Here is a 105,171-nt window from a genome sequence, read left to right on the forward strand (position 1 = left end):
TGATCGACTAAGGTATCCTCTAGATAAGTATCCTTATGGGTATCTAGAGGTATTTGCTGAAAACGCCCTGGATCGGTCCAGGGAAACAACTCATCTTGAGGAAAGAAAATGGAGTATGTATTTTTCTGATCCAAGGTGTACAGATGATGCAATAACTGATCCGTATAGGTTCCAATACCAGTACCCCTATACCATACAGCACCCCTGCCATCAATACCAATCTTCATAGCTTATCCTCCATCCAAAACACGTGATATATCATTATATGCGGAGAAATAAAATAGTTGCCTGCGCGGTATGGGTGTGAAGCGTAAAGTTTTATCTTTATTTGAAATTTGTACTATTTTTCGGTGCACGGTTCGCGGTACATGGTGCCACGGGCGTTGAGCATCTCCTTGATATCTAGGAAATTATGGTCTTCAATTTCCTAGATATGGGGTGTGCAGAGGGGATTTTCCCCTTTGCCGCATTAAGGAAGGTGCTCAGGCTGCTTTGCAGCCGTCGAAGGAAACCTAGGGTTTCCTAGCGAAAACAAATTGCCGATAGGCAACTTTGTTCAATTATTGGTTTAATATTGGATGATACAGGTACATAAGAACAATTATAAAAACTTTAACAAGAAGAAGGAATTTAATATAATGAAATTGTATTAATACTTAGAGTATAAATTATAGAGCTAATGAAAGAATCATAGTTAGGCAGTACAAAAATCCGGTAACTGCGAACCGTGTACCGCGTACCGAGAAGAGCGTTAATAATTTGAAAGAAAATGAAATCACAAAGAGAGTATTTCTCTCGATTAGAATAAACCAAGGAGGAATAGAAATGAGATTTATTGATTTAAGAAGTGATACGGTGACGATGCCTACGGATGCCATGCGGGAAGCCATGTATAAGGCTGAAGTGGGGGATGATGTATATGGGGATGATCCTACTGTAAGCAAGTTAGAGGCCTATGCTGCTGCACTGTTAGGAAAAGAATCAGCCTTGTTTGTACCTAGCGGGACCTTCGGGAATCAGCTTGCCCTTTTCACCCATTGTAAGAGAGGGAACGAAGTCATTTTGTCTGATGACTCTCATATTGTTATGCATGAGGTTGGAGGGGCTTCTGTCATTGCCGGAGTTCAATTAAGAACATTACCTACTAAAAAAGGAGAAATGAATCCTAGAGAAGTAGCTTCAAAAATAAGGGGAGAGGATATTCATTATCCAAGCACAGGGCTCATCTGCCTTGAAAATGCCCATTCCAATGGACGAGTAATATCCTTGGAAAATATGGCTGAGATTTATGGAATAGCTAAAAATCATGGGATCCCAGTACACCTGGATGGCGCCAGGGTATTCAATGCAGCCACCTATTTAAATATAGACGTGAAGGAAATTACGAAGTATTGTGATTCTATAATGTGCTGTCTTTCTAAAGGGTTGTGTGCTCCTGTGGGTTCTATTTTGGCTGGGTCAAAGGATTTTATTGACAAGGCAAGAAAAGGCAGAAAACTCATGGGCGGTGGGTTGCGCCAGTCAGGTTTTCTGGCAGCGGCAGGACTGGTGGCTTTACAAGACATGATACATCGATTAAAAGAGGACCACGAAAATGCGCTGCTTTTGGGAAGAGAACTTTCGAAAATACCTGGTATTAAGGTAGAGATGGATGACATCCACTTGAATATGGTGTTTTTTGATATGCAGGATACAGGCTATGATTCCGACCAGCTGGTAGATGAATTCTTCAACAGAGGGATTAAAATTAATTCAGCTGAAGACGGTATTATGCGTTTTGTAACCAATTATTGGGTGAGTGAAGAGGATGTCCGCCATGTGGTAAAGACAATGAAAGAGCTATTATCTGCATAAAGAATGAGAACGGATACGGGGGAATAGGGAATGAGGGAGGTTCGAAAATTACAAGTAGAGGAACTGAGGGATTTTGTTGAGATTCAGAGCAATGCCTACCCAGGGGCTAGGACAATCACGGAAGAGGATAAAAGAAAACTAGAAGCGAGAATGATAAAAAAGCATACAGAAGAACCTACATGTCACTATCATGGCCTTTTTCAAGAAGAACAGCTGGTGGGAGGCATGTGTTTCTATGATTTTGTGATGAATATGTATGGGAAAAGAATTCAGGTTGGCGGCGTAGGCTCTTTGGCTGTAGACCTGCTTCATAAAAAGGAAAAAGCAGCTAAAGATATGATCCAATATTTCTTGAAATATTATAAGCACAAGGGAACTAGTATGGTGGCATTATATCCATTTCGCCCTGATTTCTACAAACAAATGGGTTTTGGTTTTGGTACCAAGATGAGCCAATATAGAATAAAACCTGGAAATCTACCCAAGGGAAGCAAGGATCAGATTGTATTTTTAGGACAGGAAGATCGAGAAACCTTAAGGCGTTGCTACCATCGAGTAGTGGATAGGATCCATGGGTTTATGGAGAAGTCAGATATTGAATTGGAAAATCTATTCGGTACCACAGAATATAAAATAATAGGCTATAAGAAGGATGAGGAAATCTTGGGTTATATGGTTTTTAGCTTCAAGGCCTGCAGAGCAGATCAGTTTCTCATGAATGACATTTACATCAAAGAAATGATCTATGAAAATAGAGAAGTCCTAAAGTCATTACTTGCTTTTCTACAGAGTCAGGAAGATCAAATCCATCAGATTGTACTCAATACCCAGGACGAGTGTTTTCACCATCTTTTGATGGATCCCAGAAATGGTACAGACAATATAATACCCCATGTATATCACGAGAGTAATACGCAAGGGGTTGGTGTTATGTATCGTATTGTTGATATGTCTGGAATATTTAGTGAGTTAGTAAATCATAATTTTGGCAATCAGAATTGTGTGGTAAAGCTTTCAATCAATGATTCCTTTTTTTCAGAAAACAATAAGCCAGTCCTCGTTTCTTTTCAAAATGGCATGGCCGAAGTAATAAATGAGAATACCTATGATGTGGAGATAAAGATGGATATATCAGACTTTTCATCGATGATAATGGGTGTAATCTCATTTAAGTCCCTGTATGAATATGGGCTGGCTGAAATATCGAATGTTCAATTTTTAGATATAGTGAATAGGGTTTTCTTAACTGATGAAAAACCAAAATGTATCACTGGATTTTAACAAATATTACTTGTTTCTTTTACGCCAGAAGCGGAATACACCACCTAGAATCATGTAGCCTAATAAAACAAAGATAAGGGTTATGATTCGTTCGTTCATGGAGCCATCAGCCATGAGAACAGGGCCCATACCAAAGAAGGTTAATAATAAAAACAGAACGACAAAAATCAAGTAACCTAATGTGCGTTTTCCCATAAAATCACCTTTTTCCTTCAAATAATAATTTTAGTATGCTATATACTATTATATTATATCAGAAGCACAAAATACATCTTTTGCTAAAGGTGTATTTTTTTATGGAATTTTCATGAAGTTTCTTTTCTTTCCACTCTTATATATTTTTATTAGATTTTACATGGTGTAAAGGCAGCGGAAAATTTAAAAAATAAAAGTGAGGATAAAAGATATTTATCCATGAAAGGAGAGCAACTATGAAATTTAGAAAATATGGCTTTAGAATTTTGACGGCTCTGTTGATTTTTTCTTTACTGATTGTAGGTTGTACGCCTGCCAGAAGACCAATAACTGATCCAACACCAAGAGATACAGCTATTACACCGAATGATACGACAACACCTGGTGTAATTGAAGACCCCGATACAGAAAATGGTATTGTGAGAGCACCTGATACTGGCAATAATACCGCTAGAAATACAACGCCAATGGATTCAAACAATGCCAACACACCTGGGGATACTACTGGCGGAGCTAGAGGAGACGAAGATGATATATTAGGACGAAACAACCAAGGAACAGACAGAACATCGGATATTATAACTCCTGGAACAACAGGCACAACAGGAATTGGCAGAACAAATGGTGACGCAAATGATGCCATAGAAACAAGAATCACCAGAGAAGCTGAAAGAGTTACAGGGGTAAGAAATGCTGTAACCCTTGTAAACAATAACGTTGCATATGTGGGTTTAGATGTAGGAACAACCCTAGGCGATGAAGATGCTGACTATGTACGGGATGAAGTAATCAACCGTATTCATACAGCAGAACCTACTATCAACAGGGTATATGTATCCTCAAATCCTGACACGTTAGGAAGACTGCGGGGCTTTGGAAATGACATCCGCGGTGGAAGACCAATTACAGGTTTTATAGATCAAGTAGAAACTTTATTTAGAAGAACGATTCCAAGAACTTAACGTTAGTAGCTAGACGTTAGTGGCTAGTGGTTGAAAAGATATATAAGCATGAAGATGATATAGAACATTTAGAAGAATAGTAGGTGGGAAGTTAGAGCTTTCCATCTATTATTTTGTATTAACAAATTATAATCTTTATTGAGCAGGAAACGTCCAGAATATTTGACAAAAAAATATGATCCTAAATAAAATCGCACTAACCACTAACCACTAACCACTAACCACTAACCACTAACCACTAACCACTAACCACTAACCACTAACCACTAACCTTATTGCACCCTTTCCTACTTCCACGGCATAGTATATATGGGGGGAGGTATGGAACTTGGATGCAAAACTGAAAGAGATTGTAAGGAGATTTAGCCTAAGGGTAAATAGTATCATTCCCCTCCGGGCAGTGTATTTAGTGGACACCAACGAAGGACGTTTCTGCTTGAAAAAAATCAATTACAAAGAGGATAAGCTTTTATTCCTATACAATGTAAAGGAGTATTTGGCTCAAAATGGATTTGAGTATACAGATCGTTATCGATTGGCTCATCAAAGCCCCTTTGTAAAAAATAGAAATGATCTATATATTATGACGCGATGGATTGATGGAAGGGAATGTGATTTTCATAACCCTATAGAAGTAAAGGCGGCAGCGAAAAACCTTGGAAGGTTGCATATAGCTTCAAAAGGATTTACGGCACCCGAAACAGGCAAAGTAAAATCAGATCTTGGAAAATGGACAAAAACCTATTTGCAGCGATGTGAAGATCTTATTGTTATAAAAAACTTGGTGAAAATGAAATCCGCAAAGGATACGGTGGATATGCTTTTCTTAAGAAATGTAGACATGTGCTATCGAATGGGTGTAAATGCTATTCAGATGCTCCAAAGCCATGGTTATGATCAACAGGTAGAATTGGAAGGTAAAGAACGGTATCTATGTCATCATGATTATACGTACCATAATATTATTCTAGACCCAAAGGGAGAGCAGCATCTCATTGACTTTGACTATTGTAAACATGAACTGCGATGCTACGATTTAGCCCATTTTATTATGCGAAATATGCGTCGGTTTTATTGGGACTTTGATATGGCACTGGAGTTGATAGAAGCCTACAATCAAATTCGAAGTGTATCCGATATGGAATTAAAGCTTATGGTATCGCTATTTCAGTTTCCGCAGAAATTGTGGCGGGTTTGCAATCGGTATTACTATGAAAAATATGATTGGTCCGAAGAAGTATTTTTAAAACATTTGACGGAAGCCATCGATGATCTTCCCTTTCAGATAGATTTTTTGGAGAAATATCATAAGAAGTTTTTGTAAAGGTAACGGGTGACGGGTTAGCGGCTACTCGCTTCTCGCCACTCGCTACTGGCCAAATCTAAAATGAAAAATCTTTTCCGAGAAGCGAACAGCGAGTAGTGAGTAGCCGCTACTCTTCATTCCCTACTTTTTATAAAAGTCTCTAATAAATCAAAACGCCTATTCTTATGATAGCCTGTGAAAATGATACCATCATATCCTCTGTTTCGTTCTTTGCCTCGATAAACTTGAACGGCTTCTATGCAGTCCCCGATGATGGTTTTCGTAATTTGTTGGGCATGGTATTCATCACGGGTCGTGGATTGAAGTAAGCGTGTAGGAATAGAAGCTGCCACGGAAACGATCAAATTATTTTTTGCAGCCAGAGCCAAAGAGACGGGTGGAATGGCCAGCTCTTGAATGGGTATCTTCATCAAAAATCTACTGGATATACCATGGGGACCATGACTGGGAATGCTATAGCCAATTTTATCAAAAAGGTTAAGCTCTAGATTCAATTGCTTGCGAAAAGACAAAAGCATACGGGCCATGGAACTTTTTGAAGATTCCTCTGGATAACAGTTTGTCAGAACCATATCAGCTTTTTCCTCTTTAAGGTGATTAATGAGGGTATCTATAATGGAAGATAGGTCTCCATTCATATCACCATCCACAAAGACGATACCTTTGGCTTTCCGCTGAAATGCAATCCAGGCACCAACTGCCCTTGGAATATCCATGCCAAGGGGTTTGTTACAGTAAATGTATTCAATACGTGAATCATCCATATCCTTTACGATTTCGAAAGATCTATCTTGGCAGCCATTGAGTACGACGATAATTTGATCCGTCTGTGTTTTTAGAAGCATATGAAGGGTTTGATCGATTTTTTCCTCCTCATCCTTTACGGGAACGACTGTACAAATCATAAAACTACCTCATTTCCATGTAAGACTAGCAGCGAGTATATAGATGCTATGCCTCTACCTATCACTATATATTACGAGATGGACATTTTAAAAGTGATTATGCACCACTCATATTTTCAGCACATACTATGATATTACAGAATAATTTATCTGGGAGGAAATATTGAATGAACTATTTAAGGATAGGAGATTTGGTGGCAAGAAAGTCGTATGACTATGATATATTGTTCAAAGTTGTAGATATTGTAGAGCGCCCAGGGAGACCAAGTACCATCATACTAAAGGGAGTAGATCTTAGGATTGTGGCCGATGCACCGGAGGAGGACCTCCAAAAGATACCGCTAAACAAGCTAGATGAGTTTCACCATTCCTACAGCAAAAAAATTGATAAGCTTGTAAAGCGTATCCTAAAGGAAAGAAATCAGAAATATGAAGGATATGGAGGGTTGACAAGGACGATACCAGAGCATATCAGAGGGGGAATACCCTTTGGAAGATCAGGTAAGGTGCTACATCTAGATGGGGATGGTGAATATCTAGATGTCTGTTTAAAAACCTATAAACAGTTGGAAATTGAAGCCATTGGCAAGCAAATATCAGAATCAGATCAACCTCGAGCCATAACAGATCTTTTGCGGGAATATGCACCAGATATTTTAGTGATTACAGGCCATGATGGCCTTCTGAGAGGATATAAAGATTTTACGAACGTCCAAAACTATCGAAGTTCCAAATATTTTATAGAGGCTGTGAAAGAAGCCAGAAGATATGAGCCAAACATGGATGATCTTGTGATCTTTGCAGGTGCTTGCCAATCCCATTATGAAGCCATTCTGTCAGCAGGTGCAAATTTCGCCAGTTCACCCCATCGGATACTAGCAGAGTGGAGAGTGTAGCAAGAAACAAAGTGGACAGGGCTATAAGTGAAGAGGTATTGGATGGAGTGTCTAAAAAAATGGACACTTTTTTTTATGGCTTAAATAGGGTTATAGTGAAAGTTAATATATTAACAAATGTTTAAATCATGATAAATAGCACATATAAGGATTTGTAAGACTTTGAAAAGTTGGCACTGTAATTGCAAATAAAAATACGTGGAAATTAGATAAACAATTCACAAACAAAAAAGGGGGATTTTTATGAGTAAATCATACGAACAAATCCAAGTGGGAGATCAAGGTAGTTTTGAAAAGACAATTACAGAAACAGACATCTATCTCTTTGCAGGAATTACAGGAGACTTAAATCCAGCTCATATCAACCAAAGGGCGTCAGAAAATTCCATGTTTAAGGGAAGAATCGCCCATGGGATGCTCTCGGCAGGACTGATTTCAGCAGTGTTGGGCATGGAGCTGCCAGGACCGGGAACCATCTACCTATCACAGAATTTAAAGTTTGTGGCACCCGTTTATATTGGTGATACGATAAAGGCTGTAGCTGAGGTGACTGAGAAGATGGAGAAGGGAAGAATCAAGTTAAAAACTACTTGCTACAATCAGAATGATAAGATTGTTTTGGATGGAGAAGCAGTGGTCATAGCACCTAAAGCTTCATGTTAAAATATTATTTTGATTGTTTTTAGAGAGGATATAGGTTATAAAGGAATATGTTCACTTTATGAACATGGCTGAAATTTTCAGAAAGATTCAAAATAGCAGGAAAGATTAGATTGTGGAAAAAATTCATGTGTAAAAAAAGTGAACACGACATGACGGAAGGGTCCGCTAAGATAGGTATGCTGAGATTGAGAGTAAGGTTAAACAAAGAAGATGTAGGGGCGATTCATGAATCGCCTATGGTCTACAGCATCGAGCGATTCGTGAATCGCCCCTACAACGTAACCTTGATCTCAATTTTATGTCGAAGTAATTTACAAAAAATATATTTTGGCACGGAAATTGCTATATAAAATTTCATGAAAACATTTTCATAAGATGGGAGGTTGTTGGTGTGAGAGTAAGAATCGCCACAGCAGAAGAAGCAGTAAAAAGCATTACTAGTAACAGTACGGTTGCAACGGCAGGCTTTGTTGGAAATGCCGTTCCTGAAGAATTAGAGATCGCTTTAGAGAAACGCTTTCAAGAATCCGGGGAACCTCAAAATTTGACTTTGGTATATGCTGCAGGTCAAGGGGATGGAAAGGATCGCGGTCTTAACCACCTGGGACATGAAGGATTATTAAAAAGGGTTATCGGAGGCCATTGGGGTCTGGTGCCAAAGGTGCAAAAATTAGCCTTTGAAAATAAAATCGAGGCGTACAATTTGCCACAAGGTGCTATTGCTCAGCTTTTTAGAGATATTGCTGCTGGAAAGCCTGGAACCATTACCCACGTAGGGTTAAAAACCTTTGTTGACCCTAGGGTAGAAGGTGGAAAACTAAATAGTGTAACCAAGGAAGATGTGGTAGAGGTTGTAGAGATTTTAGGGAAAGAATACCTGTTATATAAAGCATTTCCTATAGACTTCGCCCTAATTCGAGGGACCTATGCCGATGAAAATGGGAACGTTACCATGGAGAAAGAGGTAGGAACCTTAGAAGTGCTCTCTATGGCTCAGGCTGTGAAGAACTCAGGAGGAAAGGTAATTGTTCAGGTAGAGAAGGTTGTAAAGGCGGGAGCTTTAGATCCAAGACTGGTAAAGATTCCTGGTATATATGTAGATACCATCGTACCTGTAGCGGATATGAAGAATCATATGCAAACCTTTGCAGAAAGCTATAATCCTGCCTATACTGGAGAGATTCAGATTCCTGTAAATTCCGTAAAACCCTTGGAATTGGATGATAGAAAGATTATTGCCCGTAGAGCTGCCATGGAGCTGATTCCAAATGCTATTGTAAATCTTGGCATTGGTATGCCTGAAGGTGTTGCCGTTGTAGCTAATGAAGAAGGTGTGGGGGATCAGATGATCCTTACGGTAGAGCCTGGGCCTATCGGAGGTATTCCGGCTGGTGGACAAAGCTTTGGTGCAGCCATCAATGCAGAAGCCATCATTGACCAGCCGTACCAGTTCGATTTCTATGATGGGGGCGGCTTAGATGTAGCTTTCTTAGGATTGGCCCAATGTGACAAAGCAGGAAATATTAACGTAAGTAAATTCGGACCGAAGATTGCAGGGGCTGGTGGATTCATCAATATCACCCAGAATGCCAAAAAGGTTATCTTCTGTGGAACCTTTACGGCCGGCGGACTACAGATCGCTACAAGGGATGGAAAGCTCGTCATTGAAAATGAAGGAAAAGTAAAAAAGTTTATTGATCAAGTAGAACAGATTACCTTCAGTGGACAGTATGCTGTAGAAAGTAAGCAGCCTGTATTATATATTACGGAAAGAGCTGTGTTTGAGTTAAAAGATGGAGGGGTTGTGCTAACGGAGATCGCTCCAGGTGTCGATTTAGAAAAAGACATTCTAAACAATATGGATTTTAAACCAATCATTAGTGAAAACTTAAAAGTAATGGATGAGAGAATTTTTAGAGAAGAAAAGATGGAATTACAATTGTAGTATCCTTCCTTGGCCCCTTCGGGGGCCTACCCTAATCTTGATGATATTATCATTATCATAAAATCATTAAAATACAAAAATGAGGAGGTATATTCATGGGAGTTTTAGGAATTATCATTTCATTAGGCTTATTGATGTATTTGGCCTATAGGGGTATCACAGTATTAATATTAGCCCCAATCCTAGCATTGCTTGCCGTATTATTGGGTGGACAGACTGATTTATTACCAATGTATACAGAAGTGTTCATGCAAAATGCAGCAGGATATTTAAAAACTTATTTCCCGCTATTCTTATTGGGAGCGATCTTCGGTAAGTTGATGGATGAATCAGGAGCAGCAAAGTCTATTGCCCACTGGATCGTAGCAAAGATTGGAAAAGATAGAGCAATTTTAGCGATCGTATTATCTTGCGGTATCTTAACTTATGGTGGTGTTTCTCTATTCGTAGTTGCTTTCGCCGTATATCCATTGGCAGCAGCCTTATTCAGAGAAATCGGTTTACCAAAGCGTTTGATTCCAGCTTGTATCGCATTAGGTTCCTTTACATTTACAATGACAGCGTTTCCAGGAACGCCACAAATCCAAAATGCCATTCCGATTCCATTCTTCAAGACGGACGCATATGCAGCGCCTATTCTAGGTATTATTGCAGGTCTTATCATGTTCGGTGCAGGAACCTACTGGATTACGATGAGAGCAAAGAAAATGATCGCCAATGGCGAAGGCTATTTGCCAGCGGGTGTAACAGATGAGACAGCTGCTACGGCAGAAGCAGGCATTGAAAAGGAGTTACCATCTGTAGGAATTTCAATACTACCAATCTTATTGGTGCTTGTGCTTAACTTCTACCTGTCAAAAGTATATTATCCAGGTGCAAAATCAGAAGCATTAATACCTATCCTTGAAAAATTCGGTACTGCTCCAGGAAAAGTTGTTGGTATTTGGAGTATCATCATTGCCCTTGTAGTAGCTATTTTATTTACAGTAATCGTGAACTGGAAGAGAATCAATGTAATGGAAACAGTAAACAAAGGGGCTTACGGGTCTATGTTAGCCATCTTAAATACTGCTTCTGAGGTTGGATATGGTAACGTTATCTCTGGTCTAGCAGCGTTTGCCATCGTAAAAGGTGCTTTATTGGGTATATCTTCAAACCCATTGGTGACAACTGCTGTGTCTGTTAATATTCTTGCTGGTATCACAGGTTCTGCTTCTGGTGGTATGAGTATTGCCCTAGGAGCTATGGGTGAAACATTCTACAACATGGCAATACAAACAGGTATGAACCCAGAGTTGCTTCATAGAATTGCTACATTATCTTGCGGTGGTTTGGACTCTATGCCGCACAACGGTGCCGTTATTACATTGTTAGGTATTTGTGGATTGACCCATAAGCAATCCTATGCAGATATCGGTATGGTTTCCGTAGTGATTCCATTGGCAACAACAGTCATTGCTGTTATCCTTGGCTCAATGGGTATTGTGTAGGATAAGAAAGATATATAAGCATAGGAGCACAATGTCCGTTGAGACATTGTGCTCCTATCGATTTTATTGACAAGCTGTTTATAGCGACTTGTCTGAGGAGGATGCGGCATGGAGAGGATAGAAAGAAAAGAGATTGAAGATTTATTGACGTTGGCACCAACGATTTATGACTTAATGACCACCATTCAAGGAGAAGAAATTGCTATGACGATTTCTGATAAAGAAAAATTCTTATTCTCCAGATGGCCCTCTGATTTCGACTTGGGGATCCGACAGGGGGATGTGGTAAAGGAGACTTCAGGGGCGTATCATGTAATGGCTACAAAAAAAGCATTGAGAAAAGAAATGGATAAGAGTGTGTTTGGAATCCCCTATATTGTCTATTGCCAGCCGGTCTTCGAAAATGAACAGGTGGCAGGAAGCATCAATATGGCCATTAAGACAGTAAAGAAGGAAATGCTTTTAAATTCGGCAACCCATTTAGAGAATGTTACCAACGAGGTTTTTTCTTCCATGCAGACCGTTGCAGCCAGATCCAACATTTTGCAAGAGATTGGGGATGCCATGAGCCGAGAAGCTGCGATGTCTAAAGAGCAGCTTGCCAGTACGTCAGACTTTATCTCTGGTATCAAGAAGATTGCAGATCAGATCAATCTGCTTGGATTAAACGCAGCCATTGAAGCAGCCCGAGTAGGAGAGCAAGGGAAAGGCTTCATGGTGGTGGCAGAAGAAATTAGAAAGTTATCCACTGAGAGTAAAATCTTCGTTGAGAAGATTCAGCAGTTTCTGCAGAGTGTAAAAACAACGTCCATCGTCATAGAAGAAAAGAGCCGTTCCATGGGTAGACATACCAAGGAGCAGAGTGAAATCAGCGAAGACATTGTAAAATCCATAGAAACTTTGACAGAGTTGGTGAGTAAACTAAAGGACATTGCCGTCAAAATTGGATAATAGGGAAACGCCTATTTATTCTATTCCTTTGGAATGAAGCATAGTATTTCCATAAAGAAAAAGTGAAGGAGGGATTACCGTGGCGGATCAGAAGGTAGCAGTCGTCAGTCGGTTCACAGGCAAAAAAACTCTCCAGGAAATCTTAAAGGAGATCATTATGCTGAAATGGAAGAGTAAATAGGGGGAATTGATTTTGAGATGTGCTGTATATGCCAGGGTTTCTACGGAAATGGAAGCTCAGAAAACCAGTATCGCACATCAGATAAATTTTTTTGAAAAATACATACAAGAAAAAGGCTGGCATTTGTATAGAATTTATGAAGATATGGAAAGTGGCAGACGCATTGATAACCGGGAGGGAATGCAACAACTTTTGGCTGACAGCGAAGAAAGAAAGTTCGACATCATCCTTACCAAGAGTATTTCTAGATTTGCAAGGAATACCCTGGAGGGACTAAAAATTATTCGGGATCTCAAGGCCAGAAACATCCGTTTTGTAACCATTGAAGATGGTTTTGACTCTGAGGCTTATGATGAATTCATGTTTACATTACTCTTATCTATTGCTCAGAAAGAGTCAGAAAAAATTAGTGAAAGGATTCGATTTGGCAAGTATTGCCGAGCAAAAAATGGCCATTATAATGGGAGTGTGCCGCCCTATGGCTATAAAAAAGTCGATAGGCATCAAATCGCACCAGCAGAGGATATATCTGTGGATGTGGTACAGCATATCTTTCAATTGTATCTGGAAGGCAATGGGCTGTATAAAATTGCAAAGGAGCTTAATGACAGGGCATATCCTACCCCTAGCCAGTGGATGGGAAAACCAAATGGAAGCAATGTTTGGCATCAAAGTACTATCCGAAAAATTCTTTCCAATCAGGTTTATGTGGGCAATCTCATTCAGAATAAAAGTGCTACAGGAGATCTATTAACAGGAGAAAGAAAAAGAAATAAAGAAGAGGATTTTATCCAGGTCATGGATACCCATGAGGGAATCATATCCTATGAGGTTTTTGAAGAAGTACAGCGAAGACTCGCTAGGAATAAGGGAAAAAAATCAATATCTTCCCACCATTTATTTTCAGGGCTTCTTTTTTGTGGAGGCTGCGGTAAGGCTATGCACTATAAGAAGGCAAAGGATGCCTACCTTTGCGGTACAGTGAACAAAATGGGAAAGAATCAATGTGATGGAGCTTACATTCATGGACAAACACTGCTGGAGGCTGTGATTCGGGACTTGAAAACGTATATGATTGAACATATCGACAGGGAAGCGATTCTTGAAGACCTTGAAAGAGAAATGGATAATGATATGAAAGAGCAAACTCGAGAAAGAAATCATAAGCTCCTGAGGAAACTGGAAACAAAGAGACAAAGAATAGCAGAACTATTTATTGAAGATAAACTGGACGAAGACTTATATCGGAGAAAAATGTGGGAAACAGAAAACCAGATCGCTCTTCTACAGTTAAAAAATGAGAATACAGAAGAGTCGATTTCTATAGACAATGAGGCGTTTAAAAGACATATCATGGAAATCTTGGAGTTAAAAGCTTTGGATCAAATGATACTGCAAAAGTTGATTGAAAAAATATTTGTTTTTGGGAAAGATAAAATAGAAATTCATTATGGGTTTAGGCTATAATAAAAATGTACAAAAAGTGAACAAGGCATCGTAGGGAACGGCAATACTGTGCCGTTCCGTAGGAAGATATATTGGACAGATAAGCATAGGAAAAATATATAAGAATAATTGCTTAAAGAATTGGCAAGGAAATTGCATAGTAGTATAGCAGAATTAAATTATAAGATACATGAGGAGGAATAAAAAAATGAGAGAAGTTGTCATTGCCAGTGCAGTAAGAACACCTATTGGAAGCTTTAATGGATCCTTAGCAGGATTTACACCAGGTGAGTTAGGTGCCATTGCCATAAAGGAAGCGATTAAAAGAGCTGGAATAAAGCCAGAACAAGTAGATGAAGTATATATGGGTTGTATCCTTCAGGCTGGTCATGGCCAAGGGGTGGCAAGACAAGCTGCGATCAAGGCTGGAATTCCGGTGGAAGTACCTGCAACGACAGTAAATATCCTTTGTGGATCAGGTCTTAGAACAGTATCCTTAGCAGCTCAAACCATCATCGCAGGAGACAATGATATTGTCATTGCTGGTGGTACAGAGGTAATGAGTTCAGCGCCTTATCTTGTAAAGAATTCTAGATGGGGTCACAAAATGGGTCACGGCGAGTTTGTAGACTCCATGATCAGCGATGCCCTTACGGATGTATTTAATAATTACCATATGGGTGTAACAGCGGAAAACGTTGCAGAGCAGTGGGGAATCAGCAGAGAAGAGCAGGATGCCTTTGCGGTTGCCAGCCAGAACAAGGCAGAGAAAGCAAAGAAAGAGGGAAGATTTAAGGATGAAATCGTTCCAGTAGAAATCAAAACAAAAAAAGGAACGACTTTATTTGAAGAAGACGAGTATATCAAGGATGGTGCAACTTTAGAATCTCTTCAGAAGCTAAAGGCAGCATTTAAAAAGGATGGTACTGTAACAGCGGGAAATGCTTCTGGAATCAATGACGGTGCAGCTGTGATTGTAGTTATGTCCAAAGAAAAGGCTGATGAACTAGGTATTAAGCCGTTGGCAACCATCGTATCCCATGCGACAACAGGGGTGGATCCAACCATCATGGGTGTAGGACCAATTTCTTCTTCACAAAAAGCTCTTCAAAAAGCTGGCCTAACGGTAGAAGATATTGATTTGGTTGAAGCCAACGAGGCCTTTGCAGCCCAATCGATTGCTGTTGTAAGAGATTTAAAGCTAGATAAGGAAAAGGTAAATGTAAATGGTGGTGCCATTGCCATAGGTCACCCAGTAGGTGCCAGTGGAGCGAGAATTTTGGTAACATTGCTTCATGAAATGGAAAAGAGAGATGTGAAAAGGGGTCTAGCCACATTATGTATCGGCGGGGGTATGGGAACAGCCCTTATTGTGGAAAGAAAATAGTAATTTAAATGGTTAGGAGATAGGAGAAAGGTTGAAGGAGAAATGTCACCTGTCACTTATCTCCTATTTCTTATCTCTTGAATACACAGTGCAGTAAGAGATAACTGGATTGGATACAGGGCAAGCTTTCAATTCCATAAATTGAAACAGAGAGAAGTGAGGAAAATGGATCGGAATGATCATGTCTATGTTCAAAGCTTATTGAACACGCTGGTGGACATTACGGGAGAAGGCATCGTGGCCATCGATAGAGACGAAAATGTTACCTATCTAAATACAGCGGCAGCAAGACTTCTAGGAGTAGAATCAGGGGACTATATCGGAAAGAAAATGAATGAACTGATTGAAGATACCACCCTACACCGGGTAATGAGAACCAGAGAGCTGGAACTGGGTGTTGTATTTAATAAAAATGGAAGGGAATTCATTGCCAATCGAACCCCCATTTTTTATGAAGATCAAGTCATTGGAGCCCTGGCTTTATTTACCGATATGACAGATTATAACCGAATCGATAAGGCATTGATGGGAGAGCGGGAACATTCCAAGGTGTTAGAAACTATTATTGAAACAGCCTATGATTGGGTAGTATTGGTAAATCGAGAAGGCATTGTGACCATGATGAGCCAGTCTTACTTGGCCTTTGTCAATATGACGAAGGAAGAAGCCATTGGAAAACATGTGACCGAGGTAATTCCCAATACGAGAATGCACATCGTGGCGAGGACAGGCAAAGCAGAAATTGGAGATATTCAGGAGATTAAAGGAAATCACATGATTGCCACAAGGCTTCCTGTGGTCATCGATGGGAAGGTCATTGGAGCCGTCGGAAAAGTAAATTTTAAAGATATTAGCGATTTCAATACCATGGCAAAGAAAGTAACGAAGATGGAGCGGGAACTGGAGTACTATCGAGATGAGTTGAAAAAAGAACGAGCAGGAAAGTACTCTTTTGAAAATATTGTAGGAACCAGCAATGGAATCCTAAGGGTGAAAAACATAGGGAAGAGGGCTGCCAAAAGCGATTCTACAGTACTCATTCTTGGCGAAAGCGGTACAGGAAAAGAATTGTTTGCCCATGCTATTCACAATCTTAGCACCAGAGCAAACTATCCCTTTGTTAAAGTGAACTGTGCAGCCATTCCATCAGAACTTTTGGAATCAGAGCTGTTTGGCTATGAAGAGGGCGCTTTCACCGGGGCAAAGAAGGGTGGAAAGCTGGGAAAATTTGAACTGGCCGAAAAAGGAAGTATTTTTCTGGATGAAATTGGTGATATGGATATAAAGATGCAAGCAAAGCTCCTGCGGGTTCTCCAAGAAAAAGAGATTGAACGGGTAGGTGGTAGTAAGACCAAACATATTGATGTACGGATTATCGCTGCTACCAATAAGAAGCTGGAAGAATTGGTGGAAGAGGGTAAATTTCGTGAAGATCTCTATTATAGGTTAAATGTTATGACCATTCAAGTACCACCTTTAAGAGAGCGGATTGCTGATATCAAATCCCTTGCCAAGCATTTGCTCAGCAAACTCTCTCATAACATGGGAATCATTGTGACCAATATTTCTGAGGAAGCCATGCATTATCTGATGAACTATCGGTGGCCCGGCAATGTGCGGGAGTTGGAGAATACACTGGAACGGGCGTTGAATCTCTTGGACAAGGAGACTGTCATAGAAGCCCATCACTTACCAAGAAAAATTACGGAGAATCATAATGTAGTCAGCGGCGATATTGAGGGTTTCAAGACAGCCATTGAACGGTTAGAAAAGGAAATGATCGTGAATTGCCTGAAGATTGTGGACGGTAATAAGAAAGAAGCTGCCAAACGGTTGGGAATCAGCAGAACCAGTCTGTATCAGAAAATGGAGAAGTTTGGATTATAGTTTTTTGCGGCTAAATGCTAACGTTTAATAAGAGGATGAGCATACTCTGCAATTGAATCTAAGCAAAGTACTGAAGTGATTCTTAAATGAGTGTAAATAAAATGAACACAGCGTCAGCCTAAGCAAACACTAAATTGGTCTCTAAAAGACCCGCCAAGAGGGTGCTAGGAAAAAACGTGTTCATATTCTGGACAATTGTTCTAAAAATGTGGAAATTGTTTTCCCTTTAAAGAGTTAAGAATGGAAAATCTGTTTTTGGCACGACTATTGCATAATAAATGGATAGAAATAATTAATGATTAAAGGAGGAACAATCATGAGATTAAAGGATAAGGTAGCAATTGTGACAGGTGGAGGAAGAGGTATTGGAGAGACAACTTGTTTACGATTTGCTGAAGAAGGTGCAAAGGTAGTCGTTGCAGATTTAAATGAAACAGATGTACAAAATGTTGCTGCAAAGATTAAGGCTGCAGGTGGTGAGGCAGTAGGTATCGCTGTGAACGTAACAGATCGTGATCAGGTAGATAAAATGATTGGAGATGCAGTTGACCAATATGGCAGACTGGATATTCTTGTAAACAATGCAGGAATTACAGCAGATGCAAAGCTTGAGAAAATGACAGAAGAGCAGTGGGATCGCGTGATTGATGTAAATCTAAAAGGTGTATTCAACTGTAGTCAGGCAGCAGCAAAAGTAATGACAGGCCAAGGTGCAGGTGTAATCTTGAATGCATCTTCCGTCGTAGGTGTTTATGGGAACTTTGGACAAACAAACTATGCAGCAACAAAATGGGGCGTCATTGGGATGGCAAAATCATGGGCAAAAGAATTAGGGCCAAAGGGCATTCGTGTCAATGCTGTGGCGCCAGGATTTATCATGACACCAATGACAGAAAAAATGCCTGAAAAAGTGTTAGATATGATGAAGGACAAATCTCCACTAAAGAGCTTAGGCTATCCAGAGGATATTGCCAATGCTTATGTATTCTTAGCATCTGACGAAGCAAGATTTATCACAGGTACAGTATTGAGTGTAGATGGTGGAGTAGTATTATAAGAAGTAATGCAGTGTGCTAGGGGCAACCCTAGCACTTTTTTTATTCGCAATGATCTACTGACTGACGCCCGATAGGCGCCCCTGCCAATATTGATCTAGCGTTAAAATAAAAATTATGTTAAATCCATGGACTTTATGGAAAGAATGATATAATAGTAGATAGGTTTGATTTTGCAATCAGCCCAATAAATCGCTAGATAGGAATGTTTTCCATGAATAAATTAACCATGAAAAATATAGAAAGATCCATCAACACAGCAATAAACAGCGGACATTTTGAAAATCTCCAGCGGATTTATCGCACCATCCCCCAGGGGCGTTGTCAAGGGTGTACAAAGTGCTGCATGGAATCGGTACAAACCCATTACATTGAGTTTCTAAATGTATTTCAGTATCTACAAAGCAACCGTGCGCTCTATGAGGTTTTATTTCCAAAACTGATTCGAGCTTACTTCCTGGAATTGGTGGAAAAGAGTCCATGTCCATTTCTAAATGAAGAGGGGATGTGCATGATCTATCATTATCGTCCCCTTGTTTGCAGACTATTTGGTCATTGGACAGAGGAAGAATATGAAGCAAGCTACCGCACCATCTATAATGAAAATCTTCAAAATGCTCGTTTGTTCAGAAACAAATATGGTTTAGAAGTACCCAAACAGGTGGTTGAATACAAAATTCAATATTGCCAGGATTTTGAGGTGAACAAAAGGATTCAGAGAAGTCAAAGACAAAGCATGGTGGACAATATCTTCACCATGGAATCTGCCTATTTTATGAGAGGCCTGATCACCGAGGATGATTTGGGCACAGGACTTATTTCTTGGTTTATTTACATGATTTTTGATCGTGAGGAAGCCAGTGCCCTCCGGATTCAGATCATGAGGGAATATTTAGAAGATGGAATTAGTGAAACCTTGGAGGAGGTTGTGAGGAAGACAAGAGTGGTGATTTAATTAGTACTTTGGTTAAAAGTTAGATATTAGAGGCTAGAAGAAGAAAAGAGAAAAAGAAGACGGACGATAGAGGAGATAAAATTCCTCTATTTTTTTATTTTAGGTAAGATTTTTGTGAATCAAAAAGTTATTTATGTTTTTGAGTTTCGCTTCTAACGTCTAACCTTTAACCCTTCCTACACTCTCCACTCCATACTAATCCATTGCTTAGACCCAGTATTCATTTGTGAAAAAATAGCATACACCAGTGTAGACCGGTTTATTCCTATTGAGGAGATATTAGAAAATACAATCACTGGATTAAAGGGCGTAGGAGGGCTGCAGACTAGGGGCAAATATAGACAGGGACTTCCTAAATCACCCTATCAATAAGTAGTTCAAACGGCCAAAGGGGGGGAAGAATTTGGATGATCAAAAAGAGAAGATATATTTAAAAGTATATGACCATCAAACAAAGCAACTCGCTTTAAAGCCGATGGTAGAATTAATGAAAGAAATGATTGCTGCCCAGATGCCCATATCCTTTGAAATGGAGGCCTTAAAAGCGCAAGCTGTCCTTGTGAGAACGCTCCTGGTAAGGCAGGCTAAATCCTTAGGAGGAAGTGGATGCAATAAATACGATGACGCTGATTTTTGTACAGAAGGTCATTGTGGAGATTGGATTTCAAAGGAAAGCTTGATGGCATTATGGGGTAGTGATTTTTATATAAATTGGAGCAAACTGGAGCGGGCAGTAGAAGAAACAGCAGATCAGATTATTACAATGAACAACAAGCCGATTGAGCCTAGATACCATATCACCTGCGGCGGTGCTACGGAGAACTCAGAAAACGTAAAGGGTAATAAAATTTTATACTTGCGAAAGGTGCTGTGTAATTATTGCAGCAACTCACCCTATTGGAAGCAAACCATCGAAATGAGCCTAGAAGAGCTTGAGGAAAAATTGAACATTCGAATGGGCGAAACTTCATCCATAGAAGGACCTTGGATTCAGGGCATGATAGAAAATGTAGAGCGAGATGAAGAAGGACGCATCATGGAAATGAAAATAGGCGGAACAATCTTCAAGGGGACCGAGCTTGTGGAATTATTAGGCCTTGATTCTACCAGATTTGGATGGAAGCCAATCGCTTTTAAGTTCGAGATGGGTGGAAGAGGGGACGGCTTAGGTCTTTGCCAATATGGAGCCAACGCTATGGCCTTGGAAGATAAAGATTATAAAGAAATCTTAAATTATTATTTTACAGGTGTTCACATCAAGGAATTTGAAAAAAGAAGTATAAATATGCCTTTAAGTGGAAAAATAATTGTGTTGGATCCTGGACATGGTGGAGACAACTCAGAGGACAACACAGGACCGACAGGCGTGCGAGAAAAGGATGTAAATCTATCCATTAGTCTTAGGTTGGCGCGAATCCTTAGAAAAGCAGGAGCAGAAGTTTATGAAACTCGAACGGAAGATGTCTATGTGTCTTTGGGAAAAAGGGCAGCTTTAGCCAATCAAATACGGCCTAATTTCTTTCTAAGTATACATCAAAATGCATTTGCCAATCCAAGTATATCAGGTAGCGAAGTCTATCATTACCGAGGAGATCGCGATGGGGAAACATTGGGGAACCTTATCCTAAAAGAATTATCTCAGAACTTGGGTACTGCAGAAAGAGGTGTGAAAATCGCTGATTTTTATTTGTTAAGGGAAGTAAGAACAACAGCACTTCAGATAGAAGTTGCTTTTATTACAAATCCTGAAGATGAACAAAAGTTACAGAATGAAGAAATCCAGGAAAATGCCGCTGAAGCCATAGCGAAAGCCCTTATCAAGTATTACAGCTATGAATAGAAATAGAAGAACAAAGCGTTCTTCTATTCTTACTATATGGGGTGTCATGATGTAGTTGAAATAAGATAGGAAAATGATACCAATAAGAAGAAATAGAGATTTGTTGACAATCGATGTCAACCATTGTATAATATTTAGCCAAAGATTTGACAAATATGTACAATGTGATATAATAATACTGTATACTTTGAAAGAAGGTGATTAGGTGGCTACTAAAAATACATTAGCCGAGATCAAAAGGAATGTGGAGCACCTTGTTGGAGAAAAAGTAAGATTAAAGGCCAATAAAGGAAGAAAAAAGGTATCTGTAAAAGAAGGTATCCTTGAAACAACTTATCCTAACATCTTTGTGGTATGTATTGACGGAGGTTATAATACTGTAAGAAGAGTTTCCTATAGCTATTCAGATATACTGACAGAAACCGTGGAAATTACCTTATGTAAGGACGAAAAGAAAGTACAAGTGAGCTAAATAAACCGCCCATTATCTTTATAGGCGGTTTTTTTTTATAGTATAAGAAAGTATACTTTCTTACACTATAAAAAAACAGGGTTGCAGGGGAAGAATTCCCATGCCGCAGTCAGAGGGGTGCTCAGGCTGCTTGGCAGCCGTCGAAGGGGAACTAGGTTCCCCTAGCGAAGCACACGGAGTGTGCCTTTTTTATCTACGCATGACTGAATCTTTTAAATACAAAAAAATTTTTATGAATTATGCCAAATGTTTATACATATCGTGAATATGTTACGTATACGTATCAATTTAGAAAAATAAGATGATGTTCAAAAAAGAAAAAAGGACAGTAAAAAAATCCCATTTTATTCAACTCATGAATATTCACGGATATTACAGAATTTGGAAAATACTAATGATTCATGAAGTAATCGAGGCTTGAAACGAATAATGAATAAATGTATACTTAATTTAGAAAAATTGAATTATTCATGAATCGACAAAAGGTGGAAGTATTCCATATATTGGGGGGAAGCAAATTGACAACAGATAGAAAACCATTTCTGGATGTGAGATCGGAAATCGGGAAATTAAAAGCTGTTATGCTGCACCGACCAGGAAGAGAATTAGAAAGAATCACACCACAATATTTGCACGAGCTATTGTTCGATGACATTCCATGGCTGAAAAAAATGCGGGAAGAGCATGACGGATTTGCTGATGCGTTGAGAATGCGGGGCTGTACTGTATATTACTATCAGGACATGCTGGCGGATATTCTAAAGGATGAACATGTGAAAGAGCAGCTAGTGGCAGAGGTTTTAACAAAATGCAACATTGCGAATCCAGATCTTGAAGAATTGATCAAAGACTTTTTGATGGAAAAAACACCACAAGAGATTGCCGAAATATTGATTGCTGGACTTCATAAAAAGGATTTCCCTGAAATTCAACGGGAAAAGCGATTGGTTGATCATATAAAGGAAGAGTACCCTTTTTATATCAATCCCTTACCCAATTTGTATTTTACTAGAGACCCCGGGGCTGTCATTGGCAATGGGCTTTGTGTAAACTCTATGAATACCCATGCTAGAGATCGAGAAACCATGATATTAAAATATATCTATACATATCACCCGAACTTTGAGAAGGATGTAACACCTCTTTGGTATGACTACGACAGAAGATATAGCATTGAAGGTGGAGACATTCTCGTGCTGGGAGAAAACGTTATTGCCGTGGGCTGCAGCGAAAGAACCTCTGCCCGAGGGATTGAGGACCTGGCCATGAATCTTTTCAAAGGAGACGGGAAGATCCAGAAGGTTATCGCAGTACAGATACCTTTTACCAGAGCCTATATGCATCTAGATACGGTTTTTACTATGGTGGATTATGACAAGTTTACCATTTATCCAGGAGTAGAGGATAAGGTCAAAGCTTTCTGCCTTACAGAAGGGAAGAATTGTCCTAAGGTGGAGCCTATGGGAAATCTTCAAGATGCATTGAAACAGGCATTGAATCTACCATCGATTCAATTTATTCAGAGCGGCGGCGGAGATGAGGTAACGGCGGCTCGTGAGCAGTGGAATGATAGTACCAATACATTAGCCATTGCGCCAGGGGTGGTGGTAACCTACAACCGAAATGAAGCTTCCAATGACACCTTGAGAAAGTATGGTATTGAGGTTGTAGAGATTGAGGGCTCAGAGTTGGTAAGAGGAAGAGGCGGCCCAAGATGCATGAGCATGCCGTTGAATAGGGAGAAAATATAAATAAACATAAACAAGGAGGAATACACCAATGGCAGTGAATTTAAAGGGAAGAAACTTCTTAACGTTAAGACATTTTACACCAGAAGAGATTAGATACTTATTGAATCTTTCCAAGGACTTGAAAAATAAGAAAAGAGTCGGAGGAAAAGAAAAGCTATTGGAAGGTAAAAATATCGTATTGCTATTTGAAAAGGCATCTACAAGAACAAGATGTGCTTTTGAAGTTGCGGCAATGGATGAAGGTGCAGGCGTTACTTTCCTAGGCTCCAATGATAGCCAAATAGGCAAGAAGGAATCCTTGGAGGATACTGCAAAGGTATTGGGAAGAATGTATGATGGCATTGAGTTCAGAGGCTTTAAACAAGAGACTGTAGAGTTATTGGCTAAGCATGCTGGGGTCCCTGTATGGAATGGGTTGACGGATATGTATCACCCTACACAAATTCTTGCAGATCTGCTCACCATAGAGGAGCATGTGGCAAAACCTTTGAATAAAGTGAAGTTTGTTTATGTTGGGGATGCTAGAAATAATATGGGGAATTCCTTACTGATTGGATCTGCAAAAATGGGTATGCATTTCGTTGCATTGGCACCAAAGGAATTATTCCCAGCAGAGGATTTGGTAGCAGAAATGAGAGAGGTTGCAAAAGAAACAGGTGCTACCATTGAATTGACAGAGAATATTGATGAAGCCGTTAAAGGCGCTGATGTAATTTATACAGATGTATGGGTATCCATGGGAGAAGAGGATCAGTTTGAACAGAGAATCAAAATGCTTCACCCATACCAAGTGAATATGGATATGATCAACAAGACTGGCAATCCTGATGTGATTTTCCTTCATTGCTTACCATCCTTCCATGATCTTGAGACAAAGGTTGGAAAAGAAATTTTTGAAAAATACGGACTGAAGGAAATGGAAGTTACTGATGAGGTGTTTAGAAGCAAACATTCCAAGGTGTTTGACGAAGCCGAAAATAGACTTCATACCATCAAGGCTGTGATGGTAGCGACGATGGCGTAGGGGGAAGATACAATGAAAAAGGACAGAGTTGTCATTGCTCTTGGGGGAAACGCCCTACAAGCAGATCCAAAGGATACAACGGCAGAATCTCAACTGATTACTGCCAAGGCAACGGCAAAGCCACTGGTGGATCTCATTGCTGATGGTCATGAACTCATTATCGCCCATGGCAATGGCCCTCAGGTAGGTCAAATTGTAGCGACATATGAGGCAGCAGCAGGAGTGCCTACCATGCCCTTCCCTGAGTGTGGAGCCATGAGCCAAGGTTATATTGGCTATCATCTACAGCAAGCCATTCGCGAGGAGATGTTCCATAGGGGAATTGATAAAAGCGTTGCGGCCATCGTGACGCAAGTAATTGTAGATAAAAATGATCCAGGATTCCAAAATCCAACGAAGCCCGTAGGATCTTTCTTCTCAGGAGAAGAAGCCCAAAGGCTGCAGGAGGAAAAGGGTTATGTGATGAAGGAAGATGCAGGCAGAGGTTGGAGAAGGGTAGTGGCATCACCAGAGCCAGTGGGTGTGGTAGAAGCACCGATTGTGAAGACATTGGTAGATGCAGGACATATCGTCATCACCGTTGGTGGCGGGGGGGTACCAGTCATTGATAATGGAAATGGTATCCTCGAAGGGGTACCCGCGGTGATTGACAAGGATTTTGCATCGGAAAAGATCGCAGAGATTTTGAATGCTGATTATCTTATCATTTTAACAGCTGTTGAGAAGGTATCCATCAACTTCAACAAACCAAACCAGAAGGATTTGGATCGAATGACTGTGGCCGAGGCTAAACAGTATATTGAAGAAGGTCACTTTGCTCCAGGCTCTATGCTGCCAAAGGTAAAGGCAGCCATGAAATTTGTGGAATCAAAACCAGGAAGAAAAGCTTTGATTACTTCCTTGGAAAAGGCAAAAGAAGGAATTGAAGGCAGAACCGGTACTGTTCTTGTAAATGAATAATAAAAAATAAGATCTAGTTGCGTGCTAGATCTTATTTTTTAAAAAGCTGCGTTAAAGAATTGTGGAGATTTTGTAGGGACGGACGACCCTGTCCGTCCGTTGGTGTAATCAAAAAATTGGCGGGTGGACAGAGTCGTCCACCCCTACGTTCATTAGGGCTTACATTGTATTGCTATAAAATATTGATGTAGAATTTTATAGAATTTTTTAAAGAGTGCAGGGAGCTGAAATTCCCTCTACAGGTGCAATTTGTATTTAGGATATTATCTGCAAAAAATATTTTCAAATTCATGAAACTTTTTTGTAGTCTCTTCGTCATAAATATATGGAGAATAGATTATAAAGAGATTCACTCTTTTCCTATCTAAAGGAAGGAGAAAGGGACAATACATAAGGAGGTAGAATTGCATGAAAGGTAAAAAATTAGCCGCTGGTTTGGTTGTTACGCTGGCTTTCAGCACCGTAACTCCTGTATTTGCTGATAGCACCATTGCAACGAAAGTAGTAACGATGCCAAGTCAAGCTGTAGTCAATCCGACAGAAACGAAAGCAGCGATCAGTAAGGAAAAAGCAATGGAGATTGCGAAGGAAGCGCTGAAAAAACACTTTAACCTTACAATGGATGAAAAGAAGTATCAGTCCAATATCGAGTATCGGAAGGATTGGAACAATCCAGAATTGAATGTTTGGGCTATGTATTGGAACTACAATGATCCTTTGGAATATATCAGTGCTGGCGTGACCATCGATGGCAATTCTGGAAAAATCCTAGAGATGAATAAGGATGGGGGAAAATACGGCGATCAAACACAAAAGAAAACCTTAATCACGAGAGAAGAAGCCCAGGAAAAAGCAGCGGCGTTCATTCAAAAAATTCTTCCTGACGTTGCAAAACAGATAAAACTCATGCCTATGTATGAAGATTATGGAGTCATCCCTTATGGCAATCCAGGTCCAATCTTCTATCAGTTTAATTATCAGAGGGTTGTGGATGACGCAAAATATGATGGCAATTATGTCAATGTTGGAATTGACGGATCTACGGGAGAGATAAGAAACTTTAGCTATCGCTGGGATGATGCGTTACAACTTCCAAGTAAGGAAGGGATCATTGCTGTACAAGAGGCAGCAAAATTGCTCAGAGATAAGACGAAGATGGAATTAATATACTTACCAGTCCGCGATGAATTCAACTATCAGCCAATTCCAAAAGCATTAAAGCTGGCGTACAGACCGAATTATGATTTTGCTAACATGGTAGATGCAAAAACAGGAAAGCTGATAGGCTGGAATGGCAAAGAGCAAGACCAGCAAGTTCAAGCTGCTTCTTTGACAGAAAAGCAAATTTCGGAAATTAAAAAGAGTGCTAAGCCAATTGTAAAGCAGTCTCAAGAGATTACGCAGGAAAGAGCCAAAGAACTGGCGTTGGAAATCATAAAGAATGAAGTAGGGGGTGATGTGAGAATCAATAACGTCAATTATGTAGAAGGTGACGGCTATTGGGAAGCGGCAGGAAGAAAAGCTTGGAATATCGACTTTACAGTAGAAAAGAAAACCGACCCGAAGGCAGACGCAAAGATGGGAATTATGCCTTTCCAAAATGGCAGGGTGATGATTGATGCTCTGACAGAGGAAGTATTGGCGTTCTCCAACTGGCAGAATGACATGATCTATGGACAGCCTTTTGAGCCTGTATTAACTTGGGAGGAAGCTTATAACAAGGCCATAGATGTGGTAAAGAAATATCAACCTGATAAAATTGACCAGATCAAAACGGATCAGATCTTTATAAAATATAGTGAAATGATAGATGGAAAAGAAATTCCGCCGATGGAGTATTACTTTAACTTTACCAGAAAGGTAAACGGCATACTTTATGAAGACAATCAAATCAATATAAGCTTTAATACAAAAACAGGAAAGCTCCAAAATTTCAGTGCCCGATGGAATGAGGGTCTAAATTTCCCAGCCAAGGACAAGGCCATTTCTTTAGAGGCAGCCAAGGATAAATTCTTTGGTATCAATGAAGTGGAATTAGCTTACCTCAAATACGATGTAAATAATAATTATCAAAATCCAAAATACGATACAAGATTGATTTATAGACTTATGTCTCTAAAACCGCAATATAACTTGATCGACGCAGTTAGTGGAAAGTTTATTGATTATAATGGTAAAGCAATGCCGGAGGTTTCCCAGAGTGATTTCAATGAAAAAATCAAGGGTCACTGGGTAGAGAAGCAAGCGAAAATCCTTGCCCAGCAAGGGATTATCGATAAGGATATCTTCAATCCAGATCAAGGAATTTCTAGACTTGAAGCAGTAAAAATGCTGGTGAAATCCAAGGGAATGGATTATTATTATCCTTTGAAGGAAGCAGCTAGGGATGTAAAATACTCTGATGTTAGTGAGGAAAATGAAGATATACGGTTCATCTATATGGCTGTGAGACATGGAATTATTGAAAACAAAGAAGGTAAGTTCAATGGGAATGAAGTTATCAGTCGAGATGAGTTGGTTGTGATGCTGGTGAAAATGCTGGGCTATGATGGATTAGCCAAAGCCAGTGATGTATTCCAGATTTCCTTTAAGGATAAGGAAAATATCAAACCAGATCTATTAGGTTATGCAGCCATCGCCCAAGGCTTGAAGCTTGTAGATGGAAATGGAAGCTTTAGACCTGCAGACCAAGCCACAATGGCTGAAACGGCAGATATGATTTATAAAGCACTAGGTTATGTGAATAGATAAAAGCACCAAAGAAGTGGAAAAGTTTCATTTTCCACTTCTTTTTTTGTCTAGACTGGCATACATATATAGAGACGAGTCAGACTTGGACATTGGGAAAAACATAACATATTTTTGCGCCCGACAAATATTATTATAGTAGAGAATTTAAGGTATAAAAGGAGGAAAAAGGAATGGCTGTAGAATTGATTAGAGATTTACTGAAGATAGACCAGCTGGTAGGAGAAGAGCATGCACAGGCCTTAGTGGAGGGTGATATTGTCGTTCCTGATGTGAAGCCTGATATAACAAGGATATTATCAGTGGACGGGATCGTAAATATAACAGGGAAAGAAGCAGTCCAAGACAAAATCATTGTGGATGGATCGGTACAATTCAAGATTTTATATGCCTCCGAGGTGGGGGATCAGCCAATCTACGGGATGAATGCCAGTGCTAGCTTCAGCCAAAACATTGATATTGCGGGAACAACCCCAGATATGAATTGTGAGGTGGCTGGAGATATTGAACATATTGATTTTAATATCGTCAATGAAAGAAAGGTAGCTGTTAAGATCGTTCTCAATCTATCCGGAAAGAGCTATGGTGTTTCTAAAATGGATATCCTAAGGGAAATCCAAGGTTTGTCTGATATTCAACTCTTAAAGGATCGCGTGCGCTATAGTGATATGGTAGGGAGTAATGCATCGGATACCATCGTAAGAGAAAACTTTGAGATTGAAGACAATATGCCTGAAATTCGAGAAATATTACGTTGTGATGCCTATGCAGTGGAAAAAGAAACCAAGGTAACGGATGGTAAGGTGATCGTAGGGGGCGTAGTCAAAACAAACACCCTCTATGTAGGTGATGATGATCGGAATCCGCTATGCCTTGTAAAGCATGAAGTACCTTTCACTCATTTTGTAGAAATTCCTGCTGCCATGGGGCATATGGATTGCAAGGTGGGCCTAAAGGTGGATGAAGTATACACCGATGTGAAGGAAAATCTGGATGGGGATAAAAGATTGTTCGAAATGGAGGCCATGGTCAAAGTTCATGCCACTGTCAGCGAGCTTGAAGAAAAAGAGGTTATTATTGATGCTTATTCTCCAAGCAAGGCGATAAAACTAGATAAAAAGAAAGTGAATTATAACCTAAATGTAGGTAGTAATGCCGCCAATGCGATAGTAAAGGAAATGCTGGAGGTTCCGGATCAGCTTCCAGAGGCCTTCAAGGTATTCAATGTGAATGTAAAGCCGATCGTAACAGACTATCGACTGGTAGAAGATAAAAATATTATTGAAGGCATCATTGAGGCCAATGTACTCTATCTTTCCCAAGATAAAGACCAGCCAGTACATAGTTTCCGACAAGAGGTTCCTTTCCGCCACTTTATCGAAATTCCAGGTGCCAATGAAAATATGAAGGCCGACGTCAATCTAAGCGTCAATGATGTGGATTACAGCCTGATTAATCCAAGCCAGGTAGAAATCAAAGTAAATGTGGGGGCATCCTGTGTGGTCACGAAGAATGCCCAGGTGGAGCTGCTGGTCAATGCAGAGGAATCCGAAGAAGTATTTGATATGAAGAACCGTCCAAGTATCACCATCTATTTCGTGCAGCCCGGAGATACATTGTGGAAAATTGCGAAGCGCTATAACACCACAGTCAGCGAATTGATAGAAGCCAATGATATTGAAAATCCAAGTCAGATTACATCAGGAGATCGCTTGGTGATTCAGAAAACATTTGAATATAAATTCAAATAGAAAATCCGTGCATTGCACGGATTTTTCTTTTCTACCCCAACCTTTCACATTCTACCACTTTCCTGTATAATATCTTTAGACATATACATTAAATAGAAAATGAGTGTTACACTATATGAGACTGGACTTTTATGGGGTGAAATGTTTGAAAGAGCTTAAGATACGTGGAAGAGCAAAAATAAATCTATCCTTGGATGTTTTAAGAAGGCGTGAGGATGGCTATCATGAAGTAAAGATGATCATGCAGCAGGTAGATCTATATGATGAAATTACCTTGAGAGAAATTGAAGAGGGCATCAAGCTGGAGTGTAATTGTGAGTTTATTCCTGTAGATGAAGGGAATATTGCCTATCGAGCGGCCAAGCTGATCAAAGAGAAATATCATATCCAACAGGGGATATATATACACATCGATAAGAATATTCCAGTGGCTGCAGGATTGGCTGGCGGGAGCACCAATGCGGCGGCAGTACTCTTGGGATTGAATAATCTGTGGGATCTGGGAGCAGATAAGGAAGCGTTGATGGAGTTGGGGATGAAGTTGGGCGCCGATGTTCCTTTCTGCATCCTTGGAGGAGCGGCTTTAGCAGAAGGAATCGGGGAAAAGCTAACACCTATCCAAGGGCTGGAAAACACCTGGGTGGTATTGTGTAAACCCAATATTGGGGTATCCACCGCTGATGTATATAAAAATTTAGATGTAAATAAGATTCAACAGCGTCCCGATACAGAGAGGATATTGGACGCCCTGTGTAGAAAAGATATACAAGTAGTGGCAGGGAATCTTAAGAATGTCCTGGAACAGGTAACGGAGCAAATGCATCCCATCGTTCGAGATATCAAAAGAAGGATGCTGGAATACAATGCCCTTGGCAGTATCATGAGCGGCAGTGGGCCCACGGTATTTGGCCTGTATAAGGACTACAATAAGGCAAAAAGCGCCTATGATAATCTCAATAAGGTCTATAAGCAAACCTATGTGGTGAAAACTTTTAGCGGGGTGGAAGGACTATGAGTATTAATGGATTAAGCGGATTAAAGCTTCAAAATTAGCAACCCCTCCGGGACGTAGTGTTTGAACATTTAAGAAATTCAATTTTGAATGGGGATTTAAAACCTGGAGAAAGATTAATGGAAGTGCAGCTGGCGGAACAGCTGGGTGTGAGCCGTACTCCTGTAAGGGAGGCTATTCGGAAGCTGGAGCTGGAGGGGTTGGTGGCCATGGTACCAAGAAAGGGTGCTTATGTGGCCGATGTGTCGGTAAAAGATATCTTGGATGTTTTAGAAGTACGGAGCGTTATGGAGGGGCTAGCAGCGTATCTGGCGGCAGAACGTATGACCGACGAAGAATTGGAAGAGCTGGAGCTGATTTCTTACCACTTCAAGCGGGCCGTGGAAGGCAGCGATACAGAAAGTATGATCGAAAAGGATATGCAGTTTCATGATCGTATCCTTCGTTCTACCCGCAATAACAAATTGATTCAGATTGCCCAGGGATTGCAGGAGCAGGTGCAACGTTTCCGGATTACCTATTTCTCAGAATATAATAAATCCAATGCCCTGCTGGCAGAGCATCAGGCTATCCTAGAGGCCATTGCCAATCGTGATGCTACGCAAGCACAGCAGGTAACCCAGCATCATATTGACATGCTGGGAAACACCATCATTACCTTTGCAGATAAGGTCAGGTAGGCAAACGTTTTTATGGTTAGCGTTATTCAAGGATAAGTAAATATGAATAATAACGAAAAGGAACAGCAAATGCTGTTCCTTTTTGCATATCCTTATGGGGATATGCAAACATTATAGAGGATAGAAAATATTTGAAGAAGGTGAAGAATTTTGCTATTGAGGTGGCTAGAGCTGTTTTATAAAGAGGTTCAAGATTTTTATGAGGTTCATGTGGTCATCATCATGGTACTGATCGGCTTGTTTGAATGGTTCATTAGCTATAAACAGCTAACAGACAAAAAACTTAAACGAGAGGCGAAGCTTGCCAGGTATATCGGAGCAGCCTATGTCATCGGTGGTATTGGGATTTTTGCACTATTGAAGATATTCTAGGGGAGGAGGAGAGCCATGGGGTTTTTTGATAAATTATTTGAGAAAAAAGAAAATCAGATACCGAAGATACCTATCGTGAAGGATTTTCAAAGCAACATGGATCAGATCAAGGAAATTCTCAAGGATGGAGATGACATCATCTATCGAGAATTCATGGTAGGGCAGGAGCAAGAACTGAAGTTTGCGCTGATTTATGCCGAAGGTCTTGCCGACAAAAACCTTTTGAATGAACATATATTGCAAAACCTGATGGTGCTGTGTAGAATGGCACCCATGGAAGTCCATAACCTGAGAGACAAGATTTATGAAACCATCAAGAATGGAAGCGTCGCTGTTACTGACTTAAAAGAGATTGATGATGTGCAAGTGGCCATTGATATGATCCTGGCAGGAGAATCGATCCTCATTCTAAATCATTGGGACAAAGCATTGGTCATTGCTACTAAGGGCTGGCCCATGCGGGGTGTCAATGCTCCAGATACAGAAAAGGTGGTACGAGGTCCAGCCGATGGGTTTAATGAAACCTTGCGGGTAAATACGGCACTGGTTCGAAGAAGAATTCGTGATCCCAAGTTTAAAATCAAACAGACGCAGGTGGGGAGAAGGTCCAAGACTGATATCGCCATCCTATACATTGAAGATATCGTCAACAAGGATATCTTAAAGATGGTAAAGGAAAGAATTGATGCTATTGATATTGATGCCATTATGGAAAGTGGCTATATTGAGGAGTTGATCGAAGATAGCTGGCGATCGCCCTTTCCGCAGATCCAGCATACCCAAAGACCCGATACGGTAGCTGCAGCCCTCTATGAAGGGAGAGTAGCAGTGATTGTTGATAATACGCCCTTTGTATTGATCATGCCTGCTACGATTGTTACCCTGATCCAATCTGCTGAAGACTATTATGAAAGAACCTTTATTGCATCGGCGGTAAGGTTTTTACGGTTTGGAGCATTGGTTATGTCTTTGATACTACCTTCTTTATACATTGCCATCACCTCCTATCATCCTGGCATGCTGCCAACGGATTTGGCTTTGTACGTGGCAGGAAGCCGAGCCAATGTACCATTTCCGGCTTTTATTGAGGCTTTTATCATGGAAGCAGCGCTGGAGCTCTTAAGGGAGGCAGGAATTCGACTGCCTGGGCCCATCGGCTCCACCATTGGTATTGTAGGAGGCTTGGTACTGGGACAGGCAGCAGTAGAAGCAGGTATCGTCAGTCCATTGATGGTTATCATAGTAGCGTTAACGGCTATCGCCGGGTATTCTTCTCCCAGCTACAGTCTGGCCATATCTTATCGATTGCTGCGATTCATTATGATGGCCTTTGCAGCGATGTTTGGCCTATATGGCGTCATCTGGGTGACCCTAGGGATTTTGATTCACCTATGCAATTTAAAGAGCTTTGGAGTGCCTTATCTCAGTCCCTTTGTGGCTACTGAAACGGCAATGAAGGATTTTAAGGATGTATTCATTCGGGCACCCTTACGCTATATGAAAAAACGGCCCCAGTACCTTCGTCCAGGGGATAGTCAGCGCTTGGCCTATGAGACAAAAGAAATATTAACAGAGGAAGGTGAAGGGGATGGGAAGCAGAAATAATGATGTCATATTAAGCAGTCAACTGGCAGCTATTCTTTCCGTGACCATCATTGGGGTAGGAATTTTGTCGTTGCCCAGGTTGGTAGTGGATGAGGTAGGGGCAGACAATTGGGTTCTGGTCATTGCAGGATCAGGGCTGGCGTTAGTTTTTGGTCTTATCATGGCATTTGTTGGGAAGAAGTTTCCGGGAAGAACCTATTTAGAGTTAACCCAGAGTTTATTGGGAAAACCAGTAGGGACCTTGATCACCTTGGGATTTTCCCTCTATTTAATGATTTTAGCAGCTATAGAAGTCAGGATATTTGGGGAGGTCACTAAGCAATATCTTCTTTTTAATACACCTTTAGAAGCGTTAAGTGTTACCATTTTAGTATTGGCAGTGTATTTGGCCAGAAGCGGCATTGAGACCATCGCCAGGATGGCGGAAATCATTTTTCCTATAGCCACCGTCATCGCCGTCCTCCTGGTGTTACCAGTTATACCAGAATTGGATGTAAGCTATATACTGCCGTTATTGAGAACACCACCCATGAAATTTATAAAGGCCCTACCGACGGTGGTTTTCAGCTATGTGGGGATGGAAGTTGTATTACTATTCTCTTCCTTTGTAAAGGATACAAAAAAAATACATAAAAGCGTGATCCTGACCATAGCTCTGGTAACCTGGTTCTATTTGTCCGTTACATGGCTTACCGTTTCGAGATTTGGATTGATAGAGACCGCTCATATCCTCTGGCCTGCCTTAGAACTTTTTAAAACCGTTGATCTTCCTGGCGCATTTCTAGAAAATGTAGAGGCGTTTATCATGAGTATCTGGATTTTTTCGGTATTTATGACATTGGCGGTTGCATATTTTGGGAGCAGCTTGACCTTAAGCCAAGCGATTGGATCCAAAGAGCAGAATTATCTGGTACTACCATTGCTGCCGATTATTTATTTTCTAGCCATGATTCCAGACAATGTAGCTCAGCTCAGGGAGTTATTGGATCTGTATTCCTTCTATATGGGTACTTTATACATCGCTGTGGTTCCTGTAGCCCTTTTGATCATGAGCTTTTTGAAAAAGCAAAAAGGAGGGAAGAAAGGTGCCTAGATGGAGAATTGTTTCTATTTTGCTGTTAATCTGTATGCCGCTTACTGGATGTTGGGACAAAATAGAGATTGAGCAGAGGGCCTTTGTAACCTCCATGGGCATTGATAAGTTTGATCCCAAGGAGGCAGAAAAAAAAGGTGGCGTAAAAGAAGGACAAGCTCCTGAAGATATACCTCGAAATCGTTATATCGTGACTTATCGATATCCCAATACGGGATTGATTGCAGGGAAAGGGGAAGGGAAGCCTGGGTATCAATTAAGTTCCGTTGGAAGAACCCTTACCGATGTAAATAGTGAGGTTTCTACGAAGCTGGGAGCGAACCTATTCTTTGGTCACCTAAAGCTGGTTGTTATAGGAGAAGACTTGGCGGAAGATGAAGAGCTGATGCGAGAGGTGTTGGATTATATAGAAAGAAACGCGATGATTGGTAGAAAGATAAACTATATGATTACACCAGGAAAGGCGAAGGAGTTTTTAGAGGTAGAAGTGCCTCAAGAGCCTGCCATAGGGCTGCATGTCAGGGATATACTTGAACAAAGCATGATAACATCTCAGATTGCCGATGCAGATTTGGGCTATATCCTTCGAGCCCTTCATGAAAGCAAAGCAGCCATCGCACCCAAAATATCGGCCTCAAAAGAAGAATTAAAAGTAGCAGGTGCAGCTGTACTAAAGGATTATAAAAAGGTCGGCTGGCTGGGAGACATGGAAACAGGAGCTGTCATGTTTATGCTGGGGAAGATTAAAACCACAGAGATTACAGTAACGGTGGATAAACTATTTATACCCGTCACCATTTATAATTCTCGAACAGATGTAAGGGTAGAGGAAAGAGATGGGCAGATCTATGCAGTTTTTGATATAGAGAATGAAGGGGAACTAAGCCAGCACCTATTCGAAGTAAGAGGATCTACCTATGAGGATGCGTATCTCCAAAAAGTTGCAAAGGCAGTCTCGGAAAAGATCAAAAGACAGGTGGAGAATACTTTTATAAAAACTCAAAAAGAGTATGGGGCTGACGTGGTTCAAATCAATGAACAATTGAGAAAGCATAAACCAGATCTCTGGGAAAAAGTACGGGACGATTGGGAGAAAATCTTCCCCCAAATTAAAGTAGACGTAAATGTGGAGACAAAGATTCGCAGAATCGGCGTTGTACGGTAAGAATATCCTAAAACTTCCAAGGAAAAATTTATAGAAATCAGTTTAAAATTTCCCCTCTTTGCTAATACTGAGAGTAGAATAAAAGATTAGCAATGGGGGGATTTTTATGGAAAGGATGTACAAAATGATAGATGTACATGGAGCACGAAGAAGATTTATACTGGGACTTATTTTTATACTTTTAACCACTTCTGTTTTTTATGGCTTTACCAGAGATGTCTACCAAAATCAAAAGAGCTATAAGGACAGCTTGATTCGTTTCCATGTCCTGGCCAATAGTGATTCGCCTGAGGATCAGGCATTAAAGTTAAAAGTAAGAGACCGTATTATAGAGGCTATGAACCCAAGATTTGAGCAGTCCGATAGCTTGGATGAGACAAGGAAAATCATCCAAGAAAACTTAGAAGAGATTGAAGCCATTGCTTCTGCAGAGATTCAGCGAAATGGCAGTAACTATGCTGTGAAGGCAAGCTTGAGCGATGTGGTTTTTCCAACAAAAAACTATGGCAGTATTACATTGCCAGCGGGTACCTACGAGGCACTGCGGGTTGAGATTGGAAAAGCAGAAGGCTCCAACTGGTGGTGTGTACTATTTCCACCCCTATGCTTCATTGATATCGAAAAAGGATTGACCAACGAAAAAACCAAGCAGGAAATGATGAATGTATTGACAGAAGAAGAATTCAAGATGATTCAGACAGCATCCAGTGAGGATAGGATTCCTATCAAACTCAAATTCAAGGTCGTAGAAATCATAGAAACCGCAAAACTGAATCTGGGTAAAGTCGTAGGGATGAGATAAGGTTAAAAGTTGAAGGATGGAAACTGTGAAAACAATCTTTTGTAGGGTCGGACGACTCTGTCCGGCTTTTCAAGAAGTAGGGAGCGACGCCCTCGTCGTTCCGAAATAATTAAATACAAACAAAGCATATAAAAAGAGGAGAGTCTAGTTCTTCTCTTTTTGTGTTAAAAATAACCATCCATGTAAAGTGGAATAATTGGTAGAATGCCTACAAAAAATAAAATTGAAATACATTCTCCAATTGAAAAAATAAATGGGTTAGATAGTATAGAGGGTTTGCCTCTAACTACTAACCTAATCAAGAAAGGAGGAACAGCATGAGAAAATTTGCATTGGCTGCATGCTGCATATTTATTTTTATCTTTACTGTGGGAATCTTTGCTTTAGATAGTTATTTTGCTGTGGGATCTGCTCAAGAAACCCTTTACTGGGGATCTAGCGGTGATCAGGTCAGAAAGCTTCAAACTACCCTAAAGAACTGGGGTTATTATGATGGGCCAGTAGATGGGGTTTATGGCGGCGGGACATTTACCGCAGTAAAAGCATTCCAGAAGAAGCATGGTTTATCCCAGGATGGGGTAGTAGGGCCAGCTACGGCAGAAAAATTAGGATTTCCTGTGAAGCAGAAAGCAGCTCCAGCAAAATATCAGGCAAGCAGAGGAAATATCGCTAGGGATGATGAGGTCAATCTGATGGGAAAAGCCATTACAGGAGAGGCTAGAGGGGAGCCCTATATTGGACAGGTTGCAGTAGGAGCAGTCATCTTAAATCGAACCCGACATCCATCCTTCCCTAATACCATCGCAGGTGTGATCTACCAGCCGGGGGCATTTACAGCCGTCAGCGATGGACAAATCAACTTGCCTCCTGATCCAAGCTGCTTGAAAGCAGCTAGGGATGCTTTGAATGGTTGGGATCCTACGGGAGGAACCTTGTACTATTGGAATCCTGCCACAGCTACCAGCAAATGGATTTGGTCGAGAACTGTGGAAAAGAAAATAGGTAAACATTGGTTTGGAAACTAGAAAAAAGGCGGTGAAGAGATGAAGCGCACCCTTCCAGTGGTTTTAGCCTTAACTCTCGTCGTTGCGGGAGTATGGGGATATACTCAATATCAAGAGAAGAGAGAATATCGTACATTTTTAAATAATCAATTTCATCGTATGTACTATGATTTAACAGGAAGTGTAGAATCCATTACATCAGATATTTCAAAGCTAATGGTATCCAATCAAACCAAAGAAAATGTAGTATTGTACTCGAATATCTGGCAGAATGCTTACAATGCTCAAGAAAAATTGGCGCAGCTGCCCATACGCCATGGAGAAATTTCCAAAACAGAGAAGTTTTTAAGCCAGGTAGGAGATTATACCTTTACATTGGCCCAAAGAAGTATTGAAGGGCATCAACTGACAACAGAGGAGATTGATAGTTTGGAAAAACTTCACAATTATGCTTTGGAGCTAACCAACGATCTCCATGATGTTCAAAAGGATGTACTTGCAGGATTGGTGATGCCTGGAGAGTTGAGAAAAGAAGGAAGTAAGAAATTAAACAAGAAGGCAGAAGAGGAAAATCCTATCCAAATAAAATTTCAAAAATTTGAAGAGCGGATGGTGGATTATCCTGAGTTAATCTATGATGGTCCTTTTTCTGAACATGTGATTAAAGGGATGAGACCCAGACTGCAGGGAGACAAAATTACAGAAGCCGAAGCTAGAAAGAAAGTGGAAAGTTTTATAAAGGATAAGAAGGTCAGCAAGGTAGAGAAACTGACCAACGGCAGAGGTCGAATTGACACCTATAGCTTTGAAGTGATACCGGAAAATCAGAAGGAAGGAAAAGGAAACCCTGTATACATAGATATTAGCCAAAGAAAAGGCTATATCGTATGGGTTTTAAACAACCGGGATGTAGAAAAGAAAAATATTTCTCAAAAACAAGCTATGCAGCGCGCTGCAAAGTTTTTAGAGGAGCAGGGCTTCAAAAACATGATACCTACCTATACCATGAGAACCTACGGTGGTGCAGTGCTCATCAATTATGTCTATAAGCAGGATGATGTATTGATGTACCCCGACCTAATTAAAGTGAAGGTGGCTCTGGACAATGGAGAAATTGTGGGATTTGACTCCACGCATTTCCTCACATCAAATTATCAGCGACAGATACCAAAACCAAAATTAACACCAGAACAGGCCAGGGAGAAGGTGAGTATGCGAGCCAAAATTGAAGGAGATCCCAAATTGGCCTATATACCTACCGATGCCCATGGGGAAATCTTTTGTTACGAGTTTAAGGCGGATTATAAAGGAGATACTTTCTTCATTTATATCAATACGGAAACCGGTGAAGAGGAAAAGATTTTGAAGTATGTAGAAAGTGAAAATGGTACGTTAACAATGTAGGAAAAGGGTGATCATATGGAAAATGAAAAACGAGGAAAAATCCCAGAGCGGATCAAACAGGAAGTTGCAAAGGAACTTGGTGTTTACGATACCGTCATGCGTGAAGGCGGCTGGGGCAACGTAAGTTCTAGGGATTGCGGCAATATTGTGAAGAAGACATTAGAAAGAGTAGGGAAAGGTTAGAAGTTAGGGGTTAGAAGTTAGAAGCTAGAAGCTGAAAAGATTAATGCTATGAAAACAGTTTTTGTAGGGTCGGACGACTCTGTCCGACCGCTGTAGAGATTAAAACCGTTGTAGGGAGTGGCCTTTGTACCACTCCGAAAAAAAGGGAGAGCAATTCTCCCTTTTTTCTTTAAGGGTTAAACTACTATTTACTAGCATCTAACCACTAACTTTTCATAAAAACATTTGAATAATATTTGGCAGAGGTATAGAATATTAATGATATGAAGAATAAAACGGGATGGAATATCCCTGAGAAGGGGGTTGCAATGATGTCGAAAAAGTTAAACGTAGCAGTGGTATTCGGAGGGAAGTCCGGAGAGCATGAGGTATCTCTCATGTCTGCAACTTCAGTCATTCGAGCGATGAATAAAGAGAAATACAACATTATTCCCCTAGGTATTACCAAGGAAGGAAACTGGATGTTATACAATGGACCTATAGAAAAAATAGAATCAGGAGAATGGGAAGGCATTTCCAATAAACTCTTAAGAGAAGACCCCAAGCATAATATATTTTCTGTTGTACCCATGGGGGGCGAAGGGATGGCCCTTTCGAGGGAAGGCATCCCGCCAAATCTAGGAGAGCAGATTGATGTAATTTTTCCTGTGCTCCATGGCCCTTTTGGAGAGGATGGCACGATTCAAGGATTATTTGAAATGGCCGATATTCCATATGTGGGGGCAGGGGTACTGGCATCTGCTGTAGGTATGGATAAGGTATATACAAAGAAAATCTTTGAGATGGCTGGATTGCCACAGGGGAAGTACATGGTGGTCATGCGGAATAAATGGAGGGAATCACAAACCACGTATTTGGCACTGGTCGAAGAAAATTTTCAGTATCCCGTTTTTGTAAAGCCTGCAAATCTAGGCTCTAGTGTGGGAATCTCTAAAGCCCATGATCGAGAAGAATTGGTCAAGGGAATTAATGAGGCAGCGGAGCATGATCGTAAGATTTTAATTGAGGAATCTATTTATTGTAGAGAAGTAGAATGTGCTGTTTTAGGGAATGACGATCCCGTGGCCTCCGTGGTAGGAGAGATCATTCCATCCCATGAGTTTTATGATTATGAAGCCAAGTATTTCGACGATGGGAAGTCAAAAATGGTAATTCCCGCTGAGATTCCAGAGGAGAAGGCATCAGAAATCAGAGCCATGGCAGTGAAGGCGTATAAGGCCATCGATTGTACAGGTTTGGCCAGGGTAGACTTTTTCTTAGAGAAGGATACCCTTCAAGTGTATATCAATGAGATCAACACATTACCAGGATTCACACGATATAGCATGTATCCTTTGTTGTGGGGTGCCACAGGCATTCCTTACGACGAGCTGATTGACCGATTGATCCAATTGGCTGTGGAGAGATATGAGGATAGAAAAAACAGTTAGAGGTTGAAAATAAGGTTAGTGGATAGAGGTTAGTAGTTAGTGGTAAAATCGCGGAGACACCACAATTTGACGACTAGCAACTAACGACTAACTTCTAACCCTATGAAGAAAGGGTGAAAAACCAATGAAAAACGTAATGCTTCGCATTGAAGGGACACAGCAAAGCCTTGATGGAGAAGAGAATAGCATAGAGTTGGTAACCGAAGGAAAGCTTTATCAAAAAGAAAATGCCCTATATCTGGTTTATGAGGAAAGCGAGATTTCTGGCATGGAGGGCTGTACCACTACCTTGAAGGTTGCCAAGGATAAAATTTCCATGAGACGATTTGGCACTGCCCATTCAGAGATTATTTTTGAAAAAGGGAAGCGATTTTCTACCAGATACCAAACGCCCTATGGAGACTTTGATATGGAGATTATCACGAAAGAAATGGAAGCCAGCATCTCGGATCTGAACAAAGGAGATATCAGTATCGAGTATAATGTGAGTCTTCGTGGTGTGATGGAAAGCCTGAACACGTTGAACATTCGAATTATGTAGGGAAGAGGCCATGAGGAATTTTAAGGAAGACATTGTCAATGGAATTTGGGAGATATTAAGGGAAAACATAGAACAGGAGCTTTCTAAGGAAAGCATATCTGTGGAAGCACCAAGAAATAGAGATTTTGGAGACTATACGACCAATACTGCCTTGAAGATCGCAAAGGAGCTTCACCGGAAGCCTATGGATGTTGCCCTATACCTACGGCAGGAGCTAGAGATCAAATGTCCATGGGTTGAGAAGATCACCGTGGTGGAGCCTGGGTTTGTGAACTTTTTTCTTGGAGATCAATCTTTATATGAGGTGCTGACGCGTAGGGCATCGGATGATGAAGGGATATTCTCTAGGAAGGACGTTCCATTCCACTGGCAAGAAAAGCTGCAAGCTTTTCTTGAAGAAGATGAATGCAGGCGTAATTTGAAGGATATGCAATATGTCCATAGCCGAATTCATTCCATTCTTAAACTCCTTAGAGAAGAAGGAATCAGACTGGAAGAGGTAGAGGAAAAACAGATCGTCTATGAAAAGAGTGATTTGGAAAAAGAGGTACTGCGAAAGCTAGGTGCTTTTTCACAACAGGTGGAGGTGGCTTTAAAGCATGATCGTCCCGAGGACATATTAAACTACGGAATGGGATTGGGAAAGTTGTATTTTAAACTCCATGAAAAGACGCTGTTCCGGCAGTTAGAAAAGCCGAGACTCCATGGCGCCTTACGGATCATGGAGGTCATGGGATTGATCATTAGGACGATTTTAGAGGCCTTTGAAATCGAAGCACCAGAGAAAATGTAGCTAAGCGCATAACAATTGAAGATGCAGTTGTAGAATACTGGAATGTAAGGTTGTAGGGGCGCTCATTGGGCGTCTAAGATGTGTTATTGATGCAGAGAGAATGGACGTGCAATGCACGCCCCTACGATGTTTGACCTGTATATTTTGTTATCCATATTTTTTTAGCATAACTGACGAAAATTGGGCATTTACTGACGAAAATTGAGCGGAGGGATATAAGATGGATTTGATTTTTTCAAAGAGAAATATGGAGATTATCTTGGACTATGTAGGGGAGGGAATTCAGATCATTGATCCCAGGGGGAGAATCATCTACTATAATCGAACGGCTGCGGAGCTGGACGATATCAATAAAGAGGATACCATTGGTCGGCACATACTGGAAATCTATCCTTCCCTGTCTCCAGATACCAGCACCCTTTTACAAGCTATCCGTACGGGAAAGCCTATTTTCAATAATCAGCAAACCTTTATCAACTACAAGGGAAAGAAAATTACCACCATCAATTCATCCATTCCCATCACCTCCAAAGGAAAAATTGTAGGTGCCATCGAGATCTCAAAAAATATTACCGATGTGAAGGAATTGTCTGAGAAATTAGTGGATCTGCAAGAGAAGCTTTACAAGGATCAAGACAGGAAGAATCGAAAGGAAAGCAGCGGTGCCATCTATACCTTTACAGACATGATTGGGCGGAGCAAAGCGATACTGGATATAAAGGCCATTGCCTTGAAGGCGGCCAAGACAGCTTCTCCCATTCTGGTATACGGAGAGACTGGGACTGGAAAAGAGCTCCTTGTGCAGGCCATCCATAATGCCAGTAATCGAAGGGACAAATCCTTTATTGCACAGAACTGTGCAGCGTTACCAGGAGCACTTTTGGAGGGAATTCTTTTCGGCACTGTGAGGGGCGGTTTTACGGGGGCAGAGGATCGGCCGGGATTATTTGAATTGGCGGATGGGGGGACCTTGTTTTTAGATGAAATCAACTCCATGCCCCTGGAGCTTCAAGTGAAACTCCTGCGTGTGCTCCAGGATGGCACGATCCGCAGGGTAGGAGAAGTGAAAACGCGACAGGTAGATGTGCGGATTATTGCTGCCACCAATACAGAACCAGAGACTTCTTTGGAGAACAAAGAACTTCGACGAGATCTGTATTATCGCCTCAATGCAGTGGAATTGTGGGTACCAGAATTAAAGGAACGGGCAGATGATATTCCCCTATTGGTGCACTACTTTATTGATAAATTTAATCATCTATTTGATCAGCGGGTAAGGGGAATCTCTGAAAGGGCGCTGGCTCTGTTAAAAAAATATGATTGGCCCGGCAATGTACGAGAGCTGGAGCATGTAATTGAGGGTGCCATGAACTTGATGGAGGGAGACGAAATCACGTTGGAGAGTCTGCCGCAGAAGTTTCGATATCTCCAACAAGATGCTGGGGAAGTCCGACGAAATAAAGGGGACCATTCTCTCAAGGATGCAGTAGAAGCCTTGGAGAAACAAATGATTGCCCAGTCCTTAGAAAACTGTGATTGGAATGTGAGTCATACGGCAGAGGAATTAGATATACCTAGACAAACGCTCCAATACAAGATACGAAAATATGATTTAAAAAGGTAGAAATTTGTAGGGAACGACACCCTCGTCGTTCCGATAGAAACATTGATTGGAAACAGCGGAACGGTGAGGGTTGTTCCCTACATAAGTACAGGTTTTCACCTGTTGTAGGGATGGACGACCCTGTCCATCCACAAATAATACTAGAGTATGTGCCGAAAATTGGGCGAATATTATCGATAATGATAGCCGTTTAATTGTCATCAATAACATAGTTTGGGATATCGTTTTCCTGCTGGAGATATTGAAAAATACAGCTTTGACTGTGGCAGCTAGCGACTGGCGACCGTCGACTGCATATTTTGGCATGCTCCTTGCAACATTAGGGACTGGAATTTTAAAAGATAATTTATAAAAAATAAAATATAGGGGGAATACATGATGAAAAAAGGATGTCCTTATGGAACACACAGAGTCATTGAACCAGCAGGAGCACTACCACAGCCTGCAAGAAAGATTGATAACAACATGGAGATTTTCGACAATGAGATCCTTATCGATGTACAGACATTGAATATCGACTCCGCAAGCTTTACACAAATCAAAGAGCAAGCAGGTGGAGAGATCGAAAAAATTAAGGAAATCATGCTAGGAATTGTTGCAGACAGAGGGAAACATCAGAACCCAGTGACTGGTTCAGGCGGAATGCTGATTGGAACTGTAGAAAAGATCGGCGCTGCTTTAGAAGGAAAAACAGATCTAAAGGTGGGAGATAAGCTGGCAACCCTAGTATCTCTTTCCCTAACACCATTAAGAATTGATGAAATATTAGAAGTAAGAAAGAACATAGATCAAGTGGATATCAAAGGCAAGGCAATTTTATTCGAAAGCGGTATCTATGCAGTATTACCTAGTGATCTACCTGAGAATCTGGCGTTGTCTGTGCTAGACGTGGCAGGTGCACCTGCACAAACGGCAAAATTGGTAAAGCCTGGAGATACAGTTTTAGTAATCGGTGGCGCTGGAAAATCTGGTATGTTATGCTGCTATGAAGCGAAAAGAAGAGCTGGTGTTACAGGTAAGGTTATCTGCCTTGGCAGCAGCGAGAAGAACTTAAATAGAGCAAGAAAAGCAAACATAGCAGATGTTTATATCTCTGCTGATGCGACAAAACCTGTGGAAGTAATGGAAAAGATTGCAGAGATCACCAATGGTGAAATGACAGATATTACAATTAACTGTGTGAATGTTCCTGATACAGAAATGACGAGTATTTTGGCTACAAAGAAGGATGGGTTGATCTACTTCTTCAGCATGGCAACCAGCTTCACAAAGGCAGCTTTAGGCGCAGAAGGCGTAGGTTCAGATGTAACCATGATCGTAGGAAACGGCTATACAAAAGGCCACGCTCAAATCACACTGCAGATTATGAGAGAAAGCAAGGAATTAAGAGAGATTTACGAGGAATTGTACGCTTAGGAGAGTTTAGTAGATAGTGGTTAGTAGTTAGTGGTAGTTTGAGTAAGGCTTTGAAGGTTTCAAAACCACTAACCACTAACATCCAACCACTAACAATAAAAGGGGGAATTATAAACAATGAGACACTACAGCGAGATAGAATTATGGAAAAATGTCACAGACGAGCAGTGGAATGACTGGCATTGGCAGGTTCAAAACAGAATCGACAATGTGGAGGATTTAAAGAAAGTAGTGAACTTAACCCAGGAGGAAGAGGATGGGATTACGAAATCCTTGGAGATCCTAAGAATGGGAATTACCCCATACTATGCACTACTTATGGATAAAGACGACCCGAACTGTCCTGTAAGAAAGCAAGCAGTACCGACTATGTCTGAGACCTGTAAAAGCGACGCTGATATGGATGATCCACTCCATGAAGACACAGATTCTCCTGTACCAGGGTTAACCCATAGATATCCAGACAGAGTGCTGCTGCTGATCACAGATATGTGTTCCATGTACTGCCGTCACTGTACAAGAAGAAGATTTGCAGGGCAGCAGGATGACGTGATGCCAATGGACCGCATCGATGCAGCCATTGAATATATCCGAAATACACCAGTGGTAAGGGATGTATTGTTATCTGGCGGAGACTGCCTATTGGTAAGCGATGATCGTCTAGAATACATCATCAGCAAGCTTAGAGAAATTCCTCACGTGGAAGTAGTACGATTAGGTTCAAGAACACCGGTGGTGTTACCACAAAGAATCACACCAGAATTGGTAAACATGATGAAGAAATACCATCCAATCTGGTTAAATACCCATTTTAATCATTCTAAGGAAATGACACCAGAAGCAAAGAGAGCCTTGACGTTATTGGCAGATGCAGGGATTCCATTAGGAAACCAATCTGTACTGTTAAGGGGTGTAAATGACTGTGTCCATGTGATGAGGGATCTAGTACACAATTTAGTGAAAATGAGAGTAAGACCTTACTATATCTATCAGTGTGACTTATCTGTAGGTATTGAGCACTTTAGAACACCAGTGGCCAAGGGAATTGAAATCATCGAAGGCTTAAGAGGCCATACTTCAGGTTATGCAGTACCAACCTTCGTTGTAGATGCACCAGGCGGTGGCGGAAAGATTCCTGTAATGCCTCAATATATGATTTCCCAATCATCAGACAAAGTGATTCTGAGAAACTTTGAGGGCGTAATTACTACTTATACGCAACCTGAGCCATACAAAGATGAATGCCATTGTCCTGTATGTAAAGGAGAAAAAGCCCATAAACTAACGGGTGTAGGCGGCCTGCTGCAAGGAAACCAAATTGCATTGGAGCCAGCGAATTTGGAAAGACATCAGAGAGGGCATCACGAGTAAGAAGTTAGTGGATAGAGGTTAGTAGTTAGTAGCGAAAAGCGGTTAGGATTGTTTTTTTAGAGTTGATAATGATGAAAGTATCTTTAGATATAAAGAAGAATCATAGCTCAAAAGTTCGACCCCAAAACCACTATCCACTAGCGACTAACCACTAACCTTCAGGAAAGGTGGAAGCAATGTGCAGTTAATGGATCTCATACAAGACAAGTATCGGATCATCTCTGTGGTAGGGATGGCGAAGAATGCAGGGAAGACCATGACCCTCAATGCCCTGATCGATGAAGCCATGGAACTGGGGATTCGCTTAGGCATTACTTCTACAGGAAGAGATGGGGAAAAACAGGATATTGTAACCTTTACGGAGAAGCCATTAATCTATGTAGATGAGGGCACGTTGATTGCAACCACCGAGGAAACCATAAAAAGTGCTGAAGCTAAGCTAGAAATACTGGAGGTTACTGACCAACGGACAGCCATGGGCAGAGTCATCATCGCCCAGGCAAAGACGCCAGGTCATGTTCAGATTGCAGGACCGGGAAACAATAAAGAGATGAAGGAAATAGCAGATAGGCTGTTGGTATTAGGGGCAGAGGTCGTTGTCGTAGATGGGGCCATTGACCGTATTGCCGCAGCCTCTCCTGCTGTCACCGAGGCCACTCTATTGGCAACAGGTGCTGTACTGAGCAGAGATATGGACCAAGTGATGGAAAGGACTATCCATCAGACACGACTTTTTTCATTGCCTAAGCTAGAGGATCTATTGGCAAGGGAGATTGCAGAATCGATCCTGGAAGACAAGGGGGTTTGCATCATCAACGATGCTTATGAAGTAGAAACCCTTGAAATCAAAACAGCCTTGGGAAGTGGCAGAATGATCGGTGGGGCGTTTTGCGAGGATACCCAGTACGTCATCATCGGGGGCTCTTTGGTAAGCAGAACCCTAAAGGATATCATGGAATGCACAAGTCGATACAAACAAGTGGTTTTTGTGGTGAAGGATGCCACCAAAATTTTTATTGAACCAAGGGATTGGATGTACTTTATGAAAGCAGGGATACAAATTCGTGTCATGGAAGAAATCCATACCCTGGCTGTTACCATCAATCCCTATGCACCCCAGGGATACTTTTTCCAGCCCCAGGAGTTTTTAGGGAAAATGAGGCAGTTTCTGAGCCCTATTCCAGTGATTGACGTGGTGTTAGGTGGTGAATAAGGATGCTTTTATCAGAGCGTGTTTTGAAAAACTTAGAAATAGATTATATTTTTAACCGTTTGACGGTCTATACACCCTATGGAGAAGCCTTGAAGAGGGAAATGCGACCCTTTATGTTCTGTGATCGGAAATCTTTGGGGGAGGAACTGGACAGGATTGAAAGGGTCGTTGCTCTGATTGAAAAGGATCGATATACCTTCGTAGAGATGCGCAGCGTATTTAAGCATATAAAGGATTTAAGGGGTTCCTTTCAGAGGGCAAAAGAAGAAATTACCCTGAGTTTGGTGGAGCTTTTTGAGATCAAAACTTTTGTGGGGATGTTGGAGAAACTAACTCACTACCAAGAAAAATTAAAATGGGATTGGCCGGAGTTTTTAAAGGTTCGCCCTATTTTGGGTTTAAAAAAACTGTTAGATCCCCAGGAAAGCGGGATCAATACCTTCTATATTTATGACGAGTATTCCGAGAGGCTAAAAACCTTAAGAAAGTGTATGGGAGAAGTAGAAGGGGAGATCAACCGAGAGAAGCTTCAAAGCCGGGAGCGAGTACAAAATCAGCTAAACGTGAAGCTTCGACCCAACGGAGAGCTTACCATCAATAAGAGCAACAAGGACCTGATGAATGAGCTTGAGGGCTGTGAAGGTTTGACTTACAGTTCTGAGACCTACATGAATATCACCTATAAGGTCAAAATGGATGAACAGGTAGAAGCACTGATGAAAAAGCTGGAAGACTACAAGCTTCAGGAAGAGGAAGAAGAATTAAGGATTCGTCAGCAGCTAACCGTTGAGATTAAAAGCTATATGGATGAGATCCATCACAATATTCATGCCATCGGAGCTTTGGATTTGCTGGTAGGAAAAGCCTATCTAGCCATCGGAATGGACGGGACAAAGCCTGTACTGGTAGAGAAAGAGGTCATAGAAATTATCGAAGGAAGGCATCTGAAGGTGGAGGATTCCCTCGCCAAGCAGGGAAAAGCCTTTACGCCCATCACTGTGAGGCTAGAGCATGGCGTTACCTGTATTACAGGGGCAAATATGGGCGGCAAGACGATTTCACTCAAGCTGATTGGCTTGCTGACGGCCATGGCCCAGTATGGATTGTTTGTGCCGGCGAAGGAGATGCGTTTTTCTCCAAAGGAGTATATCTTCTTTTCCGTGGGTGATTTACAATCGGTGGATATGGGACTCAGCACCTTTGGAGCAGAGATCCTGGAAATCAAAGATATTCTCCAACGGGCTGATGAGAGTGGTCTGATCTTGATTGATGAGTTGGCCAGAGGGACCAATCCTGCGGAAGGATATGCCATTTCCAAGGCGATTATTCAACATCTAAAGGAAAAATTAGCCACTGCTATCATTACTACCCATTTTGACGGGCTAGCCGATACAGAAGGTATCGTCCATCTTCAGGTGAGGGGTCTTGTGGATGTAGATTTCAACCTGTTAAGGGAGCAAATGGGAGATACTGGGGAGTTGGGGATTGAACTGGTTCATCAGTATATGGATTACCGCTTGGAAGTCATCAAAGATGAACGAAAAATTCCAAGGGATGCTTTGAATATTGCAAGACTCATGGGATTACAGGAAGAGATATTGAAAGAGGCAGAAAGATATTTGGAATAAATTCTGTTAGTGGCTAGAGGTTAATGGTTAGTAGTTTAAAAGCAAGTGTTGAGCATTTGCTTTTGCTACTAACGTCTAACCACTAACGACTAACCTAACAATTGGAGGGAAGAGGATGCAAAGCAAATTAAATTTAGATCAAGGATTGATTGAAAAGGCAAGGAGCTCAGCGCGACGCATTGCTGAAGATACACAGCAATTTATTGATCGTCATACAACGGTGACGGTGGAGCGTGCTGTGGCGAGATTGTTAGGCATTGATGGGGTAGATGAAATCGAGAAGCCACTCCCAAATGTTGTGGTAGATAATATCAAGGAAGGTGGCGGCCTAGCCCAGGGTATTACTTACTGGATTGGAAATGCCATGATTCATACAGAGAAAAATCCTCAGGAGATTGCCGAGATGGTGGCCAGTGGACAACTGGACTTAACCAAGGTGCCTGTAGCTGATTTTCATAAAATTCAAGAAGTGATCACACCTATCGCCCAGAAGATGGTGGATCGCATCAAGGGAAATCGAAAAGACAGAGAGAATTTCCTCACAAATTTAGGAGAAGGCAGAAAACCTTATCTTTATGTAATTGTTGCCACAGGAAACATCTATGAAGATGTACTCCAGGCACAAGCTGCTGCAAGACAGGGCGCAGACGTGATCGCGGTAATCAGAACGACAGCACAAAGCTTATTGGATTACGTGCCTTATGGTCCAACGACGGAAGGCTTCGGTGGTACCTATGCAACCCAGGAGAACTTTAGAATCATGAGAAAAGCCCTGGATGAGGTAGGACAAGAAGTAGGCCGTTATATCCGACTATGCAACTACTGCTCAGGTCTTTGCATGCCAGAGATTGCTGCCATGGGTGCTATGGAAAGATTGGACGTTATGTTGAATGATGCACTATACGGCATTTTATTTAGAGATATCAACATGCAAAGAACGCTGGTAGATCAATATTTCTCCAGAATTATCAATGGATATGCAGGAATCATCATCAATACAGGTGAGGATAACTACCTAACCACAGCCGACGCCGTGGAAGAAGCCCATACCGTATTGGCATCCCAATTCATCAATGAGCAGTTTGCATTAAAAGCGGGAATTCCAGAAGAGCAAATGGGATTGGGTCATGCCTTTGAAATGAATCCAGATATTGAAAATGGATTTTTACTAGAACTTGCCCAAGCGCAAATGGCAAGGGAGATTTTCCCAAAGGCACCATTGAAGTACATGCCGCCTACAAAGTTTATGACGGGAAATATTTTCAAAGGCCATATTCAGGATGCATTGTTCAATATGATTTCCGTTATGACAAATCAAGGCATTCAGTTATTGGGTATGTTGACAGAGGCGATCCATACGCCGCTGTTACAGGACAGAGCGCTATCCATTGAGAATGCAAAATATATCTTCAACAATGCCAGAAATTTTGGAGATGAGATTGAATTCAAGAAGGACGGTATGATCCAGAAAAGAGCTCAGGAAGTTTTGAAAACTGCAGCGGATATGCTGGAGGAAATCGAGAAAGAGGGTCTGTTCTCTACCATTGAGCAAGGAAAATTTGCTGGTGTGAAGAGGGCGATGGATGGCGGAAAAGGACTTCAGGGAGTTACCCAGAAGCATGAGAAATATATGAATCCATTCGTAGCATTGATGTTGGGAGGTGTAAGATAATGGCGATCCAAAAAGTAGATTTGACAAAAATTAAGCCCTATGGAGATACCATGAATGACGGTATGGTGCAGTTATCCTTTACCTTACCCGTTCCTTGTGGAGAAGAGGCCAAAGAAGCTGCCAGACGTCTTGCACTGAAAATGGGATTAGAAGAACCTGCCGTGGTCCATGCGGAAGACTTAGGGGTAGGCTATACCATGTTTGTCATGTACGGCAAGTGTCAGCACACGGTGGACTATACTGCCATCGAGGTACCAAAGGTGGATGTGGAAGTCATGGACAAATATGAGGTAGAGCACTACATCGAAGAAAACATCGGCCGTGATGTGGTGATCGTGGGGGCATGTACTGGTACCGATGCCCACACCGTTGGTATCGATGCTATCATGAACATGAAGGGTTATGCTGGCCACTACGGCTTGGAAAGATACAAAGGCATCAAGGCATACAATCTGGGAAGCCAGGTTCCCAATGAGGAATTCGTAGCAAAAGCCATTGAGTTGAATGCCGATGCATTATTGGTATCTCAAGTAGTTACTCAGAAGGATGTCCATATTCCAAACCTTACCCAGTTGGTAGAACTTTTGGAAGCAGAAGGCATTCGAGATAAGGTGGTTTTGGTCTGCGGCGGTCCTAGGGTCAACCATGAACTAGCCAAGGAATTGGGATATGATGCAGGTTTTGGTACCGGCTCCTATGCTGAAGATGTGGCATCCTTTGTGGTTACAGAAATGACCAAGAGAAATCTAGTGAAGAAATAAGGAATTGTTAATTTTTAGAAATAGATAAAAAGATCAGTGATGAAACTGGTCTTTTTTTTACGGAAAGAACTAGAAATATGGGAAAATATGTTATATTATGTAATAAAACGAATTATTTAGAAAACTCTTACAATTTCACAAGGAAGGTGGGATATTTTGAACAAAGGGATTGGATTTATTATTTTGTGTTTTTTTATTATTTTTATCTCTTTATCCTACGGTGAAGGACAGACAGTATATCAAGAAGTGTACTACGATGCAGTGAGAAAAGATAATTATTTTGATAGCATTACAGAAGCGTTAAGCCATGTGGCAGAGAATGGAACCCTTTATATCTGCAAGCCTATCAGAATTACATCTCAGTTGAAATCACTTAAAATTGATAAAGCCATGACCATCAAGGGAGAGAGCAATCAAGAGAAAAGTATCATCATTGAAGGCGGTGGTACAGGCCCTGTATTTAATCTTGGTAACACAGTATCTTCTTTTCGACTTGAGAACATCTATGCAGTGGGGGTCGGAGCGGCTGTGGTCAAAGGGCATGGTGAGTGCATAACCATCATAAATTGTAATTTTGAAGATTGTATGCCCATAGATATTACATCGGCAAAGGTGAAGGAAATCGTATTGGATGGGAATAGGGTGATTAGAGCCTATACTTCAATACGTCCAGCCAGCTATGGAGCAAAAGTCGCCGTGAAGAATAATTATTTTGGGGTGACGGGTGGTGAAGCGCGAGGACTTAATATAGAAAACTGTGAAGTATTTATTGAAAACAATCGCTTCAATGGTGTTAGCTTGAATGTATATGACGGAGAGAAGGCCCTTGGGCTCATTCAATACAACACTTTCGAACGTGACGGAAGAAAAATCATGGTGACTGAAAATGATCAAAAACTTCATTTTCAAAATAATAAAATCTACAAGGATGCAGGACAAGTATACTATAGAGGAAATGGAACCATAGATTTTACAAAAAACTGGTGGGGATCCAAAGAAGGACCTAAGGAGGGTGTGATGGATGGAAATATCGACTACAGTAATTGGGCGCTTTTCGAGGATTTCAGAAGATATCAGAAAGACTCATATACATTGACAGACCTTCAAGACGCATACGATCACCTGAAAAAAGATGCAAATGCCGACAATTGGATCTATGACATGGATAAGAACAATCATATCAATTTTTTGGATATCATAGCCATCACAAGAAGTATTTCTGAGTAGAAAGGAGGAAATCGGGTGAAGAAAAGATATAGATTCGGGGTAGGATTCATTTGTTTTTTACTCTTCTCTTCCGTAGTCTACGGGATGGAGCCTAGCCTTGAAATGAAGGTGAGCCAAGAAGAGATCATGCTGAATGAAACAGTGAATATAGTAATCACGGCAAAGGATATCGACGGAATAGCAGGGAGCGATATCCTTTTGTATTATGATAAAACAAAATTAAAGCTCATCGTTAAAGAAATCAAGCTGGAACAATCTGATAGGGTGGATTTGCAGGAGATCATAACAGGTATAGAGGATGTGCCTGGAAAAGCAAGAATTTACTTTGGTCTGAAAAAGGATAAACCACTATTGCGGGGAGCTGAGAAAATATTGGCCACACTAGCCTTTGAAGCTATTGGTATGGGAAATGCCGAAATCAAAATGGATCCAACGAGCCAGTTGGTGAAGGAAATAGTTCATGAAACAGAGATCAGCTATGATTACGCAAGTCCTGTGTTATCTCCTCCAAAGCAAATCCGTATAATAATTCCTAATACCCCAGTACCAGAGGAGCCTAATGATAATCCAAGCGATGACCCCACCGAGGGCTCGAATGAGAGCCCTAATGATGATGGCTCTATTGATGAGCCGAATGATGAGTCCGATGAGAATGACAATCCTCCCAAAGACGCTGTGGATAGAGGCGATCGATTACAGGACTCTCTTGGGAATAATGGGGATAAGTTAATGCTTCAAGCCTTAGATATCCACAGCATCGATCAAAATGGATTAAAACTATGCGGCTCAATCTATTGGATTGATAATCCCAACGTATTGAAGGAGATCACGCTCCCCTATCATGGAGATGATCTGAATATGAAGAGATTGGGCATTTATTATTATCACGAAAAGAAACAAAAGTGGATCTATTTGGGTGGAAAAGTTCATGGAAATACTTTAACAGTAAGCCTGATAAACCACAACATTAACTTTAACAAATTGGCAGTGCTGGAAGATAGAACTTACCCTGGCTTCACCGATATTGTAGGTGAAGATATGAGCGCGGATCTAGTAAAAGTATTAACATTAGGCATTATAAAAGGGTATGAAGATTTAACGCTAAGACTAGACCAAACCATGTCCAGAGAGGAATGGATTACGGCATTCATTCTTGCTTTAGATACACCATTAAAGGAAGGTGAGGACGATTTAAGTTTTGAAGAGGTGTCACCGTGGGCGCAAGCCTATATTCGAACTGCCTTAGCGCTAGAACTGATAGGCGATACCTCTGTCAGAGGACATGAAAGACTTATGGCAAAAGAAGCGGTTGAAATGTTAGATAAAGCAGTAAGCAGGATGGCAGAGCTTGAAGAAAAGAAAGTTTTTAGATTGGAGGAAGAAATAGAGGGAGACCCATTGTTGACAAGGAGACAAGCGGTTCAGTTGCTGGCACAGCTGCTGAAATATCTTTATGTTTAAAAACAGATGTAGGAGGGGCTGAAGTCCCTCCTACAGAATTTCAAAAATGATTTTCTAATGTTCGGTATAATCAACAATTTTATTTCTATCCTTGTCATATTCATAAGTGGCGACACGGGCGCTTTCTTTGTCATAGATATATACAGTGATATTTTTGTTAAATTGTTTTTCGATTTCTTCGCATATCTCTAAGATAAATTCACGGAAATCTGCGCGGTCACGATCTTTCCAATTCTTAGAGGAACGATAAAAATCTACATCCATTCGTACACGAATATCTCCATCGGAAGATTGAGTCAAGCGGTATTCAAATTCCATGTCCACATCATCATCATGATAACGATCGTAGTCTTCTTCTAAAATTTCCTCTACACGATCTAATGCAGAGCTGGAAGAAAGATTATCACTAGAACTGGTTCCTTCTCTGTACATAGACAATTCCAGCTCCTTTAACTGTAATTGATACTTTAAATCGTTAATTTCTTTATTTTTGCGATCTAGATCATATTTTAAAGTGCTTAGTGTAACGCCGCTATTCGAGGATGTTAGAGTCATGGTTTTTGTTTTGTCATTCCATTTCCTGTCGAAACCAAGGCTGTCGGCTATGTCCTCAACAGGGACATAAGTACGATCGTTATAGATAAAAGGACTACTGGAGAAGGTCAAAGCCCTCCCATCCACATTGACTTTAATATCATAAAACCATGCGACGATGGTTTGGCCAACGCTTTTACCAAAACCCAAGGATGTACTAAAGAGAAACATCAATAGAATCATCCCAAGGATGGTTAATCTCTTTTTCATATATGCACCTCCAAAATTTTCCCATTTTATGCTTCTATTGTATCACAAAAAAAGGGGACCTCTCAATAAAAATGAAAAAAAGAAAAAAATAGGAAAAAAGTAGGGATTTTGTAGAAAAATGATAGATTCATTAATGACAAGAAAAGGAGGAGGTGTTACGATAAAACTAAAGATAAAAAAAGATGAAGAAAATCATGGTAATTGCAATAATGTTTAAAATCTATGGCGTATTATGCCGATATCATTTTTAGACTATTATCGACATGTGGGGGGATTGTTTTGACAAAAAGAATAATGATGTATGTACTTATTTTCACGCTAGTTTTTACCACGATACCTGTGCAAAACATATGGGCAAGTACGACGGTGAATAAGGTAGACTTGTTTACGACGGCAGCAACAGATCAATCTGGTGTGACGATTGAAAAGGGTAAGAAGAATATCAACTACACCATTCAGCAAATCCTCTTTACGGTAGGGTCAGGTTATAACCTTCAATCGACAAGTTATTTAAATAATGTGAAAGTATATGGAGATAGTGAAGATGAGACCTATAAGTTTGATATAACCGCTGCAAGCGGACAACTGTTATTGAAGTTAAAAACGGGCACTGACGGAACATCACCTTACCAATTGAAGAAGCATACGTTATATCGTATTGTCATCCCTGAGGGATTGTTTGGCAAGACCGATGGATCAGAAGTGAATATGGGAGAAAACTTTACCTTTGTAACCAATGCAGGGTCTTCCGGCAGCGATATCATCGCAAACAATACACCTGCCAACAATCAGAACGGCGTGGATTATACAGCGGGTACGTTAAGTTTTACGTTTGTATATAACATTGCTTTCACTGATCAAAGCCATCTAGGCGAGTACATAAGCATTGAGACGAAGGATCTGACGAATGGAAGTGCAGGTTACGTTCAGGAAGACTTAAGTGGGTTTAATATTCAGATTACTGGGAAAAAGCTGGAGATAGCATCAAAGGATGGCAAACTCAAGGATCTTAGTGAATACAGGGTGCAGTTAAAAGAAAAAACAGTGCTTCTAGCAAACAATCCAGACGCAGATGCCAAGATTTATAATGATGTCATCAATGTTATTTTCTATACCAACAATATTGTGGAGAGCACAAGCCCTTTAAACAATGCAGTCAATGTTGGTCTGGAACCCAAGATTTCGTTTACATTTAAAGATCTAGTGGTCGGGAGCTTAAGCAATATTAAGCTGAATGAAGTTGTTTCAGGGTCAGAAGTTCCTGCTGCTGTAAGCTTGTCCAATGACAGCAAGACATTGTATGTGGCGATACAGGGAGAGAATATACTGAAAAAGGATACGAGTTATAGAGTAACGATACCCGTCAATACGTTTACTTTAAGTGGCACCTCAGTCGCGAATAAGACAAATATTGTATTGTCGTTTAAAACCGGAACGCAAGGAGAGAGTCCAACAGCATCGGCCTATGGCTCCAATGAGAACTTCTCCGATAACATACGAGATATTAACAGCACACAGCTTTCAGAAAACGGATATATTTATATAAAGATGGACCGACCTGTCCAGTGGGATAAAGACTGGTCAGGAGATGGAAAAAAGACAGCTCGTATCAATCAAGTAGAACTATTCAAGATGCCGGCAGTAGACCCTACGGATCCAGATGCCAAAGCCTTTGGAAAAAATGGGGTACAATATGATAAGAAGTTTTGGTATATGAAAGACGGAGGCACCTTCAAACTGGCCACGACACCCGATGATGGGGCAACTGTAGCAGCTTCTGTCTATTACAAAGAAGAAATGGCAGTGGAAAGCATAGATATAGTGGGTACGAACAAAAACATTTTAAGAGTGAAACCAAAGTTCCCTTTATTAAGTTTGAACCAGTACCAGTTACGAATCAATGGAGAAATGATAGAGGATGCATACGGTGTCAATGGATCGGGGTATATTGATTTTTATTTCTGGGCAAAAGGGAATTCAGAAAATGCGATCTCATCTTGGGGATTCTCAGATACTACTTCCTTTACCTCTGAAATTGTCAGTACTTCGCCGCATGTTAAGCAGAGGGTTCATGGGACCACAAGATACTCTCCCAATAAGCCCATTAAGATAAGCATGGGGGCAGAACTGATTCCATCGGCCCAAACGGGTAAGGTGGTCAGCAATGCTTATCAGAACAGTGCCCTTGGTAATATATTATTAAGACCTTCAAACTATTCAGAAGGATCCATCACCATCGGAACAACTTTATTGGATGCACCGACTATCGAATTAGATACAACGGTACAATTTAAACTAAATGAAGATATTAATCCTAAAGGTGACACTATAAATTGGATTATAAAAAATGCAAACATTGCTACGATAGATACAAATGGAAGGGTCAAGGGAATTGCCAAAGGTCAAACACAAATCTTAGCTTTGGATGGAGAAGGAAACACTTTGACCACGGTCAATGTAACCATACAGGAAGGAACCTTGGGCATTGGAAAGATCAAGATCATCTATGAAGAAACCAACAGTGGCAAACAAACCCTAGTATATTTATATCCAAACCAGGAACTGATCAGCGGTATGAGCTATAAGCTTTTTCTTCCAGGAGATGTATTTCAAACAAGGGGAAAAACATATGCCCCAGCCCGGGAAATCGAGTTGGTGGTAAGCGGAGATACAAGCAGTGATCCGACGATTCAGACCATCGAGAATGGTACGGTATCCATTGAGGATCTATTGAATAAGACAGAGCATACCTTCTTGATCAAAGGATATAATTTTAGGAAAGATATCAACCAAGTTATTCTGAAATCAAATAAAAATTCAGAAGAAATACCCATTGCAGCGTCTTATGTGAATTTTGTGGGTACAGACCAACTGAAAGTCACCATCAAAGATACATCCAAGGCATCCCTTGTCAGCAGAGCCGGAGGAGATGACTATACCGTTATCGTAATATTCAAAGATGGTGATCGTGCCGAGTCACCTTCGGGCGTGTACTTCAAAACCCTGACTATGGGGATACCTTCTGTCGTTGCAAAATATCCCGATCAGAATGGCACTTACGACGAGCAGAGTCTAACCCATACCGTAAATGATAGCTTTACCAGCGGCAAGTATTTCCTAAGGGTGACCTTTAGTGATCCGGATGGCACCTTGACCTTTAATGGTGTTACAGGCTTAAATAATATCATCAATTCCAGTGTTGTTTCCGTGGGAAGTACCACATCCATGATTGATGTAGACTTTGTCAATCAGATATTGAATATGGGAGATTATAATAGAAACAATGCGATTTATAAATATCTGCTTATCAAAAATACGAGCAATAAGCAAGCAACCCTCTATATTCCAGTAAAAGCATTAAGATCCCAGACGACTTATCAGGTAACCTTAAGACCTGGGATTGTAGCAAGCAATGCTGGAAGTAACGAGGAAATCAGCTATCAGTTTGGCACCAAGTCCATGCCCTATATTGATAAGGTAAGCATTGGAACGGTACCAGAAAAATACGATGTGGATGAGCCGATCCTTCTTGAAGGAGATTTCTTTGACAGCAGTACCATTCAGGTGTATTTTAATGATATAGCTGCCTACGAAGTGAATGTAAAAGAGAGGACAAACAGTGACGGAACGAAGGCAAGTTATTTGGAGGTTTATCTGCCAAGAGGAAAGAACAAGCTTTCACCAGGTGTCTATGATATCAAGATTTCAAATAGTGATAATGATCAATACATAGAATATGGTGCGCTGAGCGTTGTAAATGCAGGAAATGTACGAGATATACCCAATGAAGATTATCGATATAAGGATGAGATACGACAAGGGGATGTCAAAGCCAGTACGAAAGTCAGTCAAGACACACTACATATGGAATCCAGATATAGAGGCGAAGCCTATGTGGTCATGGATCTAGATGAGATGATGGGAACCGAGGTAAGGGTAAGAAAGATTACTTACGGAGGAGACAAAAAATATAAGATTGGAATCCTTGAAACAAAATCCAAATGGGCTGATATTGCCCTCCATGGACTAACGTTGGATCCAAATGCTGATGGGGAGATGATCACCGTAGCTTTGGGCAGGACAGAACCCGTGGTGGCCCAAGCCCTTCAGAAAAAGATAAAGGGCACGGTAAAATCAGATTGGATTCAAGTAACGGGTGAAAACTTCAAAATATCCAGTGTGACTTTATCAATACCTTATAAAAATTCTGATGGGAAGCATTTAAAGGTATACAGATATGATGAAGACACAAGGAGCCTTTACGAAATAAATGGAACAGTGGATCTGGTAAATGGAAAAGTGAAGATAGCAAGCAGTGAACCAGGAATCTTTGTCGTTGTAGAATAGGATATGGAAAGGTGGTGCTTCTGAAACATGATTAGAAAAAAGAGTTATAAGATCATTTCTTTTCTGATGGTATTTTTGATGATCTTCGTCATGTTGCCATGGGGAGATATACAGGTGTTTGCGGCTGGTGAGGATGCCATCGTAGACAAGATTGCGATCAATAAAGTTTTTGATAAAACCAATAGCAGGATCACCCAATTTGACATCGAGATTTACGGACAACAGATGAAGGGGGCCAACATCGTTTTAAAAGGGAGACTTTCAACCTTTACTTTGCCAGCTCCCACGTTGGACGCCTATTATTCATACAGCTTAACCGCTGCGCAATTACAAGAACTCAATAATAATAATGATAAAGTCTTTACGAAACTAAATGTGGCAGGACAGGATTTCACCATGGATGAAAGTGAAACCATGCCCCAGATTACAAGCATTTATCCCAGGGAGTTAAAGAAAGTTTCACCCGGTAACACGACAGCGATCACAGGGATAAAACTGGATACCATCGCAGCCAACAGTACTGGAGCCACGAAGGTTAGCGGCAGTTCAGGCACAGTAAAAATGAGCATTGAGGGAAATGTTGAGACAAAGGTAACCATAGTGAATGAGAATAGTGCCACATTGGAGTTGGTTGATGGGATAGAGGGCGCAAAGCGGATTGTATTCTCATTAAATACAACCATTAGCGGCAAACCTGTAAATATCACCCATCTCTATGAAGATCAAATTACCGTCGTAGGACAAATAAAGGTAACAGACCCCAAGATTATTCCCAATATAGGATCACAGGGAACAACGGTAGAAATTACCGGGGGCAGCATGAGTGACTATAGTGTGTTCTTTCTTCCTAAAAATGCATCAGTAGACCAGTATTTATATGAATACATGGGAAGGGATACAGCGCGATACAGCACGACGCCGAATTTATTGAGCACGAAAGTGCCAACCAATACAAAAATCACCGCAGGAACTTACAAAGTAGTATTGACGAATCTCATCACGGGAAGTTTTAGTTCAGGTGCTGATTTGTCCAGCAAAGTTTTTGCTTATCAGTATATTGGAGATTTTGTGGTGGTTGGGGATACGGATAGAGCATCGATAAAGTATGCTACACCGAATGTGGCAACCAACGAAGTGCCTAAGGAAATTCAAATTACAGGGTTGAACTTCAATGAGGTCAATATCCCAGGATTAGATAAAACAAACAAGATTGTATTTGATAAAAGCGAAATAACCAGCAGTGATTTTTCTGAAGAGCTGAAGGTTGAAAAAAATTTAACAACGTCGATTGATTACAAACTGAGTGAAACGACGACTGAAAAAATTAATGCCATCGAAAGAAGCTTTAAAGGGTGGATCGTAGGATCCCTACAATTCACTGAAAATACAAAACAAAATCTGAATACAGAAATAGGCGGAAATGACGATTTCTTTGTAAAAACTCCCATCGTTGGGGAAGAGGCTTTAAATACACTGCAAGACATCGTCATAGAGATTACCACGATTCTACATACAGAAGGTGGAGAAGAATATATCTTTGTAGAGAAAGTGATTAAATCCAAAGGTTTTCAGTATGAGAAAAGTGAGACACTGCCAACGATCATAGAGGTAATTCCATCCAAAATTCAGGTTGAGAAAGTCGATGACAGCGGTAACTATAAAATACCCAAGGAAATTGTCATAGGGATTTCTGGAAAAGATTTTATGGTTACAAAATATACAGAGGGTGGTACGGACAAGCTGAATTATCCTGAGATCAACTTAGGTGGCGTTATCAAAATTAAAAAGACGGGAGTATCTGTCTATGTCAATTCCGTTGTGAACGATGATGCAACGCTGGAAGTTTTGAATAATGGAAAACTTGTAGACGGGTCTCCCGGAAATGAAACAGGAACCTATATTGTCATCAAGCTTCCTGCAGATTTGTTGATCAATACAAGCAATGTAGGGATTCCATTAAACATTGAAATAAAAAATCCAAAGAAGAATTCGGAACAAATGGGTGGTGCCCGGGTGGGTGAAGGGATGATTTCCTTCGTGCTTTCCAATGACCCTGTAACCATTACAGAGGTGAAGCCCAATGTGGTGGCAACCAACAGTAAGGAAAAGGTGACCATCACCGGAAAGAATTTCAAAGATGGCGTGCAGGTAATCATAGACGGGAAGAAAGTGCAGACCATCACCAGAAGGGGAGACGGTGAGGAAATCACCTTCAATGCTCCTGAGAATCGAGAAGTACGTACTTATATTATGGTGATCAATCCCGATGGGGGTATGGATTCCAAACCTTTTACATATGTAAAAACCTATACATCTCCAAAGATCACGGATTTTTCACCCAAAAAAGGAACCAAAGATACATTGATGATTATAACCGGTGAAAACTTCTTATTACCAGACCCTACGGCATCTCTTCTCGATGTAGATAGATTGGTAGGAACGAAGGTACTATTGGAAGGTGATGATGTAAACAGCTATATTATGAATTCAGCGGGGCGAATCGTATTCAAGAGTATTGCCAGTCAAGGTTTTGACATAACAAAGAATCGTCCGTTATTTGAGGTCGTTACGGAGACCAGCAATGGACAACAAAAACTAGCAGCGGCTGAATATTATAATAGCGTGCTGTTAAATACACAAGAGGATGGAACAGGCAATTTTTATGCAATTGCTGTAAAGGCAGATGGCACAATCACCATATCGAATCCTGCTCTAAAAGAAACCTACACCCTATATCTCGATGACGATGATAATATGAAAGCAAAGAATAGCAGCGGTACTGTCTATACACTGGAAGTTGCAAATGATGGTCATTCCATTACATTGGATAATGGAACGCCCACAACGTTACATTTACTAACACCTTATACGGTAACTGGTGGAAAGATTACAGGTCATAGGGCGAAGGTTATGGGATTAAATCAAATCCAAGTGACCATTCCAAAACTTCTTCGTGGAGACGGTTACTATGACGTAACTGTAATGAATCCGGATACAAATAAGGATACGCGATTGAATGAAAATGGTTTCCTCTATAGGGATCAACCTCAAAGCAATCCCATGATTATCGGAGACCTAGACCCTAAGGAAGGCTCTACTGATGGAGGTTACCAGGTAACCATCAGGGGAAGCGGCTTTGAAGACAACGGTGTATCCAAAACAGAGGTAATCATCAATGGTGTCCGTGTAGACTCCAAAAATGCGCAGATCAGTTCAGATGGTACATCTATTGTCTTCGTGATGCCTGCCTATCCTGGGGATCTGAGCAAAGACCTAGGGGTCGACAAGCTTACGGTTCCAGTAGTCGTTGTAAACCCTGACGGCGGCAGTGCAGCGAAGACCGATGGATTTACATATATGGTTCCCAAGAGTCATCCTAAAATCCATCGCATTCTTCCGACAGAGGGTAGTGCAGCAGGGGGAGAGATCTTAGAAATATTTGGAGAAGATTTCAGATTATTTGAGCCCTACACTGGCGATGTCAACAACATTGAAATATGGAAAGAATTGAATGGCGATGGCGAATGGACAAACTACGTAGGGAAAAGTGCCCAATATCTTTTGGAAACCGTGTTTAACAATGATCGTAACCTCTACGAAAGCAGAGTTTATCCCGTTATTCCAAAGGTTTATTTTGGAGAAAAAAGAGCTAAGGTATTGGAATTTTCAACGAACTATCTAAAAGTAGAAATCCCAGCAGGGAAAGATGGCAGTGTGGATCTGTATGTTGTCAATAACGATGCCGGAATTTCAAATAAGCTGAAGTTTACTTATAAAAGCTCAAATCCTAAGATCAACAAGATTGTACCAGCAGAAGGAAAGAAACAGGGAAATGACAGAATTGAAATCACGGGCAGTGGATTTGTGCAAAGTGATCTGAAAGTGTACCGATTAGAAAACGGAAGTATTGCTTTAAACGATGAAACTATGCAGTTGGTACGTTTCGGAAGTATTACCAATAAGAATATTGAAAGAAACAAAGAAAATTCAGGACTGATTACCAGCAGCCGTACGACAGTAAGGTTAGAAGGCAATTTGACCGTGGAATATAATGGTACGGACCATGAAGTAACCGTTGCGATTACGGAAGGAACCAATACCTATCGACGAACTTTCCCATACAACAACGAAACCCTATTTGTTCCAGTCAATCTTCTGCTCCATACAAGCAATAGCTCCAATTATGGCGGATTTGAATGGATCAAGCTGGAAGTGGCCAGTGAGGTTGGAAATTCTGGTTTGAGATTGTTGGTAGAGAGAGGATATGCACCAGCGGTCGAAACGGTCAGCGCCAATCAGTTGATCGTCAATACGCCGTCCTATCATACCATTGGACAAGTAGACGTAACTGTAATTAATGCTGATGGCGGAGAGGCAAAGGGGAAATTTACCTATAAGAATCCAGACAGCAAGCCTACCATTACCAATGTTACCAAGGATGGAAGAGATCCTGTGACAGAGAGTGGCGTGAGAATTCTTCGGATGACCTATAAAGGTGGGAATATTGTATCGGTTTTAGGCAGCGATTTTAGAGAAAATGCAGTGATTCAGATTGGAGACTTATTGACGATCAATAAAGACAAGATTACCTATCAGCTTCCAGGAAAGCTCACCTTTACGATGCCCAAGGTGGATGAAAAAGTAGTTGGGCAGCGGTATCGTGTGGTGGTGATCAATGAAGATGGCGGAACGGCAGCCTCTGATGAAGCAGATCCTAAAATCTACATTGAATTCATCAAAGGAGAAACGGCACCGGCCATCGAAGAAATAACACCTTCTCAAGGGCCTGCCAGCGGTGGGACGGAAGTAACCATTCGAGGAAAGGACTTCAGAGAAGGATTATTGGTACTCTTTGATGATGTTCGTGTTCCGGCTGCAGATGTGAAGGTGATCGACTATAAGACCATCAAGGTGAAAACACCTCCCCATGCACCAGGAAAAGTTAACGTAAAGGTAGAAAATCCTGATGGAGAACTCTCGGATCCCAATGGTGAATTTACTTACTTAAGTACACCTACAGTGGTGGCTGTCGTTGATCCGGCTGACCCTACGGAGACGGCTAGAATCAGTACGATTTCTATCTTAGGCGGACAGGAGATTAAATTAAAAGGTTCTGGATATTATGAAGGGGCCAGAGTCGTATTTAATCCAGTATTGGAGGAAGTGAAAGGGGATACGACGACAGGGGATATCATTTATATCAGTGGCAAGCCCTATATTTTGAAGGAAGGTACAGCGGGAACCAGTGTAAAGATTATTGATGGGGAAACCCTTACAGTGATAACACCACCAGGGAAAAAGGATACGGGTGGATTAATCGTTATCAATGCAGACGGGGGTGCCAGCAATATCTATGGAGATATCAAGTATGGAGTGCCAGAAGTTGCAGCACCCAGCGGTGTGGTTGCCGAATTGGTGTACGACCGCTATATCAAAATCAATTGGAATGCTGTAACCGATGCAGTAGAATATGAAATCTATGTGGTCGTTGACGATAATATGCAGGAACTCATCGGTACAACAGAATTAACCTCCTTTGTATATCAAGACTTGGAGAAAAATACCCGTTATAAATTTATTGTAAAGGCCCTTGGAGAGTTTGGATTATCCAAGGCATCTAACACCAGTAATACGGTGAAGACGGGCAGCAAGGTAGGCCCTCCTGATACAGACGGCGGTCTTGAAGAAAAGACCAAGCAGGAAAAGAAGGGCGATCGGGCAGAAGTCACCATTGGGACAAAGGAAGATAGAAAAAAAGATTTTACCATTGACTTAACAACGGGGACGCTGGCAGGAAGCAAAGATGTTGTCATCAGTATACCTGCTGCTGTTGTAGCAGATGCAGGTACAGGCAGCGTGATTGTCAATGGAAAAGATTTTAGAATCAAGTTTAATCCAAATGCTTTCTTCAATGACACAGTAAAGGAAAATCAAAAAGAAAAAGATGCCGGTGTGCGTATAGAAATTTCGCCGGTTGTAGACAACAGCAGTGCAACCACCAGCAATGCCCAGACGGTGTCCTCCACGGCGTATGTAATCAAGGCCGCGGTATTTGTGGGCAAAGAGCATACGGAAATCGAATATATACGTTCATCTATCCAAGTTACATTGGATGTAGACAGGGCGAAAGCGGATATGAGGAAACTGACATCCTTCAACCTGAACAGATACGACAATGATAGCGGCAAATGGATGACAATTGCCAGTGGAAATGGAGACAGTATGGCGATTACAGCATTGACAGACAGACTAGGGAAATTTGTAATTACGGGGACGAGGAGGTAGTGAAAATGAAAAAGCTTATAATATGGTTATGCTTGATGCTGTTACTAATGAACCCCATTGCCTCCTATGGAGATCTCAACGGACCCTATAGAGATGGATTCATCGAAGGTTATGTAAAGGCGATATACGAACAAGAGATAGCAATTGAAGAGTACGATGGCACAGTCCATCGTCTCTCCTTTGACCCTAAGGCAGCGTTGACGATAGATAGTGTTCCAGTGACATTGAAGGATTTTAAACCGGGCATGGAAGTCTATGGAGACCTAAAAGGGAAGCGGCTGAATACATTGGAGAGTTTTTCCACAGACAATCCAGGTTATATTCCGCCAGGGGGAAAGGTACGGACAGGTATTGTACGCACGATTGATCGAGATCAAATCACCATTCAAACGGCCATTGGCACAAAGGAAACCTATTTCAGTTCCCCAGCAACCATCGCATTAAAGAAAGGCGCCAACATTTCTTTGAGTTCCCTCTATGAAGGGGACCGGGTGAAACTGTATTTCGATGAAATGGATGCTAACTTTATCAGCAGAATGGAAATCGAAGGGGATTCCATATTGGTGAAGGATCTATATAGAGGAAAGCTGACGATCTCGAACCAACTTGATAATCAGATCGTGCTGGAGAATGTGGAAAGAATTCGCAATGGAAAGTGGGAAGATGTTCAAGCGACCATGAGCATTCCCTATACCACAGATTTGCCACTCTACTCAGGCGGCCAAAAAATATCCTATCAAAACCTAAAGTATTATAAAGGTAAGACTGTATATATGGCAGTAAAGGATTTCTTCGGCAAGAACAGAGCGGAGAAGATGATCATCAAGGGTCAGTATGAATCCGATTTTTCTGATAAGATTGAGGATGTGAATTGGTATACCCAGGCCCTGGAACTAGGGAACAATCGAAATCTCAATTTCCATGAGGGGACGATCATCGTTAAGAATGGACGATTGGTAGATATCTATGGCATCAATGCCAAAGCGGATGCATTCGTGGTGGCCGATGGCAGAGGAAGTACTTTGACAGCCGATGTGATTTATCTCTACAATGAGGATATAAACAATTCCAATATTGGGCAGTATAACATTTATGCCGGCAGACTGGATGTGATTCTCGAAAGCACTGTGACCCTAAAGAACTTCTATGTTTTAAATCAAAATGAATGGGAATCTTTCAGCAAGGAAAAAGAGCTATATTATGACAATGATACCTTTATCTATGATTTAGAAAATGGAAAAAAGGTGGCACCAAAAGAGTTCTATGCCAAGGATTATGCTGTAGACGAAGATACGGACTATGCAAGCGATAGGGGATTGAAGGACTGGCATGGTTACATTTATACTGACGGCGATCGCATTTGCGGCATTGTGGTGCAAAAGAAGCTGGATTCACTGCTCAGACAAAGAACAAGTAACGGCGTGATCGAGAAAATAGAAGATGATGCCCTGTTAGGATGGACCATGTATATCAAGGATGGAAAGGACTGGAGTGCTCGGAAAGAACAGTGGATGGCAAAAAATTCGACCTTCAAAGTGACATTGGATGAAGCGTTGATTATGAAAGATGACAAAGTAATTCAGCCGGATGAGCTAAAACCAGGAGATCGTCTGTATATTGTAAGGGATGATATGGAGGGTAAAGTGGTTCTGGTGAAATAAGGATTGTAGGTTGAGGGATAGGATTATCCCTCAACTTCCATTATGTAAACTAAATTGAAAAACAATCCAAAAAAGTATATACTTTCTAATGGAATGCTATAGACAAGAAAAGGGGGCAAAAAAGTGAAAAAGTCAATCTTATATTGCATGATATTTCTAATAGCCATCATGCCCATGGGTGTATGGGCTGCTCCTCCTGAATTTTCTGGTGGTGTAAATAACGAATATGCTTACGAAGAAGTTGTATTTATCTCGGGAGAGCCAATTAAATTTGTAGGCAGCTTTTCTGTTTCAGAAAAGGATAAGGATGATACCAAAACAAGTACCTATAAATTTAGCAAGTTGAAGCCTGAAGATAAAAGTATTGATGCAGAATTGACAAAGACCATCACTTATGTGACAACATATATGAATCGGAACGATAAGGGCCAGACCATAGCCCAAACAGAAGTCGAGAAATATAGTGAGTCGTTGAAGGTAGGGCAGGATAAATATGAGCTGAAGGATTATCAGTTTTCAAAATCGGACATCATTGATAACCGACCAGCATCAGATTTCTTCTCAGGGAATATGAAGGGTAGAAAGTATTATACCATCAACAAGGATGAAGGAGAAGTGGTCGTTGAGATCAGCGGAGGAACAGCTGCCTATGAGAACTTCTGGGGAAATACAGAGACGCAAATGATCGATTATGTAATCAACTCCAAAAGAACGATTAAAGAGGAAGATTCAGAGGATACGGACGATGTATCCTGGCAGGGAACGGTTACAGCCCACATATCAGATAGTCAAACCAAATCACTGAAGTATTCAGGCAATGATGCCAATTATTCCAGCTTTTACGGTGGACATGTACGCGTTACCAATCGTGCCATGGTCTCCAGATATGAGTATAACTTGCCACGATTTGATGATGATGGAACCTTGGATGGAAAGAAACGAGATCGAGATACCATTCAACTTTCCAAGGAGATGGTTCCCAAGGTGGAACGATTGATTGTACCTAAGTTTAGAGATTTAAACGGACATTGGGCTCAGGAGAGCATTGAAAAACTATACTCCTTGGATGTGTTTGATGAACAATCCTCCTTCTTCTCACCAAATATTCCATTCACAAGAGGAGAATTTACAAAGGGAATTATCCGAGCGTGTGATATCAGAACTTCCACAGAAGGACAGAAAACCACCAGCAGAAGTAGGAGACAGCCGCCCGAGGAATCTCCATTTAAAGATGTTGCAGTGGCAGATAAAAATTATCAGTACATCAAGAGTGGATTAGAAAAGCAAATTATATCAGGGGTATCAGCGACGGAGTTTAAACCCGATGAGCCATTGACAAGGGCCCAGGCCATCACCATTTTGATTCGTGCCCTAGGCTTTGAAAACAAAGCGCCAAACCCTGGTTATTATACATCCTTCTCCGATGACCGTTCCATCCCCAACTGGGCAAGGGACAGCGTTTATGTAGCGAGAGAACTGGATCTTATTTCAGGAGATGAATACAATCGTGTAAATCCAAACAAAGTCGTTACCCGGGCAGAAGCAGCATCCATGCTGGTGCGCTTTCTGGAGTTCATGGAGAAAGATCTACAAAGAGATTATAGAGAGAATATTATTCAGTTTAATTAATATTTTAATCTAGGCGTCAACTTAATCCATAATTTGTCATCCTGAGCGAAGTGAAACGGAGTCGAAGGATCTCAGACCCAAAAGTAATACATCTAAAAGAATTTAATGGGTCTTGTTGGTAGCCTTTCAGATTCTTCACTATCGTTCAGAATGACACTTTGCGAGGGTTCTTTGGAAGAAACTAACTTAAGTTGACATCTATGATATTTTAATGGGGGGACTTGTGGTTCCCTCATTAAAATATTATGATAAAAACAAAACGCATTGTATTGAGAAAGGATCTGAGTACATATGGCAAAAACATTGAAACAAGTGATCGCTTTTGGTATCGCCCTGTTTTTATGCATGACAGCGCCTGTATATGGGGCAGAGATTCAAGTAAGGGATATAGGCGATTTGATTCAGATTATAGAAGAAGATTATTTCTTTGAAGTGTCTCAGCAGGAATTATTGGAGGGAGCGATGCGGGGAATTTTCTACCCTTTAGATCCCTATAGCAACTACTTCTCCAAAGAAGAATATGATAGCTTCGACCAAAGAAACGCGGGGAGCTTTGCTGGTATCGGTGTGACCCTTTCCGAATATGGGGGAGAGCTAATGATCGATGCAGTCATCCAGGGAGGACCTGCTGCCAGGGCGGGACTGGAAGCAGGGGATACGATCCTATCGGTAGATGGAAAGACCGCTGAAGAAAATGGGCTTCCAGAACTGGTAAGGCTTTTGAAGGGCGAGCCCCAAACGAAGGTGAAGCTGAGTGTCAGAAAATTGGTCACAGCACAAATTGTGGCAGCTGAGGTCACCAGGGAGGTTATTCACCTCCATCCTGTAACCTATAAGATTCTAGAAAACAACATAGGGTATATCAAAATAGATGAGTTTATTGAAAAAGTCAGTGATGAAGTGGAAAAGGCTGTAGAAGCATTGCAAAAACAAAAGGTGAAAGGAATTGTCATTGATGTACGGAACAATCCCGGCGGCATTCTGGATGAAGCTGTAAATGTGGCAGATATATTTTTACCAAAGAATGCGCCTGTGGTATATATCGAATTTAAGGACAAAAGCCAACAAACACTATTCTCAAGAAAAGAACCGCTGAACATTCCTTTGGCAGTACTGGTAAATCAAGGCAGTGCCAGTGCCTCAGAAATCCTGGCGGCGGCAATACAGGAAAATAAAGCGGGAACAGTCATTGGGACTACTACCTATGGAAAAGGTACGGTTCAGATGGTCAATGAATTGACGAATGGAGGAGGCATAAAGCTAACGATTGCAAGATACCTTACACCAAAAAAGAATTGGATTCACGAGAAAGGGGTTACGCCCGATGTAGTCATTGAAAACCCAAAGAAAACCAATCTGCCTGTTTTTGCACCTTTGATTGAGGAAAAGGATTATGCATTGGGTGAAAAAGGGCTGAATGTCTATGGTGTACAGCAGCGGTTAAACTTTTTGGGATATAAAGAGGTGATTGCTACTGGAAGCATGGATGGCGCAACAACAGCAGCTTTGAAAGATTTTCAAGAGGAAAATAACTTAAGTAACAAAACTGGCGTATTAAATATAGAAACAAGAGATGCATTAAACAATAAGATTGTGGAACTATATATAAAAGCACCAGAAGATCTGCAGTTGAATAAAGCAATGGAATTACTGAATAAATAATGAAAAATATTTATAATTACCTATTGACGCAGTAAAATGGATAAGATATACTAACTAAGTTGTTATGAAAACCAAAAAAACGAGCACCCTATTAGGGTGCCCTGCCATAAAGAAATGATGCGGACATCGGTAGGTCACCCGTAGGGGGTGGCCTCTCTTTTTTTAGGGAAAATGGCTATTTTGTAGCGGAGACTGAAGTCCCCGCTACATTCGATAAAGGATTTTATTTTCTTCTCTGTAGGAGGGACTTCAGTCCCTCAACAAAGCAGAATGATATGGATAAATCAACTGGGCACTATAGAATGGATTTCAATCCATTACTAAACTTGCAAATAACACAAATTCAAATATAACAATCAGGTGAAAGGAGAAGGAGAAGTATGACAAAGTATATTTTCATTACCGGCGGCGTTGTTTCATCCCTGGGAAAAGGAATTACAGCAGCATCCTTAGGGCAACTCTTAAAGGCAAGGGGTTTAAAGGTAACCATTCAAAAGCTTGACCCTTATATTAACATGGACCCTGGTACCATGAGCCCATACCAGCATGGAGAGGTGTTCGTAACCGATGATGGCGCAGAAACAGACCTTGACCTAGGGCATTATGAAAGATTTATGGATATCAATTTAAATAAATATAGCAATGTTACCACAGGAAAGATTTACTGGTCAGTCATCACTAAGGAAAGAAAGGGAGATTACCTGGGAGGAACCGTTCAGGTGATTCCCCATATCACCAATGAGATCAAGGAACGAATCTTCAGGGCAGGTCGAGAAACCAATGCTGATGTGGTGATTACAGAAATCGGAGGTACTGTGGGAGACATCGAGAGCTTGCCATTCTTGGAAGCCATCCGACAAATCAAATATGACATAGGCAAACAAAACGTCATGTACATCCATGTAACTTTGGTGCCTTATTTGGGCAAGGCAGGGGAAATCAAAACCAAGCCTACCCAACACAGCGTGAAGGAATTAAGAGAAATCGGGATTCAGCCTGATGCCATCGTATGCAGAACAGAGAAGGCTCTGTCTGCGGACGTAAAAGAAAAGATTGGTCTATTCTGTAACTTGGACAGTAACAATGTGGTGCAAAACATGGATGCCGATTCCCTTTATGAAGTGCCACTCATGCTTGAAAAGGAAGGATTGGCCAATATGGTCTGTCAGCGTCTGGAGTTAAAATGTGCTGCACCTGACCTGACCGAATGGGTAAGTGTAGTGGAGAAAGAAAGAAATCTAAAATCAGAAGTGAAGATTGCCTTGGTTGGGAAATATGTAGAGCTTCATGATGCCTATTTATCTGTGGCAGAAGCCTTGAAGCATGCAGGGATTGCCAACGGTGCCAAGGTAGAGATCGATTGGGTTCATTCCCAGGATGTAACTCCTGAGAACGTGGCAGATTATTTAAAGGATGCCTATGGTGTTCTGGTACCAGGCGGTTTCGGAGATCGTGGAATTGAGGGAAAGATTGCAGCCATCCGTTATGCCAGAGAAAACAAGGTGCCTTTCCTAGGAATTTGCTTAGGCATGCAGTTGGCGGTGGTAGAGTTCGCACGAAACGTGGCGGGCTTAACAGATGCCCACAGCTCGGAGCTAAATCCTCAAACCCCTTACCCGGTCATCGATTTGATGCCAGATCAGAAAGACATCGAAGATATGGGTGGTACCATGAGATTGGGGATCTATCCATGTAAGATTTATGACGATACAAAGGCCGAAGCTGCCTATGGTGAAGATTTAATCTACGAAAGACATAGACATAGATACGAGTTCAACAATCAATTTAGGGATATCCTGACAGCGAAAGGCTTGGTCATCAGTGGTATTTCACCCGATGAGCGATTGGTAGAGATCGTGGAACTGCCAGAACATCCTTGGTTTATGGCAGGTCAATTCCATCCAGAATTCAAGTCAAGACCAACCAGATCCCATCCAATGTTTAGAGAATTTGTAAAGGCTTCCCTTGAAAATAAAAGCAAATAAAGTTATACTAAAATAAAGCCGAGTCTGCACTCGGCTTTTAAATTGCAAACAAAAATCTGATGAGCAGGCATTCTGTCATCCTGAGCGATAGCGAAGGATCTTTATGTATTAGGTCAGATCCTTCGCTGTGCTCAGGATGACGACGAACGTCATTGGTAGAGGCGCCCATTGGGCGTCCATAAATGTCCGCGATAACAAAAACGGACGTGCAATGCACGCCCCTACGGTTTTATTGAACCGCGCCGCATGTAGTGGGGACTTCAGTCCCCCAGATGTATATATGCTTTCTTAACCTTATCTTTACCCTGTAGGCGGGACTTTAGTCTCGCCATTATATACCTATATTTTTAAAATCTTGCTGTTGAAAAGAGGGGAAACCAAATGAAGACAATAAGAGACGTATATCATAAGCTTGGCCTTGCTTATGTGGCCTTCATAACCATTCTAGGCATTCATCTAAGACTTTGGTGGATCAACAATATACCAACGAAGCCTGTATTTGATTTTGAAACCTATCAAGAAATTGCCACCAATATCTTTCATCGCTTAGGCCACAGCTTTCGGGGAGAACCCATTGCCTTTCAAGGTATGGGATACCCAACCGTTTTAGGCATCCTATATCGCATCATGGGAAGCAATGACCTGTACATCGCAAAGATATTTCATGTCATCCTATCCAGTTTGACCCTTATCATTGCATACTTTATATTTCACAAGCTCTTTCAACGGAGAGCTGCAGTTTATCTGGCCTATACAATCATGGCATTATTGCCAAATTACTTGGCCTATAATAATGTAATCAGTACCGAGGCATTCTTTACCTTTCTGCTTACAGCAATCATATTTTTACAATTATATTTTCCAGAGAAAAGATGGAGTTATATTCTCCTTGGCGGTTTTACAGGGATCGCTGCCTTGACGAAACCTTTCTTTATGGCATACCCTGTCATCATCGCCGTTGCCTTTTGGTTAAAAAAGAAGAATCTAAAGGAAACTCTGATCCAGTTTGGAATGGTATTCTTGATCATGGCATTGATGATCGCGCCTTGGACCTATCGGAACTATCAAAAGTTTGGCCGCCTGATTCCCATATCCTATAATTCGGGCTATGTGCTTTTTATCAACAATAATGGAAACAATACTACTGGTGCATGGATGTCCCCCCAGGATGCTGAGGCGCCAGCTGAAGTCCATCAAAAAATAAATGAGATTTTGAAGGATGGAAATAGGAGCGAGAAAATTGCCCATGACCTGGAACCGGTGATCAAAGCAGCAGTCAAGGAATGGATCAAGAAACACCCAACAGAATTCATGAAGCTGGGGATATTGCGATTGAAAGCTACTTTCTTTAATGGGGCATGGGATATCAATGCGTGGGCAATGAATGAATTGGAGTGGTCCGATACGGAGTGGAAAGAAGTAGAGTATTTGAGAAACATGAACTTTTTTCGAGGGATGAATGACTGGATCATCTATACATTAAGTGCTTTTGGTTTTTTATATGTATTGGCAAACGTAAAGAATATATTGGTTGGATTGTTCAAAAAGGAACATCTGGTGAAGGATCGGATCATCCTTTCCGTACTGAACATTGCCTTTTTCGTTGCCATCTGCTTTGTCTATGAAGGCCAGGCAAGATACAACTATCCAGTATTGTTTTTCTTTATTATTGCGCTGGTAGACACGGTAGGTGCTATTACTTCCCATAATAAAGTAGAAAGAGAATAAGATAGTAAAGAGCCATCATGACGCGTCATGATGGCTCTTTTGCACAATCCATAAACCGATTAACCCGATGAAAACGCCCAACCATAAGGTAGAAAATCTTGTAATGATGGTAGTGGCGGATGCCATCTCTCGGGAAATTCCCAGCAAGTGAAGTAAGCCGATGATGCTCCCCTCCGTCACCAAAAGGCCGCCAGGAATCATAGAAGCGGCGCCGACGATAAAGGAGAAGGAAACGGTAAATACAGAAGCCAGCAAAGGAACTTGGCTACCGAGGGCTTTGATTGTGAGGTAGATGACAACCCCTTCGAAGAACCAGGATACCACGCCAATAGAAACCGCAATCAATAAAGGTTTCCATTTCAATATTATATAGGTCTTCTCATAAAAGTTCTCCAAAGCTGATCCAAAACGACCGATCATGGGAAGCTTCTTTAATACCTTTAGAATATACCCCATCAAGGCAGGGGATTGGATGATCCCGATAGCGAATACTGCCATAAGTGCTACGATCAATAATATGCTCTTGTTGTATGCATAGTTCAAGGAACCGATTCCAGCCAAAATCAGCACACTAATACCGTCGGTGAATCGCTCTCCCATCACCAAAGGGGCAGTACTGCTGATAGGAGCATGTACTTTTTCCTTTAAAAGATAGGATTTCAGAAATTCCCCCACCTTTCCAGGCGTAATGGTCATGGCAAGACCGCTGAGAAAGATGGGGATACTGTCTCTATGGGAAATCTGTATGTCTACCAAATGTAAGTAATAGGACCATTTTATATACCGAAACAGATAATTTAAGGGAGCCAAAAGCAATATAATAGGAAGATAGGTAAAATCAAAATCGAGAAATACCTTTCCTAGTTTGCCCACATCGGAATAGAGCGATAATCCAGCGAAAATGATGATGGCGATGATAAGGGCAGCAAAAATCTTTTTCTTTATATTCTTAAAATCCAAAAGATGACCTCCTCATTAACCGAAGGGAACAGCCGTGGCTGTTCCCTACATGAAATATAAAATCCATACGCAACTGGCTACCCATAACAATATATCTACAATCAAAGGTTTGTCACTCAATAAAATCAACTCAGGATTTTCACCCATATCTCTGGTATGAGCGATATATTGATAACGGAAGATCCCATAGATCACAAAGGGAATGGTAGCCATCATGTAAATAGAATTATGACTGTTAAAGGTATAGAGGGAATAAGCCATCACCGTAGAAGAAGTGACGATATGAAGCATGTCATTGATCAATTCCGGCGTATATTCCTCTAGAATCTTCCTTGTAGTCTTTTGGCCATTGGCGACCAGCTTCATTTCGCTCTTACGCTTATGAAGGGCCAAGAACATGGATAGTAAAATCGTACATAGGAGCAGCCACGGAGAAATTCTCACATTCACCAGCACAGCCCCTGCCACAGCCCGCAGTACAAATCCGATGGCAATGGTCATTACATCCAAGATCACAATGTGCTTCAACTGAAAGGAGTATAAAATAATAAGTACGAAATACGCAATCCCCAGATAGGCAAAAACAGTATTCAATTGAAAGGAAGTTACGATGGTAACTGTAAAGAGTATCATAAGGAAGAAAATCGCCTGCTTTACAGAAATCAATCCTGAAGCAATGGGGCGTTTGCACTTCTTGGGATGAGCCCGATCCTTTTCTAAATCAATGATATCATTAATAAAGTAGACACAACCTGAAAACATGCAAAACAATAGGAAACCCAACGTAGTGGTACGAAGTAATGGAGCATCAAACAAATTGTTTGAAAATATCAAACCCGCAAAGACCAGCAGATTTTTGGTCCATTGTTTGGGGCGCATGGTCTTAATAAAACCTTTTAATAAGGAGATAATCCCTTTCTGTTGAATGAGTACCTTCTCTTGCAGCATAATATAACCTTCCTTCTATATCCGAGTATCTTAAATAAAAAGTCATGTTTTAGAATAATGTTGATTTTATATATTAAATAAAAGATGGACAACAAAGTGTGAAAATTAAAATTGTAGGGGCGTGCATTGCACGTCCGTATAGATAGCACGGGTTCATGAGGACGCCCAATGGCCGCCCCTACCAACTGTATTCGGTGTCATCCTGAGCGTAGCGAAGGATCTTGTGTTTTTTGGAACAGAAAGATCCTTCACGATGTTTAGGATGACAGGTGACTGGTATTTGTGGTCTATAGGCGAACACTGTTCGCCCCTACGAATGGATACAAGGACTTGTAGGGATAGGTGCTCTCGCTGTTCCATGGTTTGAATCCCCGTCTATTTCTGAACGACAGGGTCGTCGTTCCCTACACAAAAGCATGATTCCCTGTGTTTTGTAGGGTCGGACGACCCTGTCTGACCGTTATTGTTTTGTCATAACATCCTACCGCACCGCATACCGGACAACCAATACCTATATCATAACATTTTTCCTTCCTTATATAAACTGGAAATTGGTGAGGACCACGGGCTATGATGGCAGCAACAATAAAAAATAATTTATCTATATTGCAGGAATTCACCTTGCGTCGTCGAATATAGACATACTGGAAAAATATAGGTCTGATAAAAGTTTGCAGAGAGAAGTGTCTGTCATCCTGAGCAACAGCGAAGGATCTTAAGGCTTCAAAAACTTTCAAATAAGATTCTTCGCTGCGCTCAGAATGACAATAGAGCTTATCTTTTTCCCATAGCAATACTGCGGCAGCGGGTACCAGACACCACGTACCGCGAATCGACCTTGATAGCGTAATCTACATGTAAAGAAATGTAATATTCCTGTAATGGAATTTTGCTGATGGATTATGTATAATTAGTTTATCAAATGGATATGATTCAGATGAATTCACGCAGCAACAATGTTACACTTATATTACAACTTGGCTTTACTGGTTGACGAAGGGATAAAGGGTTGGTATAATGAATGATGTACGTTGGCATTGTCCTTTGCAAGCAGATTAGTAAGACAGACTAGTAGGTTTGCAAAGGGTAATGAAAGCCCTTATAAAAAAGTTTATCGGTAGCTTGGAATTGCCTTATACATAGGTGCACCAAACATGTATAGGTGGAGGAAGAGCGAAAGATAAAGCATTCATTTTAACCGAGGGAAACCTCAAAAAACAAAACACAAATTAAAAGGAGGAATTTCAGCATGAAGAGAAAGTTATCTCTTTTATTGGCAGTCGTAATGATCTTATCATTAGTGCCAATGTCAGCTTTTGCTGCATCAGACAATAGTGTCAGTGCAGTAAAGAGAGTAAAAGATGATCAAAATTTAAAAGATGTAGGGGCGCCCGTATTAAGAATTGAAAACGATAAAGGCGACTGGAACACATCAGGACAAATCATTGACTTAAAACTTGAGGGTGCTTGCTGGTTAGGCGAGGACGATGTTGACCATGCAGCTGCAATCAAAGCTGCTTCAGACAAATCAAATGGCAAAGATGTTACTGTAACAACTGCTGTTTACACAGAGAGTGATTACAGACTTAAGTTAAAGGTAGACTTCAACTATCCAGCTGGATATACTGAAGCTCAAAAGAAAGATGCTTTAAAAGACTTCGTTATCAATGTTCCATTGTGGGCAGAGATGGACGATGCAGAGATTGCAAAAGTATCAATCAGTTCTAAAAGTGATGAACTTACACCAGAAACAATCACTTTTGCTACTGCACAAAGTGGAGATACAACAGTTACAATTGATGATACTGTGACATTTGGTGCTACAAAGCCAATCGAGCCAGTTAGAATCGAAGAAAATTCAATCAAGGCAATTGATATTTCTAAAGTAAATGCAGCAACTAAATACATCAAGCTTAAACTAGATCCTAAGTTTGAATTCGTATTAGGCGCAAGTTCAAAGATTTCTGGAGATTTAGTTGGTGGAGAAGTTGAAATCGAACTTGGCAAAAACGCTTCACTTAAAGATGAAGAATTAAAGATCTACTTCGGAAAAGATAGTACTGGAATTGATGCTATCCCATTAAAATCATTATCTTATGCAGGAGACATCGTATTTTCAGGATTATCTGTAAAACCTGGAAAAGATGCTAAAGAAGGAGACGTATATATAAACGTTTCATCTGATATCAATGGAATCGCAACATCAAAGGTAAAGCTTGGAACATATGCTGACTACAAAGTAAATGTGAAAGCTGATGGAGAGCCAACAGAAATCTTCTCTGGAAGATATGAAGTTAGCAAGACAGATTCCACTTATTCAGAAAAACCAGTTTACGGTGATCTTGGTTCTGGAATGTCTGGTACTAGTGCTGGATCTGAAGGTATAACAATTGATGAAGAACATGAACTTGTGAAATTAATCATCGATGAAAAAGTAGAAGGTTCATGGACAAAGAATAAGTCTGTAACAGTTGAGTTCCCTAAATGGGTAAAAATTCTTGGCGTTGATGCAGATGAAGATGATGGAGAAGAAATCATTGCAGCTTCTATAACAGAAAACGAATTCGAATTCCAAATTTCTGAAAAGAAGAAAGATGGAAAAACAATAAATGATGACAAAACAAAAGTAGGATTAACATTCTTCGTATCTGTAGAAGCAGGTAAATCTGGAGATATCGAAGCTGTTGTAGGCGGTAAAGCATTAGACGGAGAGCAAAAAGTTGTATTAGGTAAAGCAGTTGCTCCAGTAGAGATTAAAGCAGAATCAGCTAAAATCCAAGCTGGTGTAAGAAATCAAGCACTAGGAAAGATCACAATTAAAGAAGCTGTAGCAGGTGGCATCCTAGAAGATAAAGAAATCGTTCTTGAATTAGACAAGGATATGGATTGGGATGATGAGCCAGAAGTAGACGTAGTAGCTGGAGACTTAGAAATTGGCGATGTTAGAATTGATGACAATATGTTATATATCGAAATCGACAGTGAAAGTACAGAGCCATCTACTATTGAAATTACAAAAGGTAGAGTAAAAGTAGATAGAGCGATCGCAGAAGGTAAGATTGATGTAGAAGTAAAAGGTGATGCATTAATCCAAAACGGATATGATAGCGATATCGAATATAAAGATGCTACAGTTACTGGTAGCCCTAAAATTAGCAAGTCAACTTTATTAGAAGAGTATGGTTTATTCAACAATGAATACTATGCTAAAGTAGAAGTTGCGAACGTAATCACTCCTGCAGATAACAACACTAAAGGAGAGCCAGTACAATTCGTAATCGACAGCAAAACTATGAAAGTTGGCGATGTTGAAACACAAATGGACGTTGCTCCATACATCAAAGACGGTAGAACAATGTTACCAGTTAGCTTTGTAGCTAAGGCAATGGGTGTTTCTCAAAACAACATTATCTGGAACGAAGCTACAAGAACAGTAACAATCTTCAAAGGTAGCAGCATTGTAACAATCACAATTGGAAGCAATGCAATGAATGTAAACGGAACTCCAGTTTACATGGATACAGTAGCTGAAATCAAAGACGGAAGAACAATGTTACCAATCAGCTTCATCGGAGCTGCTTTAGGTGCAGATGTTACTTGGGATGCAGCTACAAGAACAGTAACAGTTAAGTAGTTATTGTTTAATAAGAAGGGATTCTTCGAAAGAAGAGTCCCTTCTTTCTATATAAATCCGAAATAACATCACAAAAACTTTATAAAAATTTAAGAAAAGTTTTGAGCAGATTGTGATATAATATGGAGGAGAAAGGAGTCGAGGAAAATGCATAAAAAAATAAATAAAATAGGAATTGCTTTATCGATGTCGATTTTAATGATGTCAACGCCAGCCTTTGCAGCGGATGCATCACTGCAGGAAATAAAATTCTCCATTGGACAAACCCAATACATTGTGGGAAGCATGACGAAGGATATGGAAGCTGCTCCCTATATCAAGGATGGAAGAACCATGCTGCCCATTGCCTATGTGGCGGATGCAGCTGGAATAAAAGCAGAAAATATTCAGTGGGATGGGTCAACAAAGACGGTTACCATCTTCAAGGGAGATAGTATCGTTCAAATGGTGATTGGAAGTAGAGAGATGAAAATCGATGGTCGTACCATCACCATGGAGACAGTGCCAGAAATCGTCAATGGAAGAACTATGCTCCCAATCAAGTATATAGGGGATGCCCTAGGTGTAGATGTCCAATGGAATGGTGTTACGAAGACTGTTACGGTTTTGACAGAGGCTCCTGTGATTGCAGCAGCTGCTGCATCTGAGCAAACGGAAGAAGCAGTCCAATGGGATTACAATTATGATCAGATGCTGGAGATGGCGATCAAAAGCAGCAAGGATCTAAAAAAGCAGGACAAGCTGCTGGAAAAACAGGAAGAATTGGAAGATGATGCGGCAGAAAGATTTAAAAGCACCAATTCTATCCCCAGAGAGATAGCCACTGGCGATGGTACGAAGCAAACTACCTATCGAAATCTTCGCAGCCAACAGTTTGCTGTGGAGAAAGCCGGAAAAGATATGGAGACAACAAAGGAATCCATTGCCTACAATTTAAAGAGCGCTTACTATGGTGTATTGAAGGCGATTCAGAATGAAAAGCTGGCAAAAATGGGCGTAGCATTGCAAAATGACATGATGAATCAGACAAGCAGTAGATATCAGTACCAGATGGTCAGTGCATATGAGAATGATAAGGCGAAAAAGGATTATGAAGAAAAGAAGAAACAGTATGAAATGACCGTGAAGGCTTTAGATAGTGCTTATGAGAAGCTAAACTATCTGGCTGGATTGGAGCCGAAAGCACGGTATACCCTGGACGATTACGTAGCGTTTGAAGAAATACAGGAAATTCAATGGGATTTGGACACACATATACCAACTGTGATCAACAAAAGCCCAGACATATGGGCATTGGAACAGCAGATTGAACTGGCGCAGATGGCGATAGATCTATATGTATTTAGGTCGGATGGAAACTATGAAACAAAAAAAATTGATAAACAGACGACGCAAATTGATCTTGCCAATACCAAGCAGTCCTATGAAGAGAGCCTTAGAAATCTTCATACAAATCTGGATGTGTTGAAGAAACAGTATGATGTGAATATGCTTGCTTATGAAAAAGCAGTAGATGCGCTGAAGCTTGTTGAAAAGCAACTGGAAGTAGGACTTGCTATTCCATTGGAGCAAAAACAAGCTGCCTATCAGGTTGAGCAATTGAAAATTAAATTAGATCAGGCGATCATGGATTATAATGTAAGTCTATATGCTTACGAAAAACCTTGGGCGGCTAGATAGTTTTCAGAAAAATAAAATGTCCTGTGAGAGGACATTTTATTTTTTTGAGAAAGTATGTAAATAAGGAGTATTTTTTAATATTAAAGACATAAGCTGACAATTATTACGATTTGGTTACATATCACATTAGAGAAAAGGATTTTGCAAGATGTATATAGAAATATAAAACAGAAGAGGCGAAAAAGGAAAAATTTTAATCAAAAGGAGGTAATGGAAAATCATGAACAAAAGACGAATGCTCATCACCGTAGCCTTGCTATTTGCTGTGAATACCGCCAGCGGATTTGCCGCCACACCATTCTCAGATGTGCCAAACGATCACTGGGGAAAAGGTTTTATTGAAAAGGCAGCCGATAAGAAAATAATCAATGGATACTTGGATGACAAGACACTACAAATGAAGTTTAAGCCGGAAAGCCCTGTCAACTACGTAGAATCGGTACAGATGATCTATAACACTTTAAAGGCAACCAACAAGCTGAAAGCAAACACAGGTCTCATTCAAAAACACAGTGCCAATATGACTGCCAATAACATCCCTGAGTGGGCAAGAGAAGCTGTTGCTTATGCTCTAGAATATAATATTTTACATAAGGATGATTTAAAAAGCTTTACCAACAAGGACACACTCATCAATGCAAAAAGGGTAGATGTGGCTGTATTTTTAGGAAAGGCTCTGGACATGGAATCAGCGTTAGATCCACTGCCAATGTTGAAGTTTGTGGATGCTGAGACCATAAAAAGTCAGGCAGTGCCTTATGTGGATTTATTGGTAGATAAAAAAATTATCAGTGGAGATGGGGAAAATAAATTCAATCCCAACCAAACGATTACCCGTGTCCAGATGGCTACCATGTGCTGGAATACCTATGAATTACTAAATACTAGCGGAGGCAATACCATTGTTGTACCACCGACCCAGACGCCTACACCTACTCCTACGAATCCTACCGAGAAGACTTTAGAAGTTACCATCGACTATGTGGCAGAAGATACGAAGATGATCGTGGTGAAGGATACCAAGGGAGACACGAAGGTCTATAATCTTACAGGTGTATCTATCAAAGTCAATGGAAAAACGAAATCCATAGGAGATTTAAGCAAGGGGGATATCGGAAAGCTAACCTTTGATGGAACAGATACTCTTAAAGCTATAGAGATCAACAATGCGGTTACTACCATGGAAGGAAAGATTCAAAAAATATCTGATGTAGGGGACTATCATCTGTTAAAAGTAGAGGATCAAAAAAGCGCTCTTATCGTTAGGGAATTGAAAATATATGACACCACAGAAATAGAATATGACGATGAAAAGGTGTCCGTTAGTAAATTGGATAAAGATGATATTGTATATATTAAATATGTGGGAGATCGGGTTATATCCATAGAGATTGTCGAAGACGAAAAAGAATACAGTGGCATTTTAGAGAGTGCAGTAAACTTTAAAACGAATCCGAGTATTAAGCTAAAATTGAATGATGGAAAAGTAATGGAATTTGAAATAGATGATGATGCAAGTATCAGACGAGATGGAAGCAAGGAAAATTTAGATGCCTTAGAAGCTGGGGACTTAGCCACTGTGATTGTGGAATATGGAAAAGTAGTGAAGATTACCGCCACAAGCATAGCAGAAAAGAGCAAGGATGAAGGAGTGATCAAAGAAATCATCATCGGGAATCCGTCAAAAATTACGATTCTGAATGAGGATAAGAAAACTGTTACCTATGAAATTTCAAAAAGCGCCACTATTAAAATTGATGGTGCAACTTCTGACCTTAAGGATTTAGAAATCCAATATGAGGTTGAACTAAGGTTAGACAAAAATAAAGTCACCAGGATTACTGCCGATGCAGAGAAAAGCAAGGACACGATTACAGGAGAGATTGTAAAGCTGTATGACAAGTATGATCGATTATCGGTAAGTGTCTTTGATAAAACGGAAAAGGATTACGTTACGATTTCGGTTGAAGTGACGGATGACACTATTATTTTGTCCAATACTGGAACAACTATAAGATTGAGCCGCTTAGATGAGGAAGACATGATCTTTATTGACGGATATTATGATGACGATGTTTTTGTGGCCAATAAGATCATTCAATTAAAGTAAGATATAGACATAACGAAAGGAACAGGCATGCCTGTTCCTTTTGCTATGAAAATAAAAATAATAGCAGGGAAAACGATTTTTATGTAGAAAGATAGATAGTGGTTGAAAATAATAATTTTTCAAAATAAAGGAGAATATAGGTCTAAGAAAAAGGTTCTTCATCAGAATATGTTCTTGACAGTGTTCTGTCATTCTGAACGAAGTGAAGAATCTCAAGATCCTTCGTTTTACTCAGGATGACTGACAGTAAAGAAAAGATTTACTTGTCAAGCACTATTTTTAGAGTAGATCCGAGAAAAACAATTGATTTTATGGAAATAGATCTATAAATCCAAAACAAAAGTCTTAGGAGGCAATAACCATGGAAAAAGCAATGATCAGAATGAGAATGAGTATGCATGATGCCCACTATGGAGGCAATCTTGTGGATGGAGCAAAAATGCTGCAATTATTTGGGGACGTGGCTACGGAACTGTTAATCCGTAACGACGGAGATGAGGGTCTTTTTGCGGGTTACGACAAGGTGGAGTTTAAGGCACCTGTGTTTGCAGGGGACTATATAGAAGCTGTGGGAGAAATCGTAAGCGTAGGAAATTCATCGAGAAAGATGGTATTCGAAGCGAGAAAGGTGATCATCCCAAGACCAGATATCAATGAATCGGCTTGCGACGTATTGGACGAACCAGTAGTCGTGTGCAGAGCAGAAGGAACCTGTGTGGTACCGAAGGATAAGCAGAGAAGAAAATAGGTTAGTAGATAGAGGTGAGTGGTTAGTGGCTAAAATTCTTGACAAGCAATGCGTTTACTACCAGAATTAAACGACTAACGACTAACGACTAACGACTAACGACTAACGACTAACGACTAACGACTAACGACTAACGACTAACGACTAAGCGCATACTATATGATCGAAAGGATGAAATGTATGAATAAATTGATAATCACTGCGGCGATTTGTGGGGCAGAGGTTACGAAGGCGCAAAACCCTAATGTGCCTTATACAGTTGAGGAAATCGCAAGGGAGGCGGAGTCTGCGTATAAAGCAGGGGCTAGCATTATTCATTTGCATGTACGTAAGGATGATGGTACGCCAACTCAAGATAAGAATCGATTCAAAGAGTGTATCGATGCCATTCGAAAGCTGTGCCCAGATGCGATTATTCAGCCATCCACAGGTGGGGCTGTAGGTATGACAGATTTGGAGCGACTTCAATCTACAGAGGTAGAAGAAAGCGCCCTTGGTTTAAAGCATCCAGAAATGGCTACCTTAGATTGTGGAAGCTGTAATTTCGGTGGAGATGAAGTATTTATCAATACAGACAATACCATCATGAATTTTGGAAAGATCATGATCGAGCGCGGGGTAAAACCTGAAATCGAAGTGTTTGATAAGGGCATGATCGATATTGCTTTGCGCATGCATAAAAAAGGGTATATTCAAGCGCCTATGCATTTTGACTTCGTGCTAGGGGTCCAGATGTCTGCAACAGCCAGGGATCTTGCTTTTATGGTGGATAGTATTCCTCAAGGGTCAACATGGACAGTAGCTGGCGTAGGGAGAAATCAATTCCCGATGGCTGCGTTGGCCATTATCATGGGAGGGCATGTCCGCGTAGGCTTTGAGGACAATGTGTATATCGACAAAGGAATACCTGCTGAGAGCAATGGGCAATTGGTTGAAAAAGTTGTGAGAATTGCTAATGAGTTAGGCAGAGAGATTGCAACCCCAGCAGAAGCGAGAGCGATTTTAGGGTTAAAGCCTTTGCATGTAAAATAGGGAGACTAATGTCTCTCTTTTTGTATTTATAGAAGGAATGAAAGAAAACCACTGATAGAATAAGTATACATTTGATATAATATAATAGAATGAAAAAATGGGAGGAATTAACATGAAATTATTTATCGATACGGCCAATGTCCAGGAGATTGCAGAGATTCATGCTTGGGGTGTATTGGCAGGGGTAACGACAAACCCGAGCTTGGTGGCAAAGGAAGGCCGAGACTTTATTGAGGTGTTAAAAGAAATCACAGAGATGGTGGATGGTCCAATTAGTGCAGAGGTATTGAGCATGGATGCCGAAGGAATGCTCAAGGAAGGGATTGAATTAGCGAAGCTACATAAAAATATTGTCATCAAGATCCCCATGACTGCAGAAGGTTTAAAGGCTGTGAAAGGACTCCATGAAAAAGGAATAAAAACCAATGTGACGTTGATCTTTTCGGCGAACCAAGCATTGTTGGCTGCGAGGGCAGGGGCTAGCTTTGTAAGCCCATTTGTAGGTAGAATGGATGATATAGGGAATCCTGGGACCTATCTGATTGAGGATATTGTAGGAATCTTTGATACCCATGGCATTGAGACGGAAATCATTGCAGCCAGTATTCGCCACCCAATGCATGTGACGGAGACGGCATTGGCAGGGGCCCATATCGCGACCATACCTTCAGATGTATTCAAGAAAATGCTGTCCCACCCAATGACAGATCAAGGCATTGAAAAGTTCGTGAAGGATTGGGACAATAGAAAGTAGAGAAGATTTAAGGTTAAGGAGATGGAATGGGCATGCCCATTCCATGTTTTTTTGATTCGTTACACATAATTTAGGTGAAAAATATGAAAATGATGGTATAATAAATAGGATAAAAAAGGTTGCGGAAAGATTTTTGCACGAGATAAGGGATGAGTAGGCTTGAAAGACAGATTAAAGATTTCATTGATTGACTACATGATGGTTTCATTGTTTCTGCTAAAGGGGCAGTTGTTTTATCAATATCTGGAGATTGCCAATGGTTATGGAAAGCTATTGCTGATTTCCCTGCTATACTTTGTATTCTTGCGTATTGCCATTGGGAAACTTTTTCAAGAAAAAGATACGTATTGGCTTTATGGGCTATATTCTCTTCTTTCAATTATTATGTTTTGTGATGTGGTATACTTTGAATACTTTCATCAGATGCCATCTATCAAGTTCTTGGGGCTTGCTTCTCAACTTAATGCTGTAGCAGCCAGCGTCAAATATCTGATACAGCCGAAGCATTGGCTATTCCTTTCGGATTTACTTCCATTATGGATTTTTATGAAAAAAAGAAAAGAAGAATATTTTACAATACCTATGGATAAAGGTTTGGTTTATCAAGATAAGAAACTTTTATCATTGTGTATGGCCATGATGATACTGCTATTCATAAAAGGGGACTTTGTGGAAAAGCTATTAAGGCAAGAATTGTTGACGTATCATATCAATGACATTTACAGCTCCATGATTGCCAAGGCCGATGATCAAGTAGGGGATTATGGGCTAGAGTCATATCTTCTACAAAAACGACACCAGGAGGCCTTTGTAGAAAATCGAAAGGACTATGGTATTGCCAAGGGACGAAACCTCATCATCATACAGGTGGAGTCCTTACAGAATTTTGTCATCAACAAAGAATACAATGGGCAGGAGATCACACCCCATTTAAATAGATTACTGCAAAAGGATAGCATTTATTTCGACCGATATTATCAGCAGCTGGGGAAGGGAAATACATCGGATGCGGAGTTCGTGTCCAACAATTCCTTGTATCCTGCCATGGATGGTGTCACTTATGACAAATATGGAGAAAATGATTTTTATGGATTGCCGTGGATATTAAGGGACAATAGCTATTCCGCCAGTGCCTTTCACGGTCATGACCCTAGCTATTGGAATCGTGAAAAGGCATATCCCAACCAAGGTTTTGAGCGGTTCTACCATGATGTTGATTATACCATCGGAGATTACGTAGGGTTTGGATTGACGGATAGAGACTTTTTTCACCAATCCTTAGACTATTTAAAGGACATGAAACAGCCTTTTTATGCTTTCATGATCACATTGACCAGTCATCATCCCTATGTATTGCCGGAGTATTATGATACGATCCGATTGAAAAAGGAACACAAGGATACTCTCTTTGGAAATTACCTGCGGTGCGTGCATTATACCGATGCCGCCATTGGCGCCTTCATCGAGGAATTGAAAAAAGAGGGGTTATATGAGAATTCCGTGATTGTCGTCTATGGGGACCATTACGGATTATCCAGCAAACATTCCGAGTCTGCCAAAATTATGACAGAATATCTGGGCAAAACCTATGATTTTGATGAGATGTTTCGAATTCCCCTGATTTTTCATATACCAGGTACAGGTGTAGTTGAGAAAAACAGTACAACAGGCGGACAGATCGATTTCATGCCAACTGTATTAAATTTCATGGGAATAGACAGTGAAAAAGCTATTATGCTAGGGCAGGATTTGAGCAATGCATCGGAAGGTTTTGTGGCCCACCAAACGTATATGGTGAAGGGATCCTATTTCAATGACCATATCGCCTTTGAAATGTCCAGGGATGGTATATATGGCAACAGTAGGGCCTGGTATATCAGGACCCAGCAGCCAATAGATTTGGAACTATGCAGAGAAGGCTATGAACGGGCATTGAAAGAGATTGGGCGATCAGATTACATATTGAGAAATAATTTGGTAAGACAATTGGGAAAGTAAAAAATATGGGGGCTCGCTCTCTATCCATTTCAAAAAGCAGCGTTTGTTATCCTAAGTTATGGTGACTTGTCATCCTGAGCGACAGCGAAGGATCTTGATGAGGTGAGAGTCTGTGAATGAGATTCTTCGCTGGGCTCAGAATGACAGACAATAGGGGTCAATGAGAAGATAGAGTTTACTATACGAAGATTTATGAAGTAGGACTAAAGCAGGAAATAGAAATAATTGGCATAAATCCATTGAATGCACGAAATAGTGTATAATAAAATATGATATAATATAACATATATGATTTGGAAGGAGTTATTTTATGGATAGAAACTTAGCCTTAGAACTTGTAAGAGTTACAGAGACAGCTTCCTTGGCTTCGGCCAGATATATGGGCAGAGGAGATAAGAATGCAGCAGATCAGGCAGCGGTAGATGGGATGAGAAAGGCCTTCTCCCACGTGTCGGTAAGAGGTACGGTGGTCATCGGTGAAGGGGAGTTGGATGAGGCCCCTATGCTATACATTGGGGAAGAAGTGGGTACTTGTCAGCCAGGAGATCGTGAGGTAGACATCGCTGTGGACCCGCTGGATGGAACCTCCTTGATTGCCAAGGGATTGCCCAATGCCATCGCTGTAGTAGCCATGGCACCGAAAGGAACACTGCTTCATGCACCAGATACATACATGAAGAAAATTGCTGTAGGACCAAAAGCCAAGGGATTGGTACATATCGATGCACCGATTGAACAAAATCTGAGAGCGGTAGCAAAGGCTTTAGATAAGGATATTTATGATTTAACGGTAATTATTCAGGATCGTCCTCGGCATTTTGAAATGATCCAAGAAATCAGAAGAGTGGGCTGTAGGATTAAGCTTTTTGGTGAAGGTGACGTGGCAGCTGCCATTGCCACATGCTTCGATCATACAGGTGTAGATATCTTTATGGGTATCGGAGGTGCACCAGAAGGCGTTATCGCAGCTGCTGCCCTAAAATGCTTAGGTGGAGAAATGCAAGGAAAGCTCAATCCATTCTCTGATGAAGAAATAGAGAGATGTCATAAATTGGGTTGGAAAAATGAAGATATCAGTAAGGTATTAACCCTGGACGATTTGGTGAAATCTGAAGATGTATTTTTTGCAGCCACAGGCGTAACCGATGGAGACTTGCTAAAGGGTGTAACATATATGGAAAACAATAGGGCATCTACCCATTCTATTGTCATGCGGTCCAAGACGGCAACCATTCGATTTGTAGATGCCATTCATAAGCTAGACAAGAATGAGACATTGATTGAGATGATGGAGAAGCATAAATAAGGGGGTTTTGTTCATGGATAGAAATCTAGCCTTAAACTTGGCCCGTGTAACAGAAGCGGCTGCTTTGGGCGCTGCAAAGTACATGGGGCGTGGAGATAAAAATATCGCAGATCAAGCTGCGGTAGATGGTATGCGGAATATGTTTGATACACTAAACATTGATGGGGTTGTTGTCATCGGAGAAGGAGAAATGGATGAGGCGCCCATGCTATATATCGGTGAGAAAATCGGCAAGGCTTCGGAGGATGCACCCAAGGTAGATATTGCTGTAGATCCATTGGACGGTACCAATTCCGTTGCCAAGGGGCTGCCCAATGCAGTGGCAGTGGTAGCTATTGCACCACGAGGTCATTTGTTAAATGCGCCTGACATGTACATGGATAAGATTGCCGTCGGACCAAAAGCCAAAGGTTTTATCGATTTAAATGCACCAGTGAAGCAAAATCTTTTTAATGTGGCGAAGGCGTTGAATAAGAATATTGAAGACATCACAGTGACCATGCTGGATCGTGAACGCCATGAAGGCATTATCAAAGAATGTAGAGAAGTAGGGGCAAGGATTAAGTTGTTCAAGGATGGAGATGTAGGTGCTGCCATTGCCACATGTTTTGATCATACAGGGATTGATATTATGCTTGGGATCGGCGGTGCGCCGGAAGGGGTCATTGCCGCTGCTGCATTGAAGTGCCTGGGTGGAGAGTTCCAAGGAAAGCTCGTGGCTTATAACGACGAAGAAAGTGCCAGATGTGTGAAAATGGGTGTAGACGTGAACAAGATCTACCGATTAGAAGATCTTGTAAAAGGCAATGAAGTATTCTTTGCGGCTACGGGTATCTCCGATGGAGATCTGCTAAAGGGTGTAACCTATTACGGAAACAACATGGCGAAAACCCATTCCGTCGTGATGCGGGCAGAAACTGGAACAATCCGCTTTATTGAAGCAATTCACAGGCTGGACCAAAAACCCGAGTATGCGAAATAGAGTTAAAAGTTTTAAGTTGTAAGTTAAAAACAGTTTTTGTAGGGTCGGACGACCCTGTCCGACCGTTCTAGGAGATTAACGCTGTAGGGTATAGTGTATAGATAATAAAGATGATGCTTAATGTATAAAAGAATTAGATTTTGGAAATGGAATATAAAAGAGTACGAAGAAGTAAATTGAAAGTTGAAGGATTTTTCAACTTACAACCTTCAACTTTCAACCTTCAACTCAAATACGGAGGTGTAAATTTGAATTTACTTGAGCTTGAAAAAAAGAAAATAAGTGAACTGAGAGAGATGGCAAAAGCGCTTGACATAAGTAACATTGCGAAACATAGGAAACAAGAACTAATCGAACTGATCATTGCCCACTCCAACAAAGAAGAAGTACAGGTAGAAGAACCGGAAAAGGTTATTGATGTGGATCGGCAAAAGCTGCCCCAGAAGGTCAATAACGAGATTGACAGGAGTGAAGAGGTAAACACAGTAGAAGGCGTTTTAGAGTTGACAGAAGGTGGATTTGGATTTCTTAGATTTTCAAATTTCCTTACCAGTGAAGAGGATGTATATGTATCTCCATCTCAGATACGAAGATTCAATCTAAAAACCGGTGACAAACTCCTGGGTATTACGAGACCACCCAAAACAGGGGAAAAATTTAGAGCTCTTCTTTATGTCCAGAAAGTAAACGGCGACAATCCTGAATTGGCTTCCAGAAGACCAAACTTCGACAATCTTACCCCCATTTATCCCGATGAGAGAATTTCACTTGAATATAGTCCCAGCGATCTTTCCCCAAGGATCATTGACCTGATTGCACCCATTGGTAAGGGACAAAGAGGTCTTATTGTTGCGCCACCGAAGGCAGGGAAAACAATTCTGCTGAAAAAAATCGCCAATAGCATTGCATCCAAGCATCCTGAGATCGAGATCATTGTCCTTTTGATTGATGAAAGACCTGAAGAAGTGACGGATATGCAGCGATCCATCAAGGGAGAAGTGATTTATTCCACCTTTGACGAGCTACCTAGCCACCATATCAAGGTGGCCGAAATGGTTCTAAATAGGGCCCAAAGATTGGTGGAACATGGGAAGGATGTGGTGATTTTATTGGACAGCATTACCAGGCTGGCTAGAGCTTACAACCTGACAATTCCTCCTACAGGCAGAACCCTGTCAGGTGGATTAGATCCCGGGGCACTCCATAAGCCAAAAAGGTTTTTCGGTGCTGCTAGGAATCTGGAGGAAGGTGGAAGCCTCACCATTTTGGCAACAGCTTTGGTGGATACAGGAAGCCGAATGGATGATGTGATTTTTGAAGAGTTTAAGGGTACAGGCAACATGGAGCTCCATTTAGACCGTAAACTTTCAGAAAAGAGAATATTCCCTGCCATTGATCTGAATAAATCAGGGACAAGAAGGGAAGAACTGTTGTTAAGTCAAAAAGAATTGGAGACGATTTGGAGCATACGAAGAGCCATGGCCAACAACTCAACCCAAGAAGTGACAGAATCCATTATCAACAAGCTAATGACATCAAAGACAAATTTAGAGTTTGTAGAGAATGTGAGAAATAAGATATTGGGATAAGAGAAAGATTGTAAGAAGGATTTCAACCCCACATAAGGTAGGCTAAAACAGAGGGAAAATTGGTAAGATATTCTGAGAATAGCACCAGAATCGAACAAAAATTATTCCTTGAAATGTAAAAGGGCCTATGCTATAATATAGAAGTTGATAACTAGCCTTAAAGTATATTTTTATATACAGAGATACATGAAAGAAAGAGGTGAAGGGAATGAAACCAGGTATCCATCCTAACTATAAGAAGTCATCTGTAAGATGTGCTTGTGGAAATACATTCGAAACAGGATCTGTTAAAGAAGAAATCAGAGTAGAAATTTGTTCAGAATGCCATCCGTTCTTTACTGGTAAACAAAAGTTTGTTGACCAAGGTGGACGTGTAGAGAAGTTTAAGCAGAAATATAACAGAAAATAATGAAGTCCATAGAACATAGTTATTGAAAGGTTAGAGAAACATTCTCTAACCTTTAATATATGGAATAAAAGATTTCTTGTGGGGGGAAGGATTGAAATGTATAGACCAAGTCATCATGGTTCTATAGAAGTGATCGTAGGACCTATGTATAGTGGTAAAAGCGAGGAATTGATCAGAAGACTGAAAAGAGCGCAGATCGCCAAACAGAAAGTATTGGTATTCAAACCTGCTATAGATGACCGTTACAGCATTGAAGATATTGTTTCACATAATGGCTCAAAGCTTAAGGCAGTACGTATCGCCCATGCGAAAGATATTTTGGAATACATAGAAAAGGATACCCAGGTTGTGGGAATCGATGAAGTACAGTTTTTTGATATGGAGATCGTTCAAATATGCAAGGATCTGGCAGATCGAGGGGTAAGAGTGATTGCTGCGGGCTTGGATATGGATTTTCGTGGAGAACCCTTTGGACCCACACCTGCGCTAGTAGCCATCGCAGAGTTCGCCGATAAGCTAAGTGCTATTTGTATGACTTGTGGAGAGCCAGCCCATCGCACCCAGCGGTTGATCAATGAAAAGCCAGCCAATTACTCAGATCCCATTATTTTGGTAGGTGCGACAGAAAGCTATGAGGCGAGATGCAGACTGCACCATGAGGTGCCAAATGAGGGATAACACATAAATTTAAAATTTCCATCACAATTTCAACACAAATATGGGTTAAAATGAAGATATTGGTATTCAATCAATTTGTGAAAAGCTTTCATAATATGGTAAAATGATTATGGAAGCTTTATAGATATTCAAAGGAGAAAGAGCCAAGAAATGAAAAGTGGTATATTGAATATCTATAAATATTTATTTAACCCTACAAAACAAATGAAGAATGGAGGAAATGAGATGGTAAGAGGAAGAAAAAAAATTACACTTTCAGTAAGTATTCTATGCATGGTATTACTTCTCTTTAGCTCAACTGGATATGCAGATCAAGTCAAAAAAACGGTGGATGCATGGTATAGCAATATAAAAATTGTTGCCAATGGTACAGAAGTAGCCATGTCAGAAGAGCCATTTATCGTAAATGGTAGAACCTATGTTCCAGTCAGTGCAATTGCGAACATTTTCAACAAGGATATTCAATGGAATGGTGCTGAGTCGAAAGTAATCATTAATGATAAACCAGATGCTACAGTGGCACTGTTGAATGCCAGATTGAATCAAAAGGATTTAATAATTGCCGAATTGGAAAAAAAGGTGAAAGACTTGGAAGCAAACGGGTCAAGATCAAGCTCAAAAAGCGGCGATTTGGATGATTTAGAGGACCAGCTGAATGATGATTATGGAAAATATGAAGACATTAAGTTTAAAATCACCTTAGATGGTGATGAGGATGATATCGAGGTTGAAATCTATGTAGACTTAGATGATTATGAAGATGAATGGGAAGATCTCTCAACCAGTGATGTCAGAAGCTATCTGCAAGACATCGTAGATGATATTTTGGATGAATTTGAAGATGCAGACATTGAAGGATTTATTGAGGATGAAGACAGTGGTGATACATTGGTGGAATTCACAGTAGATTCCGATGGGGATGTAGAGGTTGATTTTAGCGACAGTAACAGCGATGTAGATCTAGATGATTTAGAAGACCAATTGAATGATGACTATGCGGAGTATTTTGACGATATCAAACTGGCTATCGAATTAGATGGAGATGAAGATGATATTACGTTCGATGTAAACTTTAATTATTATAAATATGAAGAAGAGTGGGATGACTTAAGTACAAGTAAGATCAATACTTTTATGAAAAAAATATATGAAGACATTTTAGATGAATTTGATGATGCAGATATTGAGGGTACTGTTTATGATACATATAATAAGAAAACGTTAGGTACATATACAAAAAGTAGTGGATATAAAGCAAAATAAATGCTGGATAAATGAAGGGAGGGCTTAGGCTCTCCTTTCTGTTATAAAGAAATTAAATCGACTGGTAGGTCATTTCCTTTCTTTATGATTTATGTTACGATATAATAATAGTACTATCAATGAAGGTATTGGAAATGAGGTAAACTATGAAAAAAGAAGATATATTTCGAAAATGTGCAACCCCTACCAGTGTTGGGGGCCAGGCGGTCATCGAGGGTGTTATGATGAAAGGACCTGATGCCATGGCTATTGCCGTACGAAAGCCTGACGGAGAAATTGCGATTAAAAAAGATCCGGTAAAGGCAAAAAAGAAAAGTTCATTCAAAAAGCTGCCTTTGGTTCGAGGCGTCTTTGCCTTGGTGGAATCTATGATCCTTGGAGTGACTTCCTTAACTTATTCGGCAGAATTTTGGGATGATGGCAGTGAAGCAGGGGAAAAAAGCAAGCTGGAGTTGTGGATTGAGAAAAAATTTGGAGACAAGGCCGATGATATTTATATAGGCTTTTCTGTATTTATTGCCCTTGCCGCGGCCATACTATTGTTTATCATTACACCGACGATTGTAACCAATTTTCTACGGAAAATCATCACCAATACATTCTTCTTGAATGTGGTGGAGGGTGTTTTCAGAATTGGATTGTTTATTGGATATGTGGCTGTCATATCAAAGATGAAGGACATTCAAAGGGTGTTTCAATATCATGGTGCTGAGCATAAAACAATACACTGTTATGAAGCAGGGCAGGAATTGACCGTGGAGAACGTAAGAAAGTTTACGACACTGCACCCAAGATGCGGTACCAGTTTCCTGGTGATTGTCATGGTGATCAGTATGATTCTGTTCTCTGTGATTGGCTGGCCAAATCCATGGATGAGAATTTTGTCTAGATTTATATTCCTACCCGTAGTGGCAGGTCTTTCTTATGAAGTAATCAAATGGGCAGGGAAAAGTGATTCCCAATTGGTATATGCCATCAGTTATCCAGGCTTGTTATTACAGAAAATGACTACCAGGGAACCCGATGATCGTCAAATTGAGGTTGCGATTGCAGCCATGATGAGTGTGGTTGAAGAAGGTAAGGAGGATGACCTGTAATGCTTTGTATACAGGATGCTTTGAGAGAAGCTGTTAAGAAACTGGAAATGAGAGAAATGATGACACCTCTGCTGGATGCAGAGGTGCTTTTGTGTCATGTGTTAAGTATGGATCGACTATTTCTATATGTTTACCGTGATCGTGAACTGACAGAGGACCAGATTCAGATTTATCGCAGCATGATTGCCAAACGGCTGCAGGGTGTACCTGTCCAGTATATTGTGAACAAGCAAGAATTCATGGGTTTAGACTTTTATGTGGAGGAAGGCGTATTGATTCCAAGGCCAGATACGGAGATATTGGTGGAGTCTGTCTTGGAATGGACAAAGGAGAAAGGGGACCAGCAGGATTGGGTCATTGCTGATTTAGGTACAGGCAGTGGTGCCATTACTGTGAGTTTGGCCCATTATTTACAGAAGTCCCATGTGTACTCTGTGGACATATCGCCAAAGGCACTATCCATCGGTAGAAAAAATGCAAAAGATCATGGTGTAGCGGAACGGATCGAGTTTCTCCATGGGAATTTATTTGAGCCATTGAGGAGAAAAGGGCTAGAGAATAAGCTGGATATTTTGGTATCCAATCCTCCTTATATCCCGAAGGCAGAGGTGAATAGACTTCAAACAGAGGTTGCAAAATATGAGCCGATACTTGCATTGGATGGTGGGGAAGATGGTTTTGATTTTTATAGGAGAATCGTCGATGAAGCATACGTTTTCCTCAAAAATGGAGGATTGATTGCCTTGGAAGTAGGTCATGATCAAGGAGAATTCATAAAAAAAATGATGGAGAGTAAAAATATTTATGCAAGTATCAGAAAAGTAAAAGATTTGTCGAATATTGAAAGAGTTGTAGTTGCTATCATTAAGAAATGATACGAAAATAACAACATGTAAACTGCATTAGACCTAGAAAAACGGCGTAAACCTGCAAGACGCTAAGAGAACGAAAGATGATAGATGTTTTTCATGTATAGCATCGAAATGCAGGATTACCTGCATGAAAAGGCGCATTTCCAAGTTTCCTCTTCCGATTGTATAATGATATCATTGGTTTTTGAGCAGAATAATAGAAAGTAGCAGAGTTGGAGGAAGAGATCATGGAAAATGCATCAATGATAGCAACGGATGAAATATTAACGCTGATCGTCATTATCCTGATAATAGGAATGATTTTTGGGAAGTTGAGTAAAATTGTGAAGCTGCCCGATGTGGTGATGTTTTTGTTAGCAGGGATTATCATTGGGCCAGCTATATTAAACTGGGCCAGTGTAGAAGGATATCCTATAGGGAATCAATTGATCTTAACCTTTGGGTCGGCCTTCATTCTCTATGATGGTGGGAGAGAGATCAAACTAAGGGTTTTAAATGATGTGAAAGTTTCTGTAGGTTTGCTTTCCAGCCTAGGTGTTTTGATTTCAGCCTTTATTGTAGGCTATGCAGCCATGTGGATTTTCCATATCCCCTTTATATATGCGTTACTCCTAGGTGCGGTGGTGGCTTCTACAGACCCGGCAACGTTGGTGCCTGTGTTCAAAGAAATTACGCTGAAGGACAAGGTGAAGCAGACGGTAATCAGTGAGTCTGCATTTAACGATGCTGTCGGTGCGATCATGGTTTTTTCGATTTTGGCCATCATTCAATCGGGAACATTTTCATTGATGGATAACCTGGGGCAGTTGGTGCAGATGGCATTGGGCGGTATTTTGGTAGGTGCCGCTATCGGTATGAGCTTGTCGGTATTGATTTCTGATACAAAATACGGTATTATGCATGACTATGCTTCCATCATCTCCATCGTATCGGTGGTAATTGCCTTTATCTTTGCAGAGAAGATTGGCGGCAGCGGATATATGGCTACTTTTACAACAGGATTGGTTTGCGGGAATAAGAAGCGATTAAGATTGTGGGTACCTGAAGAAGATTTTATAACCCAGACCCATGTAAGAGAAACCCTAGCCTTTGTCATGAGAATGGCGATTTTCATTTTATTGGGCACCCATGTAAACTTCCATGTGTTGGGGAAATACTGGATGTCGGCATTGATTGTGGTCATTGTTTTAATGTTTGTAGCAAGACCTCTTTCAGTATTGGCTTGCGTTTTACCAGATCGTAAGGGGAAATGGACATTCAATGAAATTGGATTTTTGATGTGGGTCCGAGAAACAGGCGTAATTCCTGCGGCGCTGTCAGGTATGATCGTGAGTATGAAAATTCCCCACAGTGATGTGATTTCATCGGTGGTATTTATGACCGTATTGATTACTCTGGGGGTTCAAGCCAGCACGACAAAATTCGTGGCGCGGAAACTGAATTTACTGGAGAATAAGGAAGAATTTTAGAATTGAGTTGAACGGTTAGCTGATAGCAGTTAGCCGTTTTTGATGTTTAGGTGAGTATAAATTTGGGTGTTTTGGAAGAATATATATAGATAAAAAAGGTAGTTGTAGGGATAGGGGCTTTTGGAACGATGAGGGCGCCGCTTCCTACGGTACATAGGTAGGGGCGATTCATGAATCGCCCGTAGCTTGTGAGGAAATAGAATATTTGTAGGGAATGATCAGTGATCATTCCGCTTGTAAAATAGAAAGGAAGTTCATATGGATATGGGCAAAAATCGACCTTAGCTTGCGGTAGAAGCGTAGATATGATAAAATAATCAGATGGAATATATTTTATGAGGTGAGACGGATGTTTGATAAATTAGATTTTCTTCAAGAAAAATATGATGATCTGAGTAGAAAAACTGCAGATCCTGAGGTAATCAACAATCAAAGTGAATGGCAGAAATATATTAAAGAGCTTTCTGATATAGAGCCGATTGTAAATAAGTACAGGGAGTACAAGGATACGAAATCAGGGATTGCTGAGGCGAAGAGTATCCTTGAAGAAAGCAATGATGAAGAATTAAGGGAAATGGCAAAGATGGAGCTAGGAGATTTGGAAGAGTCTATTGAAGTGATTGAGAATGAACTAAAATTATTGCTTCTTCCAAAGGATCCGAATGATGAAAAAAATGTTATCGTGGAAATAAGAGCAGGAGCAGGTGGAGATGAAGCAGGACTGTTTGCCGGTGAACTGCTGAGAATGTATACCAGATACGCGGAAAGAAGACGTTGGAAAGTTGAAATGATGAGCTTGAATGAAACTGGCGTAGGTGGGATCAAGGAAGTTATTTTCATGATCAAGGGAAGTGGTGCCTACTCCCGTCTGAAATATGAAAGCGGGGTTCATAGGGTACAAAGGATACCTGCTACGGAATCTGGCGGAAGAATTCATACATCTACAGCCACGGTAGCAGTACTTCCAGAAGTGGATGATGTGGCTGTTGACATCAATCCAAATGAGGTTCGTGTAGATGTATTCAGATCTTCCGGTAACGGTGGACAGAGTGTTAACACGACGGACTCAGCGGTAAGATTGACTCATATACCAACAGGAATGGTAGTTTCCTGCCAGGATGAAAAATCACAGTTAAAGAACAAAGAAAAGGCATTTAAAATCTTAAAGGCCAGACTATATGACAAGATGCAGGAAGAACAGAATGCAGAAATTGCAGAGGCTAGAAAAAGCCAAGTTGGTACTGGAGATCGTAGTGAGAGAATCAGAACCTATAACTATCCGCAGGGAAGAGTATCAGACCATCGAATCAATTTAACATTATACAAGCTGGATTATTTCTTAGATGGGGATATTGATGAGATTCTAGATGCATTGATCACATCGGATCAAGCAGAAAGAATGAAGCAGGTAGTATAGGATTGGACACCGGTTGAAAGTTGAATCAAGATAATTTTATTAAACGTAACAAGTAAGTATGTCGAGGGAGTAAAAGCCCTCGATTTTTTATTATTTTTCTTAGGGTTACAACTTGTCTCTTACAACTTTCAACTTTGACAGGATGCAACTTGAAAAAAAAGGCAGAGGGTGGTAAACTATAATAAGAATTTTCAGAGAAGTCATATTTAGGAGAAGGTGCAAAAATGGAGGCGAAGTATAAAGGATACACATAAATATTGCTCCTGTCATAAGCTTAGAAAAGGGGGACAATTTTATGGAATCCAAGATGCTTTTTTTGTTGCAAATAGGAATCTTGTTGTTGGGTGCTAATTTTGGTGGTTGGGTCAGCGCAAGGCTGAAGCAGCCAGCAGTGTTGGGACAGATTTTAGTGGGCGTCATATTGGGAATGGGTATTATTAAGGAAACGGAATTAATTCATCATATTTCTGAAATTGGTGTTATCTTTTTGATGTTTATTGCAGGCTTGGAAACAGATGTGGAAGAATTGAAAGCATCTAAAAGTTCTTCTTCAGCTATTGCGCTAGGCGGTGTATTATTGCCGCTGGTGATGGTATCAGGAGCTGCGTATTTGATCACAGGGAAAATGGTTAGCAGTATTTTTCTGGGTATTGTCTCCACGGCCACCAGTGTGAGTATATCGGTGCAAACCCTTAGAGAACTGGGACATCTACGGACAAAGCAAGGTGTGGGCATCCTAGGGGCAGCGATTATCGATGATATTATTGGAATTATTCTGTTAACGGTTATGATTGGGATGGTGAAACCCAGTGCGGGGAGTAATGTGCTGATCGTGCTCTTAAAGATTGCTGCATTCTTTGCCATTACCTTTTTCATTGGGACGGTTTTGGTAAAAATGCTCCGTCGTGTATCAAAAGCGATCAATCTCAATGATAAGATTGTTGTTTATGCCATTGTGTGCTGCTTCGTGCTGGCTTTTGTATCAGAAGAGCTGGGAGTGGCAGCCATTACAGGAGCCTATTTTGCAGGGGTGATTTTATCTTTGACACCTTATCATCATAAGATATCCTATGATATTCAGTTGGTGGCATATTCTTTCTTTACCCCCATTTTCTTTGTGGGGATTGGGTTGGGGGTTCATCTGGGTTCCCTTGGCCACGCTTTGGGGTTTGGGGTACTTCTTTTGGTCCTAGGAATTATCGGGAAGATTGTAGGCTGTGGTTTGGGTGCCAAACTAACAGGCTTTAACAACAGACATGCTTTTCAGATTGGTATTGGCATGATACCCAGGGCTGAAGTGGCGATCATTATTGCAAACCTTGGATTACAGATGGATATTATTGGAAGTGATGATTTTACCTCTGTTATATTATTGGTGATTGTAACGACACTCATTACGCCATCCTTGTTGAAATTAGCCTTTAGGGAAGAAAAGAAAGAACTCGTTGTTGAAGGAAGTTAGAAATTTAAAAGAGATTCTTGTATATAAAGCCTGTGGGAAGCCATAGGCTTTTTGTATTATTAGGAGAAGAAAGAGAATATACATAGTAGGGGTTGAAGAGGAGGTAAAAACATATGTCTATCATATTGAAAACGACCTTGATTGGTTTTGCGGTGGGAATGATGGGAACTGGATTTGGGGGGCTGATTGCTTTTTTTCTAAAAAACCCAAGCAGGAAATTTCTCAGCTTCATTCTAGGATGCTCCAGTGGATTGATGTTGGCCATCGTATGTTTTGATTTGCTGCCTGAAGCCTTTGAATTAGGACATCTATTCATTGGGATCCTAGGTATTGTGGCAGGAGTAATGCTGATCGTCGCAATTGATGGAAAAATCACTGATGATCATGGTCTGCTTTTATCCAAAGAAAGTTTTGTAAAAACAGGATTTTTATTAGGCTTAGGGGTGGCCCTGCATAATCTGCCAGAGGGCTTGGCCATCGGCTCCGGATTCATGGCTACAAAAGAGCTGGGAATGGGAATTTCTATCGTGATCGCCCTACATAACATTCCTGAGGGCATCTCCATGGCTACCCCTATGTGTGTTGGAGGCATACCAAGGTGGAAGGCTTTCTTTTATACTGTCTTGGTGGGCATCCCTATGGGTTTAGGTGCCTTCGTTGGTGTAATGCTAGGAGAGATTTCTCAGGGCTTCATCGCCTTTTGCCTAGCTTTTGCCGGCGGAACCATGTTGTATATCACCTGTGGAGAATTAATTCCCAAAGCGCATGGACTGAACGAAAGTAGAATCTCCAGCTATGGTGTAATTGTTGGGTTTATCCTGGGAATGATTGTGGCAGTGAAGCTGTGAATCGCTGCTGGCTACTCGCTACTCGCTTTTAGAAGAAAAACCTATAAACCTTATGTACAAAAACCATTTAAGTCTGTGTATTTTGGTGTATAATAATGGATAGTAAATATAGACTCACTAAGAGATGTTTTAGCGAGCAGCGAATAGCGACGATAAAGGTAGAGGTGAATACTTTGATACATACAGAAATCATTGAGATAGATCCTAGCGCCATAGATATGGACAAACTTGCTGTGGCCAGTGATATTTTAAAAAATGGAGGAACAGTGGCTTTTCCCACGGAAACGGTGTATGGTTTAGGAGCTAATGCGTTGGAAGAAACCTCCATCAAGAAAATTTTCGAGGCCAAGGGAAGGCCATCCGATAATCCACTGATTGTTCATATAGCAGCTGTTGAAGATATAAAGCCATTGGTAGCAGATATTCCAAACCATGTAGATGTTTTAATGGAGAGATTTTGGCCAGGTCCCTTAACCCTGGTTTTCCGTAAATCGAGTCTTGTACCCCCTATGATCACAGGGGGATTGGATACGGTAGCCATTCGGATGCCTGCCCATCCCATTGCCAGGACATTGATCGCCATGGCAGGTGTACCTGTGGCAGCCCCTAGTGCGAATCTATCGGGAAAACCCAGTCCTACCCAGGCCAGTCATGTGGTAGAGGATCTTCTTGGAAGGGTAGATGCCATCATCAGCGGTGGGAGCTGTAAGGTGGGTCTGGAGTCCACAGTATTGGACATAACGGGTGAGGTGCCAATGATCCTTCGACCCGGTGGGGTTACAAAAGAGGAACTGGAATCCGTAATTGGTAAAGTAGTCATCGATCGTGCCATAGAAGGGGGAGACGAAAAGCATCTGGTGCCTAAATCTCCAGGCATGAAATATACCCACTATGCGCCCAAGGCAGAAGTTGTTGTTGTAGAAGGGGAGCAGCAATCCGTTGTCTCTAGAATTCAACAAATGCAGAGGGAAAAACAAAAGACGGGCATGAAAGTAGGAATAATGGCAACCGATGAAACAAAAGATAAATATGATAATGCCCAGATCCTATCAGTGGGAAGTAGAGAAAGGCTAGAGACCATTACAAATAATTTATTTAGGGTGCTTCGAGCGTTCGATGAAATAGGGGTAGATATCATACTGGCAGAAGCCATAGAACGCAAAGGATTGGGTGATGCTATCATGAATCGCCTTTTAAAGGCGGCAGGGAATCATGTGGTGAAAGCAGACGGAGGTGAATAATCATGAAAACAATTCTATTTGTCTGTACAGGCAATACATGTAGAAGCAGTATGGCTGAAAGTATGATGCGGAAGATGCTGGAAGATGCAGGAGAAGCCACGAAGGGCATACAGGTCATCTCTGCGGGGACAGCAGCGGCCAAGGGACAAGGAGCCTCAAAACATGCTGTTCAAGTGATGCAGGAAAAGAATATTGATTTACATAAGCATCGTGCAACGCCTTTGACAAAAGGGTTGATCGATCAAGCTGATTTGATTTTGACCATGACAAGAAATCATAAATCCCAAGTGTTGAGCATGGCCCCCGATGCTGCGTATAAAACCTTTACCTTAAAGGAGTATGCAGGGAGACTGGGAGATGATAAGGAGATCATAACGGAGATTGAAAAGCTCCAAGGAATGATACAAAAGAAGAAGATTGATTTCTATAAAAAATATGAGGATGAGATTATTCCATTGAGAAATCAGAGGAAAGAACTAATAGATCGTCTGCAGGTCATCGATGATCGCATCAAGGAATTAGAAAAGGAAATGGCAAAAACCATCGAGAATGAACAGCGAGAGGTCACTTATCTCCAGGATATGTTGCCTTCGGTGGATATACTGGACCCCTTTGGGCAACCTTCCTGGATCTATAGGGAGTGTGCAAAAGAAATTGAGGAAGCTTTAAAGGTGATTATCCAAAAAATAACAGATAAATAATCTACTAGATATCAGTTGAATTTTGAATGCCCAAGTGTTAAAATGTTGTAGGCTATAAGGTTAGTGGTTAGCAGTTAGTGGTTAGAAGATTATTTTGGATCGATTATAGTTGTATTTTGTAGGGAAGGGTTAGCAACCCTTCCGAAAAGAGCAGATATATATCCTTGCTGATGAATAGGATTTTTGCCACTAACGACTGTCGACTAAAAACTAACAACTAACAGGAGGTGTAAACATATGAAAATTGCCCTTGGTAGTGATCATGGTGGTTTTAAGCTAAAAGAAGAAATCAAAAAGTATCTTGAAGAAAGAGGGATCCCATACCAGGATTTTGGTACCAACTCATCTGAATCTGTAGATTATCCAGCATTCGGGATGAAGGTGGCAGAGGCTGTCGTTGCAGGTGAATGTGAGCGTGGAATTCTTTGCTGCGGCACAGGGATTGGAATATCCATTTCAGCCAATAAGGTACCTGGTATCCGATGTGCGGTGGTGACAGACACGTTTTCTGCCCAAATGTCCCGGGAGCATAACAATGCCAATATACTTGCCCTAGGTGAACGAGTTGTTGGTGTAGGACTGGCCTTGAAGATCGTAGAAGTATGGCTGGAAACGGAATTTGCAGGCGGAAGACATGAGAAAAGAGTAAATCAGATCGGCGATATTGAAGCAAAATATAGAGGGTAGTCGGGAGGAGAGAAAAAATGAAGAATGTATTTGTGATGGACCATCCGTTGATTCAGCATAAGTTAACGTTGATTCGTGATAAGGAGACGGGATCTAAGGAATTTAGAGAAGCGATAAAAGAAATTGCCATGTTAATGGGTTACGAGGCAACAAGAAACCTTCCGCTGCAGGAAATCGAAATTGAAACGCCTATTTGTAAGACAAAGACCAAAGTTTTGGCCGGTAGAAAGTTAGGTATCGTTCCAATTCTAAGGGCAGGCCTTGGCATGGTAGATGGCATGCTGAATCTGATCCCAGCGGCAAAGGTTGGACATATCGGTTTGTATAGAGATCCAGAAACCTTAGAGCCAGTAGAATACTACTGCAAACTGCCAGCCGATGTTCATGAAAGGGATTTGATTGTCTTAGACCCTATGTTGGCTACAGGTGGTTCTGCCAAGGCAGCGATCCAATTCATCAAGGACCGTGGTGCCACGAGCATAAAGTTTATGTGTCTGATTGCTTCTCCTGAAGGAATCAAGGTGATTTCTGAAGCTCACCCTGATGTTGAGATTTACGTTGCAGCTGTTGATGAGAAATTAAATGATCATGCCTACATCGTACCTGGATTAGGGGATGCTGGAGATCGACTGTTCGGAACAAAATAGGTTACATAAATTAGAAGGAGTGAGGCTTAGGTCTTCACTCCTTTTTACCTTTTTGATATCTAGGAAACGCTCATGAAATTGAAATTTCACAAAGTATAATGAAAACTTTACATTTGCTTTTAAATCCTGCAAAAAATGCAATAATCCAAATAGCG

At 40.9% G+C, this 105,171-nt stretch carries 80 protein-coding genes and 1 pseudogene (1 of these 81 cut by a window edge); 75 read left to right on the plus strand and 6 right to left on the minus strand.

Features of this window, described 5'->3' with window-relative positions; all coding sequences use genetic code 11:
• Nucleotides 1–227, minus strand: the 5' portion of a protein-coding gene (locus HNQ80_RS07915; RefSeq protein WP_184309928.1) for a glycosyltransferase family 4 protein. It extends 886 nt beyond the left edge of the window; 227 of the gene's 1,113 nt are visible here — the first part of the coding sequence; its start codon is at nucleotides 225–227; the stop codon falls past the left edge of the window.
• 598 nt (nucleotides 228–825) lie between these two features.
• Between HNQ80_RS07915 and ltaE the strand changes: the two genes are divergently transcribed.
• Both ltaE and HNQ80_RS07925 read left to right on the plus strand, forming a co-directional pair.
• Complete coding sequence (ltaE, locus tag HNQ80_RS07920) at nucleotides 826–1,854, plus strand: low-specificity L-threonine aldolase (RefSeq protein ID WP_184309930.1); 1,029 nt, start codon at nucleotides 826–828, stop codon at nucleotides 1,852–1,854.
• A 30-nt stretch (nucleotides 1,855–1,884) separates the two neighbouring features.
• On the plus strand, nucleotides 1,885–3,135 hold the full coding sequence (locus tag HNQ80_RS07925) for a GNAT family N-acetyltransferase (protein ID WP_184309932.1): 1,251 nt from the start codon (nucleotides 1,885–1,887) through the stop codon (nucleotides 3,133–3,135).
• Nucleotides 3,136–3,141: 6 nt separating this feature from the next.
• Here the strand turns inward: HNQ80_RS07925 and HNQ80_RS07930 are convergent, their stop codons facing one another.
• Nucleotides 3,142–3,330 (minus strand): DUF6954 family protein, encoded by a 189-nt coding sequence (locus tag HNQ80_RS07930; protein ID WP_184309934.1) that lies wholly within the window; start codon nucleotides 3,328–3,330, stop codon nucleotides 3,142–3,144.
• A 236-nt stretch (nucleotides 3,331–3,566) separates the two neighbouring features.
• Between HNQ80_RS07930 and HNQ80_RS07935 the strand changes: the two genes are divergently transcribed.
• Both HNQ80_RS07935 and HNQ80_RS07940 read left to right on the plus strand, forming a co-directional pair.
• A complete protein-coding gene (locus tag HNQ80_RS07935) occupies nucleotides 3,567–4,292 on the plus strand; it encodes a YhcN/YlaJ family sporulation lipoprotein (RefSeq protein WP_184309936.1) in 726 nt (241 codons plus the stop codon).
• Between the two features lie 328 nt (nucleotides 4,293–4,620).
• The gene (locus HNQ80_RS07940) at nucleotides 4,621–5,616 is read left to right on the plus strand and encodes a CotS family spore coat protein (RefSeq protein WP_184309937.1); all 996 of its coding nucleotides are present in this window, start codon (nucleotides 4,621–4,623) and stop codon (nucleotides 5,614–5,616) included.
• Nucleotides 5,617–5,732: 116 nt separating this feature from the next.
• Here HNQ80_RS07940 and HNQ80_RS07945 read toward each other — a convergent pair whose 3' ends face one another.
• Nucleotides 5,733–6,524: a glycosyltransferase family 2 protein gene (locus HNQ80_RS07945; protein ID WP_184309940.1), complete on the minus strand. Its 792-nt coding sequence runs from the start codon at nucleotides 6,522–6,524 to the stop codon at nucleotides 5,733–5,735.
• 167 nt (nucleotides 6,525–6,691) lie between these two features.
• On the opposite strand from HNQ80_RS07945, the gene yabG reads away from it, so the two are divergent.
• The 41 genes and pseudogenes from yabG (at nucleotide 6,692) to HNQ80_RS26430 (ending at nucleotide 54,383) form a co-directional block, all read left to right on the plus strand.
• Entirely contained in the window at nucleotides 6,692–7,420 is a 729-nt protein-coding gene (yabG, locus tag HNQ80_RS07950) for a sporulation peptidase YabG (protein WP_184309941.1), read from the plus strand.
• Nucleotides 7,421–7,663: 243 nt separating this feature from the next.
• Nucleotides 7,664–8,083 (plus strand): MaoC family dehydratase, encoded by a 420-nt coding sequence (locus HNQ80_RS07955; protein ID WP_184309942.1) that lies wholly within the window; start codon nucleotides 7,664–7,666, stop codon nucleotides 8,081–8,083.
• Nucleotides 8,084–8,208: 125 nt separating this feature from the next.
• Nucleotides 8,209–8,433 carry a hypothetical protein gene (locus tag HNQ80_RS07960; protein WP_184309943.1) on the plus strand — a complete coding sequence of 75 codons (225 nt, stop codon included), beginning with the start codon at nucleotides 8,209–8,211 and terminating at the stop codon, nucleotides 8,431–8,433.
• A gap of 41 nt (nucleotides 8,434–8,474) precedes the next feature.
• Nucleotides 8,475–10,028, plus strand: a complete 1,554-nt coding sequence (locus HNQ80_RS07965; RefSeq protein ID WP_184309944.1) for an acyl CoA:acetate/3-ketoacid CoA transferase — start codon at nucleotides 8,475–8,477, stop codon at nucleotides 10,026–10,028.
• A gap of 95 nt (nucleotides 10,029–10,123) precedes the next feature.
• A complete protein-coding gene (locus HNQ80_RS07970) occupies nucleotides 10,124–11,518 on the plus strand; it encodes a GntP family permease (protein ID WP_207726917.1) in 1,395 nt (464 codons plus the stop codon).
• Between the two features lie 627 nt (nucleotides 11,519–12,145).
• Nucleotides 12,146–12,469, plus strand: a pseudogene (locus tag HNQ80_RS25860) (methyl-accepting chemotaxis protein); the annotation flags it as partial.
• 193 nt (nucleotides 12,470–12,662) lie between these two features.
• A complete protein-coding gene (locus HNQ80_RS07980; protein ID WP_184309946.1) occupies nucleotides 12,663–14,117 on the plus strand; it encodes a recombinase family protein in 1,455 nt (484 codons plus the stop codon).
• A gap of 187 nt (nucleotides 14,118–14,304) precedes the next feature.
• Nucleotides 14,305–15,483, plus strand: a complete 1,179-nt coding sequence (locus tag HNQ80_RS07985) for an acetyl-CoA C-acetyltransferase (RefSeq protein WP_184309948.1) — start codon at nucleotides 14,305–14,307, stop codon at nucleotides 15,481–15,483.
• Nucleotides 15,484–15,648: 165 nt separating this feature from the next.
• Nucleotides 15,649–17,370: a sigma 54-interacting transcriptional regulator gene (locus HNQ80_RS07990; RefSeq protein WP_184309949.1), complete on the plus strand. Its 1,722-nt coding sequence runs from the start codon at nucleotides 15,649–15,651 to the stop codon at nucleotides 17,368–17,370.
• A gap of 316 nt (nucleotides 17,371–17,686) precedes the next feature.
• Entirely contained in the window at nucleotides 17,687–18,427 is a 741-nt protein-coding gene (gene fabG, locus HNQ80_RS07995; protein ID WP_184309951.1) for a 3-oxoacyl-ACP reductase FabG, read from the plus strand.
• A 212-nt stretch (nucleotides 18,428–18,639) separates the two neighbouring features.
• Nucleotides 18,640–19,380, plus strand: a complete 741-nt coding sequence (locus tag HNQ80_RS08000) for a YkgJ family cysteine cluster protein (RefSeq protein ID WP_184309953.1) — start codon at nucleotides 18,640–18,642, stop codon at nucleotides 19,378–19,380.
• A gap of 198 nt (nucleotides 19,381–19,578) precedes the next feature.
• The gene (locus HNQ80_RS26570) at nucleotides 19,579–19,752 is read left to right on the plus strand and encodes a sporulation peptidase YabG (RefSeq protein ID WP_334297383.1); all 174 of its coding nucleotides are present in this window, start codon (nucleotides 19,579–19,581) and stop codon (nucleotides 19,750–19,752) included.
• Nucleotides 19,753–19,783: 31 nt separating this feature from the next.
• Nucleotides 19,784–21,220 (plus strand): stage II sporulation protein D, encoded by a 1,437-nt coding sequence (spoIID, locus tag HNQ80_RS08010; protein WP_184309955.1) that lies wholly within the window; start codon nucleotides 19,784–19,786, stop codon nucleotides 21,218–21,220.
• Nucleotides 21,221–21,425: 205 nt separating this feature from the next.
• Nucleotides 21,426–21,692, plus strand: coding sequence for a Veg family protein (locus tag HNQ80_RS08015; RefSeq protein ID WP_184309957.1), 267 nt, complete (start codon nucleotides 21,426–21,428; stop codon nucleotides 21,690–21,692).
• Between the two features lie 518 nt (nucleotides 21,693–22,210).
• Nucleotides 22,211–23,443 (plus strand): arginine deiminase, encoded by a 1,233-nt coding sequence (gene arcA, locus HNQ80_RS08020; protein ID WP_279288973.1) that lies wholly within the window; start codon nucleotides 22,211–22,213, stop codon nucleotides 23,441–23,443.
• A gap of 28 nt (nucleotides 23,444–23,471) precedes the next feature.
• Nucleotides 23,472–24,467, plus strand: a complete 996-nt coding sequence (argF, locus tag HNQ80_RS08025; protein ID WP_184309961.1) for an ornithine carbamoyltransferase — start codon at nucleotides 23,472–23,474, stop codon at nucleotides 24,465–24,467.
• A 12-nt stretch (nucleotides 24,468–24,479) separates the two neighbouring features.
• Entirely contained in the window at nucleotides 24,480–25,427 is a 948-nt protein-coding gene (arcC, locus tag HNQ80_RS08030) for a carbamate kinase (protein WP_184309963.1), read from the plus strand.
• Nucleotides 25,428–25,835: 408 nt separating this feature from the next.
• Nucleotides 25,836–28,178, plus strand: coding sequence for a YcdB/YcdC domain-containing protein (locus HNQ80_RS08035; protein WP_184309965.1), 2,343 nt, complete (start codon nucleotides 25,836–25,838; stop codon nucleotides 28,176–28,178).
• A 170-nt stretch (nucleotides 28,179–28,348) separates the two neighbouring features.
• Complete coding sequence (locus tag HNQ80_RS08040; protein WP_184309967.1) at nucleotides 28,349–29,926, plus strand: DUF3794 and LysM peptidoglycan-binding domain-containing protein; 1,578 nt, start codon at nucleotides 28,349–28,351, stop codon at nucleotides 29,924–29,926.
• Nucleotides 29,927–30,071: 145 nt separating this feature from the next.
• The gene (gene ispE, locus HNQ80_RS08045) at nucleotides 30,072–30,941 is read left to right on the plus strand and encodes a 4-(cytidine 5'-diphospho)-2-C-methyl-D-erythritol kinase (protein ID WP_184309969.1); all 870 of its coding nucleotides are present in this window, start codon (nucleotides 30,072–30,074) and stop codon (nucleotides 30,939–30,941) included.
• Between the two features lie 56 nt (nucleotides 30,942–30,997).
• The gene (locus tag HNQ80_RS08050) at nucleotides 30,998–31,618 is read left to right on the plus strand and encodes a GntR family transcriptional regulator (RefSeq protein WP_330602801.1); all 621 of its coding nucleotides are present in this window, start codon (nucleotides 30,998–31,000) and stop codon (nucleotides 31,616–31,618) included.
• Between the two features lie 150 nt (nucleotides 31,619–31,768).
• The gene (locus HNQ80_RS08055; RefSeq protein WP_184309971.1) at nucleotides 31,769–31,990 is read left to right on the plus strand and encodes a CLC_0170 family protein; all 222 of its coding nucleotides are present in this window, start codon (nucleotides 31,769–31,771) and stop codon (nucleotides 31,988–31,990) included.
• Nucleotides 31,991–32,005: 15 nt separating this feature from the next.
• Entirely contained in the window at nucleotides 32,006–33,595 is a 1,590-nt protein-coding gene (locus HNQ80_RS08060) for a spore germination protein (protein WP_207726918.1), read from the plus strand.
• A complete protein-coding gene (locus tag HNQ80_RS08065; protein WP_184309972.1) occupies nucleotides 33,579–34,688 on the plus strand; it encodes a GerAB/ArcD/ProY family transporter in 1,110 nt (369 codons plus the stop codon). The genes HNQ80_RS08060 and HNQ80_RS08065 overlap by 17 nt, the downstream gene beginning before the upstream one ends.
• Nucleotides 34,681–35,853, plus strand: a complete 1,173-nt coding sequence (locus HNQ80_RS08070; protein WP_184309974.1) for a Ger(x)C family spore germination protein — start codon at nucleotides 34,681–34,683, stop codon at nucleotides 35,851–35,853. The genes HNQ80_RS08065 and HNQ80_RS08070 overlap by 8 nt, the downstream gene beginning before the upstream one ends.
• A 106-nt stretch (nucleotides 35,854–35,959) precedes the next feature.
• A complete protein-coding gene (spoIIR, locus tag HNQ80_RS08075; RefSeq protein ID WP_243183046.1) occupies nucleotides 35,960–36,655 on the plus strand; it encodes a stage II sporulation protein R in 696 nt (231 codons plus the stop codon).
• Between the two features lie 317 nt (nucleotides 36,656–36,972).
• Complete coding sequence (gene sleB, locus HNQ80_RS08080; protein ID WP_184309976.1) at nucleotides 36,973–37,680, plus strand: spore cortex-lytic enzyme; 708 nt, start codon at nucleotides 36,973–36,975, stop codon at nucleotides 37,678–37,680.
• Nucleotides 37,681–37,698: 18 nt separating this feature from the next.
• Nucleotides 37,699–39,063, plus strand: a complete 1,365-nt coding sequence (gene ypeB / locus HNQ80_RS08085) for a germination protein YpeB (RefSeq protein WP_184309978.1) — start codon at nucleotides 37,699–37,701, stop codon at nucleotides 39,061–39,063.
• Nucleotides 39,064–39,078: 15 nt separating this feature from the next.
• Nucleotides 39,079–39,246 (plus strand): small, acid-soluble spore protein, alpha/beta type, encoded by a 168-nt coding sequence (locus tag HNQ80_RS08090; RefSeq protein ID WP_184309980.1) that lies wholly within the window; start codon nucleotides 39,079–39,081, stop codon nucleotides 39,244–39,246.
• Nucleotides 39,247–39,557: 311 nt separating this feature from the next.
• Nucleotides 39,558–40,676, plus strand: a complete 1,119-nt coding sequence (locus HNQ80_RS08095) for a D-alanine--D-alanine ligase (RefSeq protein WP_184309982.1) — start codon at nucleotides 39,558–39,560, stop codon at nucleotides 40,674–40,676.
• Nucleotides 40,677–40,800: 124 nt separating this feature from the next.
• Complete coding sequence (locus tag HNQ80_RS08100) at nucleotides 40,801–41,217, plus strand: DUF1934 domain-containing protein (RefSeq protein ID WP_184309984.1); 417 nt, start codon at nucleotides 40,801–40,803, stop codon at nucleotides 41,215–41,217.
• Between the two features lie 10 nt (nucleotides 41,218–41,227).
• A complete protein-coding gene (locus HNQ80_RS08105; protein WP_184309986.1) occupies nucleotides 41,228–42,010 on the plus strand; it encodes a DALR anticodon-binding domain-containing protein in 783 nt (260 codons plus the stop codon).
• Nucleotides 42,011–42,230: 220 nt separating this feature from the next.
• Nucleotides 42,231–43,634 carry a sigma-54 interaction domain-containing protein gene (locus tag HNQ80_RS08110; protein ID WP_184309988.1) on the plus strand — a complete coding sequence of 468 codons (1,404 nt, stop codon included), beginning with the start codon at nucleotides 42,231–42,233 and terminating at the stop codon, nucleotides 43,632–43,634.
• 378 nt (nucleotides 43,635–44,012) lie between these two features.
• On the plus strand, nucleotides 44,013–45,050 hold the full coding sequence (gene kdd, locus HNQ80_RS08115) for an L-erythro-3,5-diaminohexanoate dehydrogenase (protein WP_207726919.1): 1,038 nt from the start codon (nucleotides 44,013–44,015) through the stop codon (nucleotides 45,048–45,050).
• Between the two features lie 117 nt (nucleotides 45,051–45,167).
• Nucleotides 45,168–46,421 carry a lysine 2,3-aminomutase gene (kamA, locus tag HNQ80_RS08120; protein WP_184309991.1) on the plus strand — a complete coding sequence of 418 codons (1,254 nt, stop codon included), beginning with the start codon at nucleotides 45,168–45,170 and terminating at the stop codon, nucleotides 46,419–46,421.
• A 187-nt stretch (nucleotides 46,422–46,608) separates the two neighbouring features.
• Nucleotides 46,609–47,634, plus strand: a complete 1,026-nt coding sequence (kamB, locus tag HNQ80_RS08125) for a lysine 5,6-aminomutase reactivase subunit KamB (RefSeq protein ID WP_207726922.1) — start codon at nucleotides 46,609–46,611, stop codon at nucleotides 47,632–47,634.
• A gap of 2 nt (nucleotides 47,635–47,636) precedes the next feature.
• Complete coding sequence (kamC, locus tag HNQ80_RS08130) at nucleotides 47,637–49,262, plus strand: lysine 5,6-aminomutase reactivase ATPase KamC (protein WP_184309995.1); 1,626 nt, start codon at nucleotides 47,637–47,639, stop codon at nucleotides 49,260–49,262.
• Between the two features lie 115 nt (nucleotides 49,263–49,377).
• Nucleotides 49,378–50,934 (plus strand): lysine 5,6-aminomutase subunit alpha, encoded by a 1,557-nt coding sequence (gene kamD, locus HNQ80_RS08135; protein WP_184309997.1) that lies wholly within the window; start codon nucleotides 49,378–49,380, stop codon nucleotides 50,932–50,934.
• Nucleotides 50,934–51,695 (plus strand): lysine 5,6-aminomutase subunit beta, encoded by a 762-nt coding sequence (gene kamE, locus HNQ80_RS08140; RefSeq protein WP_184309999.1) that lies wholly within the window; start codon nucleotides 50,934–50,936, stop codon nucleotides 51,693–51,695. Before kamD ends, kamE begins: the two co-directional genes overlap by 1 nt.
• A 156-nt stretch (nucleotides 51,696–51,851) precedes the next feature.
• Nucleotides 51,852–52,922 (plus strand): hypothetical protein, encoded by a 1,071-nt coding sequence (locus HNQ80_RS08145; protein WP_184310002.1) that lies wholly within the window; start codon nucleotides 51,852–51,854, stop codon nucleotides 52,920–52,922.
• A 15-nt stretch (nucleotides 52,923–52,937) separates the two neighbouring features.
• Complete coding sequence (locus HNQ80_RS26430) at nucleotides 52,938–54,383, plus strand: S-layer homology domain-containing protein (RefSeq protein ID WP_184310004.1); 1,446 nt, start codon at nucleotides 52,938–52,940, stop codon at nucleotides 54,381–54,383.
• A gap of 54 nt (nucleotides 54,384–54,437) precedes the next feature.
• On the opposite strand, the gene HNQ80_RS08155 is transcribed toward HNQ80_RS26430, so the two are convergent.
• Nucleotides 54,438–55,187, minus strand: coding sequence for a copper amine oxidase N-terminal domain-containing protein (locus HNQ80_RS08155; protein ID WP_184310005.1), 750 nt, complete (start codon nucleotides 55,185–55,187; stop codon nucleotides 54,438–54,440).
• A gap of 279 nt (nucleotides 55,188–55,466) precedes the next feature.
• Here HNQ80_RS08155 and HNQ80_RS08160 point away from each other — a divergent pair, with 279 nt between their 5' ends.
• The 7 genes from HNQ80_RS08160 to HNQ80_RS08190 all read left to right on the plus strand — a co-directional run bounded on the left by HNQ80_RS08160 (nucleotide 55,467) and on the right by HNQ80_RS08190 (nucleotide 74,484).
• Nucleotides 55,467–59,534, plus strand: coding sequence for an Ig-like domain-containing protein (locus HNQ80_RS08160; RefSeq protein WP_184310007.1), 4,068 nt, complete (start codon nucleotides 55,467–55,469; stop codon nucleotides 59,532–59,534).
• Between the two features lie 27 nt (nucleotides 59,535–59,561).
• On the plus strand, nucleotides 59,562–65,819 hold the full coding sequence (locus HNQ80_RS08165; protein ID WP_184310009.1) for an IPT/TIG domain-containing protein: 6,258 nt from the start codon (nucleotides 59,562–59,564) through the stop codon (nucleotides 65,817–65,819).
• A 5-nt stretch (nucleotides 65,820–65,824) separates the two neighbouring features.
• Complete coding sequence (locus HNQ80_RS08170) at nucleotides 65,825–67,480, plus strand: hypothetical protein (RefSeq protein ID WP_207726920.1); 1,656 nt, start codon at nucleotides 65,825–65,827, stop codon at nucleotides 67,478–67,480.
• 123 nt (nucleotides 67,481–67,603) lie between these two features.
• Nucleotides 67,604–69,109, plus strand: coding sequence for an S-layer homology domain-containing protein (locus HNQ80_RS08175; RefSeq protein WP_330602802.1), 1,506 nt, complete (start codon nucleotides 67,604–67,606; stop codon nucleotides 69,107–69,109).
• Between the two features lie 291 nt (nucleotides 69,110–69,400).
• A complete protein-coding gene (locus HNQ80_RS08180) occupies nucleotides 69,401–70,771 on the plus strand; it encodes a S41 family peptidase (RefSeq protein WP_184310011.1) in 1,371 nt (456 codons plus the stop codon).
• 380 nt (nucleotides 70,772–71,151) lie between these two features.
• Nucleotides 71,152–72,756, plus strand: a complete 1,605-nt coding sequence (locus HNQ80_RS08185; RefSeq protein WP_184310014.1) for a CTP synthase — start codon at nucleotides 71,152–71,154, stop codon at nucleotides 72,754–72,756.
• A gap of 381 nt (nucleotides 72,757–73,137) precedes the next feature.
• Complete coding sequence (locus HNQ80_RS08190) at nucleotides 73,138–74,484, plus strand: ArnT family glycosyltransferase (RefSeq protein ID WP_184310016.1); 1,347 nt, start codon at nucleotides 73,138–73,140, stop codon at nucleotides 74,482–74,484.
• A 15-nt stretch (nucleotides 74,485–74,499) separates the two neighbouring features.
• Here the strand turns inward: HNQ80_RS08190 and HNQ80_RS08195 are convergent, their stop codons facing one another.
• The gene (locus tag HNQ80_RS08195) at nucleotides 74,500–75,444 is read right to left on the minus strand and encodes a lysylphosphatidylglycerol synthase transmembrane domain-containing protein (protein WP_184310018.1); all 945 of its coding nucleotides are present in this window, start codon (nucleotides 75,442–75,444) and stop codon (nucleotides 74,500–74,502) included.
• A gap of 45 nt (nucleotides 75,445–75,489) precedes the next feature.
• Entirely contained in the window at nucleotides 75,490–76,392 is a 903-nt protein-coding gene (locus tag HNQ80_RS08200) for a decaprenyl-phosphate phosphoribosyltransferase (protein ID WP_184310020.1), read from the minus strand.
• 1,249 nt (nucleotides 76,393–77,641) lie between these two features.
• Here HNQ80_RS08200 and HNQ80_RS08205 point away from each other — a divergent pair.
• The 23 genes from HNQ80_RS08205 (at nucleotide 77,642) to upp (ending at nucleotide 105,016) form a co-directional block, all read left to right on the plus strand.
• Nucleotides 77,642–80,026, plus strand: a complete 2,385-nt coding sequence (locus HNQ80_RS08205; RefSeq protein ID WP_184310021.1) for a copper amine oxidase N-terminal domain-containing protein — start codon at nucleotides 77,642–77,644, stop codon at nucleotides 80,024–80,026.
• Nucleotides 80,027–80,173: 147 nt separating this feature from the next.
• Entirely contained in the window at nucleotides 80,174–81,706 is a 1,533-nt protein-coding gene (locus tag HNQ80_RS08210; protein ID WP_184310023.1) for a stalk domain-containing protein, read from the plus strand.
• Between the two features lie 220 nt (nucleotides 81,707–81,926).
• Nucleotides 81,927–83,816 carry an S-layer homology domain-containing protein gene (locus HNQ80_RS08215; protein ID WP_184310025.1) on the plus strand — a complete coding sequence of 630 codons (1,890 nt, stop codon included), beginning with the start codon at nucleotides 81,927–81,929 and terminating at the stop codon, nucleotides 83,814–83,816.
• 361 nt (nucleotides 83,817–84,177) lie between these two features.
• On the plus strand, nucleotides 84,178–84,564 hold the full coding sequence (gene kal / locus HNQ80_RS08220; protein WP_184310027.1) for a 3-aminobutyryl-CoA ammonia lyase: 387 nt from the start codon (nucleotides 84,178–84,180) through the stop codon (nucleotides 84,562–84,564).
• A gap of 180 nt (nucleotides 84,565–84,744) precedes the next feature.
• Nucleotides 84,745–85,596, plus strand: coding sequence for a 3-keto-5-aminohexanoate cleavage enzyme (gene kce, locus HNQ80_RS08225; RefSeq protein ID WP_184310029.1), 852 nt, complete (start codon nucleotides 84,745–84,747; stop codon nucleotides 85,594–85,596).
• A gap of 112 nt (nucleotides 85,597–85,708) precedes the next feature.
• Complete coding sequence (gene fsa / locus HNQ80_RS08230) at nucleotides 85,709–86,350, plus strand: fructose-6-phosphate aldolase (RefSeq protein ID WP_184310031.1); 642 nt, start codon at nucleotides 85,709–85,711, stop codon at nucleotides 86,348–86,350.
• Nucleotides 86,351–86,509: 159 nt separating this feature from the next.
• Entirely contained in the window at nucleotides 86,510–88,348 is a 1,839-nt protein-coding gene (locus HNQ80_RS08235) for an LTA synthase family protein (RefSeq protein WP_184310032.1), read from the plus strand.
• Nucleotides 88,349–88,658: 310 nt separating this feature from the next.
• Nucleotides 88,659–89,654 carry a class II fructose-bisphosphatase gene (glpX, locus tag HNQ80_RS08240; protein WP_184310034.1) on the plus strand — a complete coding sequence of 332 codons (996 nt, stop codon included), beginning with the start codon at nucleotides 88,659–88,661 and terminating at the stop codon, nucleotides 89,652–89,654.
• A 13-nt stretch (nucleotides 89,655–89,667) separates the two neighbouring features.
• Entirely contained in the window at nucleotides 89,668–90,636 is a 969-nt protein-coding gene (glpX, locus tag HNQ80_RS08245; protein ID WP_184310036.1) for a class II fructose-bisphosphatase, read from the plus strand.
• A 248-nt stretch (nucleotides 90,637–90,884) separates the two neighbouring features.
• Nucleotides 90,885–92,225, plus strand: a complete 1,341-nt coding sequence (gene rho, locus HNQ80_RS08250) for a transcription termination factor Rho (protein WP_243183048.1) — start codon at nucleotides 90,885–90,887, stop codon at nucleotides 92,223–92,225.
• 208 nt (nucleotides 92,226–92,433) lie between these two features.
• Nucleotides 92,434–92,634, plus strand: a complete 201-nt coding sequence (gene rpmE, locus HNQ80_RS08255; protein WP_184310040.1) for a 50S ribosomal protein L31 — start codon at nucleotides 92,434–92,436, stop codon at nucleotides 92,632–92,634.
• A 96-nt stretch (nucleotides 92,635–92,730) separates the two neighbouring features.
• Nucleotides 92,731–93,312, plus strand: coding sequence for a thymidine kinase (locus HNQ80_RS08260; protein WP_184310043.1), 582 nt, complete (start codon nucleotides 92,731–92,733; stop codon nucleotides 93,310–93,312).
• A gap of 225 nt (nucleotides 93,313–93,537) precedes the next feature.
• Nucleotides 93,538–94,575 carry a copper amine oxidase N-terminal domain-containing protein gene (locus tag HNQ80_RS08265; protein WP_184310045.1) on the plus strand — a complete coding sequence of 346 codons (1,038 nt, stop codon included), beginning with the start codon at nucleotides 93,538–93,540 and terminating at the stop codon, nucleotides 94,573–94,575.
• A gap of 146 nt (nucleotides 94,576–94,721) precedes the next feature.
• A complete protein-coding gene (locus HNQ80_RS08270) occupies nucleotides 94,722–95,672 on the plus strand; it encodes a DUF1385 domain-containing protein (RefSeq protein ID WP_184310047.1) in 951 nt (316 codons plus the stop codon).
• Complete coding sequence (prmC, locus tag HNQ80_RS08275) at nucleotides 95,672–96,547, plus strand: peptide chain release factor N(5)-glutamine methyltransferase (RefSeq protein ID WP_184310049.1); 876 nt, start codon at nucleotides 95,672–95,674, stop codon at nucleotides 96,545–96,547. Before HNQ80_RS08270 ends, prmC begins: the two co-directional genes overlap by 1 nt.
• 224 nt (nucleotides 96,548–96,771) lie before the next feature.
• Complete coding sequence (locus HNQ80_RS08280; protein WP_184310051.1) at nucleotides 96,772–98,013, plus strand: cation:proton antiporter; 1,242 nt, start codon at nucleotides 96,772–96,774, stop codon at nucleotides 98,011–98,013.
• Between the two features lie 349 nt (nucleotides 98,014–98,362).
• Nucleotides 98,363–99,430 (plus strand): peptide chain release factor 1, encoded by a 1,068-nt coding sequence (gene prfA, locus HNQ80_RS08285; protein WP_184310052.1) that lies wholly within the window; start codon nucleotides 98,363–98,365, stop codon nucleotides 99,428–99,430.
• 295 nt (nucleotides 99,431–99,725) lie between these two features.
• Nucleotides 99,726–100,892, plus strand: a complete 1,167-nt coding sequence (locus HNQ80_RS08290) for a cation:proton antiporter (protein WP_184310054.1) — start codon at nucleotides 99,726–99,728, stop codon at nucleotides 100,890–100,892.
• 113 nt (nucleotides 100,893–101,005) lie between these two features.
• Nucleotides 101,006–101,740: a ZIP family metal transporter gene (locus HNQ80_RS08295; protein ID WP_184310056.1), complete on the plus strand. Its 735-nt coding sequence runs from the start codon at nucleotides 101,006–101,008 to the stop codon at nucleotides 101,738–101,740.
• Between the two features lie 95 nt (nucleotides 101,741–101,835).
• Nucleotides 101,836–102,981, plus strand: coding sequence for an L-threonylcarbamoyladenylate synthase (locus tag HNQ80_RS08300; RefSeq protein WP_184310058.1), 1,146 nt, complete (start codon nucleotides 101,836–101,838; stop codon nucleotides 102,979–102,981).
• A gap of 2 nt (nucleotides 102,982–102,983) precedes the next feature.
• Nucleotides 102,984–103,682 carry a low molecular weight protein arginine phosphatase gene (locus HNQ80_RS08305; RefSeq protein ID WP_184310060.1) on the plus strand — a complete coding sequence of 233 codons (699 nt, stop codon included), beginning with the start codon at nucleotides 102,984–102,986 and terminating at the stop codon, nucleotides 103,680–103,682.
• 237 nt (nucleotides 103,683–103,919) lie between these two features.
• Nucleotides 103,920–104,369, plus strand: a complete 450-nt coding sequence (rpiB, locus tag HNQ80_RS08310) for a ribose 5-phosphate isomerase B (protein WP_184310062.1) — start codon at nucleotides 103,920–103,922, stop codon at nucleotides 104,367–104,369.
• Nucleotides 104,370–104,386: 17 nt separating this feature from the next.
• Entirely contained in the window at nucleotides 104,387–105,016 is a 630-nt protein-coding gene (upp, locus tag HNQ80_RS08315; protein ID WP_184310065.1) for a uracil phosphoribosyltransferase, read from the plus strand.
• Nucleotides 105,017–105,171 lie beyond the last annotated feature (155 nt).

The organism is Anaerosolibacter carboniphilus (assembly GCF_014205875.1).
GTDB classification, from domain to species: Bacteria; Bacillota; Clostridia; order Peptostreptococcales; family Thermotaleaceae; genus Anaerosolibacter; species Anaerosolibacter carboniphilus.

Coding starts and splice junctions, on each gene's coding strand:
- ltaE (WP_184309930.1), top strand. CDS start 826: ATGAGATTTATTGATTTAAGAAGTGATACGGTGACGATGCCTACGGAT.
- HNQ80_RS07925 (WP_184309932.1), top strand. CDS start 1,885: ATGAGGGAGGTTCGAAAATTACAAGTAGAGGAACTGAGGGATTTTGTT.
- HNQ80_RS07930 (WP_184309934.1), bottom strand. CDS start 3,330: ATGGGAAAACGCACATTAGGTTACTTGATTTTTGTCGTTCTGTTTTTA.
- HNQ80_RS07935 (WP_184309936.1), top strand. CDS start 3,567: ATGAAATTTAGAAAATATGGCTTTAGAATTTTGACGGCTCTGTTGATT.
- HNQ80_RS07945 (WP_184309940.1), bottom strand. CDS start 6,524: ATGATTTGTACAGTCGTTCCCGTAAAGGATGAGGAGGAAAAAATCGAT.
- yabG (WP_184309941.1), top strand. CDS start 6,692: ATGAACTATTTAAGGATAGGAGATTTGGTGGCAAGAAAGTCGTATGAC.
- HNQ80_RS07955 (WP_184309942.1), top strand. CDS start 7,664: ATGAGTAAATCATACGAACAAATCCAAGTGGGAGATCAAGGTAGTTTT.
- HNQ80_RS07960 (WP_184309943.1), top strand. CDS start 8,209: ATGTGTAAAAAAAGTGAACACGACATGACGGAAGGGTCCGCTAAGATA.
- HNQ80_RS07970 (WP_207726917.1), top strand. CDS start 10,124: ATGGGAGTTTTAGGAATTATCATTTCATTAGGCTTATTGATGTATTTG.
- HNQ80_RS07985 (WP_184309948.1), top strand. CDS start 14,305: ATGAGAGAAGTTGTCATTGCCAGTGCAGTAAGAACACCTATTGGAAGC.
- HNQ80_RS07990 (WP_184309949.1), top strand. CDS start 15,649: ATGGATCGGAATGATCATGTCTATGTTCAAAGCTTATTGAACACGCTG.
- fabG (WP_184309951.1), top strand. CDS start 17,687: ATGAGATTAAAGGATAAGGTAGCAATTGTGACAGGTGGAGGAAGAGGT.
- HNQ80_RS08000 (WP_184309953.1), top strand. CDS start 18,640: ATGAATAAATTAACCATGAAAAATATAGAAAGATCCATCAACACAGCA.
- argF (WP_184309961.1), top strand. CDS start 23,472: ATGGCAGTGAATTTAAAGGGAAGAAACTTCTTAACGTTAAGACATTTT.
- arcC (WP_184309963.1), top strand. CDS start 24,480: ATGAAAAAGGACAGAGTTGTCATTGCTCTTGGGGGAAACGCCCTACAA.
- HNQ80_RS08035 (WP_184309965.1), top strand. CDS start 25,836: ATGAAAGGTAAAAAATTAGCCGCTGGTTTGGTTGTTACGCTGGCTTTC.
- HNQ80_RS08040 (WP_184309967.1), top strand. CDS start 28,349: ATGGCTGTAGAATTGATTAGAGATTTACTGAAGATAGACCAGCTGGTA.
- HNQ80_RS08060 (WP_207726918.1), top strand. CDS start 32,006: ATGGGGTTTTTTGATAAATTATTTGAGAAAAAAGAAAATCAGATACCG.
- HNQ80_RS08065 (WP_184309972.1), top strand. CDS start 33,579: ATGGGAAGCAGAAATAATGATGTCATATTAAGCAGTCAACTGGCAGCT.
- spoIIR (WP_243183046.1), top strand. CDS start 35,960: ATGGAAAGGATGTACAAAATGATAGATGTACATGGAGCACGAAGAAGA.
- sleB (WP_184309976.1), top strand. CDS start 36,973: ATGAGAAAATTTGCATTGGCTGCATGCTGCATATTTATTTTTATCTTT.
- ypeB (WP_184309978.1), top strand. CDS start 37,699: ATGAAGCGCACCCTTCCAGTGGTTTTAGCCTTAACTCTCGTCGTTGCG.
- HNQ80_RS08090 (WP_184309980.1), top strand. CDS start 39,079: ATGGAAAATGAAAAACGAGGAAAAATCCCAGAGCGGATCAAACAGGAA.
- HNQ80_RS08095 (WP_184309982.1), top strand. CDS start 39,558: ATGTCGAAAAAGTTAAACGTAGCAGTGGTATTCGGAGGGAAGTCCGGA.
- HNQ80_RS08100 (WP_184309984.1), top strand. CDS start 40,801: ATGAAAAACGTAATGCTTCGCATTGAAGGGACACAGCAAAGCCTTGAT.
- HNQ80_RS08105 (WP_184309986.1), top strand. CDS start 41,228: ATGAGGAATTTTAAGGAAGACATTGTCAATGGAATTTGGGAGATATTA.
- HNQ80_RS08110 (WP_184309988.1), top strand. CDS start 42,231: ATGGATTTGATTTTTTCAAAGAGAAATATGGAGATTATCTTGGACTAT.
- kdd (WP_207726919.1), top strand. CDS start 44,013: ATGAAAAAAGGATGTCCTTATGGAACACACAGAGTCATTGAACCAGCA.
- kamA (WP_184309991.1), top strand. CDS start 45,168: ATGAGACACTACAGCGAGATAGAATTATGGAAAAATGTCACAGACGAG.
- kamB (WP_207726922.1), top strand. CDS start 46,609: ATGGATCTCATACAAGACAAGTATCGGATCATCTCTGTGGTAGGGATG.
- kamC (WP_184309995.1), top strand. CDS start 47,637: ATGCTTTTATCAGAGCGTGTTTTGAAAAACTTAGAAATAGATTATATT.
- kamD (WP_184309997.1), top strand. CDS start 49,378: ATGCAAAGCAAATTAAATTTAGATCAAGGATTGATTGAAAAGGCAAGG.
- kamE (WP_184309999.1), top strand. CDS start 50,934: ATGGCGATCCAAAAAGTAGATTTGACAAAAATTAAGCCCTATGGAGAT.
- HNQ80_RS08155 (WP_184310005.1), bottom strand. CDS start 55,187: ATGAAAAAGAGATTAACCATCCTTGGGATGATTCTATTGATGTTTCTC.
- HNQ80_RS08165 (WP_184310009.1), top strand. CDS start 59,562: ATGATTAGAAAAAAGAGTTATAAGATCATTTCTTTTCTGATGGTATTT.
- HNQ80_RS08170 (WP_207726920.1), top strand. CDS start 65,825: ATGAAAAAGCTTATAATATGGTTATGCTTGATGCTGTTACTAATGAAC.
- HNQ80_RS08180 (WP_184310011.1), top strand. CDS start 69,401: ATGGCAAAAACATTGAAACAAGTGATCGCTTTTGGTATCGCCCTGTTT.
- HNQ80_RS08185 (WP_184310014.1), top strand. CDS start 71,152: ATGACAAAGTATATTTTCATTACCGGCGGCGTTGTTTCATCCCTGGGA.
- HNQ80_RS08190 (WP_184310016.1), top strand. CDS start 73,138: ATGAAGACAATAAGAGACGTATATCATAAGCTTGGCCTTGCTTATGTG.
- HNQ80_RS08200 (WP_184310020.1), bottom strand. CDS start 76,392: ATGCTGCAAGAGAAGGTACTCATTCAACAGAAAGGGATTATCTCCTTA.
- HNQ80_RS08205 (WP_184310021.1), top strand. CDS start 77,642: ATGAAGAGAAAGTTATCTCTTTTATTGGCAGTCGTAATGATCTTATCA.
- HNQ80_RS08210 (WP_184310023.1), top strand. CDS start 80,174: ATGCATAAAAAAATAAATAAAATAGGAATTGCTTTATCGATGTCGATT.
- HNQ80_RS08215 (WP_184310025.1), top strand. CDS start 81,927: ATGAACAAAAGACGAATGCTCATCACCGTAGCCTTGCTATTTGCTGTG.
- kal (WP_184310027.1), top strand. CDS start 84,178: ATGGAAAAAGCAATGATCAGAATGAGAATGAGTATGCATGATGCCCAC.
- kce (WP_184310029.1), top strand. CDS start 84,745: ATGAATAAATTGATAATCACTGCGGCGATTTGTGGGGCAGAGGTTACG.
- fsa (WP_184310031.1), top strand. CDS start 85,709: ATGAAATTATTTATCGATACGGCCAATGTCCAGGAGATTGCAGAGATT.
- glpX (WP_184310034.1), top strand. CDS start 88,659: ATGGATAGAAACTTAGCCTTAGAACTTGTAAGAGTTACAGAGACAGCT.
- glpX (WP_184310036.1), top strand. CDS start 89,668: ATGGATAGAAATCTAGCCTTAAACTTGGCCCGTGTAACAGAAGCGGCT.
- rpmE (WP_184310040.1), top strand. CDS start 92,434: ATGAAACCAGGTATCCATCCTAACTATAAGAAGTCATCTGTAAGATGT.
- HNQ80_RS08260 (WP_184310043.1), top strand. CDS start 92,731: ATGTATAGACCAAGTCATCATGGTTCTATAGAAGTGATCGTAGGACCT.
- HNQ80_RS08265 (WP_184310045.1), top strand. CDS start 93,538: ATGGTAAGAGGAAGAAAAAAAATTACACTTTCAGTAAGTATTCTATGC.
- HNQ80_RS08270 (WP_184310047.1), top strand. CDS start 94,722: ATGAAAAAAGAAGATATATTTCGAAAATGTGCAACCCCTACCAGTGTT.
- prmC (WP_184310049.1), top strand. CDS start 95,672: ATGCTTTGTATACAGGATGCTTTGAGAGAAGCTGTTAAGAAACTGGAA.
- HNQ80_RS08280 (WP_184310051.1), top strand. CDS start 96,772: ATGGAAAATGCATCAATGATAGCAACGGATGAAATATTAACGCTGATC.
- prfA (WP_184310052.1), top strand. CDS start 98,363: ATGTTTGATAAATTAGATTTTCTTCAAGAAAAATATGATGATCTGAGT.
- HNQ80_RS08290 (WP_184310054.1), top strand. CDS start 99,726: ATGGAATCCAAGATGCTTTTTTTGTTGCAAATAGGAATCTTGTTGTTG.
- HNQ80_RS08295 (WP_184310056.1), top strand. CDS start 101,006: ATGTCTATCATATTGAAAACGACCTTGATTGGTTTTGCGGTGGGAATG.
- HNQ80_RS08300 (WP_184310058.1), top strand. CDS start 101,836: ATGGATAGTAAATATAGACTCACTAAGAGATGTTTTAGCGAGCAGCGA.
- HNQ80_RS08305 (WP_184310060.1), top strand. CDS start 102,984: ATGAAAACAATTCTATTTGTCTGTACAGGCAATACATGTAGAAGCAGT.
- rpiB (WP_184310062.1), top strand. CDS start 103,920: ATGAAAATTGCCCTTGGTAGTGATCATGGTGGTTTTAAGCTAAAAGAA.
- upp (WP_184310065.1), top strand. CDS start 104,387: ATGAAGAATGTATTTGTGATGGACCATCCGTTGATTCAGCATAAGTTA.